The organism is Sphingomonas gilva (genome assembly GCF_003515075.1).
GTDB classification, from domain to species: Bacteria; Pseudomonadota; Alphaproteobacteria; order Sphingomonadales; family Sphingomonadaceae; genus Sphingomonas; species Sphingomonas gilva.
Genome location: NZ_QWLV01000001.1, coordinates 557,182 through 672,524, shown reverse-complemented (window position 1 = coordinate 672,524; position 115,343 = coordinate 557,182). Strand labels below are relative to the sequence as shown.

Sequence of the window (115,343 nt, the reverse complement as noted above, 5' to 3'; positions counted from 1 at the left end):
TGGCGAGATCGAACGCGACCGACAGCCCCTTCTGCCCGGCGGCGAGATTGCGGCGGTAGAAGGCGTTCGATTCCTCGGCGGTGGAGAAGCCGGCATATTGCCGGATTGTCCAGGGCCGGCCGGCATACATCGATGCGCGCACGCCGCGGGTGAAGGGCGCGAAGCCGGGCAGGCCGGGGTCGATGTCGGCCACATCCTCGGCGGTGTAGAGAGGCTTCACGGTGATCCCCTCGGGCGTCTCCCAGGCGAGATCGCGCCCCTTCACCTCCTTCGCCGCGAGCGCGGCCCAGTCGTCGAGCGTGGGTTTGTCCGTCATGCCCGGCCCCTACACCCTTCGGGCTGGAGACCGCAAAGCTTGAAAGCTCATCGCCCTTTGAACGCCGGCTTGCGCTTCTGAAGAAAGGCCATGCCGCCCTCCATCGAATCCGCCGTGCCGCGCACCTTGCGCTGGTTCTCCGCCTCGCGGTTCATCGCCTCGGCATAGGAGCAGTCGAGCGCCTGCCCCAGGCCGCGCCGCATCAGCCCCAGCGCGACCGTCGGCCCCGCCGCCAGCCGCTCGGCCAGCGCAAACGCCTCTGCGTCGAGCGCGTCGTCCGCCACCAGCTTGTGGATCATGCCCCATTCGAGCGCCCTTGCCGCCGGCACGCGCTCGCCCAGCATCATCATCTCGGCGGCGCGCGCGCGGCCGATCAGCCGCGGCAGCATCCAGCTCGCCCCGCCATCGGGGACGAGGCCGATATTGACGAAGGCCTGCAGGAAATAGGCGGTGTCGCTCGCCACACAGAAATCGGCTGCGAGCGCAAGCGAACAGCCTATCCCCGCCGCCGGGCCGCGAACGGCGGTGACGACCGGCACGGCGAGATCGGCGATGGCCAGCATCGTCGGGTTGTAGTGCGCGGTCAGCGCGGTGAAGGTCGTATTGCCGGGATCATCGCTGCCGAGCGCGCCGCCGCCGACATCGGCGCCCGAACAGAAAGCCCGCCCCGCGCCGGTGACTAGAACCGCCCGCGCGCCGTTGAGATCGGCCAGCGCCTCGCGAAGCTCGTCGAACATCCGCGGGGGCGCCGCGTTCAACCGGTCGGGCCGGTTGAGCGTGACGACCAGCACATCGCCGCGGCGCTCGGCCAGGATCATCTCGTAATCGGCCATTCGTTTCCTTTCCTGACCCGCTTCACGCGCTTGCCCTTTTCCGGATTCATCCGTCTGAAGCCGTCCGTCACCCCGGACTTGTTCCGGGGTCCATGTCTCCGCAAACGCCGCAGGCATTGGTCATGCGGCACGATGGACCCCGGAACAAGTCCGGGGTGACGAGTATGAAGCTAGGCGTTCTGATGGTTTCCACCCTTGGGCGTTTCCATCAGCTCCACCAGCACGCCGCCCATGTCCTTCGGATGCACGAAGATCACCAGCGTGCCGTGCGCCCCGATGCGCGGCTCGCCGAGCACCTTGGCGCCCTTCGCCTCCAGCTCGGCCTTGGCGGCGTGGATGTCAGGCACCTCGAAACAGACATGATGCTGTCCGCCCGCCGGATTCCTGGCGAGGAAGCCATGGAGCGGCGATGCCTCCCCCAGCGGCTCGATCAGCTCGATCTGGCTGTTGGGCGTATCGATAAAACACACCCGCACGCCCTGCGCCGGCAGATCGAACGCCTCGCGGATAACGGTCGCGCCGAGCAGATCTCGGTACATCGCGACCGATCTCTCGATCGACGGCGTCGCGACGCCGACATGGTTGAGGGGGCCGAGGATCATAGTCGAATCAGCCTTCGATCCTTGGCGGCGACATGCCCCCAGAACGCGACATCTCGATCATCGTTTCGATCCTGATCACGCGATCGTTGATGTTGATCACCTTGGCCTCAACCTTCGCGACATTTGTTGAGAGGTCGGTCATCTCACGACGTAAGACGTCTAATCGCTCCTGCATAAGAACCACGTTCTTAAGCGCGGTCAGCGCGTCGTTGAGACCGCTCATTCAGCATTCCCAAGTTGACGCAACGTTGATTCAATGCCCTCCCGCGTCGATCGAACGGTCTTGATCATTTGATCGAGTGACTCCGCCATCTTGGGTATCGCGGCGTTCACTTCGCGGACAAGCAAGGCGAGTTCCGCTTCTTGATCCGGTGTGAGATCGTCGTCATCATCGACCTTTCGCCGAATATATTGGCCGATTGACATGTGCTGTGCGGCGGCGCGCGCGGCGAGCTCCGCCTTCTTGGCCGGGGTCATCAAAATGGTCACACGTTCGGTTTGCATCTTCGCACTCCTTCACATGTCATTATAATGTGCAGGAAGGATGCTCACAACGGAATATTGTCATGCTTCTTCCACGGATTCTCCAGCGCCTTGTTGCGCAGTTTCCGTAGCCCCAGCGCCACCCGCCGCCGCGTCGAGTGCGGCATGATCACCTCGTCGATGAAGCCCTTCGACGCCGCGACGAAGGGGTTGGCGAAGCGCGCCTCGTACTCCGCGGTCTTTTCCGCGATCTCCTCGGGCGTCTTGCCCCGGAAGATGATCTCCACCGCGCCCTTCGCGCCCATCACCGCGATCTCGGCGGTGGGCCAGGCATAGTTCAAATCGCCGCGCAGGTGCTTCGAGGCCATCACGTCATATGCGCCGCCATAGGCCTTGCGGGTGATGACGGTGATCTTGGGCACGGTCGCCTCGGCATAGGCGAACAGCAGCTTGGCGCCGTGCTTGATGATCCCCGAATGCTCCTGGCCGACGCCGGGCAGGAAGCCGGGGACATCGACGAAGGTGATGATCGGGATGTCGAACGCGTCGCAGAAGCGCACGAAGCGCGCGCCCTTCTTGGACGAATTGATGTCCAGGCATCCCGCCAGCACCATCGGCTGGTTGGCGACCACGCCGACGGTGCGCCCCTCGATCCGGCCGAATCCGACGATGATGTTGCCCGCATGCGCCGGCTGCAGCTCGAAGAACTCGCCTTCGTCCACGGTCTTACGGATCAGCTCGTGCATGTCGTAGGGCTGGTTGGCGCTCGCCGGGATCAACGTGTCGAGGCTCGGCTCCTCGCGGTCCCATTCGTCGGCGGTCGGCCGTTCGGGCACGCCCTCGCGGTTGGACGCGGGCAGGAAATCGATGAAGTCGCGCGCCGCCAGCAGCGCCTCGATATCGTTTTCGAACGCGACGTCGGCCACGCCGGACCTGGTTGTGTGGGTGGAGGCCCCGCCCAGCTCCTCCTGCGTGACCACTTCGTTGGTCACGGTCTTCACCACGTCCGGACCGGTGACGAACATGTAGCTCGAATCCTTCACCATGAAGATGAAGTCGGTCATCGCCGGCGAATAGACCGCGCCGCCCGCGCACGGCCCCATGATCAGCGACAGCTGCGGCACCACGCCTGAGGCCAGCACGTTCCTCTGGAACACCTCGGCATAGCCGCCCAGCGACGCCACGCCCTCCTGAATGCGCGCGCCGCCCGAATCGTTGAGGCCGATGACGGGCGCGCCGACCTTCATCGCCATGTCCATCACCTTGCAGATCTTCTGCGCATGGCGTTCGCTGAGCGACCCGCCGAACACGGTGAAATCCTGGCTGAACACGAACACCAGCCGCCCGTTGATCGTGCCGCTGCCGGTGACCACCCCGTCCCCGGGGATAACGGTATCCGGCATGCCGAAATCGACGCAATTATGCTCGACATACATATCGAGTTCTTCGAACGATTCCTCGTCGAGCAGCACCTCAAGGCGCTCGCGCGCGGTCAGCTTGCCCTTGGCGTGCTGCGCGGCGATGCGCTTCTCGCCCCCGCCCATCCGCGCGGCGGCGCGCTTCCTCTCAAGCTCTTCGATGGTTGACGACACCGGCGATCCCCATTCCTTGGCGTTGAGGGTTCTCTGCATCCGGCGGGCGACTTTGGCAAATCCGCCCTTGCCCCGCTAAGGGCTCAGCCGCCATCATGGCCGAAATGCTTGTGAGGGAAGCGCGATGAGCGAAGTCGAAGTCTATCCGGTGCCGGGCGAATGGGCGAAGCGGGCGCGGGTGGACGCCGCCGGCTATGAGAAGATGTACGGCCTCAGCCTCGCCGATCCGGGCAGCTTCTGGCTGGAGCAGGCAAAGCGGCTGGATTGGATCAAGCGCCCAGAGATCGCCGGCGACTGGTCGTTTCAGGAAGACGACTTCCACATCCAGTGGTTCGCCGACGGCAAGTTGAACGTCGCCGCCAACTGCATCGACCGGCATCTGAAAACGCGCGGCGATCAGACCGCGATCATCTGGGAGCCGGACGATCCCGCCGAGGATCCGCGCCGCTTCACCTACAAGCAATTGCATGCGGAGGTCTGCCGTTTCGCCAATGTGCTGAAGGCGAACGGCGCGAGGAAGGGCGACCGCGTCACCATCTATATGCCGATGATCCCGGAGGCCGCGTTCGCCGTGCTGGCCTGCGCGCGGATCGGCGCGATCCACTCGGTGGTGTTCGGCGGCTTCTCGCCCGATGCGCTCGCCGGGCGGATCGAGGATTGCGATTCGACCATGGTGGTCACAGCGGACGAGGGCCGCCGCGGCGGCAAGCCGGTGGCGCTCAAGGCCAATGTCGATGAAGCGGCGAAGCGCGCGCCCAGCCTCAGGACGGTGATCGTCGTCAAGGCCACCGGCGCCGACGTGGCGATGACCGAGGGTCGCGACATCTGGTATCACGAGGCCGCGAAGTCGGTCCCTGCCGATTGCCCGCCCGAGCCGATGGGGGCGGAGGACCCGCTGTTCATCCTTTACACCTCGGGCTCCACGGGCAAGCCCAAGGGCGTGCTCCACACCTCCGGCGGCTATCTGCTATGGGCCGGCCTGACGCACGAGCTGTGCTTCGATTACCGGCCCGGCGACATCTGGTGGTGCGCCGCCGATATCGGCTGGGTCACCGGACACAGCTATATCCTCTACGGCCCGCTGGCGAACGGCGCGACGACGCTGATGTTCGAAGGCGTTCCCACTTGGCCGACCCCTTCGCGCATCTGGGAGGTGGTCGACCGCCACCAGGTCCACACCGTCTTCACCGCGCCGACCGCCTTGCGCGCGCTGATGAAGGAGGGCGACGAATGGGTGGCGAAGACCAGCCGCGGGTCGCTGAAGCTGCTCGGCACCGTCGGCGAGCCGATCAACCCGGAGGCGTGGCGCTGGTATCATGAGGTCGTCGGCGAGGGCCGCTGCCCGATCATCGACACCTGGTGGCAGACCGAGACCGGCGGCGCGATGATCGCGCCGATGCCGGGCGCGACCGCGCTCAAGCCCGGTTCGGCGACCAGGCCGATGCCCGGCGTGGAGCCGCAGCTGGTCGATCCCGGAGGCCGCGTGCTCGACGGCGCGACCGAGGGCAACCTCGTCATCGCGCGCAGCTGGCCCGGCCAGATGCGCACCGTCTGGGGCGATCACGCCCGCTTCTTCCAGACCTATTTCAGCGCCTATCCGGGGAAATATTTCACCGGCGACGGCTGCCGGCGCGACGAGGACGGCTATTACTGGATCACCGGCCGGGTGGACGATGTGATCAACGTCAGCGGCCATCGCATGGGCACCGCCGAGGTGGAATCGGCGCTGGTGCTCCACCCCCAGGTCGCCGAGGCGGCGGTGGTCGGCATGCCGCACGACGTGAAGGGCCAGGGCATCTACGCCTATGTCACGCTGAATGCGGGCGAGGAGTCCTCCGACGATCTCCGCACCGAGCTGCGCAACTGGGTGCGGAAGGAGATCGGCCCGATCGCCACCCCCGACGCGCTGCAATTCGCCCCCGGCCTGCCCAAGACGCGCAGCGGCAAGATCATGCGCCGCATCCTCCGCAAGATCGCCGAGGGCGACGTGTCGAGCCTGGGCGACACCAGCACGCTCGCCGATCCCACCGTGGTCGACGATCTGGTGGCGAACAGGGTTAGCTGAGCAGAGTGCGCGAATCGCGGGCGGTATGCAGCACCCGAATGATCATCAAAGCATCGCCTTCCCGGCGGTAGTACATTCGATGACGGCCAACCAGAAGACTGCGCATGCCGTCGATCCTGCCGGGCACTTCCTGACCAGCCTCGGGAAAGCTCGATAACAATTCTAGGGCATCGTGAAAGCCGGCCATGTAGGCGTCACTCACGGCAGATCCGAACCGCCCGACGCCGAACATATCGATCTCGTCTAGATCAGCATGCGCTTCCGCAGTGAGCTCGACGGCTATCACGCAGCGCGGCGGTTCTTGCGCATGATTTCACGCAAATGATCCCGCGCGTCGCCTTCGAGCCTCGGCGAAGCGAGCCCCTTATCGATCTCCGCTTGCAGCCAGGCGAGGTCCTTCGCCTCTTCCTCATCGCGGCGTATGAGGTCGCGAATATAATCGCTGGTGCTGGCGTAACGGCCTTCGGACACCCGATATTCGGCCCACGTCTTGAGCCCGTCGGGAAGCGAGATGTTCATCTGTGCCATAAAGGCAGCCTACCAAATCCTACAATCTTTGACAATCACTCCGCCCCCGCCATCCCGCGCAGCCGCTCCACGTCCAGCAGCAGCACCTTGCCATAGGCGCGCTTCACCAGACCCTGTTCCTCCAGCAATGCGAGGTGCGCATTGGCGGCCTTGCGGGTCATGCCGGTCAGCTCGCCAAGCTCGCTCTGGCTGACGGCGACGAAGGGCGGCTGGCCCTCCGCCAGCGTCAGCAGGCGCAGCGCGATCAGCTCGGCGGGGCTGGCGGTCAGCAGGCGGGCGACCATCCGCACCGCGTTCTGCAGCTGGCCGTAGACCAGGTTGCTCACCGCCTGCCACACATCGGGGCGGTTGTGGCCCGCGCGCTTCAGCATCGCGTCGGGTATGAGGAACAATGTCGCCGCGCTGCGCGCCCGCACCGTCACCAGCCGCGGCCCCCCGGTCTCAGCCGATTGCCCCAGCCATGCGCCCTTGTGGAGGATGTCGATCAGCACCGTCCGCTCCGGGCCCGCCGCCGCTTCGACCGACAGCCGGCCGGAGATCACCGCGAACAGCCCGGCATCGGGATCGCCCTCGCCGTAAACCCATTGCCCCGCCTCGAGCCGCTGCACGCGCCCGGCGTCGAGCAGCGCCTCGGCCACCGACGCGGGCTGGCGCGACAGCCAGGGCGAGCGGACCAGATCATAATGCGACCATGCCATGCCCGAATGTAACCTGAGGGACTCTCCGCCGCCAAGCGACTCGCCTACGCTTCGTCGCGCAGAGGAGACGGATCATGGCCACACCGCTTGCCCCACCCCTGGAGATCGCACCGCTCGGCCCGGCCGGCGGATCGGAGATCACCGGCATCGACATCGCCCGGCTCGACGAGGATGGGTTCAGGGCCATCCGGAACGCGCTCTCCAATACCGGCGTGGTCGTGGTGCGCGATCAGGACATCAGCCCCGAGCAGCACATCGTCTTCGCCCGGCGCTTCGGGGGCATCGATCTCAACAACTATTTCCCGATCGACAGCGCCTATCCCGAGATCGCGCTGGTGCGGAAGGAGAAGGACCAGACCACCAATATCGGCGGCGGCTGGCATACCGATCACAGTTACGACGCCGTCCCCGCGATGGGATCGGTGCTGGTCGCACGCGAGCTGCCGCCCTCGGGCGGCGACACATTGTTTATCGACATGGCGGCGGTTTTCGCCTCGTTGCCGGGCCAATTGAAGGATGAACTGCGCGCGCTCGGCGCGGTCCATTCGGCCGATCACATCTATGGCGAGAGCGGCTATTACGCGAGCACCGATCAGGGCGGCAGCCTGCGCGGCCAGGCGATCTCGGCCGGCGCCGTGCATCCCGCGGTGATCCGCCATCCCGACAGCGGCCGCGAGGTCCTCTACGTCAACCCCGCCTTCACGCTGCGCTTCGAGGGAATGACGCGCGAGGAGAGCCTGCCGCTGCTCGGCCGGCTCTACGCCGCCGCCACCCGGCCGGAGAACGTCATCCGCGTGCGGTGGCGCCCCGGCACGGTGATCATCTGGGACAACCGCTCCACCTGGCACACCGCCGAGAACGACTATCAGGGCCACGCCCGCACGATGCACCGCATCACGCTGACGGGGGTGGCGCTGAGCTGAAATCCTCCCTCGGAGCGCAGCTCCGGGGGAGGGGGACCGCTCGAAGAGCGGTGGAGGGGGCGCCACAAGCGCTTCGTCTGCGGCCGGCCCCCTCCACCGGCCTTCGGCCGGTCCCCCTCCCCCGCTTACGCGAGGGAGGATTTCTGGTTTACCGCACCCCGCCCAGGTCCAGCGCCAGGTCGTGGATATGCTCCAGCCCGTCATAGAAGCTCTCGACCGGCAGCCGCTCGTTCAGCCCGTGCGCGAACATCTCGTTCTCGCGGATGAACAGGCCGGAGGTGGCGAAGGTCGGGATGCCGGCGGTGCGATAGACCTTGCCGTCGGTCCCGCCCGATTCGAGATAGGGGCTGATCGGCACGCCCGGCTGGCGCTTGTGGATCGACCGCGTGATCGCCGCCATCACGTCGGGCCGCATCTCGCTGACCGGGCTCGCCTGCGGATCGTCGATCGCCTCGATCTCGATCTTGGGATCGGCGACGACCTCGACCAGCTTGGCCTTCACGTCCGCCACCGGCACGCCGGGGAAGATGCGGCAGTTGACCGTCGCCTTGGCCTTTTGCGGCAGCGCGTTCTCGGCATGGCCCGCCTCCAGCATCGTCGCGACGCAGGTGGTGCGGATGGTGCCGTTGAAGCTCGGATCGGTCGAGATCGCGGCGATCGCCTGGGCATTGGTCGGATCGGCGGCGAAGGCCTTCATCGCCTGCCCCGCGGCCCCCGGCAGCGCCCCGCCCACCGCGCCGATATAGGCGCGGGTCAGCGCGTTCGACATCACGGGGAAGGCATAGCCCTCCACCCTGGTGATCGCGCGCGCCAGGTCGTAGATCGCATTGTCCTTGCGCGGGCGGCTGGAATGCCCGCCGGGGTTGGTCGCGGTCAGCTCGAAGGTGGCGTAGGTCTTCTCCGCCCCCTGGACGAGATAGATGAGAGGCTTGCCCTCGGGCGAAAGCCCGCCGCCGCCGGCATCGGTGTTGATCGCGAATTCGGACGTCTTCACCCAATCGTGCCCGGCGACCAGGCCGGTCGTCACCATCCCCGTCTCCTCGTCGCCGACGAAGGCGAACACCAAAGTCCGCTTCGGCCGCGCCTTGTCGGCCTTGAGGCGGAGGATGGTGGAGACCATCGCCGTCACCCCAGCCTTGTTGTCATGGGTGCCGCGCCCCCAGAAGCGGCCGTCCTCCTCGACCAGGGTGAAGGGATCGCGGCTCCAGTCCTCGGGCCGGGCATCGACGATGTCCATATGCGCGCTGAACAGGATCGGCCGGGCGTTCGCATCGCTGCCCGGCACGCGCACCAGCATCGCGGTGGTCTCGCCACTGGGCAGCATCGCGATATCGGCCTCGGCGACGCCGCCGGCCTTCAGCACGTCCGCCAGATAGCGGGCCATCTCGGGCACCTTGCCCTGCCCCTCGGCGGTGCGGAAGCCGATCACCTTGGCGTAGATCTCGCGCGCCTGCTTCTGATGCGGCGCGTCCTGCGCGAACGAAGGCGCGGCGAGCGCAAGCGCGGCGGCGGCGGCGAGCAAGTGGCGGATGTGCATCTATGGTCCTCCCGATTTCGGGCGGTGATGGCATGCAAGTTCCTCCCCGGCAACGGGAGGGGGACCGCCGAATGGCGGTGGAGGGGGTCCTCCTCCAGCGAAGCTCGTGCGGCAAGCCCCCTCCACCATTCGCCTGCGGCGAACGGTTCCCCTCCCCGTTTTGGGGAGGATCTACCTGAGCAGCACCAGCTCCTCGGCCATGGTCGGATGCAGGGCGATGGTGTCGTCGAACGCCTGCTTGGTCAGCCCCGCCTTCACCGCCACCGCCGCCGCCTGCAATATCTCCGGCGCATCGGGGCCGATCATGTGCAGGCCGACGATCCGGTCGGTCTCCGCATCGCAGATCATCTTGTAGAGCGCGCGCTCGTTCCGGCCCGCCAGCACGTTCTTCATCGGGCGGAAATCGGACTGGTAGATGCGCACGCCGCCCAGCTTGTTGCGCGCCTCGCCCTCGGTCATGCCGACGCCGGCGATCGGCGGGTGGCTGAACACCGCGCTCGGGATGCAGTCGTAATCGACCCGCGTCGGCTTGTTGCCGAACATCGTGTCGGCGAAAGCCTGGCCTTCCCGAATGGCGACCGGCGTCAGCTGCACCCGGTTGGTCACGTCGCCCACCGCATAGATGCTGTCGCAGCTCGACCTGTTGTCTGCGTCGACCATGATCGCGCCCTTCTCGTCCCATTCGACGCCGGCATTCTCCAGCCCCAGGCCGCCGGTGTTGGGCACACGCCCGGTGGCGAACATCACCATGTCGACCACCGCCGGCTCGTGGCCGGACATGTGCACCTCCAGGCAGCCGTCCTCCTGCTTGACGATCTTCTCGAACTCGGCGTGGAAGCGGAACTCGATGCCCTTCATCATGCTGATCTGGAGCAGCCGGTCGCGGATCTGCGCGTCATAGTGGCGCAGGATCACGTCGGTGCGGTTGATCAGCGTGACATGCGCGCCGAGCTGGTGGAACACACCGGCGAACTCGTTGGCGATATAGCCCGCGCCGGCGATCAGGATGCGCTTGGGGATCGCCTCCAGGTGGAACGCCTCGTTGGAGGTGATGCCATGCTCGTGCCCCGGGCATTCGGGCACCTGCGGCGTGGCGCCCGTCGCGACCAGGATGGTCTTGGCGGAGACCGTCCTGCCGCTCGCCAGCCTGACCTCGTTGGGCCCCGCGATCGTCGCGCGCTCGTGGATGATCTCGACCTTCTGGTTCTCGAGCGTATCGGTATAGGCCCGGCTGATCCGGTCGACATCGGCCAGCACATTGTCGCGCAGCGTCGGCCAGTCGAAGGTGCAATCGGGCACGTCCCAGCCGAAGCGGCGCGCATCCTTCAGATCCTCGGCGAAATGCGCGCCATAGACCAACAGCTTCTTGGGTACGCAGCCGCGGATCACGCAGGTGCCGCCCACGCGGTGCTCCTCGGCGATCGCCACCTTCGCGCCGTGCGCCGCCGACACCCGCGCGGCACGCACCCCGCCCGATCCCGCGCCGATGACGAAAAGGTCGTAGTCGTACTTGGCCATCGGAAGGCTCCCGTTGAAAGCGTTCAATAGCCCCTCCCCTTCAGGGGAGGGGTAGGGGGTGGGGAAGGTCTCACCGAGATCAGCGCCTGCGGACAAGCCCCGCCCCAACCCCTCCCCTGAAGGGGAGAGGCTTGATTACAGCCCGGCCCGCCGGATCAAATCCTCAGTCGACGCATCGAAATCGCCGCCGCCAGCGCCCGCGGCCTTGGCCATCTCCTTGCCCAACTCGACGCCGAACTGGTCGAACGGGCTGATCCCCAGCAGCACCGCATTGGCGAACACGCGGTGCTCGTAGAAGGCGATCAGTGCCCCCAGCGTGCGCGGATCGAGCGTCTCCATCAGGATCGTCGCCGAGGGCCGGTCGCCGGGATAGTTGCGCGCGCCGTCGTCGCTCCTGCGCCCGGCCATCAGCGCCGCGCCCTGGGCGAAGGCGTTGGTCAGCAATTGCCGGTGATGCTCCTCGTCCAGCGCGTCGCCCGGCTCGATCGCCGCGACGAATTCGACCGGCACCAGATGCGTGCCCTGGTGGAGCAGCTGGAACACCGCGTGCTGCGCGTCGGTGCCGACGCCGCCCCAGGTGATCGGGGCGGAAACGCGGCCGAGCGGCTTGCCGTCCGCCGTCACCCGCTTGCCGTTCGATTCCATCTCTAGCTGCTGGAGATAGGCGGGCAGCAGCCGCAGCCGCTCGTCATAGGCGAACACCGCGCGCGTCTCGCAGCCGCGCGCCTGCGTGTAATAGAGATCGGCGAAGGCCGCGCGCAGCGGCATGTTCTCCGCCCAGTCGGCCAGGCGGAAATGGCGGTCCATCTCCGCCGCGCCCTCCAGCATCGCCTCGAACGCGTCCCAGCCGAGGCCGATCGCGGCGGGAAAGCCGATCGACGACCACAGCGAATACCGCCCGCCGACGCTTTCCGCGAAGGGCAGCACGCGCGTCTCGTCCACGCCCCACTCGATCGCCTTGTCGGGCGCGGCGGTCAGCGCGATCACCTGGCCGTAGGGATCCTCGACCCCGCCCTCGCGCAGCCATTCGAGCGCGCTTCCGGCATTGAGCAAGGTCTCGGTGGTGGTGAAGGTCTTGCTCGCGATGGCGATCAGCGTCTCCTTCGGGTGGAATCCCTTGACCGCCTCCTCCAGCGCGCAGCCGTCGACGTTGGAGACGATCGCCACGTCGTAGCGGCGGTCGTCGCGCCCCAGCGCGTCGATCAGCAGGTCCGGCCCCAGCGCCGATCCGCCGATGCCGATGTGGAGGATGTGGCGCACCGGCCCCAGCGCCTCGCCCTCGATCGCGTCGATCAGCGCGCGCATCCGGGCGTGGAGCGCCTTGGCCTGGCGGACATCGTCGACGCCGCCCTCGCCGCGCTCCGCCACATGCGTCGCCGCGCGGCCCTCGGTCGGATTGACCACGCTCCCTGCGAACAGCGCGTCGCGGTGCGCGTCGAAATCCTGGGCCTCAGCCAGCCGGGTGAACACATCCACCACCTGCGCGTCGAGATGCGTCTTCGACCAGTCGAAGTGCAGCCCGGCGATATCGGCCGACCAGGCCGCCACGCGGTCGGCATCGGCATCGAACAGATCGGTCAGGCTGGGACGCGGCAATGCGTCCAGATCGGCCCAGATATCGGTCATGGCATTATCTCCCAGGGGCTGGAGACAGCCCGGCTCGAAAGTCGCGCTTTCCCTAGGCGAAGCATTTCGGCAGTGGAAGCCTTGCCGGCCGTTCCTATCTCGGGCGTCCGGCCTTTTCGGATTGGACGGACCGATGGCGACACTTGCCCGCTCGACGATGCGCTCGCCCTGGACGGTGATCCTGACCGGCGCGGTGATCGTCACGCTGGCGATGGGCGTGCGCCAGTCCTTCGGGCTGTTCCTGCCGCAGATGGGCGCGGCGCTCGATATCAGCCGGTCGAGCTTCGGCCTCGCCATCGCCATCCAGAACCTCGTCTTCGGCCTCGCGCAGCCCTTCGTCGGCGCGCTTGCCGACAAGCACGGCGCGGGTCGCATCGCGGTGGGCGGGGCGCTGCTCTACGCCGCCGGGCTGGTGCTCGCCTCGCTCGCCACCAGCGCCATCGGCATCCACCTGTCGCTCGGCCTGATGGTCGGGCTCGCCATGACCGGCATCACCTTCACCGTCATATTGGGCGTCGTCGGCCGGGTCGTGCCGCCCGAAAGCCGCAGCATGGCGTTCGGCATCGTCACCGCGGGCGGCTCGCTCGGCCAGTTCCTGGTGGTGCCGGGCGCGCAGGCGCTACTGACCGAGTTCGGCTATCGCCAGGCATTGATCGTCATGGCCGCGGCGATCGCGGCGATCGTGGCGCTCGCGGCCGGCATCGCCGGAAAGCCGTCCGCATCCGTGGATGGCGGACCGGCGCAATCGGCCGGGCAGGCACTGCGCGAGGCCGGCGGCGACCGCAATTTCCTGCTGCTCAATCTCGGCTTCTTCGTCTGCGGCTTCCATGTCGTGTTCATCGCGACGCACTTTCCCGCCTATCTCACCGACAAGGGGATCGATCCGGCGATCGGCGCGTCCAGCCTCGCGCTGATCGGGCTGTTCAACATCTTCGGCTCCTATCTGTTCGGCCTCGCCGGCGATCGTTTGCGCAAGCAATATGTCCTCGCCGGGCTCTACGCCGCGCGGGGGATCGCCATCGTCCTCTTCCTGCTGCTGCCGCTGACGCCGGTGAGCGCGCTCGTCTTCGCCGGGGTGATGGGCTTCTTGTGGCTCGGCACCGTGCCGCTCACCAACGGGCTGGTCAGCCAGATCTACGGCGTTCGGCATCTCTCCATGCTCGGCGGCGTGGTGTTCCTGTCGCATCAGGTCGGCAGCTTCCTCGGCGCCTGGGCGGCGGGCTATATGTTCGATCTGAGCGGCAACTATGATGCGGCATGGACCGCCTCGATCGTCCTCGCCGCGCTCGCCGCGCTGATCCACCTGCCGATCCGCGACGCGCCGATCGTGCGGGCTGAGCCGGCATGAGGCGCGTCTCGCCGTTGATCGTGCTCGGCGTCTTCGCGCTGCTCGCCGCCGGCGGACTGCTGCTGTGGCGAAGCGAGGGCGCGATGATCTGGCTGCAGGGCATCGTCGCCTATTGCCTTTGACGGGAGCGTGGGCGAAGCGGGGCCGATGACCGAGGACGCCGCCCCCGCGCCCCCCGCCAGCGAAGCGGCCGCGCCCAAGAAGCGCTCCGAAGCCGCCGACACCGGCCTCTTTCTCCTGAAGCTGCTGGTCGCCGTCCTGCTGCTCAGGAGCCTCGTCGTCGCGCCCTTCACCATCCCCAGCGAATCGATGCTGCCGCGGCTGTGGGTGGGCGATTACCTGCTCGTCGCCAAATGGCCCTATGGCTGGTCGCGCTTCAGCTTCCCCGGCTCGCCCGATCTGTTCGAAGGCCGCATCCTCGAACGCCTGCCGGAGCGCGGCGACGTCGTCGTCTTCCGCGCCCCGCCGGCGAACGAGGTCGATTACATCAAGCGCGTGATCGGCCTGCCCGGCGACACCGTGCAGATGGTCGCCGGCCAGGTGATCCTGAACGGCGTCCCCGTCCCCAAGCAGCGCGTCGCCGATTTCGTCCATCCGCTGACCCCCAACAGCCCCTGCCTCACCAGCCGCTACGACCCGACCGACTATTCGGACACGCTGGAGGACGGCACCCGCGTCTGCCGCTATCCGCGCTACCGCGAGACGCTGCCCTCGGGCCGCTATTACGAGGTGCTCGACCTCAACCGCGTCACCATCGACGACACCCCGGTCTACACCGTGCCGGCCGGGCATCTCTTCCTGATGGGCGACAATCGCGACCGCTCCGCCGACAGCCGCGTCGATCCGGCGGACAAGGGCGTCGGCTTCGTGCCGATCGAGAATCTCCACGGCCGCGCGCTCGTCACCTTCTTCTCGACCGACGGCTCGGCCGAATGGCTCAAGCCCTGGACCTGGGCCCCCGCCGCGCGCTGGGACCGCGTCGGGGACGGCTATTGAGCGACGATCTCGCCCCCTGGATCGAGCAGGCGCTCGGCCGCGCGCCCGCCGACCTTTCGCCCTATGAGCGCGCGCTGACGCACGGCAGCCGCTCGGCCGAAAGCTATGAGCGCCTCGAATTCCTCGGCGACCGCGTGCTTGGCCTGGTCATGGCCGAATGGCTCTACGAGCTGTTCCCCAACGAGCCCGAAGGCAATCTCTCGCGCCGCCTCAACGCCCTCGTCACCGGCCCGGTCTGCGCCGACGTCGCCCGCGCGATCGGCGTCGTCCCGCACCTGAGGCTCGGCAAGCAGGCGCGCGACGACGGCGCGTCGGACAGCGACAATGTGCTGGGCGACGTCGCCGAGGCGCTGATCGGCGCGCTCTACCGCGAGCATGGGCTGGACGCCGCGCGCGCCTTCGTCCGCCGCGCCTGGGCGGACCGCGTCACCGGCGCGACGCCCGCTCCGCGCCACCCCAAGTCGGCGCTGCAGGAATGGGCGGCGGCCAACAACCGCCGCCCGCCGGCCTATGAGATCACCGACCGCTCCGGCCCCCACCACGCCCCGCGCTTCACGGTGAAGGTGACGATCGGCAAGCTCGCCGAGGCGGAGGCGACCGGCCGCTCGCGCCAGGAGGCGGAGACCGAGGCGGCAAGGGCGCTGCTGGGGCGATTGGAAAGCTGATCCCCGTCGCCCCTGCGCAGGCAGGGGCCTCGGCCGGCCGGCGCGAAGCTCGGATGTGCCACAAGCCCGGTGGCCCCTGCCTTCGCAGGGGCGATGACTTGTCGAAGCCCCGTCCTTCCGCCATGCCCCACCCGATGGATTCGGAACAGAACACCCGCTGCGGCCTGGTCGCCGTCGTCGGCGCGCCCAATGCGGGCAAGTCCACCCTGGTCAACGCGCTGGTCGGCCAGAAGGTCGCGATCGTCAGCCCCAAGGCGCAGACCACGCGCGCGCGCCTGCTCGGCATCGCCATCGAGGGGGACGCGCAGATCATGCTGGTCGACACCCCCGGCATCTTCGAGCCGCGCCGCCGGCTCGACCGCGCGATGGTCCAGGCCGCCTGGGGCGGGGCGGAGAGCGCCGACATCGTCGCGCTGGTGGTCGACGCCAAGGCCGGGCTCGGCCCCAGGGTCGCCGACATCGCCGAGGCGCTGAAGGATCGGCCCGAAAGGAAGCTGCTGATCCTCAACAAGGTCGATCTCGCCGACAAGGGCCGGCTCCTCGTCCATGCCGAGCGGCTGAACGCGGCCGTCCCCTTCGCCGAGACCTTCTTCGTCTCCGCCGCCACCGGGGATGGCGTGGAGCAATTGAAGGCCGCGCTCGCCGCGGCGATGCCCGCCGGCCCGTGGCACTTCCCCGAGGACCAGGTCTCGGACGCGACCGACCGGATGGCGGCGGCCGAGATCACCCGCGAGCAGCTCTACCTCCAGCTCCACGCCGAGCTGCCCTATGCCAGCGCGGTCGAGACCGAGCAGTATAAGGAACGCGACGACGGATCGGTCGAGATCCACCAGCAGATCCTGGTCGAACGCCCCAGCCAGCGCGCGATCATCCTGGGCAAGGGCGGGCAGCGCCTCAAGGAGATCGGCAGCCGCGCCCGCCAGGAAATCGCCAACATGCTCGGCCACCGCGTCCACCTCTATCTCCACGTCAAGGTCAAGGCCGACTGGGACGAGGACCGCGGCCTCTACCGCGAGATCGGCCTGGATTGGGTGGAGTGACGCCCGTCCCCGGCCCGTCGCCCCTGCGAAGGCAGGGGCCTATGGCGGCATGGGCGACGCCGGACGTGCCACAAACCTGTAGGCCCCTGCCTTCGCAGGGGCGACGCATGACCAACATCCGATCATCCTGAGTAGGGGCTGAGCATGGCGAAGACCCGTATCGAAGCGCCGATCATCCTGAGTAGGGGCTGAGCATGGCGAAGACCCGTATCGAAGGGCGCCTCCGCTCGATCATCGGCGGCTCCGCCGGCAACCTCGTCGAATGGTATGACTGGTACGCCTATGCCGCCTTCACCCTCTATTTCGCGCCGCATTTCTTCCCCGAAGGATCGCGCACCGCGCAGCTGATGAACGCCGCCGCGATCTTCGCGGTCGGCTTTCTCATGCGTCCGATCGGCGCCTGGGTGATGGGCGTCTATGCCGACCGGCGCGGGCGCAAGGCGGGGCTGGTGGTGTCGGTCAGCCTGATGTGCGCCGGGTCGCTGCTGATCGCGGTCACCCCCGGTTACGAGACGATCGGCGCCGCCGCGCCCGCCCTCCTCGTCCTCGCCCGCATGATGCAGGGCTTGTCGGTCGGCGGCGAATATGGCGCCAGCGCGACCTATCTCTCGGAGATGGCGGGCAAGCGCCATCGCGGCTTCTATTCGAGCTTCCAGTACGTCACCCTCATCGCCGGCCAGTTGACCGCGCTCACCGTCCTCCTCATCCTCCAGGCGGCGATGAGCGAGACGGCGCTCGAGGCATGGGGCTGGCGCATCCCCTTCGCCATCGGCGGGGTGCTGGCGGTGGCGGTGTTCTGGCTCCGCCGCGGCCTCGCCGAGACCGAGAGCTACGCCAATGCGCGAAGCCAGGGCGCGCCGCGCTCCGGCTTCGGCGAGCTGTTCCTCCGCCACCCGCGCGAGGCGCTGACGGTGATGATGCTGACCGCCGGCGGCACGCTCGCCTTCTACGCCTACTCGATCTACATGCAGAAATTCCTGGTCAACACCTCGGGCTTCAGCCGCGAGGTGGCGAGCCAGATCAACGCCGCGACGCTGTTCGTCTTCATGTGCCTCCAGCCGCTCGCCGGCAGCGTGAGCGACCGCATCGGCCGCAAGCCGCTGATGGTCGGCTTCGGCGTCGCCGGCGTGCTGTTCACCTGGCCGATCTTCACGACGCTGGAGAGCACCCGCGATCCCTTCGCCGCCGGCCTGCTCGCGATGGCGGCGCTGATCATCATCACCGGCTACACCTCGATCAACGCGGTGGTGAAGGCGGAGCTGTTCCCCGCGCATGTTCGCGCATTGGGCGTCGCGCTTCCCTATGCGCTGGCCAACACGATCTTCGGCGGCACCGCCGAATATGTCGCCCTGTGGTTCAAGAACGAGGGGATGGAGCGCGGTTTCTACATCTACGTCACCGGCATGATCGCGATCAGCCTGGTGGTGTATCTCAAGATGCGCGACACCCGCACCCATAGCCGCATCCTGGAGGATTGACGTGGATCCCTTGCCCCAGCCCCGCCGCATCGTCACTGCGATCGACGACGAGGGCCGCTCCTACATCGCCGGGGACGGCCCCAGCCCCGCCGAGTTCACCTTTCCCGGCACGCCCTTCCGCCAGGCCGACATGTGGCGCACCGGCCCCACGCCCAGCCCGGTCGAGGCGGCGGACGACATCGTCAACCACAGCGGCGTCCTGCCGCCGCCGCACGGCAGCGTCCTGCGCGTCATCGACATCCCGCCGCAGCAGGGCGGCGCGGAGGAGCGCGCCGAAGCCACCCGCGCGATCTTCGCCGCGCTCTATCCCGATGCCGATCACCATGCCGGATCGGACCGCAGCCCCGGCATGCACACCACCAACACGATCGACTACGCCATCCTCCTGTCGGGCGAGCTATGGGCCGTGATGGACAAGGACGAAACGCTGATGAAAGCGGGCGACATCCTCATCCAGCGCGGCACCGCCCATGCCTGGGAAAACCGGTCGGGCGCGATGGCGCGCATCGCCTTCGTCCTGATCGACGGAACCCGCAACGGCGTCGCACGGCGGGCCTAACCGTTATGCAAACCGGTAAGGCGCCGTCACCCCGGACTTGTTCCGGGGTCCATGTCTCCACAAGCGCAGCAGAGGTTGCTCTCGCGGCGAACACGGAACAAGCCTGTCCTGAGCCTGTCCAAGGGTCCGGGTGACGAGAAGAGCAGATCGGCGGGAGCCACCTTTCCGTCCTCTACATCAAACTATTCCCCAGCACCTCGTCCACCCAGGCCGGCGCCAGTTCGCCCGCCGGCCCCAGCCGCGTCTCATCGAACAGATAGCTACCCAGCGACGGCTCCAGGTTGAGCTCCAGCGTCGCAGCCCCATGCCATCGCGCGGTCTGGACGAAACCCGCCGCCGGATAGACCGCGCCGGAGGTGCCGATCGAAACGAACAGGTCGCACCGCGCGATCGCCTGTTCGATCCGCTCCATCTGATAGGGCATCTCGCCGAAGAACACGATGTCGGGGCGGATGGCGGGGACACCGCATCGATCGCACGAGCGGGCCACAAACCCCTCCCCGTTCGGGCTGGGCCTGTCGAAGCCCCGTCCTTCTCCGGCGGGCGTGGAAGGAAAGGCCGGTCCCTCCACAGGCTCGCGGCGAACGGGACTGGTGGAGAGCATATCCCCCTCCCACGCCGTCCGCGCGCCGCATGCCGCGCACAAGGCAGACCGCAACTCGCCGTGCATGTGCAGCACCCGCTTCGCGCCAGCCCGCTCGTGCAGGTCGTCGACATTCTGCGTGACGATCAGCAGCTCGCCCGGCCACGCCTCGTCCAGCCGCGCCAGCGCGAGATGCGCCGCATTGGGCGCGACCGATCGTAACGCCGCCCGCCGCGCGTCATAAAAGCGGTGCACCAGCACCGGATCGCGCGCCAGCGCCTCGGGCGTGCAGACATCCTCCACCCGGTGCCCCTCCCACAGCCCGCCCGGCCCGCGAAAGGTGGCGACCCCACTCTCGGCCGAGATACCGGCCCCGGTGAGGATGACGATGTTGGCGGGGTTCGGCATGGCCGCGTCCATAGCCGAGCCGGCGATCGACCGCCATGCGCGACGCATGACGGCCCTTCATCGCGCCTGGCTCAGAGCGGCCGTCCCGCGACGCAGCGCTCGAATTCCACCACGTCATGCGCGCAGATCACGGTGACCTCCTGCCGCCGGGCGATCGACAGCTCGCGCAACCGCCGCTGATTGTCCAGGCGGCTGCGGCGGTTGACCTCCATCATCGTCTGATAGGCGCGCAGGCCCGGCGTGCAGCGGCGTCTCGCCCGGCGCATCTCGCCGCGGTAGAAATAGGCGTCGCCGGCATGGAGCAGCCAGCGGCCGCCGGTGTTGATCGCGATCCCGGCATGGCCCCAGCTGTGGCCCGGCAGCGGCACCATCAGGATTTCGGGCGGCAGCCCCTCCAGATCGCGCACCGCTTCGAAGCCGAACCAGCCCTCGCCCTGCACGCCGTAGCGCCGCCAGTCGATCACCTCGTTCCATTGCGCCGGGCGATAGCGGTTGCGCGGCACGAAGCCGCGCCGCGGCCCGGAAGCGGCGGAAAACTCGGCGTCCAGCACATGCACCGTGGCGTGCGGGAAATCCTCCAGCCCGCCGGCGTGATCGAAATCGAGATGGGTGAGCACGATGTGCCGCACGTCGCGCGGATCGAGACCGAGCGCCGCGATCTGGCGGATCGCGGTCTCCTCTTCGCAGAGCTTGATGTTGAGCATCGACCGCATCGTCCGCGTGATCCGCGGATGCGGCCGGCGATGGGGATGGTCGACGTCGCGCAGGCCATAGCCGGTGTCGATCAGCACCAGCCCGTGGGCATCGGTTTCGATCAGCAGGCAATGGCAGACCAGATGCCCGGTCAGCCCCTTGCTCCGGCCGTCGAACAGCGCGCCGCCCAGGGGGCAATCGGTTCCACAATTGAGATGGTGGAGGCGCATGGCGCGATGCTCCGAACAGGCCGTTGGCCGACAGCCCTCAAACTCTCCCGATCCCCGGTTGTTGCGCCTTCGATGAAAATTCCGGGGCTTGGATAACATGGATCAGGGCGCGGCCGCTTGCGATGGAAAGGTCTGTCCTAGATCCCGGCAAATATGCCACATCGGCGATATGCCGATCCGTTCGCCTCTCATCGCCCTCGCCCGCGCTGATGTTCAGCCTCGCGGGAATGCGCGCCAGACCCTGAAGACGCTGAGCTTCGCCGGCGCGAACGACGCGTTTCCGGGCGATTTCGTTCAACCGGCCGGTTGCGGATCGGACGCGGCATGACGCGAATCGGCATCCTCGGCAGCCAGGGGCGGATGGGCCTCGCCATCGCGCAGGCGATCCCCGCATCGGGCGCGACGCTTGCCGGCGGCGCGGATCGCGGCGGCGACGCGCATGCGCTCGCCGCGCGATCGGACGTGCTGGTCGATTTCTCGCATCCCAGCGCGCTTGCCGATCATCTCGCCGCGGCGACGGCGGCGGGCGTCCCGATCCTGATCGGCACCACCGGCCTCAGGCCCGATCATCACGCCGCGATCGACGATGCGGCGAAGGGCATCGCCGTGCTCCAGACGGGCAACACCTCGCTCGGCGTCACGCTGCTCGCCGCGCTGGTGCGCGAGGCCGCCGCCCGGCTCGGCTCGGACTGGGATATCGAGATCGTCGAGATGCACCACCGCCACAAGCTCGATGCGCCGTCGGGCACCGCGCTGCTGCTCGGCGAGGCCGCCGCCGCCGGGCGCGGGGTCGCGCCGGCGGACAGCTTCGTCGAAGGCCGCGCCGGCCTGTCGGGCGCGCGCGCGGAGGACACGATCGGCTTCGCCTCCTTGCGCGGCGGATCGGTCGTCGGCGATCATGCGGTGATCCTCGCCGGCGAGGGCGAGCGCATCGAGCTCGCCCACCGCGCGGAGGATCGCGCGATCTTCGCCCGCGGCGCGGTCAGGGCCGCGGCGTGGCTCGCCGGGCGCGCCCCCGGCCGCTACGCCATGCGCGAGGTGCTGGGGCTTTGACCAGGGCCGAGATCGTCGAGTTCTTCTCGCGCCTCGCCGCCGACAATCCACATCCCCAAACCGAACTCGCCCACACCAACCCCTACACCCTCCTCGTGGCCGTCGCGCTTTCCGCGCAGGCGACCGATGTCGGCGTCAACAGGGCCACCCGCCGCCTGTTCGCCGAGGTCGACACGCCGGAGAAGATGGTCGCCCTCGGCGAGGAAGGGCTGAAGGCGCACATCCGGACGATCGGCCTGTTCAACACCAAGGCGAAGAACGTCATCGCGCTCTCCGAAGCACTCATCCGCGATCATATGGGAGAAGTTCCCGAAGATCGCGCCGCGCTCGAGGCGCTGCCAGGCGTCGGCCGCAAGACCGCGAACGTCGTCCTCAACACCGCCTTCGGCCATGAGACCTTCGCGGTCGACACCCACATCTTCCGCGTCGGCAACCGCACCGGCCTCGCCCGCGGCAAGACCCCGCTCGCCGTCGAGCTGAAGCTCGACAAGGTCGTGCCCCGCCCTTTCCGTCTTCATGCGCATCACTGGCTGATCCTGCACGGCCGCTATGTCTGCAAGGCGCGCACGCCTGAATGCTGGCGGTGCATCGTATCGGACCTGTGTGCGTTCAAACCCAAGACGCCGCCGCCCATGGCAAAGCGCGCGACGGCGTGAGAGGAGCCGACCATGCGCACCGCCCTGATCCTTGCCCCCGCCCTCGCGCTGCTCGCCGCAGCCTGCACCACATCGCCCGAACGCCAGGCCGAATACGCCGCTTCCCAGGCCGCGAAGGTCCCCGCCGCGACGCCCGCCGGAGAACCGGTCGATTGTCTCCAGACCAATCGCATCCGCAACAGCAACGTCCACAACGATTCGGTGATCGACTTCGAAACCACCGACGGCCACATCTATCGCAATACGCTTCCCCAATCCTGTCCGGGGCTGGGGTTCGAAAGGCGCTTCGCCTATAAGACCACGATCGGTCAGCTCTGCTCCGTCGATACGATCACCGTGCTCCAGTCGGGCGTGCGCGGCCCGACCTGCGGCCTCGGCACGTTCCAGCCGGTCGAGTTGGCCGAATAACTAGGCACTGGCGCAGGCCCGGGCGCTTTGCTAACGCGCCTGCCCAGGCACCCGTAGCTCAGCTGGATAGAGCGCTGCCCTCCGAAGGCAGAGGCCACAGGTTCGAATCCTGTCGGGTGCGCCATCTGGCGAGCGTCGATAGCCATTCCATTTCTCGGAGTAATTGGCTAGGCCAACCATCATTCCGGCGGTGTCGCCGGTCGGCGACGGACTGGCAGCAGGGCGATGGAATTTCCGCGGCACAAACTCTATCAGCGGATCGCCGCGACGATCGCCGATGCGATCGAGGCCGGACGCTATCAGCCCGGCGCGCGGCTGCCCGGCGAGCGCGACCTGGCGGAGGAGTACAAGGTCAGCCGTCCGACGATCCGGGAGGCGATGATCGCGCTTGAGATGCGCGGCCTGATCGAGGTGCGCCACGGCTCCGGCCTCTATGTCACGCGCAGGAATGCGCCGCTGCGCGACGTACGCGAGCTCGACACCGATGTCGGCGCGTTCGAACTGACCGAGGCGCGGATCATCGTCGAGGGCGAGGCGGTGGCGCTCGCCGCGATGTCAATGGACGACGCCAAGCTCGCCGAGCTCGAATCGATCCTGCGCGACATGGCCGCCGAGGAGCCGAGCGAACCGGGCGTGATGGACGCCGATCGCCGCTTCCACCTCGCCATCGCGTCCGCTACCGAGAACGAAGCGCTGCGCATGCTGGTCGAGCTGCTCTGGGACCTCAGGACCAGGTCCCCATTATGCGTCACCATGTTCGAACGCGCCAAACGCAGCGGCGTCACCCCCCGCATCGACGAGCATCGCCCGATCCTCGAAGCGCTGCGCAACCGCGATCCAGCGGGCGCCCGCGCGGCGATGCGCAGCCATCTGCGCGGTGTGATCGACGATCTGCTCGCCGCCACCGAGCATGAGGTGATGGCGCGCGCGCGCAGCGAGATCGACGAGCGCCGCAGCACCGTTGCCCGCCGCATCGAGATCTGACGCGCTTGACAGTTGGCCCGACCAGCTGACAATTGGCCAAACCAATCAGGAGAGGCCAATGACGAATTTCATGCGCGCCAGCGCATCTGCAACCCTGTGCGCGGTGCTTCTCTCCTCATGCGCATCTCTGCCTAAGCCGGCCTCGGCGCCGCCGGCCGCGAGGATCTACACCGACGTCGCACCGATGAACGCGACGGTGGAACGGCGGCTGATGCCGCAGATGGAGCGGCTGCTGCAGCAATTGCTGCGCGAAAAGCGGGCGATGCGGCTGGACGGCGTGGCCGTGTTCGGCAGCGGCGACAAGTTCCTGCCCGGCAAGATCGCCTCCGGCCTTGCCATGCTGCTGCTGGAGACGCCACGCGACGATCCGCGCTTCGCCGGCTATCTCGCCGGATTCCGCGATATCGCCGATCTGACGCTTGCGGACACCAACGAAAGCTGGGGCATCTATTATTATGTGTCCGCGCTGCACGATCTGAAGCAGGCCGGGCTGCTCGACCAGGCGGTGCGGCCTGAGACGCTGGCCGCGCTCCGCAGGAAACTGGACTGGCGCAGCTTCGTCGATTCCCGGACGCTCGAACTCAAGAATCTGCCGAACAACTATTATGGCGTCGCCTTCAGCATCGCGCGGTTGCGCATGCTGATGGGCTGGGAAGACGCCTCGGCGAGCGAGGCGCTGTTCGAGCGCATGCTCGACCACTACCGCGAATATTCGGGCGAATACGGGTTCGCCGATGAAACCCCCGGCGATGGCCGCTTCGATCGCTACAGCGTGCTGCTGATCGGCGAGATCGCGCACCGCCTGATCGAAACAGGGCTGGAGCCGACCGCTGAGGTGAAGGGCTGGCTGCGCAAATCGGCCGAGCTGATGCTGCTTCGCTTCAACCTCACCGGCGAGGGCTGGGAATATGGCCGCAGCATCGGCGCCTATGGCGAATCTGCATTCCTCGAGGTGCTGACCGCGGCGGCCAAGCTTGACGTGCTGACGCCCGAGGAACGCGACATGGCCTATGCCTTTTCGTCGCGGATCGCCGCGCGCTACATGGATTTCTGGGTCGATCCACGGACCGGATCGGTCAATCTGTGGGACGATGGCCGGCGGACTGACGCCTATCGCGGCAAGCACCGCATATTGGGTGAAAATCTCAGCCTGGCGCGCCAGCATCATTATACCAACGCGATCTGGAACGAGCTCGGCTATCGCGGCCGCGCGCCGTCGCCGCACTATGCCCGCTGGTTGGACACACTGCCGAAATCCTCGTTCCTCTATTTCGCGCGGGGCGAACATGACCGCGCGCTACTGACGATCCGCGACGGCGGTCATGTCATCGGTCTGCCGCTGATCAACGGTGCGGCGGGGCAGCATATGAACAGCCCCTATTTCCCCATCCCCTACGGCACGGATCTTGTGGCGGGAGCGGCCGATGCGAGCTTCCCGCTGCTGGTCCCGCGCTTCACGCTCAAGGACGGCAGCGTGTTGATGCCGCTCGCCTGGTTCCGCGATGTCGCGATGCGGCGGGAGGGCGGGACCACGATCGTCACCTATCGCATGGATGCGATGGACCGGATGGGCGGCAACGACGCGGTCGCCGATCCGCGCCTGACGGTGACGACACGGTATGTTTTTTCGGCGGGGAGGATCGAACGGAGCGACGAATACCGGGCATCCCGGCCGCTGGATATCGTGGCCGTCGATATGGAGTTCGCCGGATTTGCGCGCGAACCGGCGCGAACCGGGCCGACGGGCTTCACCTTTGCGCAGGGTTCGGCGGCGAGCTTCACCGCGCGCGGCTTCAAGGGCTGCGACGCGCAGGAGAATCCGGGCCCGCCCTATGCCGCGCCGGACGGCCCTATGATGATCCGAGTCGCCTGCCGCACCGGCGCGATGACGCTCGACCAGCCGCTGAAACTGGGCTGGACGCTCGTTTATCGTTGATTTCGCCTCGTTCTCCGCTGTTGCTTCCCGCCTATTGACACCGGTGGCATTGCCATCATACCAATAATGGCCAGACCAATGAGAGCGGCCCGCAAACGGGTCCGGACCGGGGAGAGACGAGATGGGGAAGTCGTGTCCGATCGACGCGAGGATGCGCGCCGCGCGCGCGCTTCTGTTGGCTTCGGCCTGCACCGCCATGCCGGCGGTTGCGCAGGAGTCTCCCGCGCAAGACGCGTCCAGCCAGCCCGAACAAGGCGAGATCATCGTCACCGGCATTCGCGGTTCGCTCGAACGCGCGGCGGAGGTGAAGCGCGAAGCGCCGCAGGTGATGGACGTGATCACCGCCGAGGACGTCGGCAAGCTGCCCGACGCCAATGTCGCCGAGGCGCTGCAGCGCGTCACCGGCGTCCAGATCACCCGCGTGTTCGGCGAAGGCCAGGCGGTGTCCGTGCGCGGACTCCAGCAGGTGCGCGTCGAGGTCGACGGCCGCACGCTGCTCGGCTGGTCGGCGCGCCTGTCGCCGCCGGAGAATGATCAGCTCGGCCGCTCGTCGGGTCTCGATTCGGTCCCTTCCAGCCTGTTCGGCCGGCTGGAGGTGCGCAAGTCGCCGCTCGCCAGCCAAGCCGAGGGCGGCCTCGGCGGAACGGTCAATCTCGTGACCCCCAAGCCGCTGGACTTCAAGGAAACGACGGTCTCCCTGCGGGCCCAGGGGGTGTACTCCGAAAATTCCGAAGAGTTCGAGCCCGCCATCACCGGCTTCGCCACGACCAAATTCCTCGACGGGCGCGTCGGGATCATGCTGGCGGGCGAATATCAGAAGCGCACCTCCACCACCCAGGCGTTCGAGCGCAACAACTTCCTCAACCGCAACTACACCGCGGGCGGCGTCACCACCGTCCAGCAAACGCCCGTCCTGCTGCAATATGAGAATTTCGTCGTCGACCGGTCCCGGCTCGGCCTGAACGGCGCGGTGCAGTTCGAGGTCACGCCCGAATTCGTCGTCACCGCCGACGCGCTCTATTCCGAGCTCACCACCGGGCGCCATCAGGATTTCTTCGCGTTTCGCCTGCCCACCGGCGCCAATCCGGTCACCAATGCGGTGGTCGAAAACGGCGCGGTCGTCGCGGGTGACACCAACGGCACGGTCACCACCGCGGGGCAGATCCGCAACGAGCCGACCAAGAGCTATCTCTACGGCCTCAACGGCAGATATGAGAGTGGCGGGCTGACGATCGAGGCGGACGGCTATTACAGCAAGGGAACGATCGACCAGACGATCCAGATCATCACCCTTCAGGCCAATGCCGCGGTCCCCGGCGCCTTCGATTTTCGCGACGTCACCATTCCCTCGCTGACGCTGGGCGGCGCGTTCGACCCCACCGACTACGATTCCTACCGGCCCGCCACCAACGGCGTGCGCAGCAACCGCTTGCTCGGCCTGCTCGAAGAATGGACCGGCAAGCTCGACCTCAGTTGGGAATCCGATGGCGGAGTGACCTTGGCGGCGGGCGTCCGCTACACCGATCTGCACGCCCGCTCCAACGCGTACCGCAGCCAGGTGACCCCGACCCGCGAGGAGATCGAGCCCTTTCTCAGGCCGGTCGACATGGGCGCGTTCCTGCCCGACATTCCGGGCGATTTCCCGCGCAGCTTCCTCAGCACCGCGCCGACGTACGATTACGTCTTCACGCGCGCCCAGGCGGCGGAGCCCAATCCCGACCCCAACGATCGCTCGACCCTGCTGCCCAATTCGCAGCGCGACTATGATTTCACCGAAAAGACGCTCGCCGGTTATCTCATGGTGTCGGGAGAGGGCGAAGCCGCCGGCATTCCGTTTCGCGCGAATGCAGGCGTGCGCATCGCCAACACCCGGCTTTCCGTCGACACCTTCCTCAACGTCGGCTCGACCAGCACGCTCGTCACCGACGAGAATCGCTACACCAATGTCCTGCCGAGCGCGAACATCGTCTTCAACGTCACCGACGATTTCCTGATCCGCGTTTCCGGCTCCCAGACCCTGCAACGGGCGTCGATCGCCGACCTCGCGCCGTCGACCTTCTTCAACGCGACCAACCTGTCGGTAACCGGCGGCAATGCCGAGCTGGACCCGCCGATCTCCACCCAGGCGGACATCAGCTTCGAATATTATACCGGCCGGAGCTCGCTTATCTCGGGCGCGCTGTTCTACAAGGATGTGAAGGACTTCATCGCGAACTTCGTCACCACCGGCATCGATCTCGACCTCGATCCGCAGGGGCGCGAGCTGGTCTTCTCGCGGCCCGAGAATCTCGGAAGCGCGAAGATCAAGGGCTTCGAGATCGGCATCCAGCAGTTCTTCGATTTCCTGCCTTCGCCGCTCGACGGCTTCGGCATCATCGCCAACTACACCTATTCGGATTCGGAGGACAACAACGGTTTCCCGTTGGTGGCGGTTTCCAAGAACAGCTACAATCTGGTCGGCCTCTATGAAAAAGGCCCCTTCTCGGCGCGCGTCGCCTATAATTATCGCGACGAGGCGGTGTTCGAATTTTCCGAAGGGCGGCCGAGCTTCATCGGCCCGCGTTCGCAACTCGACGCGCAGATGGGCTTCGACATCAACGAGAATTTCGCGCTTCAGCTCCAGGCGCAGAACCTGATCCCCGAGGATTCGGCGACGTTCGAATACAGCGCGGCGGGCCCGATCGCGCTCAACAGCTACGCGCTGTCGGAACGGCGCTATTCGATCGGCCTGCGCGCCAAGTTCTGAGGTGCGCCGCGCCTGACCGGTATCCCGCCGCGCACGGAATGCGCGGCGCGATCCCTCTTGCCGCGAATAGTAAGCATCGGACAAGATTGTCTGTTTTTCGCGAATCTGGCTATTGACACCGGTGGCATTACCTCCTTACCAATAATGGCCTGACCAGAAGAGCTCGCGAGGACGAGCCGCATTCAGGGGAGGAAGATCAGACATGGCCCAGCGGCCCTTCAATCGTCATTCCATCGCTTTGCGTGCCGCGCTGCTGGCTTCGGCCTGCATCGCCGCCCCGCTTTTCGCGCAGGATCAGGCCGATCCGGCAGCCGCGCAGCCGTCGGCCGCCGAGCAGCAGGCCGAGGCGCAGGAGGATGAGATCGTCGTCACCGGCGCCCGCGCGACGCAGCGCAGCTCGATCGACGTCAAGCGCCAGGCAAGCGTCATTCTCGACGGCATCGTCAACGAGGAGATCGGCGCGCTGCCGGACAATTCGGTGGCCGACACGCTGGAGCGCATCACCGGCGTCTCCGCCGACCGGTTCAAGGGCAACGCCAACGAGCTGTCGGTGCGCGGCCTCGGCCCCACGCTCAGCTTCTCGACCTTCAACGGGCGCGAGGTATCCTCTGCCGGACCGGACCGGTCGGTCGCCTTCCAGCAATTCCCGTCCGAGCTGATGAGCGGCGTGGTCGTCTACAAGTCGCAGCAGGCGGACTTCGCCGAAGGCGGCGTCGCCGGCGTGATCGAGCTGCGCTCGCTGCGCCCGCTCGATTACGGCAAGCAGCGCATCCAGGGCGAGTTCCGCGGCGCCTATTCGCCCAAGGATGACGACGTCATCGGCAAGGACGGGCTCGGCTACCGCGCCAACCTGTCTTTCGTCGATCAATTTGACACCGGTATCGGCCGCATCGGCGTCAGCCTGGGCGTGCAGCGCCAGGACCAGCCCGCGGCGGAGGATTATTACAACACCAATTCGGCATTCACGCCATGCAACACGTCGAATGGCGCCGGGCAGAATTGCGCCCTGGTCGCCGGCTCGCCTGATCCGATCTATTTCGCCACCTCCTCGCGCGTGTTCCGCCAGAACACCACGCGCGAGCTGCGCAATGCCGCGCTGGGCGCGCTGCAATGGCAGCCGACGCCCGAGATCGACATCGCCATCGACGGTCAATATTCGAAGCGCGAGAGCACCGAGGACAGGAACATCCTGTCGATCGCCGAAGGGCTGCGCGCGCTGCAGCCGATCATCATCGGCGACGGCACCGACTATTCGGAAAACGCGCTGGTCAAGTTCCGCGGTAATTCCAACATCGAGAACCAGCTGGAGCTGCGCCAGCGCGACGAGACCTATGTGGGCGGCGGCATCGCCGCCTCCTATACGGGCGACCGGCTGACGGTGAGCGCCGACGCCTCCTATTCGGATTCGCATCGCACAGAAACGCAGAAGGCGACGCGGATGCGCTCCAGCCGCCGCGTCGGCTATGAGGTTGATTACACCACCGGCGTCGTCCCGACCGTCACCTTCGACGGCTTCGACATCACCGACCACGACCTGTTCCTGGCTTCGGCGGCCAATTCGGTCTATGCGCGCAACCGCTTCGCGACCGACCGCAAGGACACGATCTGGGCGGGGCGGCTGGACTTCACCTACGAGTTCGACGGGTTCATCGAATCGATCAAATTTGGCGGCCGTTATTCGGATCACAACCGGACCAACGACAATGCCCGCAACAATGACCGGAATACGCTGATTCCGATCGACGGGCAGTCGCCGGCCCAGTTGATCGCCGCCGCGAACGCCAATTGCCGCGCGCCTTTCCCGTCAAAAGGCTATTTCAGCGCGAGCGAGACCAACGTCACGCGCTGGGCGACCTTCGACAACGACTGTCTGTTCCGCACCTTCACCGGCAGCGACGATGCGCTGCCCTATCCGACCGACGGCCGCGATCCGAGCGACATCGACGTCACCGAGCAGATCGCCGCCGGCTATGTAATGGCCAATTTCCGGTCGGACGCGGGATCGGTGCCGATCTTCGGCAATGTCGGCGTCCGCTACGTGACGACCGACATCACGTCGACCGGCTTTCGGCAGGAATATCGGATCACCATCGACACTGCGGGCGACAGCTATGTCGTAGAGCCCGATCCCGCCGGGACGCTGGTGACCAATATCGCGACCGGCCAGTATGATTACTGGCTGCCCAGCGCCAACATCGCGTTCGACCTGTCAGAGCAGCTGCGCCTGCGCCTGGCCGGCTACCGCGCCATCGCGCGCTCAGGCATCGAAAGCTTCGGCGCGGGCATCGATCTGAACCCGACCGAGGGGACGGATATCACCAACATCGTGTTCAACGCGACCACCGGCAACCCGAACCTGAAGCCGCTGCGGGCGTGGAATCTCGACGCCTCGCTCGAATTCTACGCATCCGAGGACACGCTGATCTCGGCCGCCTTCTACTATAAATGGCTGAAGGGGACGGTGATCCGCGCCGAGGAGCCGATCCCGACCGAGATCACCGCGACGACCATCGTCGATGGCGGTGCGCCGGTGACCGAGACCTACACCATTTTCCCCGTCGCGCCCGCAAACGACACCGAGACGCGGCACCTCTACGGCTTCGAGATCACCGGCAGCCATGCCTTCGATTATCTGCCCGGCCTCCTCGGCGGCTTCGGCGTCAGCGGATCCTATGCCCGCGCCTTCGCCAACTTCGAATATCCCGACACGTCGGCGATCGGCCCCTATGTCGATCCGGCCAACCTGATCGGACTTTCCAAGCACGTCGCCAACGCCTCGGTCTACTGGGAGGGATCGGGCCTGTCGCTGCGCGCCTTCTATCGCTACCGCTCGGGCTACTTCAAGCCGAACAGCGGCACCAACCGCGAGGTGCGCGACACGCATTTCGTCAACCTCTCGGCCAATTACGACATCACGAAGAACATCCAGCTGAAGGCGCAGGCGCTCAACATCACCGGCGAACGCGACATCTTCTACAAAGGCGGGTTCGACAGCATCACCGAGGTGAGCGAGAGCGGCCCGGTCTATTATTTCGGCGTGCGCTTCCGGTACTGATCCGGTGGGCCCGCGCGCCATCTTCACGGTTGCCACTGTCCTGGCGGCGGCGTTCGCGCCGTCGTCCGGGTCGGCGCTATATGCGGAGCATCCCCGCCCCTATGCCGCCGGCCAGACGTGTCGCGGAGCCGACGGCCACGCCGCCGCCTTCGACGGCCGGAGGACTTTTTTATTCGAGCCGTCGGTGCTGCGCGCGCTCGCCGCGCGCACCGACGGCGCGGCGCTGAAGGCGAAGGCGGCGCTCGTCGCCAGGGCCGACGCCGCGCTGATGCGCGGGCCCTATACCGTCGCCGACAAGCGCACCGTGCCGCCATCGGGCAATCGGCGGGATTATCTGAGCGTCGGCCCCTATTGGTGGCCCGATCCGGCGAAGAAGGACGGCCTGCCCTATATCCGGCGGGACGGCGAGGTGAATCCCGATCGGGCGAGCGACAAGTATGACCGCGCCGATCTCGGCGCGCTCAGCGCCGATGTCGAGATGCTCGGCCTCGCTTACTACTTCACCGGCGACGCCGCCTATGCCCGGCATGCTGCGGATCTGCTCGACATCTGGTTCCTCCACCCCAGGCTCGGGATGCGTCCCAACATGAATTTCGCGCAGGCGGTGCCGGGGCGCGAGAATGGCCGGGCCGAAGGGATCATCGACACCGCCGGTCTCCAGGGCGTGGTCGAGGCGATCGGGCTGATCGCGCCGTCGGGCGCGCTGACCGCCGAGCGGCAGGCCGGGCTCGAACGCTGGTTCTCCGCCTATGTCGACTGGCTGATGACCAGCAGGAACGGCCGCGCGGAGGATGCGGCGAAGAACAACCACGGGCTATGGTACGACAGCCAGCTCGTCCATTTCGCGCTGTTCGCCCGCCGGCCCGAGGTCGCGCGCAAGGTCGCCGAAGCCTTCCCCCGCCGCCGCGTCGCGCCGCAGATCGCATCCGACGGGCGAATGCCGCACGAGCTCGCCCGCACGCGCAGCCTGCACTATTCGGTCTATGCGCTGACCGCCGCCTACAATGTCGCCGATCTGGGCCGGTGCGTCGGCGTCGATCTGTGGAACGGCGCCGAGGGCCTGAGGCGCGCGACCGATTTCATCGTCTCCTATCGCGGCCGGATCGATCGCTGGCCCGACAAGGAGATCGATCCCGAGCCTGATGTCATCGAAGACCTGGTGATCCGGGCGAACAGAGGCTGGCCCGGAGCCGGCTACGAACCGGACGACGCCGCGCTGCTCCGGGCCTATTTCAAATCCGACGCCCGCTAGCGCCGCGCCTTTACCCAGGCGGCGGCGCCGCGGCGAGCGACCGGATCATCGCACCATGTCGGCGACCTCGCTGCCGGCGAGGATCAGCGCGCCGACGCCGTAGAATTGGGCGTCCTCGCGCTTGACGTCGTCGGGCCGGTCGCTGACCTGCTGCACCCAGCCGAGCCGCCCGTCGGGCTCGACCGCGCGTTCCAGCGCGTTCCACCCGCGCACGATCGCCGACTCATAGGCCGCGCGATCGAGCAGCCCGCGATTGACCCCCCAGGCTAGCGAATAGACGTAGAAGCCCGTTCCGCTGGTCTCGATCGGCGCGCTCTCGCGGTCGCCCAGCAGCGACGGCGCCCAATAGCCGTCGGTCCGCTGCAGCGTGACGATGCGCCCCGCCATGTCGCGGAACAGATCGACGTAGCGCGCCCGGCGCGGGTCGCTCGCGTCGAGATTGTCGATGATCCGCGCGATCCCCGCCATCACCCAGCCATTGCCCCGGCTCCAGAACAGCTTGGCGCCGCCCGGATCGCGCCGGGTGATGAAGCGGCTGTCGCGGTAATAGAGCTTCTCCTGGCGGTCGTAGAGATAGTCGGTCACCGCATCGAACTCGCGATGGGCGAAGTCGGCATAGCGCTTGTCACCGGTTTCCTCGGTGAGCGCGGTCAGCGTCGTCGGCGCCATGAAGATCGCGTCGCACCAGCACCAGCGCGTGGTGCACGCCGGATCGCCGCCCTCAGCCGGCGCGATGAACTCCAGGCTGCCCGTCTGCGGGTCGGCGAGCATGCGGTCGAAGGTCGCGCGCATCGGCGCGATCGCTTGCGCGCCCGCGCCATGCTCGGCGGCCCACAGCCAGGCCTGACCAATCAGATGATCGTCGGCATGGTGGAGCCGGTCGCCGAGCTTCCAGCCGACGCGCCGCCCGGTCGCCAGAATGGCGTCGCGATAGCGCGGATCGGCGCTGCGGTCGGCGAGCTCGGTCAGCGCCACCCAGAAGGTAGCCTGCTGCCAGTCGCGCGGATTGGCGGTGCTGCGCCGAGCGCTCGGCATGTAGCTGAGATCGTCGAGATTGGCGAGCTGCCAGTCGGCCGCCCGCGCCGCCGTGGCCAAGACCCGCGCGCGGTCGGGCAGCTCCGTCGCGGCGGTGCGCGCCGGCGCCACCGCCTGCGTCGGCGCGCAGCCGCCGATCGTTCCCAGACCGCCCGCGAAGGCGAAAAGCAGCAACCATTTTCGACCCATATGTCCTCTCCCTTTGCTGGTCATGCTAGCAAAGGCCCGACATTTGGCCAGACCAATTCTGCGTCAGCGCGGCGCAGCCGCCGATTCACGGATCAGCAGCTCGTGCGGATGCACCTGCGCCGGTCCGGCGCTTCCGCCCTCGAGCTGGTCGAGCAGCATGCTGGTGGCGGTGGCCGCCATCTCGAACACGGGCTGGCGGATCGTGGTGAGCCGCGGCCAGACGAGGCGCGCCACCTCCGAATCGTCGAACCCGACGATCGAGACGTCTTCGGGCACGCCCAGCCCCAGCTCGCGCGCGGCCATCAGCGCGCCCACCGCCATATCGTCATTCTGCGCCAGGATCGCGCTCGGCCGGTCGGGCCGGTCGAGCAGCCGCCGCCCTGCCTCCAGGCCGGATTCGAAGGTGTAATGTCCCTGCTCTATCCAATCGAGCCGTGGCGAGACATCCGCGTCGGCGAACGCCTGCGAATAGCCCAGCAGCCGCGCCTCGCTCGAACAATGGGTCGGTTCGCCCTTGATGATCGCGATATCGCGGTGGCCCAGCGACAGCAGGTAGCGCGCGATCTCGCGCGCCGCGGCCACGTCGTCCATCGACGTGCTCGGGCCCTTCTCCGGCATGCGCGTGGGCGCGATGCGGGCATAGGGAAGCTGCGCGGCCTCGAGCTCGCGCAGCACCACAGGATGGTCGGACGCGGGCGGCGCCAGCACGACGCCGTCGACCGCGGCCGCGCGCAGCAGGCTGACGATCTCGGTCGCGCGCTCGTGCACCGACCCCACCGGCAGCACCACTAGGCGGTAGCGTTCGTCCTTCAGCCGATCGAGCGCGCCCATCTGCAGCTCGACGACATAGCTCGGGCTCGGATTTTCGTAGATCAGGCCGATCAGATGCGAGCGGCGACGCACCAGGCCCTGGGCCAGCACATTGGGCTGATAGTTCAGCTCGACGATCGCGGCGCGGATGCGGTCCTGCAGCTCGCGCTTCACATGGGGCTCGCGGTTGAGCACGCGCGAGACGGTCTTGGTCGAAACGCCGGCCGCCCGTGCGACATCGATGATCGTCGAGCGTTTCGATCCCCCTGCCATGACGGCGCTTTTCAACGGCTTTCCGCGGCGTCGTCAAGCGGATTGCCCCGTCGGCGAAGCGCCGGCAGGAATATGCCCGACATCGTTGTCATATTAATCCTTCCGTTTTCGGTGGGGAATCGCCTCATTAGGGACATTCACTCGGCGCTCAACTGGAACAAACTTGTCTGCTATAATATAATTGCCATTTCATGTAGCATTATATCCAACAAGGCCCATTCTAAGGGTCATTTGCGTGTTGACAACGTATGACAATATGATAGCGATATCATCGACGGCGACAGACCGTTGTTCGACATGGCTGCCGAAGTTTCGCTGAAGAAGCCGGCAAGGAGGGGAGAGAATTATGGGGAGCTTTGGACGTTCTTCCGCGCTTGTGCGGTCGGTTTCGGCAATTGCGGTCGCGACATGCCTGGCGGCGCCGGGCGTCGCGCTGGCGCAGGTTCAAACGGTATCCGCGCCTGCCGATTCGGTCAGCACGCAGGACCCGCAGTCGCAGGATGACAGCGGCGCGGCCGAGATCATCGTCACCGGCGTCCGTGCCAGCCTCGATCGCGCGATGGAGATCAAGCGCGATGCATCGGGCGTGGTCGACGCGATCTCCGCCGAGGATATCGGCAAGTTCCCCGACACCAACCTCGCCGAATCGCTGCAGCGCATTCCCGGCGTCACCATCGATCGTCGCAACGGCGAAGGGTCGCGCGTCACCGTGCGCGGCTTCGGCCCCACCTTCAACCTGGTGACGCTCAACGGGCGCCAGATCGCCACCTCCGATGTGAACGCGGTCGGCGGCGACCAGGATGTCGACTTCTCCCGCGCGACCAGCCGCTCGTTCGATTTCTCCAACCTGTCGTCGGAGGGCGTGCGCCGGCTGGAGGTATACAAGACCGGGCGCGCGGCGATCCCGTCGGGCGGCATCGGCGCGGCGATCAACATCGTCACGCTGCGCCCGCTCGATGGCGCCGAGGAAGGCTTGCGCGGCAGCATCGGCGCGAAGGCGGTGTACGACACCGCGCGCGATTTCGAGGATTTGACGCCGGAGCTTTCCGGCGTGGTCAGCTGGTCCGATCCGAACGACACCATCGGCATCTCGCTGTTCGGCGCCTATCAGAAGCGCAACAGCGCCGCCGCCAGCTCGACGTCGAACGCGTGGAACGTGCAGCCCTTCTCCGCGATGCCGGGCCGGGGACCGGACACGGTCATCACCAATGCGCCCGAGGATCCGAACCAGCTCGTCGCGATCCCCAACGACAGCCGCTATCACTATTCCGAATCCTCGCGTGAGCGCATCAACGGCGTCGCGACGCTGCAGTTCCGTCCGGTCGAATCGCTGACGATCACCGCCGATGCGGTCTATGCGCGCAATGAGGTCGAGGAAGAGCGCATGGACCAGGGCAACTGGTTCAACCGCCCGTTCGACAATGTCACCTTCGACGATAATCCGATCGTCGCCACGGCGATCTACCTCGATGAAGGCGACGGCTACGGCGTCAAGGACATCGGCTTCGAACAGCAGTTCCGCGCGACCAAGACCGAGCTCCAGTCATACGGTCTCAACGCCGAATGGGAGATCGCCGACGGCTTCACGCTGAAGCTCGACGGCAATCATTCGACCTCCGCGAGCACGCCCAACGCCCGCAACGGCGCCAGCTCGACCCTGGTCGGCTTCGGCGCGCCGGTGGTCGACGGGCATTCGGTCGATTACAGCGGCGACATTCCGCAGCAGGACTGGATCTTCAACGACGGCACCTTCACCGACGGTCCGGACGAGATTCCGGGTACGGCCGACGATGTCGCGCGTGGCAACGGCAACGGCGTGCTCGACATCGGCGATCTCGGCACGCAGGTGCAGCGCACCAACGCATCGACGCAGAAGCACCGCGTCAATCAGCTGCGCGCCGATCTCGGCTGGGAATTCGACGGTGGCGGCCGTTTCGATATCGGCACCACCTATATCGATTCGAAGATGACCAGTCAGCGCGTCCAGACGCAGCAGACGCTCGGCGATTGGGGCATCACCCAGGTCGGCGACGTCGAGGAGTTCGCCGGCGGCATGATCGAGCAGTTCTGCCTCGAATGCCAGTTCGACCACTACAACCCGACCGACGCGCAGATCGCCTTCCGCGGCAACGCGGTCGATCTCTACGAGGCGTTCGCCGCTGCCTATTCGGCGAACCCGATCAACGTCACCGGCAGCGACTTCGATCAGGTCGAGGAGAAAATCTGGTCGGTCTACGCGCAGTTCACCTGGAATGGCGAGATCATGGGCCGCGAGGCCGGGCTGGTCGCCGGCGCCCGCTTCGAGAACACCAAGGTGAGATCATACGCGCAGTTCAATCAGCCCGACTGGATCGAATGGGATTCGGACAATGACTTCAGCCGGATCCTGCGCCTGGTTCCGGAAACCTTGGTCGAACGCAGCGGCGAGGCCGAATACAGCAACCTCCTACCCGCGATCGACTTCCGCATCTCGCCGATGGACGACGTCGTGGCGCGCGTCTCGTACAGCAAGACGATGGCGCGGCCCGACTACAGCAACCTGTTCGCCTCCGAAGCCGCCAACGGCCCCAACCGGCCGATCGCGCTGGACGGCGTCGCCACCGGATCGACCGGCAATCCCGGTTTGAGGCCGCTGGTCTCGGACAATTTCGACGTCTCGCTCGAATGGTATTACGGCCGATCCAGCTACGTCTCCGCCGGCTTCTTCTACAAGCAGGTGAAGAACTTCATCGGCGCAGCGCAGATCGATCGGAACCTGTTCGGCCTGCGCGACCCGAGCTCGGGCGCGCCCGGGTCGCGCTCCGGCACCGCGCTGGAGGAACTCAACAGGATCGGCGCGGTGCTGAGCGACGTCAGCCTGTTCACCATGACCGCGCTGCTGGTGGAGAATGATGGCGATCTGGCCGCCGCTTCCGCCGAATATCGGGCCAATATCGATCCGGCGACAGGCCAGATCGATCAGGATTTCGTCGACGAGGTCCTCGCCCGGACCGACATCATCGCCGACGCGGACGATCCGCTGTTCAACTTCTCGGTGACGACGCCGATCAACAACCGCGAAGGCAATATCCACGGCTTCGAGCTTCAGGCGCAGCACTTCTTCGGCGATACGGGCTTCGGCGTCTCCGGCTCGTTCACCAAGGTGTACGGCGATGTCGGGGTCGATGTCGGCGCCGATCCCAACGAGAATGTGTTCGCGCTGGTCGGCTTGAGCGACAGCTTCAACATCACCGGCATCTACGAGAATTACGGGCTGTCGGCGCGCGTCGCGTACAACTGGCGCGACAAGTTCCTCGCCGCGACCAATCGCGGCGGCAGCCGGAACCCGGTGTTCTACGCGCCCTTCGGCACGCTCGACGTGAACATCAGCTACGACGTCACCGAAAACATCGCGCTGTCGCTCGAAGCGATCAACGTGCTGAGCGAACCGATCCGCACCTATGGCCGCGACGAAAGCAACCTGTTCTTCGCGCAGGAGCTGAAACCGCTGTTCCTGTTCGGCGCGCGCTATCGTTTCTAAACCGGGCGTGTGGGGACGGCTCGGTCAAAAGGGGGAAGGCCGCTGCTTGCAGCGGCCTTTCTCTGTCGGGTTGCATCGCATGATGCCCCGCCTCATCATTGCCGGCCCGCCGAAGGACGACGATGACCAGCACGGTGCTCCTCAATAATGTCGATCACCACGATCTTCGGGTCATCCCGGGGCACGGCGCGGCGTTCGGCGACAATATCAACCAGGTGCGCGTCTTCCCGACCGAGTTCGAGGAGCTTCAGCGCGAATATCCGATCTTCTTCCGCCGGGACGGCGAAGGCGCCCTCGCCGCGGTCGCGCTGCTCGGCCTCGACCGCGACGAGAATCTCTTCCTCGATGAAGCGGGCTGGCAGGCGCGCTACGTCCCGGCGACCCAGCGGCGCGGCCCTTTTCGGATCGGCAGGCCGGCGGACGGCGAGCCGGTGATCCATGTCGATCTCGACCACCCCCGCCTCAGCCGCGAAGAGGGGCTGCCGCTGTTCCTGCCGCACGGGGGCAACGCACCCTCTTTGGAGCAGGCCGCGGGCGTGCTGCGCATCATCCATGACGGGCTGGCCGTCCTGCCGGCCATGTTCGCGGCCTTCGAGCAGGCGGGCCTGATCGAGCCGGTCGCGGTGGAGATCCAGCTGAGCGACGCCCGGCGCTACACGCTGCCCGGCCTCCACGCGGTGAGCGAGGAGCGGCTTGCCGCGCTCGACGGCCAAGCGCTCGCGCGGTTGCACCGCGACGGCTTCCTCCGCCTCGCCTTCCTCGCGGCGGCCTCGCTCGCCAATGTCCACCGGCTGATCGACCTCAAGAACCGCAGGGCGACGGCATGAGCTTCGCTGCGCCGGCGGTGAAGCGCCTGTCCGGCGTCGCGCCGGATGCGGTGCCGTACGATAGGTTGATGGAGGCGCAGGAGCCGGTGGTGCTCGAAGGCCTGGCGCGAGGCTGGCCGCTGGTCGCGCGCGGGCGGCAGGGGCCGGCGGCGGCCGCCGGCTACCTCAAGGGGTTCGCGAGCGGCCGCCCGGTCACCGGCTTCACCGGCCCGCCCGAGATCGGCGGACGCTTCCACTACAATGCGGGCCTGACCGGCCTGAACTTCGCTGCGGAGCGCGTGCCCCTGGGCGCCTTCCTCGATGCCATCCTCGCGCATCTGGAAGATGAGCGGGCGCCGTCGCTCTATATCGGCTCGACCGATCTCGGCCTCTATCTGCCCGGCTTGCGCGAGGCGAACGACCTCGCCCTCGATCATCCGATGTTCGCCGCCGGCCCGCCGGTCGTCAGCATCTGGATCGGCAACCGCACCGTCACGGCGGCGCATTACGACATGTCGAACAATCTCGCCTGCTGCATGGTCGGCCGGCGGCGCTTCACCCTGTTCCCGCCCGAGCAGGTGGCGAACCTCTATCCCGGCCCGCTGGAGCCGACGCCCGCCGGGCAGGTCGTCACCATGGTTGATTTCCGCGACCCCGATCTCGATCGTTTCCCCCGCTTCCGCGAGGCGATGGCGGCCGCGCGGGTGGCCGCACTCGAACCGGGCGACGTGCTGTTCTACCCCGCGCTCTGGTGGCATCAGGTCGAGGCGCTCGACGCCTTCAACGTGATGATCAACTATTGGTGGAACCCCGTGCCGGCCTTCATGGATACGCCGCAGACCACGCTGCTCCATGCGCTCGTCAGCCTGCGCGACCGGCCCGAAGCGGAGAAACGCGCCTGGCGGGCGCTGTTCGACTATTACGTCTTCGGTCCCGCCGGCCGCGCGGGCGCGCACCTGCCCGAACACGCGCGCGGGCCGCTCGCGCCGATGGACGAGCCGAAGGCGCGGCGCCTGCGCGCGCAGCTGCTCAACCGGCTCAACCGATGAAGGCGGATAGCTGGACGAAGCTACTATCGGCCCCTCCCCCGAAGGGGAGGGGCTTGATGAAGGAAGCATAGTGGAAGACCAGATCGTGAGGCGAGTGGTGATCGCGGGCGGGGGCACCGCCGGCTGGACGGTCGCCGCCGCGCTCGCCAGCCAATTGGGCCCGCTCATCGACATCGCCCTGGTCGAATCCGACGAGATCGGCACCGTCGGCGTCGGCGAATCGACCATCCCCACCGTGCGCGGCTTTCACGCCCTGCTCGGCCTCGACGAGCGCGAATTCATGCGCGCGACCCAGGCCAGCTTCAAGCTCGGCATCGAGTTTCGCGACTGGGCGCGGGTCGGCGACCGCTATTTCCACTCCTTCGGCCAGATCGGCCGATCGACCTGGATGGGCGATTTCCAGCATATGTGGCTGCAGGCGCGCGCCCAGGGCTTCGGCGGCGATCTCGGCGACTATTGCTTCGAGCTGCAGGCGGCCGAGGCGGGCAAGTTCCTCACCGGCGAAAACGGCCGGCTCAACTATGCCTACCATCTCGATGCCACCGCCTATGGCCGATTCCTGCGCGGCTTCAGCGAACCGCTCGGCGTGCGGCGGATCGAAGGCAGGATCGCCGAGGTCCGCCAGGCGCCGGAGACCGGCTTCATCGAGGCGCTGGCGCTGCAATCGGGGCAGGTGGTGGAAGGCGACCTGTTCATCGACTGCACCGGCTTTCGCGGGCTGCTGATCGAGCAGACGCTCAAGACCGGCTATGAGGACTGGACGCACTGGCTGTCGACGAACAGCGCGATCGCGGTGCAGACCCAGGCGACCGGCCCCGCCCGCCCCTATACCCGCGCCGCCGCGCACGACGCGGGATGGCAGTGGCGGATCCCGCTCCAGCACCGCGTCGGCAACGGCCTCGTTTTCGCCAGCGAGTTCCTTTCCGATGATGAGGCGCACGCGATGCTGACGGAGCGCGTCGAGGGCGAAATGCTCACCGATCCGCGCCTGATCCGCTTCCGCACCGGGCGCCGGCGCAAGGCGTGGAACAAGAACTGCATCGCCTTCGGCCTGGCGAGCGGCTTCGTCGAGCCGCTCGAATCGACCAGCATCCACCTCATCATGATCGGCGTGACGCGGCTGATGCAGCTCTTCCCCTTCGGCGGCGTCACCGATGCGCTCGCCGACCGCTTCAACCTGATGTCGCAGCGCGAGCTCGAAGGCATTCGCGACTTCATCATCCTCCACTATCATCTGAACGAGCGTGACGATTCGCCCTTCTGGAAGCGGTGCCGCGAGATGGAGATTCCGGATTCGCTCGCCGCGCGAATCGCGCTGTTTCGAGAGGGCGCCCATGCCTATCAGGACGCGCACGATCTGTTCCGGGTGGACAGCTGGGTGCAGGTGATGCTCGGGCAGCGGCTGGCGCCCAGGGCCCATCACCAGATGGGCCGGCTGATGCCGCCCGAGCAGCTTCTGAAGGCGCTCACCGATCTCAAGGCCAATATCGCCGGCGCGGTCGCGAAGCTGCCGGACCACCAGCGGTTTCTCGATTCCTATTGCGCATCCACCGGCAGGGAGAATGGATGATGGACAGCGGCCACAATCGACGCGAGATCCTCGCCGGCATCGGCGCGGCGGCGCTTGTCGCGCCCGCCGGCGCGGCGTGCGCGCAGCAGCGGCCTGCGCGCAAGCTCGGCTATGCCGTCGTCGGGCTGGGCAATTACGCGACCAACCAGATCATGCCGCGTCTCAAAGAGTGCGAGCATGCCCGGCTGGTCGCGCTGGTCAGCGGCACCCCCGCCAAGCTCGAACGCTACGGCGCCGAATACGGCATCCCCACGACGCACCGGTACAGCTACCGGGATTACGACCGCATCCGCGACAATCCGGACATCGACATCGTCTATGTCGTGCTGCCCAACAGCATGCACGCCGAATATTCGATCCGGGCGGCCCAGGCAGGCAAGCATGTGATGTGCGAAAAGCCGATGGCGATCAGCGTTGTCGAGTGCGAGGCGATGATCGCCGCCTGCCGCAAGGCCGGCAAGAAGCTGATGATCGGCTACCGCTCGCGCTTCGAGCCGTACAACCGCCTCGCGATCGAGCTGGCGCGCGGCGGCCATGTCGGGCCGACGCGGCTGATCACCACCGCGCACGGCTTCAACATCCGGCCCGATCAATGGCGGCTGGACCGGCCGCTGTCGGGCGGCGGATCGCTGATGGACATTGGCATCTACAGCCTCAACGCCGCGCGCTACCTGACCGGCGAGGAGCCGGTGGAGGTCAGCGCGATCGAATCGACCGACCGCGCCGATCCGCGCTTCCGCACGGTCGAGGACCGGATCGATTTCCTGCTGCGCTTCCCCTCGGGCGTCATCGCCAACTGCGTCTCCAGCTACAGCTCCGGCCACAACGACTACCGCGTGATCGGCGGCGAGGGCTTCATCCATATGGAGCCGGCCACCGCCTATTCGGGGCACCGCATGTGGATTCGCAAGGGCGGCGAGCCCCGGCAGCGCGAGCTGCCCACGCCGGCCAAGAACCAGTTCGTCGCCCAGCTCGATCATCTGCCCGAATGCATTCGCTCGGGCGCCGAGCCGATCGCCTCGGGCGATGAGGGGCTGAAGGACCTGCGCGTGATCGAGGCGATCTACCGATCCGCGCGCGAGGGCCGGACGGTGAAGCTCGGCGGGTGAGCAGGAAAGGATTTCGCATGGACGTGCCATCTCGATCCCGCCGCGCATTGCTTGGCGGCCTTGCGCTGCTGCCGCTGGCGGGATGCGCCCGCACGCTGGCAGCCGCGGAGCCGGTGGGCGGCATCCGCCGCTTCGACGCGGAGCTGGACGCGATCGTCGATCCATCGACGCCGGTCGAGGTCCTCGCGACCGGCTATCGCTGGGCCGAGGGCCCGGTCTGGGTGGAGCGCGGCGGCTATCTGCTGTTCTCGGACGTGCCGGGGAACATCGTCCACCGCTGGGCGTCCGGCGAGGGAGCGACTCCGTTCCTCGATCCATCGGGCCTTGCCGGCCCCGTTCCGCCGACCATTCGCGAAGCGGGGGCGAACGGGCTCGCCATCGACGCCGCCGGGCGTCTGATCATGGCCGACAGCGGCACCCGCGTCATCGCCGCGGTGGACCTCGCCACCCGCGCCAAGACCGTCCTCGCCGACCGGTTCGAGGGCAAGCGCTTCAACAGCCCCAACGATGTCGCCATTGCCCGCTCGGGCGCGATCTACTTCACCGATCCGCCTTACGGGCTGAAGGACGGCGACGCCTCGCCGCTGCGCGAGCTCGATTTCAGCGGCGTCTACCGGCTCGATCCGGACGGCCGCGTGACCGTGCTCGACCGCAGCCATCACCGCCCCAACGGCATCGCCCTCTCGCCCGACGAGCGCACGCTCTATATTGCGCTCTCCGATCCTGAGCGGCCCGAGGTGCTGGCCTATGCGCTCGACGATCGCGGAATGCCCGCCGGCGTGCGCCGCTTCCGCGACATGCGCGCCGAACATGCCGCCGGAGAGCCCGGCCTGCCCGACGGCATGAAGACCGATCGCGCCGGCCGCGTCTTCGCCACCGGCCCGGGCGGCGTCCATGTCTGCTCGGCCGACGGCAGGCTGCTCGGCATCATCGGCACCGGCAAGGCGGTGGCCAATTGCGCGTTCGGAGAAGGCGGCCGATCGCTGTTCCTCGCCTCCAGCGACATGCTCGCGCGGGTGCGACTAAGACGATAGGCGGCACGGCCGGGCCGATTGTTCGGTTGGCGCGGAACAGGCGCGCGGATCGCGTGTTGCCCTCTTATCCAGCACAGGAGGATGACATGGCGACCGTGGAACGTGACAGCAAGGGGCGTTTTACCGACAGCGACGACAAGCCCCGGGGCCTCAAGAATTTCGGCGTGATCGCCGGCGCGGCGGGCGCGGGCATGGCGCTGGGCGCCTTGGCCATGATCGGCCGCAAGTTCGCCGTCCAGGCGCCAACCTATCTCGCCGGCGATTGGGACGAGGCGCTCGCCGCCGAGCACAAGGAGGTCTTGAAGCTGTTCGACGCACTCGAAGCCACCGCCGGCACCGACAAGGCCAAGCGCAGCATGCTCCTGATGCAGATGAAGCACGCGCTCGCCAAGCATTCGCTGCAGGAGGAGAACGTCGTCTATCCGGCGCTGCGCGAAGCGGGCGAGAAGGACGCCGCCGACGAGCTCAACAAGGAGCACGGCTATGTGAAGCAGTATCTCTACGAGCTGGAGAACATGCCGAACGGCTCGGCCGAGTTCCTGCCCACGGTCAGGCGCTTCCGCGCCGATATCGAGCACCATATGCGCGAGGAGGAGGACGATCTCTTCCCCAGGCTCAAGGCGAAGCTGAGCGAGGCCAAGAACAAGCACCTGACGACGGCGATGAACAAGGAAGGGCTGAAGCTCGCCTGATAGCTTTGGCTGGCGGGGAGAAAATCGATCCGTTCCCGTCGCCCCTGCGCAGGCAGGGGCCTCAGTCGGCATACGCCATGTCGGATGTGCCACCAACCCAGAGGCCCCTGCCTGCGCAGGGGCGACGGGTGTCGGTTCAGCCAGAGCAGAACAGCCCTGGTCCCGGATCAGTCGAACATCGTCTTGGGGATATGGGTGATCCGGCAGGCGAGGTCCGCCTCGCCCGACGCGACGATATAATGATCGCCATGATCGGCGATACCGGTCGTGAACACCACGTCATGGACGTACATCTGCTGCTCGATCGGCCGCGTGAGCTCGGGATTGGCCTCCAGCAGCGGCGCGTCCTGTGTGCGGATGACGCGCGCCGGATCGTCGCGGTCGAGCAGCGACCAGTAGGTCCGGTAGATGCCGACGATCTCCTTGGGCTCGACCCCGTGCCACAGGGTGAGCCAGCCCTTATCGGTCAGGATCGGCGGGCTGCCGCCGCCCATCCGCGCGGTGGCGACCGTCGCTGAGTGCGGGCGGATGCCGGGCTCGCGATGCGGCTTCCAGTGCCTTGCATCGGGCGAGGTCGCCAGGTTGATCGAAGGGCCCGGCCGCCATTCGCTGCCCGGCGGATAGGCGAAATAGAGATCGCCCAGCGGCCGCGTCTGCGCCCAATATTGGCCGCCCACCAGCCCTTCGAAGATCAGCATGTCCTTGTTCTGGTGGTCGAGCACGATGTCCTCGAACCGCCAGTCGAGCCCGTCCTCGGAGCTGTACAGCGTCGTCGAATGGCGTTCGGGGCTGACCGAGCAGGTCGTCATCAGATAGCGCCCCTCGACCCGGCTGATCCGCGCATCCTCGACGCCGTAGCACTGGAAGCTCGCGGCGGGCGCGATGGCGCGGTCGTAATGCACCGCGACCACCTCCAGCCCGTCGGGCGACAGCTCGACCGGCAGCAGCCAGGAGAGCGAGGTCAGCGCCATGATCTTCCACCCGCCGCCGCGCAACAGGAACTTGCGCGGGTCGGCGGTGTCGGCGAACTCGAGTGGCCACGCGTCGAGCACGAAATTGCCGTCATCCCAGCGGATCGCATGAACATGCCCGTCGCGCACCGGCTCGCGCAACGCCTCGGCAATGCGCACGACCATCAGCAGATTGCCTGACGGCAGCCGCGTCAGCCCGGGATTGAACGCCCCCAGCACATAGGTTTCGACATCGAGATGCCCGGCGAGCGGCGAGCGCGACAGATCGACGTCGTCGGGGACGAACACCAGCCGATCGACGGCGAAGCGCGTCATGGATGTTCGAGCCGCGTCTCGACTCGCATCAGCGACACCGCGGTGCGGCGCGGCTGAGTGAGCATGAAATGCGTCGCCGCCGCGATGTCCTCGGCCCGGAGCATCCTGTGCTGGTTGATCAGCTCCACCTGCTTTTCGGGCGGATAGTCGGGATACTGGAAGTCCGCGCCGGTGAAGCCCGGCTCGATCAGCCCCACCTTGATGTCGCGCTCGGCGAGTTCCTTGCGCAGCGACTGGGCGAAGCCCTGCACACCCGACTTGGCCGCGACATAGATCGACGATCCCGCGCTGCGCGACACCGCGGACATCGATCCGATCAGCACGATGTCGCTTCCCGCCTTCATCCGTTCGGTCGCGGCGTGCGCGCTTGCCAGATAGGCGGTGAAGTCGGTGGCGATCTGCTCGCGCATGTCCGCCTCACCGGTATCGGCCAGCGCCTCGGCGGGGATCGCCGCGTTGATCACCGCGATGTCGGGCGTGCCGAGATAGTCGTTCGCCGCATCGAAGAAGCGATCGAGATCGGCCTTCCTGCTCAGGTCGACATTGATCCCGTCGCCCTCCCCTAGCTCGCGGATGCGCTCAAGCGCGTCGTCGAGATGCTCGGGCGTGCGCCCGCAGACGAACACGCGCGCGCCCTCGCTCGCCAGCAGCACCGCGATCGCGCGACCGATTCCAGTGGTTCCGCCGGTGATGATCGCCTTGCGTCCGGCAAGGCCGGGCTGCTCGGTATGGGCGTCGGAGATTGAGTGTTCCATGATGCCCATGCTCCCGGCTCAGTTGATGAGGTCATGCGTGACGCGACCGGTTCCCGGCTCGCCCGCCGGCTCACGCCCCGCCTTGGGCGGAGCGGTCGCCTAGCGCCGTCAGGATCATCTTTTCCCAGACCGCCGGATCGCCGGCCCGCGCCATCGCCTGGTCGGGCTCGCGCATCGTCTTCAGGACGGCGACGGCATCGTCGACATGGTCGGGCCACAGCGCATCGACGGTATTCGCCGCCGACGGATCTTCGCCATCCGCGTTGATGCTGACGCGCTGCCCGGCAAGGACGCGGGCGATGCGCTCGACGATGTTCCGCTGTGAGATATCCATGCGGCTTAAACACGCCGGATGCGATTGGTTTCCGCAATCGTCCGCGAATTTCCGGCTGATTGAGATCAGGCCCGACCGGGACGCAGAATGTGGAAGATCCCCGGCGAAGGGTTGGCCCAGCCGCGCGAAGCCGCGGCGTCGAGCGAGCGTGCATCGACCGCCGCCGCATCTGCCACCTCGATGCGCCAGCGCCCGGCCGCCACGCCGCACGCGGCGATGTTCGCCTGCCCCCCCAGCGCGGCGATCATGCTCGCATCGGGACCGGGCGCGGGCGCCGCCCGCACCGCATCGCGCATCTCGCCTGCCAGCGTGTCGGCGAGCGGACCGATCACCACCTGCAGGGCGTTTCCACCCGGCCTCACCACCCCGCGCGCGCCAAGCCGCTTGAGCAGCGGCTCGTCGATCAGGCCGACATCCTCGAGCGTCAGGCGCAGCCGCGTGGTGCAGGCGTCGATCGTGCGCAGGTTGGCCGCGCCCCCCAGCGCCTCGACATAGCCGGCGGCTCCCGACGTGACTGGTCCCGCCCGCTCGGGAGCTGCCTCCGCATCGCGACCGGGCGTCTTCAGGTCGAAACGCACGATGAAGAAGCGGAAGGTCGCATAATAGATCGCGAAATAGGCAGCCCCGATCGGAAGCAGCATCAACGGCCGCGTCGACAGCCCGAAGTTCAGCCCGTAGTCGAGCAGTCCGGCCGAGAAGCCGAAGCCCAGCTTCACCCCCAGCGCGTCCATCACCACCATCGAAACGCCGGTCAGCACCGCGTGCAGCAGGTAGAGCACCGGCGCGAGAAACATGAAGGTATATTCGATCGGCTCGGTCACGCCGGTCAGGAAGGACGTCAGCGCCAGGCTCAGGAACATGCCGCCCACGCCCTTGCGCCGCTCGGGCGCGGCCGATCGGTACATGGCGAGACAGGCGGCGGGCAGGCCGAACATCATCACCGGGAAGAAGCCGGCCATGAACGCGCCCGCCGACGGGTCGCCCGCGAAGAAGCGGTTGAGGTCGCCCGTCGCCGCGCCGTAATCGCCCAGGATGAACCAGGCGATGTTGTTGAGGATGTGGTGCAGCCCGGTGACGATCAGCAGCCGGTTGAGCAGGCCATAGAGGAACAGCCCGAACCCGCCCGCGCTCACCACCCAGCGGCTCAATGTGTCGATCGCCGCCTCGAGCGCGGGAAAGCCCAGCCCGAACAGCACCGCGCCGACCAGCCCGGCGCAGCCCGCGACGATCGGCACGAAGCGCCGTCCTCCGAAAAAGGCGAGGTATTCCGGTGGCTTGACCATGTGGTAGCGATTGTAGAGCCACCCCGCCACCAGGCCTGACAGGATGCCGGCGGGCACGCTCAGCTTGGCCAGCTCCTTGGTCTTCCATGCGGCGGCGAGCGTATCGGCAATCGGCTGCGCCACGCCCGCCGTCACCTCGGGCGGCACGACCAGCAGCGACTTCGCGCCCTCTACCGTCACGACGAAGGCGACCGCGCCGGCCAGTCCCGCGGCGCCGTGATTCTCGCGCGCCAGCCCCACCGCGACGCCGATGGCGAACAACAGCCCCAGGCTGGCGAAGATCGCGCCGCCTGCGTCTGCGACGAACGGGATACCGAAGATGTCGGGCTGGCCCAGCCGCAGCAGCAGCGCCGCGACCGGCAGCACCGCGATCGGCAGCATCAGGGCGCGGCCAAGCGGCTGCAGGCGATCGAGCGACAGTCGCATCCCTATTCCTCCAGCATCGCGCGGACGGCTTCGGCTGTGCCCAGCGCCAGCGCGCGGCGGGCGAGCGCACGGCAGTCCTCGGTCCGGAGTGCTCGGACCGCCGCCTTCAGCGCCGGAACCGCCGCCGGGCTCGCCGAAAGCTCGGTGACGCCCAGTCCGATCAGGATCGCCGCCGCCCTGGGGTCGGACGCCAGCGCCCCGCACACGCCCAGCCAGCGCCCATGCGCCGCGGCGCCCTCACCCGCCAGCGTGATCAGCCGCAGCACGGCCGGGTGCAGCGCGTCGATCCGCCCGGCCAGCGCCGGATTGCCGCGATCGGCGGCGAGCGCATATTGGGTCAGGTCGTTGGTGCCGACCGACAGGAAATCGGCCTCGGCGGCGATGTCGTGCGCCAGCAGCGCCGCCGCCGGGGTCTCGATCATCACCCCCAGCGGCGGACGATCGCATCTGACTGCGGCCGCGGCCTCGTCCAGCATCGCCCGCGCTTGGGCGAATTCGCCCCGGTCGACGATCATCGGCAGCATGATGCGGCATTGCTCCTCGGGCACGCCCGCCAGGATCGCGCGGAACTGCGCTCTCAGCAGGTCGGGCCGCGCCAGACTCAGCCGGATGCCCCGCGCGCCCAGCGCCGGATTGTCCTCGGGCGGGAAGGGCAGATAGGGCACCGGTTTGTCGCCGCCGATATCGAGCGTGCGGACGATCAGCGGGCGTCCGCCCAGCGCCGCCGCGATCGCCGCATAGGCCTCACGCTGCTCCTCTTCGGACGGCGCTTCGGCGCGGTCGAGGAACAGGAACTCGGTGCGCAGCAGCCCGCACCCCTCGGCCCCGGCGGCGACCGCGCGCGTCGCGTCATCTAGCGAGCCGAGATTGGCGAAGATCTCGATCCGCGCGCCGTCGGCGGTCACGCAATCGGCGTGCGCTGCCTCCACTTCGGCCGCGCGGCGCTCCCGATGGGCCGAGAGCCGCGAATCCATGGCGGCCCTTACCGCCGCATCCGGCGCGGCGTCGAGCGTGGCGGCGTCGGCGTCGAGGATCACCTCCGCCCCCTCGTCGATCGCGAGCACGCCTGCGCCGGCCGCGACCAGCATCGGCACCCCCGCCGCGGCGGCGAGGATCGCGACATGCGATGTCGGCCCGCCGCCCGCGGTGCAGATGCCCCCAATCGCCGCCGGGTCGAGCGAAAGGAACTGCGACGGCAGCAGCTCTTCGGCGATGACGATCGCGCCGGCCGGCGCGGCGGGCGTCGCGGGAGTCTCACCTCCCAGCAGCGCGGACACCACCCGGCGTTCGACGTCGATCAGGTCGGCGATTCGTTCGATCAGCAGCGGATCGCCGGTCGCGCGGATCGTCTCGGCGTAGCGCCGCGTCGCGGCCCGCCAGGCCCAGCCGGCGCTATGGCCGGCGGCGATGTCCGCCCGCACGGCTGCGATCAGGTCGGGATCGTCGAGCAGCGCGCGATGCGCCGCGACGATCGCCCCGCCCTCGCCCTCGGCGGTGCGGGCGAGCGCGGCATCGACCTCGGCCAGCGCGCGGTCCAGCGCGGTCAGCTCGGCCGCGGCCCCTGCCCCTCGCTCGGGCACCGCGATATCGGGAATGACGAGATGAAAGGCCGGCCCCACGGCAAGCCCCGGCGCCGCCGTCACCCCGCGAAACACCGGCCCGCTCGACGGCGCCGCCACGGCCGTCCGCCGCTCTTCCCCGGCCGGTTCGCCGGCCTCGCCCATCCCGCCTTCAATCAGCGTGGCGATCGCCGTCACCGCCGCGCGCGAATCCGCGCCGCGGCCGACGATCGCCACGCTGTCGCCGTGCCTGAGCCCGAGCGAGAGCAGCCCCACCGTGCTCCGCGCATTGCCGGCGCGGCCATGCGCCTCCAGGCTCACCTCGGCGGAAAAACCCTTGAGCGCCGCGGCGATCCGCGCCGCCGGCCGCGCGTGGATGCCGTGGGCGAGGGGGATCACAAGCTCGCACCGCGCCGTATCGGGGCCGGTGTCGGCCTGCGCCGCCGCGCCGCCCACCGCACGCACCGTGAAGATCGCGTCGCCTTGCGCGACCTTGCGGTTCGTCGCCAGCCCGTCGATCGCGAACCCCTCGTTCGCCACCGTGATCGGCGTCAGCAGGCTCCTGGCGCCGCGCGCGACCGCATCCAGATCGATCTCGATCAGCGGCGTCCCCGCCTCCACCTCGTCACCCGCCGCAACCAGCGCGGTGAACCCCGCGCCCTTCAGCGCGACCGTCTCCAGCCCGATATGGATCAGGATCTCCGCGCCGTTCTCGAGCCTCAGCGTCACCGAATGGCGCGACGGCGCGACCGCGCTGACCACCGCGTCGCACGGCGCGCGCACGATCGGATCGAGCGGATCGATCGCGATCCCGTCGCCCATCATGCGTTCGGCGAAGACCGGATCGGGCACCGCGTCCAGCGCCACCGCCCAGCCGGCGAAGGGCGCGCCGAGGCGGATTTCGGTCATCGGGTCATCGGCCGCACTGGATTGATTGTCCGAAGCGCCGCCTCCTTCATATCCCCCCGTCCAATCCTCTGTCTCCAAATCGCTGGTTCGCATCATCACGGGCTTTGACGAAAAGGAAAGTGCGGTGCTGCGGATCCGGGGCCGGCGACGCGCGCCGGCCCCGGATCGGTTCAGAAGCGGAACCGGGCGCCCAGATAGAATTGGCGGCCATTGTCGTAGATGGCGCGCGGCCGGTTGGGCGTGCCCGAATATTGCACGATCTTCGCGTTGGTCAGGTTGATCGCCTCCGCCGTCAGCGCGACATTCTCGGTGACGTTGACGCTCAGCGAACCGTCGAGCGATTCGGTCGATTCCTGGTTCAGCGGCGCGGCGCGGTCGATGTTGATGAAGAAGCTCGACCGGTAGTTATACGAAAGCCGCGCGCTCAGCAGGTCGTTCTCGAAATAGCCGGTCAGGTTGACGGCGTGCTTCGAATTGCCGGGGATCGGATCGCCATTGTCCGCTTCCGCGTCCGAATAGGTGTAGTTGGCCTGCACGCCGAACCCGGCCCATAGCGGGCGCGACAGCTGCAGCTCGAAGCCCTTGTTGACCCCGCCGGGGCCGTTGACCGGCCGGTTGACGATATAAGGGCAGTCGTAAAGGCCCGGCGTCGTGGTCGGCGTGCAGCTCGCAGGCTGCGTCCCCGGCAGGAACTGCCCCGGAAACACCTCGGTGGTGCTCCCGTTGACCACATAGGACAATATGTCCTTGTAGTAGATCGCCGCCGCGATGATCGTCTCGCGATCGGGATACCATTCCAGCGACAGGTCGTACTGGTTGGCCCGGAACGGCTGCAGATCGGGATTGCCGCCGGTCGCGGTCAGGGTCGTGCCGTTCAGGTTGATGCCCGGCGCGATCTGGGCGAAGTTCGGCCGCGCCACGGTCCGTCCGGCCGCCATGCGCAGCACCACCTCGTCGGACAGCTCGAAGCGCAGGTTCGCGCTCGGCAGGACGTCAGTATACGATGTTTCCACCGTCTGCGGGGTGAAGTCGCCGAACGGGCTCTCGTCGGTCGGGTTTGGGCCGCCCAGTATATTGCCCGATGCGGTCTGGTCGGTGCGGATCACGCGAACGCCGATATTGCCGTCCCAATTGTCGCCGCCGAACATCGCCATGCCGTAGCCGCCATAGGATTTCTCGTTGACCTGGAAGGTCGATCCGGGAACGATGAAGCGCGTCCGGTTCGCCGCCGGCTGCGCGCGGAAGATGCGCTCCAGCGCATCGCGGTCGACCATCCAGTAATCGGTCAGCGTCCCCGCTTCCCTCACATTCTCCAAAAAATCGTCCGGCGTCGGCCCGCCCGCGAAATCGGCCGCCGTGCAGGCCACGCTGCCGCACTGGAGCGGCAGGAACGCGCCGCCGTTGGTGCTCATCCACAGCGATCCGCGATCGTGATCGGTGTATTTCAGCCCGAATTTGAGGGCGGTCAGCGGACCCCAATCGAGGCCGTGCTGATAATCCAGATAGGCGTATTTCTCCTCGTCGTCGCTCTGCACCGTCGGCAGCCGCGCGAAATCGATCAGCATGCCCGCGGGCGATGTCGGGTCGGGACTGGTGAACGACACCGAAGGCGCGCGTCCGCGCAGATCATAGCTGAACGAGCCCGGCGCCGCGGTCTCGAAGAAGAATTCGTCGACCGTATCGCCGTTCGCCCTGGTCCATCCTCCTTTGAGGTGCACGAAGGAGTTGTCGCCGAACCGGTAGGTGAGATCGATATCGGCGGCCATCGTCTCGGCGAACGCCTCGCGCGCGATGGCGTCATAGACCACCGCCCGGCTGCCCGGCAGCGACGTGACCGTACCGGCGACGACCGTGCCGTCGACGATCGTGGTGTCGGTCAGCGTCCCCCCGTCGGCGATCGCGCGGTCGGGCCAGGCAAGGTAGTTCTGGTTGTAATTGTCCGCGCCGAAGCGCGAATAGAGGCCGGTGATATTGATCTCCAGCGCGTCGGACGGGCGGAGCTGGATGCCGATATTGCCGCCGTACCGTTCACGCTCCTGCGTGAACAGCGCCGATCCGATCAGCAGCGGCACCGAATTGGTCCCCGCGGCCCCGCCCGGATTCGAATAGCCGAGCACCTCCACGCCGTCGCGGCGGATCTCGCGCTTCTGATAGATGCCGCCCAGCAGGATGCCGAAGGTCTCCGCCTCGTTCTTCCAGCTTACCAGGCCCGAGACCTGGGGATCGATCTTGTCGGCCAACTCGGAATAGACCATCTGCGCCGAGGCGGAGACGGTGAACGCGTCGAGATCGAGCGGATTGCGCGTGTGGACGTTGATCGTGCCGCCGACGCCGCCTTCCTCCACATCGGCCTGCGGGCTCTTGTAGACCTCGATCCGGCCGACGATCTCCGAAGGCAGGGTCAGGTAGTTGAAGCTCCGCGTCGAATCGAGCTGGTCGAGGATGAACCAGTCGGCGGTCGCGATCGAATGACCGTTGACCAGCGTCTTGGTCAGGTTCGGCGCCGTCCCGCGCAGCGATACGCGCTCGCCCTCGCCGAACTCGCGGTTGACGACGATGCCCGGCACGCGCTGAAGCGCCTCGGCGACGTTCTTGTCGGGGAACTTGCCGATATCCTCGGCGGTAATGACATCGGCGATGACGTCCGAATTCCGTTTGGCGTCGATCGACTCGCGGATCGACCCGCGGATGCCGGTCACGATGATCTCGTCGCCTTCCGCCTGGTCGGCGGGCGCATCTTGTCCGAGCGCGGGACTGGCCAAAGCGGCCAGGATCGCGACGCTGGCGGACCTCAACAGGACCTTGCGAATGCTCATCTCTCTCTCCCTAGGCATCGCGGCGCAGATGCTTCCAATCTGCTACCAATTGAGTACCAATCACGCTACACTCTTCCAGCTTGGTCGTGTCGTCAAGAGGGTGAGATGAGTTTTCGGTTTAAGACGGTCCAAATTTAACTGGCAAAAGGTATTTTATTGGTCATATATGGATATGCAGGGTGAGGGGCTTTGGGGATTTCATGGGTTTTGCCGGAATGAAGGCGGCCGGATGACCGACACGTCGACACGAATGTTCGCGGAGGCGGCCGAGGCGGCTGAGGCCGTGAGGACTCAGCATCGTGCGAACGCAGCTCTGGTCGCCGGGATCGCGGCGCGGCTGCGGGCCGATCTGCCGGCGGCGATCCTCACCTGCGCGCGGGGCAGCTCGGATCATGCCGCGACCTACGCCAAATATCTGATCGAGACGCGGCTCGGCACGCTCGTCGCCTCCGCCTCGCCCTCGGTCAGCTCGCTCTACCGCGCGGCGCCGGCCGACGCGCGCACATGCTGCCTGGCCATCTCGCAATCGGGCCGCAGCCCGGACCTCATTGCGACGGTGGAGGCGGCGCGATCGGCGGGGGCCGCCACGCTGGCGCTGGTCAACGCGCCCGATTCGCCGCTCGGCGCCGCCGCCGACATGCTGCTGCCGCTCCACGCCGGTCCGGAGACCAGCGTGGCGGCGACCAAGAGCTACATCGCCGCGCTCGCCGCCATCGCCGATCTCGTCGCGGCATGGGCGCAGGACGATGCGCTCGGCGCCGCGCTCGACGGGCTGCCCGATCGCCTGGCCGAAGCCTGGCAGGCCGACTGGTCGCCACTGGTCGAGCAGCTGGCCGGCGCCCGGGGACTGTACGTCATCGGCCGTGGGCTCGGGCTGGGCATCGCCCAGGAGGCTGCGCTCAAGTTCAAGGAGACCTGCGGCCTTCACGCCGAGGCGTTCAGCGCGGCCGAGGTGCGGCACGGGCCGATGGCGCTGGTCGGTCCCGATTTCCCGCTGCTCGTCTTCCGCCAGTCGGACGAGACCGGCGCGGGGATCGACGCGCTGGTCGCCGAGACGCTCGCCCGCGGCGCGCCGGTGCTGGTCGCGGGCGACGGACCGGCGGGGGCGATCCGCCTGCCGTCCGCCGTGGCGCATCCGGCGATCGAGCCGATCCTGCAGATCCAGTCCTTCTATCGCGCGGTCAATGCGCTGTCGCTCAGGCGCGGGTTCGATCCCGATCGCCCGCCGCACCTGCGCAAGGTAACGGAGACGGTATGACGATCGCGCTCACCGGCGGACCCATCCTGCTCGATGGCGGCTTCGTCGAAGGCCGGGCCGTGCTCGTCGAGGGCGAACGCATCGCCGCGATCGTCGCGGATGGGGACATTCCCGCCGATGCCCTGCGCCACCGCCTCGAAGGGCGGATGCTGCTGCCGGGCTTCATCGACGCGCAGGTCAATGGCGGCGGCGGCGTGCTGTTCAACGATTCGCCGACGGTGGAGGCGATCGCCGCGATCGGCGCGGCGCATCGCCGCTTCGGCACCACCGGCTTCCTGCCGACGCTGATCAGCGACGATCTCGCCGTCGTGCGGCGCGGCATCGCCGCGGTCGAGGAGGCGATCGCGCGCGGTGTGCCGGGCGTGCTCGGCATCCATATCGAGGGGCCGTTCCTCAACGTCGATCGCAAGGGCATCCACGATCCGGCGAAGATCAGGTCGCTCGACGCGGAAGGCATCTCCACCGTCACCAGCCTGAAGGCGGGCCGCACCCTCGTCACGCTGGCGCCCGAGCAGACCACGCCCGCGATGGTCCGCAAGCTGGTCGACGCCGGCATCGTCGTCGCCGCGGGCCACACGGACGGCAGCTATGCCGATATCCGCGCCGCGCTGGACAGCGGCATGACCGGCTTCACCCACCTGTTCAACGCGATGTCGCCGCTCCGGGCCCGCGAGCCCGGCGCGGTCGGCGCGGCGCTCGACAATCTGGACAGCTGGTGCGGCATGATCGTCGACGGCCGGCATATCGATCCGGTGACGATGCGCATCGCGCTTCGCTGCAAGCCGCTCGATCGCTTCATGCTCGTCACCGATGCGATGCCGAGCGTCGGCATGGCCGACAAGAGCTTCATGCTGCAGGGACATGAGGTGCGCGTGGTCGACGGCGTGTGCGTCAATGCAGACGGCACGCTCGCCGGCTCCGATCTCGACATGGCCGGTGCGGTGCGCAACGCCGTCGCGATGCTCGGCGTACCCCTCGCCGCCGCGGCGCATATGGCTAGCCGCCATCCCGCGGCGTTCCTCAGGGTGGACGACAGGATCGGCCGCATTGCTCCCGGCTGCCGCGCCGATCTGGTGATCGCGAACGACGGGATGACGGTCAGCGAAGCGTGGATCGGCGGCGCGGCGGAACGCTATTCAGCGGACGAACGCCGCCTCACGGCATGATGATCCGCATCACGGCGCCCTCGGTTCCGTCGACCACTTCGATGGTCCCCGAATGCGCCACCACGACCTGTCGGGCGAGATTGAGCCCGACGCCGTTGCCCTTCGCCCGGGTCGTGAAGAAGGGCAGGAAGATTTCCTGGCGCAATCGCGGCGGAATGCCGGGGCCGTTGTCGATCACGTCGATCCAGCTCTCCCCGTCGGGTCCCCGGATGATATTCAATGCGATGCGGGGATCGGGCGTGAAGCTGGTCGCGGCGTCGACGGCGTTGCGCAGCAGGTTGATCAGCACCTGCGTCATCAGGTCGAGATCGGCGTCGAGCGATAGATCGGCCGGCTCGACCCGCACCTCCAGCGACAGGTCGGGCCATTCGGCCTTGAAGAGCTGCGCCAGCTCGTCTGCCCAGGCGGCCGCGGAGAAGCGCTGGCGCTTGATCTCGGGGACGCGCGAGATCGCCCGATAGCCTTCGATGAAGTGCGACAGGCCCTCGGCCCGGCGCGCCAATGTGCCGATCGCCAGCCGCGCATCGTCGAGCCGCGGATCGGACCCGAGCTCGGGATCGGCGAGCAACCCCGCGGCGGTCGCGGCGAGCGATGTGACCGGGGTCAGCGAATTGAGGATCTCGTGCGTCAGCACGCGCACCAGATCGGTCTGCGCCGCCATCTCGACGGTGTCGAACGCGCCCTGCGCCGGCTGGACCGTGACCGCGCGGACGCTGGCGCCCAGCCGTGAGACCTGCGCGGTGCGGACGATCGCGCGCTGCGCCCGGCCGCCGATGTTGAGCAACAGCGTTTCCTCGGCCGCGCCCTGGCGTTCGAGCCGGGCGGCGAAACTTGCGCCATAGGCGGCGTAATCCTCCGGGCGGGCGCCGGTCGCCTCGCCGAACAGGCGCCGCGCCGCCTTGTTATGGGGTTCGACCGCGCCGGTCTGGTCGATCACCAGCAGCGCCACGGGCGCGTCGTCGAGCAGCGCCTGGACGAAGCGAAGCTCCTCGGTGCCGGCATGGCGTTCGGCGCGCAGCCGGGCAAGCGCGGTGTCGAACGCCTCGGCGACCTCGGCGAAGCCCGAACCGCCGCCGATGTCGAACCGTGCGCTGGCGTCGCCGACGCGCAGCGTCTCGACGAAGCGCGCCAGGACGCGGTTGGTCCTGAGAACATAGACCCACAGCGCCAGGGTCGCCCCGACGACGGCAAGCGCGGCGACGATACGCGTCGCGGCCAGCCCGCTGACCCGCCACGAGAGGGTGAGCGCGACGATGGCGGTGATGAGCGCCGCCACCCGCCAGGCGAGCCCGCGCGCGAAAGCCGCGTCAAAGCCCATGCTTCTCCATTCGGCGGTAGAGCGCGGCGCGCGACAGCCCCAGATCGGCGGCGGCGAGCGAGATGTTGTAGCCGTGGCGCTGCAGGGCCGCCTCCACCAGCCGGCGCTCGACCCGATCGAGATTGAGGTCGGCCGGCGCATCGAGCCGCGGCACCGCCGACGGCGCCGGCCCCGCGGACCCCGTGCGCAACGGGAAGTCGTCGGGCTGGAGCGGCGCGTCCCCCGCCAGGATGACCGCGCGCTCGATCGCGTGGCGCAGCGCGCGCACATTGCCCGGCCAGCCGTGCGCCGCCACCGCGTCGCGCGCCGCGTCGCTCACCATCGGCACCGGTCGCCCATATCGCCGGGCGTAGATTTCGAGGAAATGGTCGAGCAACTCGGGAATGTCCTCGCGCCGCTCGCGCAGCGGCGGCAGCTCGATCTCCACCGTGTTCAGGCGGAACAGCAGATCCTGCCTGAAGTGCCGTTCGTCGTGCAGCCGGTCGGTGGCGAGGTTGGTCGCGGCGATCACGCGGATATCGACCGGCACCGGCTGGTTGGCGCCGACCGGCGTCACCTTGCGCTGCTCGAGCACGGTCAGCAGCTTGGGCTGCAGCCTCAGCGGCAGGTTGCCGATCTCGTCGAGGAACAGCGTCCCGCCGTCCGCCGCCTGGATGCGGCCCATCCGGTCGCCGCGCGCGTCGGTGAAGGCGCCCTTCACATGGCCGAACAGCTCCGAATCGATCAGCTCCTCGGAGATCGCGCCGAGATCGACGGTCAGCATCACCCGGTCGGCGCGGCGCGACTGGCGGTGCAGCGCGCGGGCGACCAGTTCCTTGCCCGTGCCGTTCTCGCCCAGGATCAAGACATTGGCCTCGGTCGGCGCGGCGCGGGCGATCAGCGCCTGGACATGGCGCATCGCCGCGGATCGGCCGAACAGCATGGCGTCGGGCGCGGCCGCGCTGGCGATGGTCGCCACCTTGCCGCGCTCGGTCGCGACCGCGCGCCGCGACCGGCGCAGCGCCGCGGCGGTGCGCGCGGTCGCCAGCAGGCGCTCGTTGGACCACGGCTTGGACACGAAGTCCGTCGCGCCGTGCTTGATCGCGGAGACCGCGACCTGCACCCCGGCATGGGCGGTGATCATCACGATCACCATGTCGGGGTCCTCGGCCAGCAGCCGGCTCAGCCAGGCCAGCCCCTCGCTCGCGTCGGTCGCGCCGCGCGCGAAATTCGCGTCAAGCAGGACGAGATCGGGCGAGCGCCCGGCGAGCGCGGGCAGCGCGTCCTCGGGCGTGCGCGCGGTCAGCACCTCGGCGAACAGCTGCCGCAGCAGCAGCCGCGCCGCCACCAATATGTCCTCGTCATCGTCGACGACGATGCAAAGATCGAACTCCGGCCCCGTCCCCATCCTGTCCGCTCTCGTACAGCCTGTGTGCGGAATCGGACAATCAATTTGCGTGCCAACCTGCCGCCGCGCGACGCCCGCCGCCGATTTGCGCCTCTTTTCGAACTTGGCACGCGGAGTGCTTGGCGCCCGGCACAACGGCTTTGTCCAGGGAGGACATGATGATCACCGCCGGCTTTCGCATCCTGAGCGCCATCGCCGCGCTCGCCGCAACCACCTGCCTCGCGCTTGCATCCGCGCCGCCGGTGGTGACCGCGGCCACCACCGCAACCGTCTCCCGATCGGCTTGAGCGCTCATGCTGCGCGAACGCCACGAGCTGACCTGGCAGGAATATCTGTCCGCTTTCGAACGCCCGTGTCCGAAACCGGACAGTGTCGGCCGGGTCGGCGCGCGGCGTGCGGGGGAGACGCCCGCTCCGCGGTCTGGCACGATCGTTGCTGATCAGGACGGCATGGGCGTGGTACGCATGAAGCAGCAGGGAAGCGGGGGCGATCGCCCCCAAAGCGGCAGCACGATGGATCGCGTGGTGGAAAGCCGCGCGCTTTCGATGCGAACCAAGATAGCCATCGGCGGCGCCGTGTTGCTCGCCCTCGCGCTGCTGTTCTATTTCTTCGCGCCGAGCGCGGGGTCGCAGACCATCGGCGCCGATCGGGTCAAGATCTCGCAGGTGACGCGCGGCGCCTTCGAGGATTTCATCCCGCTCCGCGCGCGTGTCACGCCGCTCGTCACCGTCTATCTCGACGCGATCGAGGGCGGCCGGGTGGAGCAGGTGCTGGTCGAGGACGGCGCCAGCGTCGTCAAGGGCCAGCCGCTCGCCATCCTCTCCAATGCGGAGCTTCAGCTCTCGGTGCTCGCCCGCCAGACCGAAGTAACGCAGCAATTGAACTCGATGCGCAGCCAGGAGCTCGCGCTCGCCCAGACGCGGGTCGCCAACGAGCGCGCGGTGCTCGAGGCGGAGACCGCAGCGCGCAAGGCGCAGCGGCAATACAGCCGGGAGGCCGCGCTCGCCGAACGCGGCTTCGTCGCCGCCAAGACCTTCGCGGACACGCGCGACGAATATGACTATCAGCGCCGGCGCGTCGCGGTGCTGCGCCAGGGCCAGGCGACCGACGAGCGGTTGCAGGCGAGCCAGCTCGCCCAGCTGCGCGCCTCGGCCGATTCGCTCGAATCGAGCCTCGCGCTCGCGCGCGCCAATCTCGACGCGCTCAACCTGCGCGCGCCGGTCACCGGCCAGCTGTCGGGCTTCTCGATCGAGCTCGGCCAGTCGCTCTCGCCCGGCGAGCGCATCGGCCAGATCGACAGCCCCGGCCGCAACAAGCTGGTCGCGGGCGTCGACGAATTCTATCTCGGCCGCGTCGAACCCGGCCAGCGCGCGGTGATCGATTGGGGCGGCAAGCGCTATCAGGCCAAGGTCGCCAAAATCTATCCGCAGGTGCAGAACGGCCAGTTCCAGGTGGACCTGCAGTTCATCGGCGCCGAGCCCGCCGACATCCAGCGCGGCCAGACGCTGCAGGCGCGGCTGACGCTGGGCGATCCGGCGCCCGCGACGCTGATCCCCAACGGCGCCTTCTATAACGAGACCGGCGGCAACTGGGTGTTCGTCGTGACCCCCGACGGGTCGTCGGCGGTCAAGCGCCAAGTGCGGCTCGGCCGGCGCAATGCCGAGATGATCGAGGTGCTCGAAGGGCTCGATCCCGGCGAGCGCGTGATCACCTCCCCCTATACCGGCTTCGCCGACAAGGACCGGCTCGACCTCACCGAATGAAAGGGACTGCAATGCTCAGGATGCGCGAACTCACCCGGGTCTACCGGACCGACACGGTCGAAACGGTGGCGCTCGACGCCATCGATCTCGATATCGCCGAGGGCGAGTTCGTCGCGATCATGGGGCCGTCGGGCTGCGGCAAGTCGACCCTGCTCAACCTGATCGGCATGCTCGATTCGCCGACAAACGGCAGCTATGTGTTCGACGGGACCGAGGTCGCCGGGCTCGATGAAAGCGCGCTCGCGCAGATCCGCAAGGCGGGCATCGGCTTCATCTTCCAGAGCTTCAACCTGATCGACGAGCTGACCGTGCGCGAGAATGTCGAGCTCGCCCTGCTCTACCACGACGTGTCGGCGGCCGAGCGCAAGCGGCGCACCGACGAGGTGATGGACCGCGTCGGCATCGCCCACCGCGCGCGCCACCGGCCGACCCAGCTTTCGGGCGGCCAGCAGCAGCGCGTCGCCGTCGCCCGCGCACTGGTCGCCAATCCGCGGCTGATCCTGGCGGACGAGCCCACCGGCAACCTCGACACCAGCCATGGCGACGAGGTGATGCGGATGCTCCAGCAGCTGAACGCCGACGGCTCGACCATCGTCATGGTCACCCACTCGCCCGCCCATGCCGATTACGCCACGCGCGTGGTCAACATGCTCGACGGCCGCATCCTCCAGGAACGCCGCCGCGCGGCCTGAGGCGCATTGGGGGGAACGATCGATGTGGCGGAACACTCTGGTGATGGCGGTGCGGCTGATGGCGCGCAACCGCCTCTACACCGCCGTCACGATCGGCGGGCTGGCGCTCGGGCTCGCCGGGTGCCTGCTGATCCTCACCTATATCCGCTACGAGGCGAACTACGACGCATGGCTGCCCGATAGCGACCGTATCCACCAGGTGCAGACGACGATCCACCCGCCCGGCCAGGCGGATGTCCATACGCAGGCGAGCCCGTTTCCGCTGGACGATCTGTTGCCCGGCGGCTTTTCGCAGATCGAAGCGGTGACGTCCGTCGCGTCTGGAAAGACCGTCACCGAGCATGACGGTCAACCCATGTTCCTCGACGCGACGACCGTCGACGGGGATTTCTTCAGGGTCTTCGCCCTGCCGTTCGTCGAAGGCTCGGCGGCGACCGCGCTCCCCGACACGAATTCGGTCGTGCTGACCGAGAGCGAGGCGATCCGGCAGTTCGGAACCGCCGACGTGCTGGGCAAGTTGCTGAGCCTCGGCGCGGGTCCGGGCAAGCGGGACTATCGCGTCAGCGGAGTGCTGCGGGACCTGCCGGGCAACACCAGCCTGCGTCTGGGGATCATGTATCGCCGCGATGTCGACGGGATCCCGGCGGAGATGCGGGGTTGGGGCAATTACGACCAGCAGCATTATGTCAGGCTGCGCGACGGCGCGGCTGCCGCCGCGGTGAACGCCGGGCTTCCCGCCTGGAAGAAGCGGATGTGGCCGCCCGAGATGCTGGACGGCAAGCTGGTTTCGATCGCCGACGCGTTCGAATTCCGGCTGGTGCCGCTTCGCGACGTCCACCTGGGCCAGGCGCAGGAGGCGGCGCTCACGCCGGCGGGCGATCGCCGAGCGCTCGCCACTTTCGCCGTCGTCGCGCTGCTGACGCTCGGCATGGCGCTGATGAACTTCGTCAATCTCTCCACCGCCCGCTCGACCCAGCGGGCGCGCGAGATCGCCTTGCGCAAGGTGCTGGGCGCGACGCGCGGACAGCTGATCGTCCAGCTGCTTGGCGAATCGTTGTTGATGACGGCGATCGCGATGCTGCTGGCGCTCGCCATGGCCGAGCTCGCGATGCCCTGGATCGGCGCATGGGTCGGCGCCGATCTGGCCATGGCCTATATCGGCGAAGGTGGCATGCTGCTTCCCGCCGCCATCCTGTTCGCGCTGGCCGCGCTGCTGGGCGGCCTCTATCCGGCCTTCCACGTCAGCCGGTTCCGGCCGGCGACGGTGCTGCGCGCCAACATGTCGGCCGCCGAGACGCCCGGCAGCGGCCGGCTGCGCGCGGGTCTGGTGGTGCTCCAGTTCGCCATCGCGATCGGCCTCATCGTCTGCACCTGGGTGATCTATTCGCAGACGCGCTACGTCCAGACGATCGATCCCGGCTATCGGCGCGACGGGCTGGTCCAGATCGACAACGCCTGGCGCTTCACGCAGGGCTCCGAATATCAGGCCGCTCACGCCGCGATGCTCGCCATCCCGGGCGTCACCGGGGTCGGCCGCACCGGTCTCGGGCTCGCCGCGCCCGAAACCTCGACCCGCCTGATGCGCGCCGCCGGCGCACCTCGGCACGTCACGATGGAATTCTACAGCACGGACGCGGAATTCCTGCCGACGATGGACATAGAGCTGCTCGCCGGGCGCATGCTCGGCGACCGGCACGCCGCCGACCGGATCGCCGGCGAGTCCGAAGCCGAGCTCGTCGCGCGCGGCATCAACGTGGTGATCAATCGCGCCGCCGCGGCCAAGCTCGGCCATCGCACCCCCCGGGCTGCGGTCGGACAGGTTGTCGAGATCGCATTCGGCGGGTGGGCGATGGTCCCCTCGCGGATCGTCGGGGTGGTCGAGGATACTCGCTTTGGCACCGCGCGCGACGCGATCGAGCCGATCGTCTATGCCTATGATCCGGAGCATACCAGCCAGGTGCTCGTTCGCTACGCCGCGGCCCGTCCCAGCGAGATCATGGAAGCGCTCGACGGGGTTTGGCGCAGGTTCGAACCCGAAATTCCGTTCGAGGCGCGCTTCGCCGACGACATCGTCGCCGAGCTCTACGCCGCCGACCGCGCGCGCGGCGCGCTGTTCGCGACATTCTCCGGCCTCGCCGTGCTGATCGCCTGTCTCGGCCTCTACAGCCTCGCCTCCTTCACCACCCAGCGGCGCACCAAGGAGATCGGTATCCGCAAGGTGCTCGGCGCGCGCGTGCGCGACATCGTCCGCCTGCTCGTCTGGCACTTCTCGAAGCCAGTGGTGATCGCCAACCTTGTCGCATGGCCGGTCGCCTGGTGGGCGATGCGCGATTGGCTGAACGGCTTCGATCTGCGCATCGGGCTCGGCCCCGGACCGTTCGTGCTCGCGGGCGGACTGGCGCTCGCCATCGCGATCGCGACGGTCGCCGTGCACGCGCTCCGCGTCGCCCGGACCAACCCCATCCACGCGCTCCGTTACGAGTAGGACCAGGCCATGTGGCGCAACTATCTGACGGTGGGATTGAGGGCGCTGGCGAAGAATCGGACTTACGCCTTCATCAACATCGTCGGGCTGGCGATCGGGTTGGCCGCCTGCCTGCTCATCCTCCTCTATGTCCGCTACGAGCACAGCTATGACGGATGGATGAAGGACGCCGACCAGGCGTTCCAGCTGCAGAGCTATCATTCGGCCGACGATCTGGGCGGGGAGGAGCAGAATCTCCAGCTCAGCGCGATCGTCGCCGCGCGGGCGCTGGCGAAGGATTTTCCCCAGGTCGAAAACGTCGTCTTCGTGCGCTCCTTCTCGCCGGTCATCATCCAGGACGGGCAGGCGTCGCAGATCGATGATCTGCGGATGGTCGTCGGCAATCTGTTCGATATTCTCCAGGTGCCGTTCGTCCGCGGCGATCCGCGCACCGCGCTTGGCGATTCGCATTCGCTGGTGCTGAGCGAGAGCGAGGCGAAGCGCCGGTTCGGCGATGCCGATCCGATCGGCAAGACGCTGACCATCGTCGATAATGCCGGCGACGTCGATTACCGGGTGACCGGCGTGTTCCGCGACATCCCCAAGAACAGCAGCTTTTCGGCCAGCATGGTCGCGCGCTTCGATCCGGAGGTGCAGTTCGCCGACCGGGTGCAGGTGATGACCCGTTGGGATTCGCAACAGGGCTGGAACTACGTCAAGCTGCGCAAGGGGGCCGACGCCGATGCGATCAACGCCCAACTCGCCGCCTGGGAAAAGCGCAACATCCCCGATCAGGTGGTGAACGGCGAAGTCACCAACTCCGGCGACACGCAGGATTTCGGCCTGGTCAACATCCGCGACGTGCATCTCGGCAAGGCGCAGCAATATGGCATGACGCCGGGCAACGACCGCACCACGGTCGTCACCTTCGCGGTGATCGCGCTGCTGGTGCTCGGCATGGCGTGCGTCAACTTCACCAACCTCGCCACCGCGCGGGCCTCGCAGCGCGCGCGCGAGGTGGCGCTGCGCAAGGTGCTCGGCGCGACGCGGCGGCAGCTGATCGCGCAGTTCATGGGCGAATCGATCCTGCTCGCGGCGATCGCCATGGTCGCCGCGCTGACCCTTGTCGAGCTGACGCTGCCCGCCTTCAACGCCTTCCTCGATGCCGACATCGCGCTCGGCTATTTCGGCGCGGACGGCATATGGCTGCCGGCGGTCGTGCTGGTGCTGCTCGTCGGCGTCGCGGGCGGGCTCTATCCGGCCTTCTACCTGTCGCGCTTCCAGCCGGGCGCGATCCTCAAGGCCAATCGCTCCGCCGCCGACACGCAAGGGTCCGGACGGCTGCGCAACGCGCTCGTCGTCCTCCAATTCTCGATCTCGATCGGGCTGATCGTGTGCACCTCGGTGATCTACGCGCAGACGCTCCATGCCCGCACGCTCGACGCCGGCTACCGGCGCGACGGGCTGCTCCAGGTCAAGAACCTGACCTTCAAGGGCGTGTCGCCCGCCCAATCGCAGGCGCTGGTCGAGCGGATCCGCCGCCTGCCGGGGGTCGAGGCGGCGGCGCGCACCCAGATCGCGATCTCGCCCGACGGCAATTCGACGGCGGACTATTTCCTGCCCGGCAGCGCGAGCTCGATCGCGCTCGGCACCTACGGCGTCGAGACCGGTTTCTTCAAGGCGATGGGCATGAAGCTGCTCGCCGGGCGCGTCTTCTCCGACGCGCAGGGCAAGGACGACGCGACCACGCCCTATCCCGTCGATCTCGCCGCGGAACGCGCGCTCGCCGTGCGCGGCATCAACGTCGTGATCACCGAGACGGCCGCCGCGCGGCTGGGCTTCGATTCCCCGCAAGAGGCGATCGGCAAGCAGATGCGCGGCACACTGACCGTGCCGGAGGTCGGCCTCATCCCCTGCACGATCGTCGGCGTCGTGTCGGACGCGCGCTTCCGTTCTCTGCGCGAGCCGATCCAGCCGATCGTCTACGTCATGCAGAAGGTCGGCTTCGCGCAGATCGCGGTGCGCTATGCCGGCGCCGCCCCGTCCGAGGTCCGCGAGCGGATCAGGCGGGTGTGGGACGAGGTGGTGCCGCTGGTCCCCTTCGAAGCCGATTTCGCCGACGATCTCGTCCGCGGCCAGTACGAACGGGAGATCGCGCGCGGCCAGCTGTTCGCCGCCTTCGCCGTGCTCACGGTCGTCATCGGCTGCCTCGGCCTGTTCGGCCTCGCCGCCTTCACCGCAGAGCGGCGCACCAAGGAGATCGGCATCAGGAAGGTGCTCGGCGCCCGCACGCGCGACATCGTCCGGCTGCTCGTCTGGCAGTTCAGCCGCCCCGTGCTGATCGCCAACCTGATCGCCTGGCCGGTCGCCTGGTGGGTGATGCGCGACTGGCTCAACGGCTTCGACACGCGCATCGCGCTGACGCCGACGCCGTTCGTCGCAGCGGGGCTGCTCGCCCTGATCGTCGCGCTCGCGACGATCGCATCGCACGCGCTCCGCGTCGCCCGCACCAATCCCGTCCACGCCCTCCGCTACGAGTAGGACCAAGCCATGTGGCGCAACTATCTGACCGTCGGCCTTCGCGCTCTGGCGAAGAACAAGACCTACGCGTTCATCAACATCTTCGGGCTGTCGCTCGGCATCGCCGCGTGCCTCCTGATCCTCACCTTCGTGCGCTACGAATTCAGCTATGACGCCTGGCTGCCCGGCGCCGACCGCGCCTATCAGGTGCAGGATTTCTACCAGCCGACCGAGCGCGGCGGCGAGGAATACAAGCTGCAGCTGACCAGCTTCGTCTCGGGCACCGCGCTCAGGAAGGATTTTCCGCAGATCGAGCGGCTGGTCTATGTCACCCGCCAGCCGATCGTCGTCATGCAGAATGGCGAGGCGACCGCGCCCGAGGACTCGATGTATGTCGATGGGCCGCTGTTCGAGATATTGCAGGTGCCGTTCGTGCGCGGCGACCCGCGCACCGCGCTCAACGACCCCAATTCGCTGGTGCTCAGCGAAACCGAGGCGAAGAAGCGGTTCGGCGACGCCAACCCGATCGGCAGGACGCTGACCTTGGTGTCGGGCGATTACACCGCGGACTACCGCGTCACCGGCGTGTTTCAGGATCTGCCCAAGAACACGCATCTGGCGATGAACCTGGTCGCGCGCTTCGATCCGCAGACCTATTTCGCCGAAAACCCCAATTTCCTGACATCGTGGAACACGCAGGGCGGCGCGGTCTACGTCAAGCTCAGGCCCGGCGTCGACGCCGCCGATCTGATGCGCCAGTTCCCCGCCTGGGAGAAGCGCAACATCCCCAACGAGACCGTCGACGGCAAGGTCGAAAACGCCGGCGACGTGCAGGATTGGCGGCTGACCAACATCCGCGACATCCACCTGGGCGAGGCGCAGATGGCGGCCACCACCCCCGGCAACGACAAGCGGACGGTGCTGACCTTCGCCGTGATCGCGCTGCTGATCCTCGGCATGGCCTGCGTCAACTTCACCAACCTGGCGACGGCGCGCGCATCGCAGCGCGCGCGCGAGGTGGCGCTGCGCAAGGTGCTGGGGGCAACGCGGCGACAGCTGATCGTCCAGTTCGTCGGCGAATCGATGCTGGTCGCGGCGCTCGCGACCCTGGTCGGGCTCGCGCTCGTGGAGCTGGCGCTGCCCGGGCTCAATGCCTTCCTCGACGCCGATATGCAGATCGCCTATCTGGGGACGGAGGGCCTGCTGCTGCCGGTGATCGTCCTGGCGCTGCTCGTCGGCCTCGCCGGCGGGCTCTATCCCGCCTTCTACCTGTCGCGGTTCCAGCCGGCGCATGTGCTCAAGGCGAACAAGTCGGCGGCCGACGCGCAAGGGTCGGGCCGGCTGCGCAACCTGCTCGTCGTCGCGCAGTTCGCCATCTCGATCGGGCTGATCATCTGCACCGCGATCGTCTATGCCCAGACCATCCACGCGCGCACCGCCGATGCCGGCTACAAGCGCGAAGGGCTGCTGCAGGTGGCGGGCATCGCCACGCCGCAGGCGGAGGCGGTGTCCTCCACCCTGCTCCAGGAGATCCGCAAGATTCCCGGCGTCACCGCCGTCGGCCGGTCGACCATCGCGGTCGCCAGCGGCAACAATTCGATGACCGGCGTGAAGCGGCCGGGCGCCGTCGATCGCGTCGATCTCGGCGTCTACGGCATGGACCCCGGACTTACCGAGGCGCTCGGCACCAGGCTCATCGCCGGGCGGCTGTTCTCCGAAAGCCAGCCGATGGACGATGCGACCACGCCCAGCCCGCTCGACATGGACGCCGAACGCGCCCTCGCCGCGCGCGGGATCAACGTGATCCTGTCCGAATCCGCGGCAAAGCGGCTCGGCTTCGCCGATGCGCAGGCAGCGATCGGCCAGCCGATCCAGGCCGGGCTGCTCCCCGACGAGCTCGGCCTGCTCAACGCGACCGTGGTCGGCGTGGTCGGCGACGTGCGCTATCGCACCGTGCGCGATCCGCTGCAGCCGATCCTCTATTATTACCAGACCGATCGCTACACCCAGATGCTGGTCCGCTTCGCCGGGGTTTCGCCGTCCGCGGTGCGCGACCGGGTCGAAGGGGTGTGGCAGCGGCTGGTGCCGGACATTCCCTTCAACGGGCGCTTCGTCGACGATATCGTCCGCAACCTCTACAATGCGGACGAACGCCGCGCCCAGCTGTTCGGCATGTTCGCGATCCTCGCCGTGGTGATCGGCTGCCTCGGCCTGTTCGGCCTCGCCGCCTTCACCGCCGAACGCCGCACCAAGGAGATCGGCATCAGGAAGGTGCTCGGCGCCCGCACGCGCGACATCGTCCGGCTGCTCGTCTGGCAGTTCAGCCGCCCCGTGCTGATCGCCAACCTGATCGCCTGGCCGGTCGCCTGGTGGCTGATGCGCGACTGGCTCAACGGCTTCGACGTGCGGATCGCGTTGGGACCGACGCCGTTCGTCGCCGCCGGCCTGCTCGCGCTCGCCATCGCCATCGCGACGATCGCCGCGCACGCCTGGCGCGTCGCCCGCACCAACCCGGTCCACGCGCTGCGGTACGAGTGAGGGGGCGGAGCTTGTCCGTGGGAGCCCCTCTCAATTCCGGCTAGGCCGCTGCGCGCCCAAGCCTCCCTCTCTCCCCTGAAGGGGAGAGAGGGAGGGACACCTGGTTCCTCTCTCCCCTTCAGGGGAGAGATACGCAGGCTGGGAGCGTAGCGACCTAGCCGAAGTTGAGAGGGGCAGACCACCCCTCCGCCCCCTAACCCTGCCACCCCCCACCCAGCGCGCGGAACAGGTCGACCTGCGCGGTCGCGATCCGCGCGTCGGCGGCGGCGAGATCGGCCTCGGCGTCGGCGAAGGTGCGCTCGGCGTCGAGCAGCTCCAGCGAGGCGATCTGGCCTTCGCGCTGGCGGGCGCGGGTGATGCGCGCGGCCACCTCGGCCTCGTCGCGCGCCGCCTGCAGCGCGGTGCGGCGGTCGAGCGCGCGGGCATAGTTGGAAAGCGCCGTCTCGGTCTCCTCCAGCGCGCGCAGCACCGTCCCGTCGAACCGCGCGAGCGCCGCCTGGCTGTCCGCCTCGGCCGCATCGATCCGCGCCCGCGCCGGCTCGCGGTTGATCGCCCATTCGATCAGCCCGCCCAACAGCCAGCGCAACGGGTTGGCGCCGAAGACGTCGCCGATGTCCGATCCGGTCGAGCCGACCGAGCCGCCCAGCGTGATGCGCGGGTAGAGATCCGCGGTGGCGACGCCGATCCGCGCGGTGGCGGCGGCAAGCCGGCGCTCGGCGGCGCGCACGTCGGGTCGCCTCGCGAGCAGCGCCGCGCCGTCGCCGACGGGGATCGGCTGCTCCAGCCTGAGCGTCGTCTTGCGCGCGGCGGTCGCGGGCGGCAGGTCGAGCGGCGGACGCCCGGTCAGCGTCGCCAGGCGGAACAGCGCGGATTGCCGCTCGGCCTGGAGCAGCGGCACCTCGGCCTGGCGCTGGTTGCGCAGCGCGGCGATGCGCGCGGTGTCGAGCCGGGTGGCGAGGCCGACCTCCTGCCGCCTGCGGGTCAGCTCGATCGATCGGTCGAGCAGTGCGACGATGCGCTCGGCGACCGCCAGCCGCTCGGCCGCCGACACCGCGTCGGCATAGGCGCGCGCGGTCTCCGCCGCCACCGCGACGCGCACCGCGTCGGCATCGGCCCGGGCGGCGGCGACGTCGCCCCGCGCCGCCTCGATCCCGCGGCTGACCCGCCCGAACAGATCGACCTCGTAAGCGACGTCCAGCCCGGCATCGAAGGTCCAGTCCTCGCGCGGCGCGCCCGGCGCGCGCTGCCCGGCGGGCGCCCGGCCGTAATCGGCGCCCGCGCTCAGCCCGACATCGGGCAGCCGGTCGCCGCGCACCTCGCGCAGGGCGGCGCGGGCGCGGGCGAGGCGCGCCACCGCCTCGCGGATGTCGGTGTTGGCGGCCAGCGCATCGGTGACGAGCTGGTCGAGCACCGGATCATCGTACAGCCGCCACCATTCGCCCTCGACGGGCGCGGCGGTGGCGATCGCCGGATCGTCGGCGGAGATGAAGGGGCCGGATGCGGTCGCGAGAGGGACGGGCGCGACATGATCCGGCCCCACCGCGCACGCGGCGAGCGCGAGCGCGGAAGCGGCGGTCAGGAGATTGCGGGCGAACATGGTTTGGCCCTCCTTATTCGGCGGGTTGCAGCTGGGCGTCGGACGCGTCCGGGCGACGCCGCCGGAGGCGGTCGCCCAGCGCGCGGGACGCGACGTAGAACATCGGCGTGAACACCAGGCCGAACGCGGTCACCCCGATCATCCCGAAGAACACCGCGGTGCCCAGCGCCTGGCGCAGCTCGAAGCCCGGCCCCGATGCGGTCACCAGCGGCAGCACGCCCAGGATGAAGGCGAAGCTGGTCATCAGGATCGGCCGCAGCCGGGTGCGCGCCGCCTCGGTCGCCGCCTGCAGCGCGGTCGCCCCGCGCTCCTCGGCCTGCTTGGCGAACTCGACGATCAGGATGGCGTTCTTGGCGGCGAGCGCGATGAGCACGATCAGGCCGATCTGGGTCAGGATATTGTTGTCCATCCCCCGGATGTTCACGCCGAACATCGCGGCGAGCAGCGTCATCGGCACGATCAGGATGATCGCGAGCGGCAGCATCAGGCTTTCGAACTGCGCCGCCAGCACCAGGAAGACGAACACCACCGACAGCGCGAAGATCAGCGCCGCGACGTTGCCCGCCGCCTTCTGCTGGAAGGCGATGTCGGTCCACTCGCCGGAGAAGCCGGCGGGAAGGTCCTCGGCGAGCTTCTCCATCGTCGCGATCGACTGGCCGGTCGAATAGCCCGGCGCGGTCTCGCCATCGATCTCGACCGCGGGGAACAGGTTGTAGCGCGTCACGCGGTACGGTCCGGTCCTGTCCTCGAAAGTCGCGACCGCGCCGATCGGCACCATGCCGCCGCCGTTGGATCGCGTCTTCAGCTGCGCGATGTCGGCAGCGTCGTCGCGGAAATCGGCGTCCGCCTGCGCTGTCACGCGGAAGGTGCGGCCCAGCAGGTTGAAGTCGTTGACGTAAGCCGATCCCAGATAGACCTGCAGCGCCTCGAACACGCGCGCCGCGGGCACGCCGAGCATGTCTGCCTTGGCGCGGTCGATGTCGGCATAGATGCGCGGGGTCGCGGTGTTGAACAGGGTGAAGACGTTGGCCAGGCCGGGCTGCTTGTGCGCCTCCCCGATCAGGCCCTGCGCCGCCTGTTCCAGCGCCTGATAGCCCGCGGCGTTCCTGTCCTGCACGATCATGCGATAGCCGCCGCCATTGCCGATGCCCTGGATCACGGGCGGCGGGATGACGAACACGAACGCCTCGTCCATGTCGGCCAGCGCGGCGCGCATGTCGTTCTCGATGTTCGCCTCGGTCCGGTCGGTGCCGGCGCGCTCCTCGAACGGCTTGAAGGTGACATAGGCCGCGCCCGCGTTGGACGCCTGCGTGCCCGATGCGCCGTCGAAGCCGGCGAACATCACCGCCGCCTCGGTGCCGGGCACCTCCAGCAGCTTCTTGACCGCCTTCTTGAGCACCGCGTCGGTCCGCTCGATCGAGCTGCCCGGCGGCAGCTGGATCGCGGCGAGGGCGTAGCCCTGGTCCTGCGCCGGCACGAAGCCTGCGGGCGTCGCCCAGAACAGCGCGCCGGTCGCGACGACGAGCGCGGCATAGCTGGCGAACGCCTTCTTCGGCGCGGCGGCGACGCGGTGCGCCACCCGGGCATACCAGTCGCCCAGCCGGTCGAAGCCGCGGTTGAACTTCTCGCCGCCGATATAGGCCCAGCGCCGCCAGCCCCTGGCCGGCGCTTCGCTCGCGCGCGGGCGGAGCAGCATCGCGGCGAGCGCCGGGGAAAGGGTGAGCGACAGCACCAGCGAGATCACCGTGGCGGTGGCGATCGTCACCGCGAACTGGCGGTAGAACTCGCCGGTGATGCCGGTGAGGAAGGTGGTCGGCACGAACACCGCGCACAGCACCAGCACGATCGCGACCAGCGCGGCGGACACCTCGTCCATCGACTTGTGCGCGGCCTCGCGCGGGGAAAGGCCGTGCTCCAGGTTGCGCTCGACATTCTCGACCACGACGATCGCGTCGTCGACGACGATGCCGATCGCCAGCACCAGCCCGAACATGGAGAGCGTGTTGAGCGAATAGCCCAGCGCCGCCAGCATCGCGAAGGTGCCGATCAGCGAGACGGGGATGGCGACGATCGGGATGATCGCCGCGCGCCAGCTCTGCAGGAACACCAGGATCACGACGACCACCAGGATCATCGCCTCCAGCAGGGTCGTCTGCACCGCGCTCATCGATTCGCTGATGAACTCGGTCGGGTTCCAGATGATCTTGTATTCAAGGCCGGCGGGGAAGGTTTTCGCCGCCTCGGCGAGCTGCGCCTTGACCCCCTCGGCCGCCGCCAGCGCGTTGCTGCCCGGCCGCTGGGTGATGCCCATGATGATCGAATCGGTGCCGGAGAGGTACGCGTTGACGCCGTAATCCTCGGCGCCCAGCTCGACGCGGGCGACGTCGCGCAGCCGCGTGATCGCGCCCGACGGGTCGGTGCGGACGATGATATTGGCGAACTCGTCCGCCGTCTTGAAGCGGCCCTGCGTCTCGACGCTCAGCTGCTGCGCCGCGCCGGTGTCGAACGGCGGCTGGCCGACCGAGCCCGCCGCGACCTGCACATTCTGCTGCCGCAAGGCCTCGACGATCTCCCCCGCCGTCAGCCCCAGCATCGCCGCGCGCCCGGGGTCTATCCACACGCGCATCGCGAAATCGCGCGCGCCGAACACCTGCACGTCGCCGATGCCGTCGACGCGGGTCAGCCGGTCCTTCAGCTGTGTCAGCGCATAGTTGGAGACATAGCCGCGATCGAGCGAGCCGTCGGGCGACAGCACGTTGACCGCCATCAGCCATGATGGAGACGTCTTGCGCACCACCACCCCCTGCCGCCGGACTTCCTCGGGCAGGCTGGGCTCGGCGAGCGCGACGCGGTTCTGCACGAGCACCTGCGCGGTATCGAGATCGGTGCCGAGCTTGAAGGTGACGGTGATCGTCACCCGCCCGTCGCCGGTCGATTGCGACGACTGGTAGAGCATGTTGTCGACGCCGTTGATCTGCTGCTCGATCGGCGCCGCCACCGTGTCCGCGACGGTCTCGGCCGATGCGCCCGGATAATTGGCGCTGACCGTCACCGTCGGCGGCACGACATTGGGGAATTGCGACACCGGCAGCCCGGCATAGGCGAACGCGCCGATGATCGTGATGATGATCGCGACGACGCCGGCGAAGATCGGGCGGCGGATGAAAAAGTGCGACAGGCGCATGTCGAGTCTCCTCGCCCCGCGGGGCGATCAGGAAGTCAGAGCGAAAGGCGGTCCGGGCTAGTTGGCGAGCGTCGCCTGCGCGGCGGCCGGCACGTCCACCGGGGTCATTGGCGGGCCATTCGGCTCGACCGGCGCGACCTTGCCCGGCCGCGCATTCACCTTGGCGCCGGGCATCGCGAACTGGATGCCCTGGATCACCACGCGATCGTTCGGCGCCAGGCCCGATCGGATGCTGCGCAGCCCGGCGACCAGCGGTCCCGGATCGACCGGCCTGGCGGCGACGGTGCCGTCCTGACCGACGACGAACACCACCTTGCGCGCCTGGTCGGTGCGCACCGCGGCATCGGGGACGAGCAGCGCCCGCGTCTCCTCGCCCGCGCTCAGCCGCATGCTGCCGAACATGCCCGGGGTCAGGAAATAATCGGGGTTGGAGACGACCGCACGGCCGCGGATCGTGCCCGATTGCGCGCTCAGCGTGTTGTCGGTGAAATCGACCCTGCCCTGGCGGCTGTAATCGGCCTCGTCCTGCAGCCTGATCTCGACCTGCTGCCCGGCGGCGTCGCCGTCGGCACGATCGCGCTGCGCCTTCAGGTACAAGGCTTCCGAACTGTCGAAGGTGAAGTAGATCGGATCGAGCGCGTTGATCGTCGTCAGCAGCGTGCCCGCGCCGCCCTCACCCGCCGAGACGAGATTGCCCGCGTCGATGCGACGGTCCGAGATGCGGCCGCCGATCGGCGCGCGAACGCGCGTGAACTCCATGTCGAGCGCACGGGCGCGGACCCGCGCCTGGGCGCCCGCCAGCGCCGCCTTGGTGGCGCGGACGCGGGCGCGGAGCTGGTCGACATCGCTCTCGGATACGCCCTCGATATCGAGCAGCCGCTCGGCACGGCCGAGATCGGCCTCGGCCAGCGTCACCGCGCTCTCGGCGCTGGCCAGCCCGGCGCGCGCCTCGGCTAACGCCGCGGCGAACGGTCGCGGATCGATGGTGAACAGCAGCTGCCCCTTCCTCACCACCGCGCCGTCGGCGAAGTGGATCGCGGTGACCGCGCCCGAGACGCGAGGGCGCACCTCGACCGAACGGCTCGCCTCGAACCGGCCGACATAATTGTCCCATTCGTTGATATCGCGGACCAGCGGCATGGCGACGGTCACGGTGGGCGGCGGCGGTGCCGCGACCGCCGGCGTCTCGCCGCTGAACTGGGTGACGCCCGCGGCGACGAGGGCGACCGGCAGCAGCACGGCGGCGCCTTGCTGCCAGCGCGGCAGTCGGCGGAACCGGTCGAGCGCGCCCGGCCTGGCGAAGCCCGTCTCGGGCTCGATCTTAGTCAGCATGTTCATGGGGTCAGTTCTTCCGGCTGCGCGCGGCGCGGCCGCGGCTGATGCTGGCGAGCAGCGTTTCATAGTGATGCGCGGTGAAACCGGCGGCGTGGAAGGCGGCGATCTCGGGTGCGGGCACGCTGTAGCCATGATGCCAGGACAGCACCGCCATGCGCCGGAGCGCCTCCAGCCGCGCATCGGCGAGCCGGGGGTTCTGCCGCTCGCCGAACAGCGCGCCGAGCGCGACCGACACCCGGCCGGGCGCGTTCAGGCTCGACAGGCTGTCAGCTCGCGCAATCGCGACCACCGACCATTCGAGCGCGGAGAAGCGCGACGCGTCGTCATGCGCGGCGCGCTGGGCGACCGGGTGAACGGCGTCGGCATGCCCGCCCGCGACTTCGGTGAAATTCATATAGGCCATGTTTCGTCTCCCTGGTCATGGCCGGCAGCGGGCAAACTCCACCCTTTTCCGGAAGCGACGAATTCGCCGCCGGACTGCCGATGTGGTTCGAATGTCTGACGGACGCAGGTCACCCATCACGAAGGCGCTGCCGCCTTCGCGAATCCGTCTCGCATTGTTTGAAGAACTGCGACGCTTGCGCGCCTCGCAGCCGGACTAGGGTCCGGCTCTCGCTTGGTTCAGAAGCTTACGCATTCGCCTGTCCCTGTCGGCTTCCGATCGCGGCGTCGGCCGTCGATCATTCCATACCGAACGATATAGAAATCGTGCTGCGTTGCGTCAAGGCGTTTTCTATACCGCCCGGTATTTTTTGTCGATGAAAATCGTTTCGCGAGCGAAAAAAGACCTATTTGCTCGGCCACACCATCAGGCTGGTGTCGATCAGCCGCTCCAGCTCCGCCCGGCTCGCGCCCGCTCCCGCCTGCACCGCCATGCCCTGCAGGATCGCCAGCAGATAGGCGGTCAGTCCGTTGACGTCGACGTCCGCAGGCAGATCGCCTTCGGCTCTGGCGCGTTCCATCCGGTCCACCAACGCCTTCTTGGCGAAGGAACCGCGCGCAAGCACCTCCTGTCGGATCGATTCGGCCTCGGCGCCGCACGCGACCGAGCTGATCACGCCCAGGCAGCCGCGCGGGCCGCAGGGGTTGGTCTGGTTCTCCAGCCCACCGCGCAGCAGCCGCTCGGCGACCTCGCGCGCGGTCGGCGCGTCCATCGCCTCGCCGATATAATCGAGCTTCTCGCGCTCGTAGAGGTCCAGCGCCTTGCGGAACAGCGCCTCCTTGTTGCCGAACGCGGCGTAGAGGCTGGGGCGGGTGATGCCCATCGCCTCGGTCAGGTCGGTCAGCGAAGCGCCTTCATAGCCCTTGCTCCAGAACACGCCGAGCGCGGACGCGAGCGCCTCGTCGACGCAGAATTCGCGCGGCCGGCCGCGGTGGGCGATGCATTCGTCGTTTTTCATATCGAGCGGTATATAAGACGCGCGCGCAGAGAAATCTACTCCGCGCGCCAGCCCGCCTCACGCGCCGCCCTTTCCCCTGCGGCGTCGAGCGGTTCGCCCGCCATCATCGCCTGCGCCGCCGCAGCGATTCCGTTCGCGCCTGCCTGGCGATATTGCGTGTCTTGGCGCGGCACGGCGATCCAGTGGCGCTGCGTCCAGCCGTCGTCTTCGCGGCAGGCGATGCCCGCCGCCTCGGCCTGCTCGTAGCTGCGGCAATAGCGCCCGTCGCGGGCGCGGAAGCTGAGGCCGACGCGCGCCGCGGCGCCGGCCGGCTGGACGGAGGCGAGCTGCGTGTCGAGCGCCTGGGCAAGCTCGCCCGAAATGCGTGGGTCGAACCCGCTATCGGACGCGGGCAGCAATCCCCGCCCGACCACAAGCCCGATCGCCAGCGAAGCCGCCATAGCCAGCCCGGTCGCCCAGTGCCGGCGGCGCTCGCGTGTCGGCAACGGAACGACATTGCTGCGCAACATATCCGCCAGATGCCCAGGCACCGGCGCCGCCGCGACACGCGCATAGCTCGCCGCCACGCGCGCGGTCAGCAGGCGGTGCTGGCGGACCTGCTCGGCGAGCGCCGGATCGGCCTCGATCGCGCGCTCGACGCGCTTCGCCGCGAGATCGTCCAGCTCGCCGTCGGCATAGGCCATCAGCATCTCGGGATCGATCGTCATGCCGCTTCTCCCAGCTCGCGCATCAGCGCCTGACGCCCGCGCACCAGCCGCGAGGTGAGCGTGCCCATCGGCACGTCGAGCACCTCGGCGGCTTCCTTGTAGGCCAGCCCCTCGACCAGCACGAGCGCCACCGCCTCGCGCTGCTCGTCGGGCAAGCTCGCCATCGCGCGCGCGACGTCGCCCATCGCGACCTGCGCCTCGATCGCCGCGTCGCCGGCGTAGCCCGCCTGCTCGCCCGCCTCCTCCGGCGCCAGCACCTTCGCGCGGCGCGTGCGCGCCCTGCCCTCGTCGATCCAGATGTTGCGCATGATCCTGTACATCCAGCTATCCAGTCGCGTGCCGGGCCGCCACTGCGCGCGCGCTTTGAGGGCGCGCTCGAGCGAGGCCTGGCACAGATCGTCCGCATCCGCCGCATCTCTCGACAGCGACAGGGCGAACCGGCGCAGCCGGGGCAGCAGCGCCAGAAGGTCGGTTTCGAATCCGCGCATTCTCAGGCCATTCTCCCGGCTCTATGGATGAAACGACGGCATCCGAGCGTTTCATCCATAGAAATGAAGATTGTGTCACATGGGTAACGAATGCGCCTGCTGATCGCCTTGATCCTCGCAATTACCGCTGCGCCGCTGATCGCGCAGGTGGCGCTGCCCGGTGCGCGGCTGCCGCAGATCGGCGTTCCGCCGCTCGGCGAAATCCGGCAGCGGCTGGACGATACGGTGCGCGATGCCCGCAGGCTCGTCGCCGATCGCACCGATCGCCTCCGCGATTTCGTGCGACAGAACCGCGAAGCGGTCGAGATCGACGATCGCGGCGCGCCGGCGGTGCGCGGCGAGATCGTCGCGATGGGGATCGACGGCGCGGCCGAGGCGGCGCTGCTGCGCGCCGGCTTCGGCCTGATCGCGCGCGAGCGGATCGACGGGCTCGGGCTTGCCTTCGTCCGCTTCCGTACGCCGGACGGCGACAGCCTCGCCCGCGCACTGCGCGAGGCGCGGCGGATCGCGCCGGGCGCGGAGATCGGCGCCGACACGCTCCACTTCCAGTCGGGCGCATCGCCCGAGATCCCGGCCGCGCCGTTGGCGCAGGGGCGCGGCGCCCGGGCGGCGCTCGGGCTGATCGACGGCGGCGTCGCCCGCCATCCCTCGCTGACCGCGCCGGTCGAGCAGCGCGGTTTCGCCAGGGGCGGGCCGGCGCCGAGCGCGCACGGCACCGCCGTCGCCTCGCTGATCGCGGGCAATGGCAAGGTGAAGGGCGGCGCCCCCGGCGCGGCGCTTCGCGTCGCCGATGTCTATGGCCGCGATCCCGCGGGCGGCGGCGCGGTGGCGATCGCCCGTGCGCTCGGCTGGCTTTCGGCCAGCGGCACGCGAATCACGACGATCAGCCTGGTCGGCCCGTCGAATCCTTTGCTCGCCGCAGCCGTCGCCGCCGCGCAACGCCGCGGCATGACCATCGTCGCGGCGGTCGGCAATGACGGACCCGCGGCCCCGCCCGGCTATCCGGCGGGCTATCCGGGCGTCATAGCGGTCACCGCCGTCGACCGGCGGATGCGCGTGCTGCCCGAAGCGCAGGCCGCGGTGCATGTCGATTTCGCCGCGCCTGGCGCGGGCATCCGCGCCGCCGATGCCGATGGGGGCACGGTGCGCGTGCGCGGCACCTCCTATGCGGCGCCCCTGGTCGCGGGCGCGCTCTTCCGCGCGGGATCGCGCGCGGTGCTCGCGCGGATCGCCGAGCGCCCCTCGAAGGCCACCGGCGCCGGGATCGTCTGCGCGGATTGTCCCGCGCGATAAAATCCGCCCGCCGCCGGATGAAATCTCTCCGGGCGTCGTTCTCCAGATGCAGGGCGCCGCGATGCGCCCCCGGAATGAGGAGAATTTCAATGACCCGGCTTCTGATGAGCGGCGCGGCGATCGCGCTGGCGATGGTGGCGGCCCCCGCCTCCGCCCAGATTCTCGGCGGTGGTGGCGGACTGGGCGGCAGCCTCGGCGGCTCCTTGGGCGGCACGCTCGGCGGGCGGATGGATTCGACCATCGGCCGCACCACCTCGACGCTCGACGGCGCCGCCTCGACCCGCACCCGCGCGCGCGCCAGGCCCAAGGTCGATCGCCGCTCGGGCCGCGTCTCCGGAGACGCCGGCGGATCGGGCGGGCTGACCGGCACGGTCGACGGCGCCACACGCGGGATCGCCGGTGGCGCCAGCGGATCGGCCTCCGGATCGGCATCGGGCGGGGCGGCGGCGCAAGCGGTCGGCACGGACGACCTGCGCAACGCGACCCGCGGCGTGCGTCGCCAGGTGAACGGCGTCGGGCGCGATGCGCGCGGCATCGTCGACACCACCCGCAACGCCACCGACGCGTCGGGCAATATCGCCGGTGCGGGCGAACTCGGCGCTTCGGGCGGCATCGGCCGGCTCGCCGCCGAAGGCTCGGCCGCCGCGTCGGGTGAGGGCGCCTTCGCGGTCCGCCCGGGCATGATCGTGCGCGACGCGCGCGGCCGCACCATCGGCCGCGTCCGGTCGCTCAACAACATGGCCAACGGCACGGTGCGCGAGGTGCTGGTGCGCGTGCGCGGCGCCGACGTCGCCCTGCCCGCCGCCAGCCTCAGCGGATCGGCGAACGGCCTGGTCTCGGCGATGGACCGCGCGACCGTGCGCGGCATGGCCGAAGGCGCCGCGCGCGCCGACGATTGACCTCACGACATCGGGGTGACCCGAACTTCACCCCGCACTCGGCGCCGGCTCGCTCCTCCTGCATGCCGGCGCCACTTTTTTTCCTACGCCTCCAGCGCCGCCGCCTGCAGCGCATCGGTGAAGCGCCGGCGCCACCAGATCACGTCCTGCGTCCGGACATTGTCGAACATCGCCTGCCAGCGCTCGCGGCGTTCGGCGCGCGGCATGCGCAGCGCGCGGTCGATCGCGTCGGCGATGTCGTCGGCGCTGTAGGGGTTTATCAGCAACGCCTCGGGCAGCTGCGCCGCGGCCCCTGCGAAGCGCGACAGGATCAGCACGCCAGGATCATAGGGATCCTGCGCCGCGACATATTCCTTCGCGACCAGGTTCATCCCGTCCCGAAGCGGCGTCACCAGCCCGATCCGCGCGGCGCGGTACACGCCCGCCAGCACGTCGCGGCCATAGCCCTGGTTGACGTAGCGGATCGGCACCCAGTCGATATTGGCGTATTCGCCGTTGATCCGCCCCGACATCGCGTCGAGATGCTCGCGGATGTCGCGATAGCTCTTGACCGCGCTTCTCGAAGGCGGCGCGATCTGCAGCATATAGACCAAGGCGCGCCGGTCGGGATTCTTCTGCAGGAAGCGCTCATAGCCGGCGAAGCGCTCCTCCAGCCCCTTGGAATAATCGAGCCGGTCGACGCCGACGATCAGGCTGCGCCCCACCCCGCTTTCGAGCATCCGCATCTGCGCCGATTTCGCCGCCTTGCCGTTCGCCGCGGCGATGAACTCCTTGGCGTCGACGCCGATCGGGCAGGCGATCGCGCGGATGGTGCGCGCGCCCAGGGTGATCTCGTCATCGGGGCCAAGCGTCCCGTCCATCTCGTGGGTGACGTAGTGGCGAAAGGATTCGAGCCATTCCTCGGTCTGGAAGCCCACCACGTCATAGGCGAACAGCGATTCGACCAGCCGCCGGTGGTCGGGCAGCGCCACCAGCAGCCGCGTCGGCGGCCAGGGGATGTGGAGGAAGAACCCCATCCGGTTGGCGTGCCCGTGCTGGCGCAGCAGCCAGCCCAATGGGATCAGGTGATAGTCGTGCACCCAGACGAGGTCGTCCCCTTCCAGATGCGGGCTGACGATATCGGCGAAGGCGCGGTTGACGCGCTCGTACCCGCCCTGGAACTCGCGCTCGAACTCGGTCAGGTCCAGCCGGTAGTGGAACAGCGGCCACAGCGTCCGGTTGGCGTAGCCGTCATAATATTCCTCGATATCCTGCGCCGAAAGATCGGTGGTGGCGGAGGTGACGCCGTCATAGGTGGCGAAGCGCAGTTCGTGGTTGGGGCCGGTCTCCCCCGACCAGCCGAACCAGATGCCCGCATTCTCCTTGAGCGCCGCGGTCAGCGCGACCGCCAGCCCCCCTTGCGCGCCGCCGCTGTTGGCGGTGGGCGCCGAAACGCGGTTGGATATGACGATAAGGCGGCTCAGCGGATCGAACTCCAGGGTTTGCTCAGCATCGCTGCGCAGTTGATGATGCCGACAAGCGAATAGGTCTGCGGATAGTTGCCCCACAGCTCGCCGGTGACCGGGTCGATATCCTCGGACAGCAGCCCGGCCGCGGTACGCCTGCTCAGCATCTCCTCGAACAGCTGGCGCCCGTCCTCGGTCCGCCCGGTTGCGTGCAGCGCCTCGATCAGCCAGAAGGTGCAGACGTTGAACGCCGTCTCGGGCAGGCCGAAATCGTCCTCGGTCGCGTAGCGCAGCATGTGCGATCCGCGCCGCAGCCCCTCCTCCACCGCCGCCAGCGTGCCGCGGAACTTGGGATCGTCAGGCGACTGGAACCTCAGGTCCAGCAGCTGGATCAGGCTGGCGTCGAGATCGTCGCCGGAAAAGGTGGCGGACATGCGGTTGCTGTCCGCCCGCCAGGCCCGCTCGATGATCGCGTCGCGGATGCGGTCCGCGCGGTCCTGCCAGAAATCGCGCCGGCCGGGCAGGCCCAGGACGTGCGCCGCATTGGCCAGCCGGTCGCACGCCGCCCAGCACATCGCGCTCGAATAGGTGTGGACGCTCTGCCGCGTGCGCAGCTCCCACAGCCCGGCATCGGGCTGGTCGTGATTCGCCCAGGCGCGCTCGCCGACGCGCTCCAGCGCCTCGAAATCCTCCATGCCGGCGATGCGGAACAGCCGCTGGTCGAAGAACGCATGGACGCTGCACAGCACGATCTGGCCGTAGGCGTCGTGCTGCACCTGCTCATAGGCCTGGTTGCCGACGCGCACCGGCCCCATGCCGCGATAGCCCGCCAGGTCGGCCGCGACGCGTTCCTCCAGCACCGCCTCGCCCAGCACGCCGTAAAGCGGCTGGATATGCCCGCCCTTCGCCTCGTCGACGATGTTGCGAAGATAGCCGAGATAGCCCTCCAGCACGTCGAGCGCGCCCAGCCGATTGAGCGCCTGCACCGTGTAATAGGCGTCGCGGATCCAGCAGTAGCGATAGTCCCAGTTGCGCTGCGAACCGGCATGTTCTGGGATCGAGGTGGTCAGCGCGGCGACGATCGCGCCGGTCTCCTCATGCTGGCACAGCTTCAGGGTGATCGCCGATCGGATCACCGGCTCCTGCCATTCGAGCGGGATGGCGAGCCCGCGCACCCATTCCTGCCATTCGAGCGCGGTCTCGCCGAGCATGTGGTCGAGCGTCGCGGCGATGTCGCCGGAAAAGCTCTCGTCCGGCCCGAGGAAGAAGTGGAGCGGGCGTTCGAGGCGGAACGCGCGCTCCTCCGCCACCATACCGATCGGCGCGGTGGTCGACAGCCGCATCGACATGTCGTCGAGCAGGAAGCGGACATGGTTCGATCCGCCCGACCGGCTCTTGCATCCGCCGCCCCAGCCGCAGGTCGGCCGCAGCCGCACGCGTATGCGCGGGGATCCGGCGATCGGGCGGACGATCCGCGCGAAGGCGACCGGCCGATAGCTCCGCCCCGAACGCTGGAAGCGCGGGCAGAAGTCGATCACCTCGATCGCGTTCCCGGCCGCATCGGTGTGGCGGCTGACCAGGATCGGCGTGTTGCGGCGATAGGTCTGCTCCACGCTCACGCCGTCCTCCAGGTCGATCGCCCAATAGCCCGCATCAGGCGCATCGCCGCCCAGCAGCGCGGAGAACAAGGGATCGCCGTCGACGCGCGGCACGCAGCCCCAGACGAAGCGGCCGGCGCGGTCGACCAGCGCGCTGACCTGGCAATTGCCGATCGGCCAGAGATCGAGGTCGGTCATGCCGGGCACGCCGCGTCGAGCCAGGCGAGCGCCGCGGCGACATCGGGCAGGCGGTAGATCGCCGCGGTATCGCGCGCATCGCCGACCAGGACGCCCGCCCCGCCCAGCGCCGCGGCCGCGGCCATCGCCGGCTCGTCGGTCACGTCGTCACCGATGAAGACCGGGCGGGCGCCCGCCATCTCGGGCGCCTCCATCAGCGTCTTCAGCGCCGATCCCTTGTCCGCGCCGCCCAGCCGCACCTCGACCATCATCTTGCCGTGCTGCAGATAATGGCCGTCTCCCTCGGCGATCGCCGCCGCCAGCGCATGGCTCTCGGCCATCGCCTCGGGACGGTTGCGGTAGTGGAGCGCCGCGCCGAAGGGTTTTTCCTCGACTATCACGCCGGGGCGGCTGTTGGCGAAATGCTGCATCTGCGTCACAATACGCGAAAACCCCTCGGGTCGTTCCGGCACGTCGATCCGCCCGTCGGGCCAGCGTATCTCCAGCCCATGGCTGCCGGCGACCGCGAGCGAGGCGTCCCCGATCAGCGCATGGACGCCGTCGACCGGCCGGCCGGAGATGATCGCGATCCTTCCGTCCAGCAGGCGGGAAAGCCGGTGGAGCAAGGCGCGCAGGCGCGCGTCCACCGCCACCGCGTCGGGGCTCTCGGCCAGCTCGACCAGCGTCCCGTCGAAATCGAGGAAGAGCGCTGCGCCGGTCAGCAGGTCGGCGGGCGGGCGGGGTCGATCGGCGGCCATGGCCCCGGCACATGGCAAGCTAAGCCGCCTGGCGCAACCGCCGGCCATTTTGCGTCGGCGGCCGATCTTGGTATCGCCGCGGACATCTCGCGGGGGAGTCTGCCATGCGTTATTTGTTGCCCGTCCTTGGCCTCGCCGCCTGCGCGCCGGTTGAACGGTCGCCACCGCCGCCCGCGGGCGTCGCCACCGCCTGGGCGGCCTTCGACGCCCAGACGGTGCGGGAGAGCGGCGCGACTGGGCAGGCCGATCGCGCCGCCGCCCGCGCGCTGACCATCGACGATCCGGTGCGCGTCGCCTCGATCTCAAAGCTCGTCGTGGCGCTCGGCGTGATGCGCCTGGTCGAAGCGGGACGGCTCGATCTCGACGAGGACGTTTCCGAAAAGCTCGGCTGGTCCCTGCGCAACCCCGCCTTCCCCGACAAGCCGATCACGCTCCGGCTGCTGCTCTCCCACCGGTCCAGCCTGAAGGACGACGGCGAGGCCTATATCATTCCCATCGGCCAGACGGTGCGCGACCGGATGCGCGATCCCGCCAGCTTCGACGCACAGCACCCGCCCGGCAGCTATTTCCGCTACGCCAACATCAACTTCCCGGTGATCGCGACGGTGATGGAGAAGGCGACCGGCGAGCGTTTCGACCGGCTGATCCACGCCCAGGCGATCGCGCCGCTTGGGCTGGACGCCTGCTTCAACTGGACGATGTGCAGCGACGCGGCGGTCGCGCGCGCGGTGGTGCTCTACGATACCGACGGCAGCGTCCGGCTCGACGACCTCGGCGGGCGTCGGCCGCCCTGCCCGGTCTATTCGACTCCGGCCGGCGGCTGCGATCTGGCCGGCTACGTCCCCGGAACCAATGGCGGGCTATTCTCGCCGCAGGGCGGCCTGCGCATCTCGGCGCGCGGGCTCGCGACGATCGGCCGGCTGCTCGTCAACCGCGGCGTGCACGACGGCGAGCGCTTCCTGAGCGAAGCGAGCATCGACGCGATCCTCTCCCCCGCCTGGCGTTTCGACGGCGGCAATGGCGAGACCGATCAGGGCTTCTACTGCGCCTATGGCCTCGCCTCCCAGAGCCTGCCGGTGCCGGTGAAGGGCTGCAACGACGACCTGTTCGCCGGCCGCGCGATGGCCGGCCACGCCGGCAGCGCCTACGGCCTCCGCTCCGGTCTGTGGATCGATCCGAAGACACGCACCGGCATCGCCTTCTTCGCCACAAGCAACGGGGCCGACCCGCCCAGGGGCAGGTCGGCCTATACGCTGATCGAGGAACGCCTCGCGGCGAACCTCGGTCGCTGAGCGAATACTAGAACTTCACGTCCGCCAGGAAGGTGAACGCCCGCCCGCGCGGATCGGCGACGCGCGGCTCCCAGCTGCCGCCCGCGCCCGACAGGCCGTCATAGGTGATGGCGAAGGGCGGATCGGTGTCGAAGATATTCTTCACGCCGAAGGTCAGGCGCAGATGGTCGAGCGCGTTGAAGCCGACCGAGAGGTTGTAGGTGACATAATCGTCAACCCGCTCGTTATAGTCCGGCCGCTCCCTTCCGACGTCCGATATCGCGTAGTTCTCGTAACCGTTGCGGAACAGCTGCGAGAGCGAAATGCTCCAATCGTCGTTCGAATAGCTGACGAACGCATTGTGCTTCCACCTGAGGCCTAGATCGCCGGTGAAGGTGAACACGCCGATCAGGCTGTCGCTGAACGGCGCGTCCTGCGTCAGCTTCTCTCTCTTTTTGAGGAGATACGTACCGTCGAGACCGCCGGAGAAACGCCCACCGAGCGCATCGATCCCGCCGCGAACGGACACTTCGAGGCCTTGGGTGCGCCGCGCGCCGGCATTGGCCCATGTCGCATCTATCTCGACCAGCTCGCCCGCCGAGTTACGAATGAAACGCTCCGGGAACAGATTGTAGTTTTCCAGGAGTTGCCGGAAAGTCAGCTCCTGGATGGTGTTGTCGACATTGATAGACCACCAATCGACCGACGCGGTGAAATTGTTCGATGGCTGGAACACGACGCCCAGGCTGAATTGTTCGGCCGTCTCCGGCCCGAGCTCCGGGTTGCCGCCCGTAACGGTGTCCGGCGTGATCAGTTCGCAGCCGGCTTCAGCGGGATTGGGATTGGTCGGCTCGCTGCAGGTTTCCGGATCGGCGATTCGCGCACCCGTGTTGGTGATCGATATGGTGCGGCCATTGAATATCTGGTTGAACGTCGGAACGCGGAAACCGGTATTATAGGAGCCGCGGAACATGACCGCATCGATTGGCCGGAACTTGAACGACACCTTGGGATTGGTGGTCGTCCCGAAGCCGGTATAATCATCCACGCGTACCGCCCCGGTGATCTCCAGCTCCGGCAGGAGGGGGATCAGCACCTCCGCGTAGGCGGCCTTCACGGTGCGCTCCTTGGGGGTCAACGCGTTGATGTTGTCGAATGCCGCATTGAAGATGTCCGGCATACCCTCGGCCGCGGCGTCGGAGCCATTGAACTCATAGGTTTCCTCGCGGTAGTCGACACCCGCGGCAAGTTGGACGTCGCCGCCCCAGATCCCGAACAGCGGGCCCGAGACCGACGCGTCGAACTGCCTGACCTCATAGCGACCGCCGTACAAAGTCACGCCCTCGGCGGAGACCGAATCGAGCGCGGCCATCGCCTCGGGCGTCTGTGTGACGCTGAACGGATTGAGGATGCCGGCGTTGAACAGGCCGACGATGCCGGGGATGGTCGCGCCGGGGGCGGTTGGCGCCCGCGGATCGGGCCTCCCGCGCTCGGCGGTCGGCGCGGTCAGCACGCCGCGATAATGATAGCCCGTACCGAGCACCGAAGAGGATTCGCTGCGCGCATAGGAGGCGCCGGCGCGATAGTCCCAGCCGGACCAGAGCGGACCCTCGATGCCGAGCGCGCCGCGCAGCGTCTTGGTGTTGGTCACATATTCGCGCGGACCGCAGGCGATGCAGCGGAACCGGAACGCGATAGGCAAGCCATAGCGGGCGTCCAGCGCCGCCTGCTCCGTCGGATCGGGAAAGGCCGCCCGGATCGTGTTGAAGACCTGGTTGTAGGTCTCCCGGGTAAGGTCGTTGAGCGGATAGGCGATCGGCAGGTTGGTCGCGTTCGCCGAATATTGGTTATGGGAGAAGCTCTTCGCCGAGGTCGCGTCAGAGCCGGTGATCTCGGCGGAAATCTCATGTCCGCCGCCCAGGCGGACGACTCCGCGGCCGTAATAGGTCAGCGTCTCGATAGGCTGCTGGATCACCGCCGCGCGCCCCGTATCCCAGGCGCACGCATAGACGGCGGAGGGATTCTGCCAGAGCAGTTCGTCATAGGCCATGCCGCCGTCCATCGACTCGCAGCCCGCCCCGCCCGGAAGATCGAGGATGTTGATGCCGCCCCCGGTGGCGTCGGCGCCATTGGGAGCGGTGAGCGTCAGGCCGCCCAGCAGCGTGCCTTGAGGTGTCAGGAAGGTGTTGGGGCCGATGTCGAAGGCGGTTGCGATCGGCGGGCCGCGCGTGTCGATCGAAAGCCCGCGCTCGGGCTGGTTGCCGTTGACGAAATCGCGGTCGCTGCCGCGCAGGATCTGGTTCCAGCTCTTGCTGACGGCGCCCATGATATTGAAGCCGTCTTCGTCCAGATCGCCATAGCCGGCGATGCCCGACAGGCGGTAGATGTTGCCATCGCCCTGCTCGGTGATATCGGTGAAGCCGGTTGCGCCGATACCCTGGAAATCGGTGCGCGTGATGAAGTTGATCACGCCGCCCACCGCGTCGGTGCCGTAGATCGCCGACGCGCCGTCCTTCAGCACCTCGACACGCTCGACGGCGGAGAAGGGAATCTGGTTGACGTCGACCGCCGAGCCGCTGAGGCCGTGCGCCGCGACACGGCGGCCATTGAGCAGCACTAGGGTCGCCGCGGATCCTTGCCCGCGCAAGTTGGCCGTCGAAAGCCCATTCGTGCCGCGCTGCGCCCCCGTCACCACGTCCGAATTGGACGCGAGGTTGTCGGGACCCGTGCCATTGGTGCTAAGGAACATCAGCAGCTGCTCAGGATTGCTGATCGCGTTGCGCTGCAGTTCCTCCTGCGTGACGATCTGCAGCGGCAGCGAGCTGTCATTGGGATCGCGCCTGATCCGCGATCCCGTCACGATGATCCCGCCCTCGGCGTCGGCGTCCTGCGCGGTCGCCTCCTCGATCTCCTCGGGGGTCGATTGCGCGAAGGCGGCCGATCCGCCGCACAGGGCGGCGAGCGCGCTTCCCGTTGCCAGAATTCGCCGAAACGACAGTGATGTGCGCATGATCGTGCCCCCCGTTAGGCCTCGTCCGCCGGTTCGGCGGTCCGAAGAATGCGCAATAAGCAACAAATCTGTCGCACAAGGCTAGAGGCTATCGGCGGCTGTCTATAATTTTCTTTGGACAACCCATAGCTTTTGGGAAAGTCGCCGGCGCGCGGCGGTTGACTGTTGCCGCGCCGGGCCTGACCCTGTGCGCCGGCCAACGCGTCAGGAGCATGCATGAACCCACCCCTTGGCGACGCGGCGGCGATGCCGGCGGACGGCCATGCCCCCGCCCCGCCGGTCGGCGGCAACACGCGCAGGATGCTGCTGTTCGGGCTGCTCGGCTTTTCCGCCGGGCTGCCCTTCTACATGTTCTCGACCGTGCTCGCGCTGCGGCTGCAGGCGCACGGCGTGGCGCTCGCGATCATCGGCTTTTTCGCCTGGGTGCAGCTCCTGCCGACGCTCAAGTTCCTGTGGGCGCCGCTGCTCGACCGGTTCGACGTGCCGGGCTTCGGCCGCTTCTGGGGCAAGCGGCCCGGCTGGATCATGCTGGCGCAGCTCGGCATCTTCACCGCGATGGTGGCGATGGCGTTCACCGCGTCGGACGCCAGCCTCGCCGTCACCGCGCTGTTCGCGGTGCTGCTCGCCTTCTGGACGACGACGCTGGAGGTCGCCGCCGACGCCTGGCGCATCGAGCTCGCCCCCACCGCCGAACAGCAGGGGCCGGTCGCCGCGGCGACCCTGTGGGGCTATCGCACCGCGATGGTCGCGGCGGGCAGCGGCGCGCTGGTCATCGCCGACATGCCCGCCTGGGGCTGGACCGGCGCCTATCTCGCCATCGCTATCGCCGCCTTCCTGCCCTTCCCCATCCTCGCCGCGATGCGCCCGGGCGAGGGGGCGGGCGGAGGTCGCGCGGTGGCGCTCGCCACCGGCCTCGCCGCCACGCTCGCGATCCTGCTGGCGGTGCTCGCCGCCACCGCGGCGCTCGGCTGGGCGCTGCTCGCGCTGGCAAGCGGCGTCGGGCTCGACGGATCGGCCAACGTCACGCCCTATGTGCTCGCCGTCGCGATGCTGCCCTTCGTCGCCATGGCGGCGGCGCTGCCGCGCATCCGCCGCGCCCGCGCGGACAATCCGTTGCGCACCTCGACCGCGATCGGCCCCTATGTCGATTTCTTCTGGCGCTACGGCTACGCGGCGATCACCGTGATGGCGTTCGTCGCCATCTACCGCATGGGCGACGTGCTGGCGCTCTATTTGTCGAAGCCGATGATCAAGGGGCTCGGCTATTCGCTGACCGATATCGGCATCGCCGACAGCTATGTCGCGCTCATCGCCAGCATGGTCGGGGTCGGGATCGGCGGCTGGATGGCGGCGCGCTGGCCGCGCGGGCGCACGCTGCTCATCGGCGCGCTCGCCGCCGCGCTGGGCAACTTCGCCTTCGTCTGGCTGGCGCACCAGCCGGTCGGCACGCTGCCGCTGTTCGTCGCCACCGCCGCCGATCAGTTCGGCAACGGCCTCGCCGGCGCGGTGTTCGTCGTCTATCTCTCGCTCCTGGTGAACCCGCGCTTCGCCGGGGCGCAATACGCCTTTCTGTCGGGCTGGGCCTTCCTCCTTCCGCGCCTGCTGGCGGGCGCCGGCGGGCAGGTGGTCGAACGGATCGGCTGGGACGCCTTCTTCCTCGCCTCGGGCGTGGTCAGCCTCGCCGCGATCCTGTTCCTGCCCGCGATCGTCCGCGCCTGGCCGCGCGAGGACGATCGGTGATCGAAGCCGCCTTCGCCCCCGACGCGGCCGCCGTCGCGGACGGCCGCGTCCCCGGCGCGACGCTCGGCGTGGTCACCGCCGACGGGGCGCGCCATGTCCGCCATGCCGGCATGGCCGCGCTCGTGCCCGAACCAGAGCCGCTCACGCTAGACCACTGGTTCGATCTCGCCTCGGTCAGCAAGGTCGTCGCGACGACGATGACGGTCCTGCGCCTCGCCGATGAAGGCCGGATCGATCTCGACGCGCCGCTCACCACCGCGATCCCCGACCTGCGCCAATATGACGTGGCGAACGCGCTGGAGCGAAAGCTCACCTTCCGCGATTGCCTGGCGCATCGCACGCACCTGCCCGCGGTGGAGCCGATCTACACCTATGGCGACGATCCCGCGCGCCTGCGCGCCTTCGTCCTCCAGCGCGAATGGAAGGCGGGGCCGGCGGTCTATTCGGACATCAACTTCATCCTCCTCGGCATCGCGATCGAGCGGATCACCGGCGCCGGGCTCGATGCGCAGCCGCTCGGCCCCGGCCTCGCCTGGGGCCCGCCCCCCGGACCCGCGGTCGCCACCGAACGCTGCCAATGGCGCGGGCGCGTGCTGAAGGGTGAGGTGCATGACGAGAACTGCTTCGCGATGGGCGGGCGGATCGGCCATGCCGGGCTGTTCGGCACGGTGGACGGCGTGCTGGGCTTCGCCGCCGGGCTGCTCGACGGCAGCGGCGCCTCGCGGGCCGCGCTCGCGGCGATCCGCACGCCGGTCGAGGGCCACCGCACCTGCGGCTGGGAGATCCGCTTCCCCGGCTGGTCGGGCGGCCAGGCCTGCTCGGCGGGCACGATCGGCCATACCGGCTTCACCGGCACCGGCCTGTGGATCGATTTCGACCGCGGCCTCGCCTGGACCCTCCTCACCAATCGCGTCCACCCGACGCGGCACCGGGAGAGCGGCATCTTCGAATTGCGGCCGGCGACGGGGGACGCGGTGATCGCCGCGTTTCCGCGTCAGAGATAGTGGACGCACCCCCTGATCCGTTCGGGCTGAGCGCGTCGAAGCCCCGCTCTTCTTCCGCAAGTGCAGGAAAGAAGGACGGTCCTTCGACACGCTCAGGACGAACGGAGACAGCCATTGATCGCGCCCGGGGAGCGCGGTCGCCGCTCTCAGTTCTCGGCGGCGATCAGGTTGAGCGCGGCGTCGACCGCGCGCGTCGCGGCGGCGCCGCGGGGCATGTCGTTGGCGAAGCTGGAGAAGATCAGCGTCTGCCCGCTCGCCGCGGTCATGAAGCCGGAAAGCGCGGAGGCGACGGTGAGGGTGCCGGTCTTGGCGAAAACCCTCCCCTCCAGCGGCGTGCCGGCGAAGCGCCGCTTGAGCGTGCCGTCGACCCCGCCGATCGGCAGCGTCTCGCGATACGCCGCGCCCCAGGGCTGGTCGACGGTCCAGCGCAGGAACCGCGCCAGCCCGCGCGGGCTGATGCGGTTATAGGTGGACATGCCCGATCCGTCGGCGAAGTGGTAGCGCCACCGCTCGACCCCGGCGCGGTCGAGCATCGCCTGCGCCGCCGCGACGCCGTCGGCGATCGATCCGCTGCCGGCGACATGGCCCGCGCGGCGCAGCAGCAGCTCGGCGTGGAGGTTCTGGCTGACCTTGTTGGTCAGCGCCAGATCCTCCTTGAGCGGGGGCGGGGTGAGCTTCGCGAGCGCTTCGGGCTGGGGCGGCCGCGGGACCGGCGTGCCCTTGCGCGCCGCCGGATCGTCCGACGCCGACAGCGGCCGGTGGCGCGCCGCCACGCCGCCGACGACGCGCACGCCGCGCGCCTCGAGCAGCGCCTTCAGCCGCCACGCCGCGAAATGCGCCGGATCGTCGATGCCCAACCGCAGCAGCGCCGGCTCGGCCCCCGCCGCGATCGTGCCGGTGATCCGCAGGTCCCGGCTGTTCGGCAGCCGGTCGAAGGCCAGATCGGTCCCGCCGCTCGCGACCGTCGTCACGCGGTTGTCGATCGTGAAATAGGGATAGCCGGCAATCTCCGGCCGCTCCCCGACGGCGCCCGGCGACACGCGCAGGTGCAGCTCGTTGTCGTCCAGGTTGAGCGCGGATGCGGCGGTGCCCGATCGCGTCGGGATGTCCTCCCAGCTCATGCCGGGGCCCCAGCGCTCGTCGGGGAACAGGCTGTCGTCGCCGATCACGTCGTCGACCGTCCGCACGCGCGCGGCGACCGCGTCGGCCAGCATGGCGAGGCAATTGGCCACGCACTCCGCCGCGCTCGACAGCCGCGTATCGCCATGCCCGATCAGCACCACGTCGGGCGGACCGCCGCCCTCCTCGTCCAGCCGCACCGCCGCGCCGCCGGTCCGATCGGGCTGGTCGTAAGGCAGCATGTCGAACGCCACCGCCGTGCTGATCAGCTTGGTGTTGGAAGCCGGCGCGAAGCGGTCGTCGGGCGCGATCGAGACGATCTCGCGCCCGTCCATCGTCATCACCACCAGTCCGAAGCGCGTGCCCGGCCCGGCCTCGCGCAGCACCTGCTCGACACGCTCCCGCAGCGGCGCGTCCTGCGCCGGAGCGGGCACCGCAAGGACGAACAGGAGAGCCGCCAGCGCGGCGCGAATGTGGATTGCCCCCATGCGCGCGAGCCTAAGGCGTGTCCGTCGTTGATGAAAACCCCAAATTCCGTCACCCCGCGAAGGCTCCTGAACGGGATTGGGATCATATGGTCGCAACCCCCTCTGAACCGTCACCCCGGACTTGTTCCGGGGTCCATCTCTCCACCTGCGAGCCACCCGCTTGGGGCACGATGGATGCCGGAACAAGTCCGGCATGACGAATTGGGGTGGTGACTTCGCCGTGGCGACGGGAACTGGCTCACTTCAATCGAAGTCCCGCCAGAGGGAAATTCTGCGGGTTCAGCTCGCCACCAAACTCTCACCAGCACATGCGCGCAGCAAGGAAATGACAGAATGATCCGCACCGCCCTGGCGCTTCTCGCCGCGTTTCTCGTCGCCGCGCCCGCTCCCGAAGCTTCGACGCTGATCCGCGGCGCGCATGTGTTCGACGGCGCCGGCTCGCCTGCGCAAGTGCGCGACGTGCTGATCCGCGACGGCAGGATCGCGGCGGTTGAGCGCGATATCAACCCGCCGCTCGGCGCGCGCGTGATCGACGCGGCGGGCATGACCCTGCTCCCGGGGCTGCACGATCTCCACATCCACACCCGCAGCCAGGTGTTCGAGAATGCCGACACGCTCGCGCGCGGATTCGCGCCTTACGTCGCGAGCGGGGTGACCTCGATCAACGAATATTCGGTCAACCGGGAGATGCTGCCGCGCATCCGCGCCATCGTCGCGGGCGGGCGTGTCGACGCGCCACACCTGCAGCTCGCGCTCAGGATGGGCGTGCCGCACGGCCACGGCACCGAATCGGACTTCACCAACAGCATCACCGCGCAGGTGACGACGCCCGACGAGGCGCGCGCGGCGATGGCGGCGCTGCTCCCGCACCGGCCAGACGTCATCAAGGTCTTCACCGACGGCTGGCGCTATGGCCGCGACGAGGATCGGCCCAACATGGACCTGCCGACGCTCTCCGCCATCGTCGAGGCGGCGAAGCGCGCGCATGTGCCGGTCGTGACGCACACGGTGACGGCGGACGGCGCGCGAATCGCCGCGCAGGCGGGCGTCGACGCGATGGTCCACGGCATCGGCGACACCCTGGTCGATCACGCGCTGGTCCAGCTGATGAAGCGCCGCGGCCTCGCCTATGTGCCGACGCTGGTGGTCTATGAACCCCAGCAGGACCGCGAGTTCCTGCCGCAGGAATGGAAGCTGGTGCGCCCGCGCGGCAAGGCGCGCGAGGCAGAGCGCGACGCGAAGCCGGTCGCCCCGATCCCCACCTATGAATCGCGCCGCTGGCGGATCATGCAGGAGAATGTCCGGCGGCTGAAGGCGGCCGGCGTGCGCATCGGCGTCGGCACCGACGCCGGGATCGGCGGCGTCTATCACGGCTGGGCGACGATCCGGGAGATCCGCTGGCTGGTGAAGCTGGGCTTCACTCCCGCGGAGGCGCTGAAGGCGGCGACCAGCGAGAGCGCGCTGATCATCGGCAAGGGCGATATCCAGGGCCGCATCGCCCCCGGCCTCAACGCCGATCTGCTGCTCGTCGGCGGGCGGCCCGATCAGCGGATCGAAGACCTCTACGACGTCCGCCACGTCTTCGTCGGCGGCCGCGAACTGTCGCTCCCCGCCGCAAGAGCCGCGCTGGCGGCTGACGCGCCCTGAGGGGGGGAACGCCATGCGGCCCATAAGCTCCCCTCCCTGAAAGGGAGGGGTCGGGGGTGGGTGCGCGCGTCTGCGCGCCCAAAAGACTCGGGGAACCGTCGGCCGAACGGCGTCAAGCGAGGCATTGAGCCTCACTCGACGCCAACCCGCCCTCCACCTCTTCCTTTCAGTGAGGGAAGAAGTTGAATGTCGATCCGACCTAGGGTCCAAACTCAATTAGAACAGGGTCGTGACGGAGCGGATTTTGGCGCCAGGCTAGGAGCAAGGAGGGAGCGATGCCATAGCATCGTGACCGACGCGCGGCCGGGCCCCCGCAAAGTAATACTTTGCGGGGAGCCCCGACGCCGCATGGCGCCAAAAGCCGCCCGCCGCCGGAGGCGGTCGCCCGGAGAAGCCCGCTGGATGTGCAGGTGGAACGATGCCCCGCATCGTTCCAGCCGTGTCCGGGGGACACGGCGGCCTGCACATCCGTCGCTTGCTTGCGCGTAGCTTCGGCTACGCGACTGCGCTGTGCTCCTTGCCAGCGGGCTTCTCCGGGCGATCACGATCCCTGTTCTAATTGAGTTTGGACCCTAAGCCTCGGCTGCGCCCGATAGACTTTCTCGTTCAGTCCCCCCAGGCGCGCCTCTGCCCGACCACCATTCATTCGCGACCGCCCAAAAAATCGCTGTCCTACATGCGCATGATCTGCGATTCTGCGGCTTGGCTCTTTGACATGACGACCGCGCAACTCGGCATTCGAGTCTGCCGGATGTTTTCACGTTCGAGCTTGGCCTGATGGGACCAAGCAACGATGTTACAAGTCAGCGCAACGAAACTGCAAGACTCCTGCGACTTATGCGACGCACGCATCGGGCGTTTACCGGATTGGCGGGCGGGCCGACATTCACAAGCCCAATTCCAACCAACCTTGAAGGGTGCGGTATGTCGGCGACTCGGTCCCGCCGCGCCTTGTGCCGAACGGCTACGCCTCGGGCCGCGCGCGATAAACCTCTTCGTCCAGCTCGCCCTCCCAACGCGCGACCGTCGTCGCGACGGTCAGGTTGGCGCTGGCGCTCGGCACCGTCCGGGTCATGTCCAGCAGCCGGTCGAACGGCAGCACGAAGCCCACCACCAGCGCGGTCTGCTCGGGCGCGACGCCCACCGCCGAGAGCACCGCGGCGAGCATGAACAGCGATGCGGAGGGCACCGGCGCGGTTCCGAATGCCGCGAGCGCGCCGGTCAGCAGCACCGTCGCGTACACCAGCGGCGTCATCGCGACGCCGAACGCCTGCAGCGCGAACAGGCTGAGCAGGCCGACATACATCGCCGTCCCGTCCTTGCCGATGCTCGCGCCCAGCGGCAGCACAGTCGAATAGATCGATCGGCCCACGCCCAGATTGTCGCCCGCGACCCGCATCGCCACGGGCAGCGTCGCGCCGCTCGACGCGGTCGAGAAGGCGACCGCCAGCGCGTCGACGATGCCGCGGAAGAAGGGCGGCGCCGGCAACCGCGCCAGCAGCCGCAGGATCAGCGAGTGCACCACCACCATCTGGATCAGCGATCCCGTCACCACCGCCAGCGCCAGCCAGCCGACATTGACGAACACCGCCGCGCCATTGGCCGCGACCGCGTTGGCGATCAGCGCGAAGACGCCGAACGGCGTCGCCTCCATGACGATGCCGACGACGCGCAGCAGCACCGCCGACAGCGATTGCAGCCCGCGCGCGAAGGGCTTGCCGGCGTCGCCCGAGAGCACGGTGCCGACCCCCATCAGGATCGCGACGAAGATCAGCGCGAGCATGTCGCCTTCGGCCAGCGCCTCGACGATGTTCAGCGGGATGATGCCGACCAGCTGCTCATAGGGCGTCACCGGCTCGCCGAAGGTGTAGGCGGCCGCGGTGCCCAGCGGCGCGCCTGCGCCCGGCCGGATCACCGTCGCCACCGCCATGCCGACCGACACCGCGATGAAGGTGGTGAAGGCGAACAGCCCGATCGTCCGCCCACCCAGGCTCCCCAGCCGCTTGGGATCGGCGAGCGAGGTGATGCCCGCGGCGATCGTCACCAGCACGATCGGCGCGACCAGCATGCGGATCGCGCGGACGAACAGATCGCCGATGAACGCGACCGACGGCGTCGCCTCCGGCCAGACCAGCGCGAAGAGCAGGCCCAGGAACAGGCCCGCCAGCACCCGCTTCCACAGGGCGATGGCGAACCAGGCGCGGACAAGCCTCACGGACAGCTGCCGGCGGGCGGCTCATGAGCAAGCGCACGTCCCGCCGCGGCGCCGGTGGGCTTGCCCCCATCGACCGCGATCACGCCGTTGACCACCACCGTCCGCACGCCCGTCGCGAGCAGCTCGGGCTGCTCATAGGTCGCGCGCGCGGCGAACGTCTGCGGATCGAACACCACCACATCGGCGAACGCGCCCGGCCGCAGATGCCCCCGGCCCTTGAGCTCGAAGCTATCGGCGGTCAGCGCCGAGCTGCGCTCGATGAACTGCCTGAGCGTCAGCACGCCGTCGGCCTTGACATACTTCGCATATTTGCGCGCGAAGCTGCCATAGACGCGCGGGTGGCCGGTCGACGCGTCCGATCCGGTCATCACCCAGGGCTGGCGCATGAAGGCGGCGATGTCCGCCTCGGTCTGGTTGAACGACGCGACCGACGGATCGTGGATGCGGATCATCGCGATCGCGGCGGTGACGGCGTCCTCGCCGCGCCGTGCGGCGATCTCGGCGAGCGTCCGCCCCTTCTCCGCGCCTTCCGTGATCAGCAGCGCCTTCGCCCCGCCGCGCTTGCGCAGATTCTCGGTGATGTCGCGGCGCAGCCGCTCGGCGAGCGCCGGATCGTCGAACCGCTTGAGCAGCGCGGCCCGCCCGCCGTCCTGCGCCCAGAGCGGCACCAGCGCGGCGGCGAGGCTCGTCCCAGAGGCGGACCAGGGATATTGATCGGCGGTCACCTCCTGCCCCGCGCGGCGCGCGGCCTCCACCTTGGCGATGATCGCGCCCGCCTGGCCGTGCACGTCGACGCCCAGCGCCTTGATGTGGCTGATATGCACCGGCAGCCCGGCTGCGCTGCCGATGCCGATCGCCTCGTCGATCGCTGCGCCAAGCCCGATATTATAGCTCGATTCGTCGCGGATATGGCTGTCATAGGTGCCGCCCCGCGCGCCGGCCTCGCCCGCCAGCGCCACGACCTCGGCCGTCTTGGCGAAGCTTTGCGGCGCATAGAACAGCCCGGTCGAAAGCCCCAGCGCGCCCTCGCACATCGCCTTGGCGACAAGCCCGCGCATTTCCTTCAGCTCGGCGTCGGTCGGGTCGCGCCGCTCGGCCCCGATCACCTGCCTGCGCACCGCCCCGAAGCCGATATAGCTGGCGTAGTTGACCCCGACCGGCTTGTCCTTCGCGCGCGCCAGCGTGGCCGCGACATCGGGATCGCCGCCGCCGTCATTGCCGATGAACGCGGTCGTCACGCCCTGCATCAGGAAGGGCAGCACCAATCGTTCGCGCGCCTCGTCGGATGCGAGCATGTCGCCCGCATGGGTGTGCGGATCGATGAAGCCCGGGGCGACGATCATGCCCTTGGCGTCGATGACGCGCCTGGCCTGGATGTCCGAGTTCGGCCCGACATGGCGGATGCGATCGCCCATGATGACGACGTCGCCGACGAACGGCGCCGCCGAACCGGTATAGATCGTGCCGCCGCGTATCACGAGATCGGCGGGTTCGGGCGCGGCGCCGATCGTCGCCAGAGCCGCGCATGCCAACAAGAACCTGAAGATCGCATTCCTCCCCGAAAGGCCGGCGGCGAGGAGCGATGGATCGCCGCCGCCCTGACACGTTGCCAGGCCGATCCTCCCGAAGCCGGCACTGCCCGTCAAGCGCGAAGGAAAATCAATGCCTGCCGGACCTTGACGCCGGGCAGACGGCGCATAGCCGCACACGCAACAGCGCCGGCCGCCGCTTCGTCCGGGGAGGGCCGAAGCGCGCGCCGGCGCTGAGCTTACGCCGATCAGGCGTCAGGGGATGGTGAACGAGATCGCAGGCGAGGTGCTCACCGTACCATTCACCACGCATGGCGCGCCGCCCGCCGGATCGGACGGAATGGTCGCATTGTTGAAGGTAATCTGCCCGGTCGACTGATTGAACGAGCCGGTCAGGTTTCCGCGGCAATTGCCGGTGACCCCAACAGCGCGCACATCGACGATGGTGATCGAGCTGGTGCTCGCCGACGTGACTGCATAGGGAAGGCCGCTGAACGTGATCGAGCCGCACAGACCGAGCATTCCGCCGGACAGGGAGAGGCCGGTGATCGTCGCGGTGCCGCCGGAAACGGTTCCGGTTCCCGACATCGTGCAGGTCAGCGTGATGCCCTTCGACACGGTGACGGTGCCGTTCAGCGTATGCGGTCCCTCAGGCGAGAATGTCTGCGCCGATGCGCCGCCCGCCAGGGCGATGCTTGCCACGGCCCCGATGCAGAATGTCTTGAAGCTTTTCATGACAGTTCCTCTCTCTGTTTCGCGCGAACGCTTGGTTGCGTCGCGTCGTCGGGAATGGTCGTTCCCGTAACGATTGACGCGAGGCGATCCGCCGCGGGGGGATAGGTCATGAAGAATATTGGATATGGAAATGGAGCTATTCGGCAGCCATTTCGATCCGATCTGGACTGATCTCGACGATGCGGGCGAAGCCGTTCAGCTCCATCGCCTGGGCGAAGCTGTCGACATCGCCTGCGCGGAATACGCCGACGATCCGCTCGTCGGGCACGCGCCCGGCCTGGAAGACCAGCTTCCGTTCCGAATAACGGTTCATCTCCTCGACCGCCTCGGCCAGCGGATCGCGCATGAAGGTCAGCCGTCCGTCGAGCCAGCTGGTCTCCCGTACCGCATCGACCCGGTTGACCGTCCAATTGTCGTCGGTGCTGGCGATCAGTTCGGCGCCGGCGGTCATCTCGGCGCTGTGGCCGGGCTTGAAGAAGGCGCGCGGCTCTTCGACCCGCACCCGGCCCTCGACCAACGTGACGGTCACCTGCTCGCCATCCAGCCTGACCCCGAACGCCGTGCCGAGCGCGCGCACCGTCTTGTCGCCCGCCTTCACCTCAAAGGGTCGCGACGGGTCCTTCGCGACCTTGAAGAAGGCGCGCCCGCGCTCGAGCGAGAGACTCCGCGTCGACCCCATGGCGAGCACGCGGACCTCGGAATCGGTGTCGAGCGTGACGACCGAACCATCATCGAGCGTCAGCGTCGTGCGCTGGCCCAGCCCGGTCCGGAATATCTGCGCATCGGCTACGCGCACGTCGCCGAGATCGCCCACCATCCCCGAATCGCGCACCGCCCAGGTGCTGGCGAGCGCCAGCAGCATCGCCGCGGCGATGCCGGTGATCCGCCACCAGCCCCGTCCGCCGGAATAGTCCTTCGCGTCTTCGGCGCGCACGGCGACGATCTGCGGGTCCTCGGCCACCGCGCCGGTCAACGCCCAGATGCGTTCGAGCCGCAGCCAGGCCTCCTGATGCGCCGGGCTCTCGTCCAGCCAGGCGCGGAAGCCGCGCTCCTCGGTCGGGGTCATCTCGCCCGAACGGCGCAGCGCGAACCATTGCGCGGCGGTGGAGCGGATCGCTTCGCGCTCGGGCGCCGGCGCGCTCATGCCTCCGCCTCCATCTGCTCGGCGATCCGGACGAGCGCGCGGTGGATGAGCTCCTTCACCGATTCCTTGGAAATGCCCATGCGCTGGGCGATCGATTGATAGGTCATGTTCTCGAATCTGTGAAACTGGAAGGCGGCGCGCGCGCGCGGCGGAAGCGCCACGATCGCCCGCACTGCGCGGGCATATTCCTCGCTGCCGATGGCGATGCGTTCCGGCGAGAGATGGTCGACCGGCTCGTTCATCCCCTCGAGCGTCTGATGGAACGGCCCACCCCTGGCGCGGTCGCTGCGGTGGCGGCTGACCAGGACGTTGCGGGCGACGGTGAACATGTAGCGGTCGACATTGTCGATCGGCGTGTCGCGCCGCGCGGCGTGCAGGCGAAGGAACACCTCCTGCACCAGATCGTCGACTTCGATGTCGCCCACCCGGCGTCCGAAATAGCGGCGCAGCGCGGGACCATAATGCGCCAGCCACACGGCCAGATCGGGTTCCCCAACCTGCCGGCGATCGGTCACTGGATGGTCCAGCTGTTCGAGCATGCCCCACGAAACTCCATCGCGCGGTCACGCTTGTAGCATCTACCCCACGCATTCCGTAGGGTCACTTGGCGTGAACCGGTCACCCCCTTGACGCAGCGCGGCGTAAAGAGGGGGGATGGAGCGCCGTTTATTTTCATGCAGGCGGCGCCGCCGCGGGGGCCGGCGGCGTCCATATCACCTCGTCTCCCGGCTTGAGGCCGGCGACGATCTCCACGCCCTCGGGCGTCACCCGGCCGATCCGCACGGGAACGGCGCGCGGCTCCCCGCCGCCGGGCGGCCGCACGAGAACGGTCGCCGCGGGCGCTGCGCCCTGCACCGCGAGCGGCGGGACAACGATGGCGTCGGGATTATTGTAGGTGGTGACGATCACCGCGGCGCTCATGCCGATGCGCACCAGCGCGGCCTGTTCGGGCTTCAGCGGATCGAGCAGCGCGGTCGCGGTGAAGCTCGCCTTGCCGCTATTGCCGGCCGCCGCCACGGCTTCGCCCGCGATCGAGACGATCTTGCCGGTCAGCGCGGTTCCCTGGAAGCCCGGCCCTGTGACGACGACCGGCTGGTCGACCTCGAGCTGGTTGACGTCGCCCTCGTCGAGCTTGAACGCCACTGCGAGCCCGCCATCGCGCGCGATGGAGCCGATCATCTGTCCGCGGCTGACCCGCGCGCCGACATGCACGCCGCTCGTGATGCCATCGGCCTGAATCGCAGGCGGACGCACGATCACGCCCGCCTCCGGCGCACGCACGACGGCGCGGCGGAGCTGGCCGTCGAGCCGGGCGAGCTGCGCGCGCGCGCTGTCCAGCGTCAACGCCGCCACACGCCGGTTCGCGCCCTGGCCGCGTCGCAGCGTCGATTGCAGCTCCTCATTGGCGGAAGCCACGGCCATACGCTGGGTCTTCAGCCGTTGCGCCGCACCGTCATATTCGTTGCGCGGCACCAGCCCGCGGTCGAGCAGCCGCTTGGTCTCGCGGAAATCGCGCTCGGCGGCGTTCAGCTCCAGCGCCGCGCTCGTCGCCGCGCGGCGCGCGCGCGACACCTCCGGCCCGTCGGTCCAGTTGGCCATCTCCTGGGCGGATTGCGCTGCTTTCAGATAGGCGCTCTCCGCATCGTTGCGGGTCTGCATCAGCTCGCCTGGATCAAGCTCGACGATCATCTGACCCGCCTCCACCCGGTCGCCATAGGTGAACCCGATCGCGGTGACGCTGCCGTCGAAGGGCGCGGTCACGCCGATCGCGTCGCCCGGCACGATGCTGCCGGCAAAGGCCAGATTGGCGGTGAACGGGCGCCGGGCGATCGTCAGGCTCTGTTCGCCGCCGGCGGCCGGAGCGCCCTCGGAAGGCTCTCCCGCCAACAGCAGCCAGGCGAGCATGGCGGCCAGGACGGCGATCAGCGCCGCCGCCAGTTGCGCATCGCTCGGCCGCCGGGCTGCGCGGGTCAGTCGTTCAACGATATCTGCCATGTGTCCAATGTGCTTCCGATCTGCTGATCGAACTGGGTCAGCGCGTTGAGATAGGCGATGGAGGCGGTCAGTTCCTGCGTGTCCGCGGCGCGCAAATCCGCCTGGAAGGACAGCACCTCGAAATTCGACGCGCGTCCCGCCTCGAACTTCTCGCGCTGCAGGTCGAGTGCGCGCGCGGCGAGCTCCCGGGCGCGCCGCGCCGCCTCCAGCTGCAGCCACGACGCTTCGACGCTCTGCACGGCGTCGCGTATCTGGGTCTCGACCGACTGGCTGAGATCCTCGTAGCGCAGCTCCGCCGTCCGCAGATCGGTCGTGGCGCGAACCTCGCCCTGCTCGGCCGAAGGATCGCCGATCGGGATGGCCAGCTGCAGCCCGATCGTATGGTCGGTCCGCGGCTCGATCCGGCCCAGGATCGGGTCGGACCCGCGCTGGCGCGTCACCGTGCCGACCACCGATACGTCCCACAGGCGGTTGTTCTTGGCGACCAGCAATGCCTGGCGCGCCTGTTCGAGCGCCTTGCGCTGGGCGAGGACATCCATCCGCCCGGCCATGCCGAAGGCGATCGCGCGCTCGACGTCGATCGGCACATGCTCGGCCGCGATCGCATCGCCCGCGACGATGTTCGTGCGCGGTTCGACCGCGAGCAGCTGAAGCAGCGCAAGCTGCGCGCTGGCGCGGGACTGCTGCGCCTGGAGCAGCGCGACCTGCTGCGTCGCCAGCCCGGATTCGGTCTGGACGATGTCCGCCGCCGCCATCCGCCCGGCGTCGATCAGCGCACGGTTGGTTTCCAGCAGGTTGCGCGTGCGTTCGAGCGAGAGTTCGGCGAGGCGCACCTGTTCCTGCGCCTGGAGCAGGTTGCGATAGGCGAAGACGATCGTCGCCACCGTGTCGGCGACGGTCGCCTTCAATCCCAGCCGGTTGATCTCCTCCTGCAGCCGCGCGACGCGGACCGGCGCCATGTTGACCGCGAACCCTCCGCCCCGCAGCAGCGGCTGCGTGACGAACAGGCTGGCGATCTCCGAACTGCTGGTCGGTTGATCGAGCCGGTCGCGCCGGTCCCAGACGAAGCCGATCTGCGCGCCGGTGGGGGCGAGCCAGCTGACGGCGGGGGTGATGGTCGAACGGATCGCCGTCCGGCCGAGCGCGCGCTCGTGAAAGACGTCCGCGACGATGTCCAGGCGCGGTTGAAAGCGGCGCTCCGCGACCGCGAGGTCGAATTTCTGCACCACGCGCTGCAGATAGGCCGACTGGATCGTGCGGTTGTCGCGCAGACCGATCGCCACCGCGTCCTCCAGGCTGATCGCGACCGGCGGGCCGCTGATCGCCGGTCGCGGCGCGGCGGGCGACGATACCGGGGCAACGGGTGAAAACTCCTGTGCGCTTGCGCCCGACGCCATGATCGCGCCAAACAGGGCGCCGATCGAGGAGATGAGAAACCGATGAAGATTGCGGCACTTGGCCTCTTCACCCTGTGCGCCGCCTGCGCCGCTCCGGAAGAGCTGCGCCGGCCGGTCGGCGCGCCGAGCCTCGCCGATCCGCCTTCGCCCCCGGCGCTCCAACCCTATGTCACCCCTAGTCCGCACGCAGAGCCTCGATCGGATCCAGCCGGGAGGCGGTGATCGCCGGATAGAGTCCGAACACCAGCCCGATCAGCCCGGCGACCCCCGGCCCCAGCGGCAATGTCCACACGGCCAAGCCGAAGTCCCACCCCGAACTCACCGCGATGGCATACCCCGCCAGCAGGCCGAACAGCGTGCCCACCACGCCGCCCACCAAGGTCAGCACCGCGGCCTCGATCACGAACAACGCCTGCACGTCTCGCGGGGTCGCGCCGATCGCCGCGCGCAGGCCGATTTCCCGCCGCCGTTCCATCACGCTCATCAGCATCACGTTCATCACGCCGATGCCGCCGACCAGGAGCGAGATCGCCCCGATCGCCGCAAGCATCCGCGAATGCACCGCCTTTTGCGCGTTCATCGTCTGAAGGATCCGCTGCGCGTTCATCGCCTGCAGGCTCGATCCGGGCCGGGCGAGCGCGGCGATGATGCGCTGGCCGGCGGGTTCCCCATCGACACCCGGCTTCAGCCGGATCATCGCGACGTTCGGATCCGCTCCCGGCAGCACCCTGCGCGCGCACGATAGCGGCACGAACACCGCGTTGTTGTAATCGGTCGGATCAAGCGTCTCGGCGACGACCGGCGCGAAGACGCCGATCACCGTGAAGCCGTAATCGCCGACCAGCACGCGGCTGCCGACGCCCGCCGCCGCGCCGGGCGCCGAAAGCTGCTCGGCCGCCTTGTGCCCCAGCACCGCGCCGAAGCCGCAATCGTCGATCGCGGCGATCGACCGACCCTCGGCGACCGGCAGCCGCGCAAGCCGGACCAGGCCGGGCGGCATCGCAACGATCGACAGGTCGGTCTGCTTGCGGCTCGACCTGACCGGCCCGCGCCCGGTCGCGAGCGGCAAGGCTGCGGCGACCGCCGGATCGCTCTGCGGCAGGCGCTCCACCGCCTCGCGCGGGAAACCGGCCGCCGCTTCGCCGGTCGGCACCGCGAGGATCTGCAGCATGTCGACGCCCATGTCGCTGAACAGCTTGAGCGATTCCCGCTGCGCCATATGGCCGACATTGAGCATGGCGATGATCGACGCGGTGCCGATCAGGATGCCGAGCAGCGCCAGCGCCGATCGCCTGCCCTGCGCGCGCAGGTTGGCGAAAGCCTCGGCGAAGGTCTCGCCCAGCGGCGCGTCGGGCAGGAGCGTGCGGCGCGCGCTCATGCCGCGGCGCTGTCCGCGACGACGCGGCCGTCGAGCAGTTCGATGCGCCGCCCGCACGCCTGCGCCAGGTCGCGATCATGCGTGACCATGACGATGGTCATCCCGAGCTCGCGGTTGAGCGCGCCGAGCAGATCGATCATCTCGCCGGCGGTGGCGCTGTCCAGGCTGCCGGTCGGCTCGTCCGCCAGGATCAGCCGGGGCTCGCCCACCAGCGCGCGGGCGATCGCGACGCGCTGGCACTGCCCGCCGGACAGTTGCGAGGGCAGATGGTCGGCGCGCTCGGACAGGCCGACGCGCTCGAGCATTTCAAGCGCCCGCCCCTTCCGCTCGCCGCGCGGCACGCCGCGATACATCAGCGGCATGGCGATGTTCTGCCAGGCATTGAGCCGTGGCAGCAGCTGAAACGATTGGAACACGAAACCGAGCAGCCGGTTGCGCAGCCGCGCGGTGGTCTGCGCCGAGTCATGGCTGATCGTCGTGCCGCCCAGCACCATCTCCCCGGCGCACGGCCGATCGAGCAGCCCGACGATGTTGAGCAAGGTGCTCTTGCCCGATCCCGACGGCCCGAGCACCGCGCAGAACTCGCCGTCGTCGACCGTGAGCGAGACATCCGCGAGCACCGATACCGGCCGCTCGCGCGACCCATAGGCCTTGTGGATATTGCTCAGACGCAGCACGCTGTTCCTCTCCGCGCGGGAGAAAGCCTGACGAGGAACGGAAACGTCAAGTGGCGGCCGGATCAGCCCGATATCGGGAACCATGCCGCCATGCTGCGCAGCAATGCGCGGAAATCCGCCACGCATTGCCATCCGGCGCAGGGTCGTGCGAGGCTTGGCGCGAGAATATTTTTTGCACGATCCCCCCGAAGGGAACCGCCATGCGTCCTAGTCTGGAAGCGGCGTCATGGGAGCGCCGCGGAACAAGGGCAAAGCCCTGTATCCGGAGGGGGAATCCATGCGCCGACGCGCGTCTCAATATCATCGTCACCTCATGATCGGCGTCGCCGGCGCTTGCCTGATTGCTGTTGCCGCGCCGGCCCAGTCCCGGCCGGCCGAACCCCGTTTCCAGATCGCCGCCCAGGCGCTCGACAGCGCGCTGCGCGATTTCGGCGTGCAGAGCGGCTTCACCATCATGGCCGACGCATCCTTGACCACCGGCAAGCGGACGCGCGGCTATTCCGACGTCGGCGATCCGGAGACGGCGCTGCGCGCGCTGCTGCGCGGAACCGGCCTCAGCTATCGCCGCCAGGGCAATGTCTTCATCGTCACCCAGGCGGTGAGCTCGGCGCAGGCGAGCCCGCCCGTCGGAACGCAGACGCCGCCGCCTGCCGAGCCGGAACAGTATGACACCAGCCAGAACATCATCGTCACCGCGCAGAAGCGCGAGGAGTCGATCCAAGACGTGCCGATCGCTGTGTCGGCCTTTTCGGGCGAATCGCTTGACGATCTGAAGATCGAGGGCGGGTCGGAGCTGCTCCGCGCGGTGCCCAACGTCACCTTCTCGAAGGCCAACTTCTCGGGCTACAACTTCTCGATCCGCGGCATCGGCACCAAGGCGGTGTCGGCGAGCACCGATCCGGCGGTGGCGGTCAGCTTCAACAACACGCCGCTCATCCGCAACCGGCTGTTCGAGCAGGAATTCTTCGATATCGAGCGGGTCGAGGTGCTGCGCGGGCCGCAGGGCACGCTCTATGGCCGCAACGCGACCGGCGGCGTGGTCAACGTGCTGCCGGAGCTGCCCGTCTACAGCTTCGAGGGCATGGGCAAGATCGAGGTCGGCAACTACAACACGCGCCGCGCGAGCGGAATGATCAACGTGCCGATCACCGACACCTTCGCGGTGCGCGCGGCGGGCGCCTACACCAAGCGCGACGGGTTCGACTACAACAGCTTCAACGACACCAAGGTCAATGGCCGAGACCTGTGGTCGACCCGACTGTCGGCGCAATGGGAACCGTTCGACGGTTTCCGCGCCAACTTCATCTGGCAGCATTTCGAGGAAGACGACAACCGCTCACGCACCGGCAAGCAACTGTGCACGCGTGACGACGGGCCTACGATGATCGGCGATACGGCGGTGCCGGACCTGCTTCGCTTGCGGATGAGTCAGGGATGTAAACCGGGGTCGTTGTTCGACGATGCCGCCTATGGCACGCCAAACGCCGGCAGCTTTCCGCACGTGGCGGTGTCGGCAATTGGCTATGGCGTGATCGTCAACCCGGATGGAACGACCACGGACGTGGAGGCGGTGCCGAGGGGAACGGACCCCTATGCCGGCCTTGTTCAATCACGCAATCTGCGCGAGATCGCGACCAGTTATGATCCCGTCTTTCGCGCCAAGAACGATCTCTTTCAATTCAATCTGGAGCTTGGCCTGACCGACGGCCTACAGCTGATCACGCAAACGGCGTACGCGAAGGATCGCTATTACTCCTCTCAGGATTACAATCGCTTCGTCTCGAACCCCATTTTCAGCGATTCGAGCGATCCCGATCTGCACCCTGCGGCGTTTCCCTCTTATACAGTCATCGGGCCAACCCCCGGCGGCATCTATGTTGACCCGCAACTGGGGCCGTCGGACCGGATGCTGTCGGTCGATATTAGCCAGTCGGATAACGAGCAATGGACGCAGGAAATTCGCCTGCAATCCTCTTGGGATGGACCGTTCAACTTTAATCTTGGAGCCAACTATTTGGATTTCAGCTCACAAGATGACTACTACGTCTTCAATAATCTATTTACCTTTGTCGCTCAGTACTTTTATAATGGAGATCCGCTCAGTCAGTTTAATCACGAGGATGGAATCTTCAATCTCGTGACTCGTCCTTGTCAGCCTGCAGGGCCTGACGATGCATCGGGGGATTGCATTTATGTGGACCCAAATCCTCTTGGCAGCATAAACGGACTTGGTCATAACTACTTTCGAAGCAAGAACGTCGTTCGCACGGAATCTTTCGCTATCTTTGGTGAGAGCTATCTGAATATCGCCGATAATTTCAAGCTGACCGCGGGCCTGCGCTACACCGATGACACCAAGACGGCCACGCCCTATCCAAGCCAACTATTGCTGGGAATTGGGTCCGCCATGTCGGCATCGACGGGCGGCAGGGCGGCGATCGGTTACCCGGCCTCACCCAATATCAATCAGAGCTGGAAACGCTTCTCGGGCCGTTTGGTCGCGGACTGGAAACCGCAGCTCTCTTTCACCGATGATACGCTGATTTATGCATCCTTCGCCCACGGCTACAAGGGCGGCGGCTCTAACCCGCCGCGGGTGGATCTGGATCCGAGCATCGTCCGGCTCCAGCCGCTCGCCGAGACGTTTGCGCCAGAATATGTCAACGCTTTCGAGATCGGCACCAAAAACAGTCTGATGGATGGGCGTATGACGTTCAACGCCACCGCCTTCTATTATGATTACACTAACTATCAGGTGTCGCAGATCGTCGATCGAATCTCCTTGAACGAGAACTTTGACGCGACGAGCATGGGGATCGAGTTTGAGGCCGCCTGGCGACCTTCACGCAATTTCCGCATCGACGCAAATCTCGGCTATCTCGACACCCGCATCAAGGACGGCGCGCAGTCGATCGATGTGATGAACCGCACCCAGAGTAACGAGGATTGGGTGCTCGTCAGACCCTGGTTGCAGGCGCCATCGAACTGCATCGCGCCCAAGGCCGCCGTCGAGAAGATACTCAACCATCCCTTTTCAGCGTTTCTTGGCGAGCTCGGCCTTGCGGCGCTCTGCGCATCCTCAAACCGGATAGGCGATTATGATCCGGCCGCGCCGAACGGGCAGACCGCCTATTATGCGCTGTTCGGCTTCACCTACGATCCATTGCTTCCCTATGATCCCGACCTCAGCCCGCTTGGCGTCCTCGGCAGCGCAGCACCGCGCAGCGGCGCACCCAATGGCGGCCGCGGTTTCTATGCCGATCTAGGCAGCAACGAGCTGCCCAATTCGCCGCACCTGACCTTCAACATCGGGGCGCAGTACACCTTCTTCCTCGACGCGTTCGAACTCACCTTCCGCGGCGACTATTACCGCCAATCGGAAAGCTTCGCCCGCGTCTACAATACCGAATATGATCGGCTGCGCGGGTGGGACAACGCCAACCTCGCGGTGACGCTGGAGAACCGCGACTGGGATCTGGTGCTCCAGGCTTATGTCAAGAACGTGTTCGACAACACGCCGATCACCGACACCTTCACCAATTCGGATGACACCGGCCTCACCGCCAACGTCTTCACGCTCGATCCGCGCATCATCGGCTTCAGCGTCATGAAGCGGTTCTGACCCGCCCTCCCAGCGGTCCAGACCTCCGGCGCGCCGCCCCACGGCGCGCCGGCTTTTTTGTGTGTCATGATCAGCGGCAATCCCCCCGTCGTGCATCAGAGGCGTCTTAAATCATGGTGGATAATCAAGGAGAGCCTTATGAAAACGATCGCCACGTACGGATTGGCCATATCACTAATGTCAGTTTCGGCCAGTACGGCGCATGCTCAAACTTGGTCGCCCAGTGACACGGTTAACGTCAACGGCGCAATGACAATATATAGCGGCTTTACCATCAACTGTACGTTGAGCGCTTCGCTATTATTAAACGGATCATCTGCGTCAATCTCAGACATTCTATGTACTGGTGGCATTTCCGGCAGCTAGTTTGCTAATCAACCCTATTCGGTAACGGTAAATTCATCAACGTCCATAAGCATAAACGATGTGTATTACACCAACGCTTTTTTCGGCCCGTGCCCAGGCGATTTGACCGGAACCTTTGATCAATCGACGGGTAGAATCATCTTTATCGATGCGCAATTACCCCCTGTCGATGGATGGTCTTTACCGTGTCATTTCTATGGCACCCTCAGCACCAGCCCCGCCGCGTCCTATACGCTTCCCTGAAGGCGAGTCGCACTCGGCCCAGCTCCATATTGACATCGATGTTCACTCTATCGTATGAACATCGTTGTCAATATGGAGCTGGTCGATGAATATGCATAGGGCGCTGACCCCCGCGGACAACACCATCACCGTGCGCGATCTGCGCTTCAACCGTGAGCCGGCGAAGCATCCGCGCTGGTGGCATGGCGGCGATCCGGTGCCGACGGCGTTCTTCAACGCGCTGTCCTGCACCTTCCCGGCGGGGGAGAAGTTCTTCATGGACAGCGTGCGCGCCTATCGCCGCGAGGTCGGGCCCGCGCTGCAGGCGCAGATCAAGGGCTTCCTCGCGCAGGAGGCGGTGCACAGCCGCGAGCATGCCGCGTTCAACCAGCTCGCCGCCGACAGCGGCTATGATGTCGAGCGGCTGGAGCGGCGGACCAAAGGCGTGCTCGATTTCGCCCGCAAGCGCAGCAAGGCGCGTCAGCTCGCCGCCACCTGCGCGCTCGAGCATTTCACCGCGATCCTGGCGCACGAGCTGCTCGCCGGCGACAGCGCCGACATGGCCGCCGCGCCCGCCGACACCGAACGGTTGTGGAGCTGGCACGCGATCGAGGAGATCGAGCACAAGGCGGTCGCCTACGACACCTTCCTCGCCGTGACCGCGGACATGACGCGCCTGCGCCGCTATGTCATGCGGTGCTTCGCCATGATCCTCGCCACCGTCATCCTGTTCACCACGATCCGTGCCAGCATGGCCGACCTCTACCGCGCCGACGGCCTCAAGGGCCCGCGCATCTGGGGGCGGACGATCGCCTATCTGTTCGGCCGGGGCGGCATCCTCCGCCGCATCCTCCCGGCATGGCTGACTTATTTCAGGCCGGGCTTCCACCCCTGGCAGCACGACGACCGCGACGTGCTGGCGCGCGCGCAGGCGCGGCTCGGCCTGGAGGCGGCGGCATGAAGCGCGCGCTGCTGGCGCTTGCCCTCCTGTCAGTCCCCAGCGCGCTTCCGGCAGCGGGCGAGGAGGCGCTGATCGGCCGCTGGAACACCCAGAAACAGGGCGGCGTGGTCGAGATTCATCGTTGCGGCCAGGCGCTGTGCGGGCGCGTCGTCGACGGCGCGCCGCTGCGCGCCAATCCCGACCAGCGCGACACCCGCAATCCGGACAAGGCGCTGCGCGGCCGTCGCGTCATGGGGCTGCGCGTGCTCCACGGCTTCACCGGCGGTCCGCGCGAATGGAAGGGCGGCCCGCTCTACGATCCGGAGACCGGCGACGGCGCCAAAAGCGGCACGCTCACGCTCGTGGATGCGAGCACCTTGAAGGTGAAGGGCTGCCTGATGGCGTTCCTCTGCCGCACCCAGACCTGGACGCGCGTCCGCTAGCTCGCCGGCGGCACGATCAGCAGCGGCAGGATCTGCGCGACCAGCCGCCGCGCCGCCTCCTCGTCCTGTCCCAGCATGTCGCGCAGATGCGGGCCGATCACCGCGTCGCCGAACGCGCAGATCGCGATCAGCAGCACGATCGCGCGGATGCGGCTGTCCTGGTCGGGAAGTTCGGGCGCGCGCGCCTTCACCGCCGCCACCAGATCGAGCACCGCCTGCCGCACCGCCTCGAGATGGTCGAACTCGCGCGCCAGCACCAGCCAGGCGGCGAGCTGCCCCGCTCCGCCCTCGCCGAACGCGTCGAACACCCGGTCGACCAAAGCCGCCGGCGCCGCCGCGTCGGTGTGGAGCTGGCTCACCGCATCGCCCAGCGCGTCGGCAAGGTCGCGGATCATCGATTCCATCAGCGCGGTCTGCAGCCCCGCGGCGGAGCCGAAATGATGGATGACGTTGGTGTGCGACATGCCGATCGCCTTGCCGACATTGGCGAGCGTCACCGCCGCCGGCCCGCCCGCCAGCAGCAGGTCGCGCGCCGCGGCGAGTCCTTCGTCGCGGGCTTCATGCGCGCTGCGCTTGCGGCGCTTTGGGCGGACGGGCGAATGTGTCGGCACGCGAACGGCTTAGCCGGGGCGGCGCGACTCCTCAATCGATAGCGTGGCGGGCTTCGCGCGCGCCGGCGCGACCGCCTCGCCGACAAGGATGAGCGTCGCACGCCCGTCGGCAACCGCATCGGCCGCCACCGGCAGCAGGTCGAGCCGGGTGTGGAGCAGCTGTTCGTCGGGCAGGCTGACATTCGCCGCGATCAGCACCGGCGTCGCGGGCGGCAGGCCGTGCGCTATCAGGCGGCGGCTGATCTCCCCGGCCGCGGCCCGGCCCATATAGAAGGCGATCGTGCTCTGCGGATCGGCAAGCGCGGCCCAGTCGATGTCGAGCGCCTCCCCGGCCCTGGCGTGCGCCGTGACCAATCGCACCTGCCGGGCGAGCCCGCGCAGCGACAGCGACACGCCCGCGCTCGCCGCCGCTGCGCTGGCGGTGGTCACGCCCGGGCAGATCGAGCAGCGGATGCCGTGACGGGCGAGGGCGGCGCACTCCTCGGCGGAGCGACCGAAGACCGAGGGATCGCCGCCCTTCAGCCGCACCACCCGCTCGCCCGCCTGCGCCGCCTCGGCCAGCAGCCGGTCGATCTCGGCCTGATCCTTCGAATGCCGTCCCGATCGCTTGCCGACAGGCACCCGCCGGACATGCGGCGGGATCAGATCGAGCACGCCGGGGCCGACCAGGGCATCGTAGAAGACGATGCTCGCCGCGCGGATGAGACGTTCGGCCTTGCGCGTAAGGAGGTCGGGATCGCCCGGCCCGGCGCCGACCAGCCAGACCTCGCCCGGTGCGATCAGCGGGGCGTCAGCCATGCGCCGCCTGCTGCGCGCCTGCGATCAGCCGCTGGATCGCCGGCCGGCATGATCCGCAATTGGTGCCCGCCGACAGCGCCGCGCCGACCTGCTCGACCGAGACCAGCCCGTCATCGGCGATCGCCGCGGCGATGGTCTTCATGCCCACATCGAAGCAAGCGCAGACTATCGGTCCCCGATCCGCACGCGGCGTCGCCGGACGGCCGGCGAGCAGCGCCATCGCGCTCGCGGGCTCGGGCGCGCACAGCTGCTCGATCAGCCATTCGCGCGCGGGCAGCGTTCCCGAGCGCGCGATATAGATCGCCGCGCGCAAACGTCCCTCGGCGAGCACCGCGACCCGGCGCTGTCCGCGCGCCGGATCGCTCGTTTCGACCCTGGAACCGGCGGGCAACAGGCGGGCGATGAGCTTCGCCGGATCGCCCCCGCCCGCAAGCTCCACCAGCCAGCCCTGCGGTACGCGTATGCGCGTCGCGTAGAGCGAGGGGATCGTATCGGGCAGCGTATCGGTGATCAGAAATCCGCGCCATTCCGCCGCGACGCGCTCGACCCGCGCGGGCGTCGCCTTGAAACCCGGCTGGCCCGAATGCGGATCGACCAGGTCGCGCGGCAGCAACCCGGCGCGGCCGCCGGTCGATTGGCGATCGGTCCAGTGGATCGGCACGAACGCCTCGCCGCGCCGCTGACCCTCATCGAGATGCGCGCGGAACACGCTTTCGCCCTGCGGCGTGGCGACGCGCGCCAGATCGCCCTGCGCGATCCCCAGCGCGGCGGCGTCCGCCGGATGCAGCTCGACCAGTGGCTCCTGCCGATGACGGGCGAGGCGCGGGCTGAGGCCGGTGCGCGTCATCGTATGCCACTGGTCGCGGTAGCGGCCGGTATTGAGCGTGAAGGGCCAGTCCTTGAGCGGCGGCGCGAGCGGGCGCTGCACCACGGGCACCAGCCGCGCCTTGCCGTCGGGCGTCGGGAAGCGGCCCTCGGCGAACGGCGTGCCGCCCCAGCGATATGGCTCCATTGCCTCATAATCGGCATTGGCGATGGCCGCGTGGTGACCGATGTCGAACAGCCGCGCGCCGCCGTTCTGATAGGTCGAAAGGCGGGCATGCTCGCGGTAGATGTCCGCCGGCCGGTCATAGGAAAAGGCGCTGCGCCAGCCCATCCGCCGCGCGACAGAGGCGACGATCCACCAATCGGGCCTGGCCTCTCCGGGGGCCGCGAACAGCGCTCGCTGGCGGCTGACCCGCCGTTCCGAATTGGTGACGGTGCCGTCCTTCTCCCCCCAGCCGAGCGCCGGCAGGCGGACATGGGCGAAGCGGCCGGTGTCCGTGTCGGCGATGCAATCGGACACCGCGACGAACGGGCATGCGGCCAGCGCCGCGCGCACCGCGCCCGCATCGGGCATGCTGACCGCGGGGTTGGTCGCCATGATCCACAGCGCCTTGATCTTGCCGTTGCCGACCTGCCGGAACAGGTCGACCGCCTTCAATCCCGGTTTCGCCGCCATCCGCTCCGCCGCCCAGAAGCGGCCCACGCGCGCCACATTCTCCGGCGCGAAATCCATATGCGCGGCGAGCGTCGTGGCGAGCCCGCCGACCTCGCGCCCGCCCATCGCGTTGGGCTGGCCGGTGATCGAAAAGGGCGCCGCCCCCGGCTTGCCGATCCGCCCTGTGGCGAGGTGCAGGTTGGTGATCGCGTTGACCTGATCGGTGCCGGTGAGCGACTGGTTGATCCCTTGGCTGAACAAGGTGATCGTGCGCGGATTGGCGACGAACAGATCGTAGAAGCGCTTGAGATCGGCGGGCGGCACGTCGCAGGTCCGCGCGACCGACCAGAGATCGCCGCCATCCTCCAGCGCCTCCCAGAAGCCATCCGGAACCGATACGCTGGCGTCGATGAAGTCCGGGTCGATCGCGCCTTCACGCCGGCAATGCGCCAGCAGCCCATTCATCAGCGCGACGTCGCTGCCCGGACGGATCGCAAGATGCACGTCAGCGCCCTCGCAGGTCTCGGTCCGGCGCGGATCGATCACCACCAGCTTCGCCCCGCGCGCCTCCCGCGCCGCCATCATCCGCTGATAGACGATCGGATGGCACCAGGCGGTGTTCGATCCGACCAGCACGAACAGATCGGCCTGGTCGATATCGCCGTAGCTCGCCGGCACGACATCCTCGCCGAAGGCGCGGACATGCCCGGCGACCGCGCTCGACATGCACAGCCGCGAATTGGTGTCGATATTGGCCGATCCGATGAAGCCCTTCATCAGCTTGTTGGCGACGTAATAATCCTCGGTCAGCAACTGGCCCGAGACGTAGAAGGCGACGCTGTCCGGCCCATGCTCGGCGATGGTGCGCGCGAAGCGCCTGGCGACATGATCGATCGCCTTGTCCCACGATACCCGCGCCTCGCCGATCATCGGATGGAGCAGCCGTCCCTCCAGCCCGACCGTCTCCCCAAGCTGCGTGCCCTTGGAACAGAGCCGGCCCCGATTGGCGGGATGATCGGGGTCGCCCTTGATCTCGACCGATCGCTCGCCGGTGACGGTAGCGGCAATGCCGCACCCGACCCCGCAATAGGCGCAGGTGGTGCGGACAAAAGCCCTCTCCCCTTCAGGGGAGAGGGTTGGGAGAGGGGCAGTCACCACAGAGCACCGCGTCCGCGGAGAGGGGGGGGGGCGGCCCCCCCCCCCCCCCCCCCCCCCCCGGCGCGCCCCCGCCCACCCAAACAACCCCCCCCCCCCCCCCC

General features: G+C 68.1%; 90 protein-coding genes and 1 tRNA gene (1 of these 91 running past the window's edge). 43 read left to right on the top strand and 48 right to left on the bottom strand.

Annotation, left to right across the window (positions count from 1 at the left end):
• From scpA to D1610_RS03135, 6 genes are all read right to left on the bottom strand, one after another.
• A protein-coding gene (gene scpA / locus D1610_RS03160; protein WP_118862637.1) for a methylmalonyl-CoA mutase crosses the window boundary here: on the bottom strand, nt 1-316 show its 5' portion. 1,826 nt of this gene lie to the left of the window's left edge; only the first 316 of its 2,142 coding nucleotides appear in the window; its start codon is at nt 314-316; the stop codon falls past the left edge of the window.
• A gap of 47 nt (nt 317-363) precedes the next feature.
• Nucleotides 364-1,149 (bottom strand): enoyl-CoA hydratase-related protein, encoded by a 786-nt coding sequence (locus tag D1610_RS03155; protein ID WP_118862636.1) that lies wholly within the window; start codon nt 1,147-1,149, stop codon nt 364-366.
• A gap of 170 nt (nt 1,150-1,319) precedes the next feature.
• On the bottom strand, nt 1,320-1,751 hold the full coding sequence (gene mce / locus D1610_RS03150; protein ID WP_118862635.1) for a methylmalonyl-CoA epimerase: 432 nt from the start codon (nt 1,749-1,751) through the stop codon (nt 1,320-1,322).
• Nucleotides 1,752-1,758: 7 nt separating this feature from the next.
• The gene (locus tag D1610_RS03145; RefSeq protein ID WP_118862634.1) at nt 1,759-1,974 is read right to left on the bottom strand and encodes a hypothetical protein; all 216 of its coding nucleotides are present in this window, start codon (nt 1,972-1,974) and stop codon (nt 1,759-1,761) included.
• Nucleotides 1,971-2,255 (bottom strand): hypothetical protein, encoded by a 285-nt coding sequence (locus tag D1610_RS03140; RefSeq protein WP_118862633.1) that lies wholly within the window; start codon nt 2,253-2,255, stop codon nt 1,971-1,973. The genes D1610_RS03145 and D1610_RS03140 overlap by 4 nt, the downstream gene beginning before the upstream one ends.
• Nucleotides 2,256-2,299: 44 nt before the next feature.
• Nucleotides 2,300-3,865: an acyl-CoA carboxylase subunit beta gene (locus D1610_RS03135; protein ID WP_425453196.1), complete on the bottom strand. Its 1,566-nt coding sequence runs from the start codon at nt 3,863-3,865 to the stop codon at nt 2,300-2,302.
• A gap of 85 nt (nt 3,866-3,950) precedes the next feature.
• Here D1610_RS03135 and acs point away from each other — a divergent pair, with 85 nt between their 5' ends.
• A complete protein-coding gene (gene acs, locus D1610_RS03130) occupies nt 3,951-5,891 on the top strand; it encodes an acetate--CoA ligase (protein ID WP_118862632.1) in 1,941 nt (646 codons plus the stop codon).
• Here the strand turns inward: acs and D1610_RS03125 are convergent.
• The 3 genes from D1610_RS03125 to D1610_RS03115 are packed head-to-tail and all read right to left on the bottom strand — an operon-like array spanning nt 5,884 to nt 7,117.
• Nucleotides 5,884-6,177 (bottom strand): type II toxin-antitoxin system RelE/ParE family toxin, encoded by a 294-nt coding sequence (locus D1610_RS03125; protein ID WP_118862631.1) that lies wholly within the window; start codon nt 6,175-6,177, stop codon nt 5,884-5,886. The two genes, acs and D1610_RS03125, sit on opposite strands and share 8 nt — an antisense overlap.
• Nucleotides 6,174-6,419, bottom strand: coding sequence for a type II toxin-antitoxin system ParD family antitoxin (locus tag D1610_RS03120; protein WP_118862630.1), 246 nt, complete (start codon nt 6,417-6,419; stop codon nt 6,174-6,176). The genes D1610_RS03125 and D1610_RS03120 overlap by 4 nt, the downstream gene beginning before the upstream one ends.
• A 35-nt stretch (nt 6,420-6,454) precedes the next feature.
• Nucleotides 6,455-7,117, bottom strand: coding sequence for a Crp/Fnr family transcriptional regulator (locus D1610_RS03115; protein WP_118862629.1), 663 nt, complete (start codon nt 7,115-7,117; stop codon nt 6,455-6,457).
• A gap of 74 nt (nt 7,118-7,191) precedes the next feature.
• Between D1610_RS03115 and D1610_RS03110 the strand changes: the two genes are divergently transcribed.
• Nucleotides 7,192-8,040: a TauD/TfdA dioxygenase family protein gene (locus D1610_RS03110; RefSeq protein WP_118862628.1), complete on the top strand. Its 849-nt coding sequence runs from the start codon at nt 7,192-7,194 to the stop codon at nt 8,038-8,040.
• 148 nt (nt 8,041-8,188) lie between these two features.
• Here D1610_RS03110 and D1610_RS03105 read toward each other — a convergent pair whose 3' ends face one another.
• From D1610_RS03105 to pgi, 3 genes are all read right to left on the bottom strand, one after another.
• Entirely contained in the window at nt 8,189-9,577 is a 1,389-nt protein-coding gene (locus D1610_RS03105) for a M20/M25/M40 family metallo-hydrolase (protein WP_118862627.1), read from the bottom strand.
• A gap of 171 nt (nt 9,578-9,748) precedes the next feature.
• Nucleotides 9,749-11,095: a glutathione-disulfide reductase gene (gene gor, locus D1610_RS03100; protein WP_118862626.1), complete on the bottom strand. Its 1,347-nt coding sequence runs from the start codon at nt 11,093-11,095 to the stop codon at nt 9,749-9,751.
• A 135-nt stretch (nt 11,096-11,230) separates the two neighbouring features.
• Nucleotides 11,231-12,721: a glucose-6-phosphate isomerase gene (gene pgi / locus D1610_RS03095; RefSeq protein ID WP_118862625.1), complete on the bottom strand. Its 1,491-nt coding sequence runs from the start codon at nt 12,719-12,721 to the stop codon at nt 11,231-11,233.
• 133 nt (nt 12,722-12,854) lie between these two features.
• Between pgi and D1610_RS03090 the strand changes: the two genes are divergently transcribed.
• The 7 genes from D1610_RS03090 to D1610_RS03065 all read left to right on the top strand — a co-directional run bounded on the left by D1610_RS03090 (nt 12,855) and on the right by D1610_RS03065 (nt 18,807).
• Nucleotides 12,855-14,069: an MFS transporter gene (locus D1610_RS03090; RefSeq protein WP_118862624.1), complete on the top strand. Its 1,215-nt coding sequence runs from the start codon at nt 12,855-12,857 to the stop codon at nt 14,067-14,069.
• A complete protein-coding gene (locus D1610_RS17505) occupies nt 14,066-14,191 on the top strand; it encodes a hypothetical protein (RefSeq protein ID WP_281268942.1) in 126 nt (41 codons plus the stop codon). The genes D1610_RS03090 and D1610_RS17505 overlap by 4 nt, the downstream gene beginning before the upstream one ends.
• Nucleotides 14,192-14,216: 25 nt before the next feature.
• Nucleotides 14,217-15,065, top strand: coding sequence for a signal peptidase I (gene lepB / locus D1610_RS03085; RefSeq protein WP_118862623.1), 849 nt, complete (start codon nt 14,217-14,219; stop codon nt 15,063-15,065).
• Entirely contained in the window at nt 15,002-15,730 is a 729-nt protein-coding gene (gene rnc, locus D1610_RS03080) for a ribonuclease III (protein WP_118862622.1), read from the top strand. The genes lepB and rnc overlap by 64 nt, the downstream gene beginning before the upstream one ends.
• 134 nt (nt 15,731-15,864) lie before the next feature.
• On the top strand, nt 15,865-16,770 hold the full coding sequence (gene era, locus D1610_RS03075) for a GTPase Era (RefSeq protein WP_118862621.1): 906 nt from the start codon (nt 15,865-15,867) through the stop codon (nt 16,768-16,770).
• Nucleotides 16,771-16,964: 194 nt separating this feature from the next.
• Complete coding sequence (locus tag D1610_RS03070) at nt 16,965-18,248, top strand: MFS transporter (protein WP_118862620.1); 1,284 nt, start codon at nt 16,965-16,967, stop codon at nt 18,246-18,248.
• Nucleotide 18,249: 1 nt separating this feature from the next.
• Nucleotides 18,250-18,807 (top strand): cupin domain-containing protein, encoded by a 558-nt coding sequence (locus tag D1610_RS03065; protein ID WP_245941956.1) that lies wholly within the window; start codon nt 18,250-18,252, stop codon nt 18,805-18,807.
• Nucleotides 18,808-18,979: 172 nt separating this feature from the next.
• Here the strand turns inward: D1610_RS03065 and D1610_RS03060 are convergent, their stop codons facing one another.
• On the bottom strand, nt 18,980-19,798 hold the full coding sequence (locus tag D1610_RS03060) for an NAD-dependent deacylase (RefSeq protein ID WP_118862971.1): 819 nt from the start codon (nt 19,796-19,798) through the stop codon (nt 18,980-18,982).
• 71 nt (nt 19,799-19,869) lie between these two features.
• On the bottom strand, nt 19,870-20,721 hold the full coding sequence (locus D1610_RS03055; protein ID WP_118862618.1) for an MBL fold metallo-hydrolase: 852 nt from the start codon (nt 20,719-20,721) through the stop codon (nt 19,870-19,872).
• Between the two features lie 97 nt (nt 20,722-20,818).
• On the opposite strand from D1610_RS03055, the gene D1610_RS17225 reads away from it, so the two are divergent.
• The 10 genes from D1610_RS17225 (at nt 20,819) to D1610_RS03010 (ending at nt 32,811) form a co-directional block, all read left to right on the top strand.
• On the top strand, nt 20,819-21,049 hold the full coding sequence (locus D1610_RS17225; RefSeq protein WP_222926917.1) for a hypothetical protein: 231 nt from the start codon (nt 20,819-20,821) through the stop codon (nt 21,047-21,049).
• A complete protein-coding gene (gene dapB, locus D1610_RS03050; RefSeq protein WP_118862617.1) occupies nt 21,046-21,774 on the top strand; it encodes a 4-hydroxy-tetrahydrodipicolinate reductase in 729 nt (242 codons plus the stop codon). The genes D1610_RS17225 and dapB overlap by 4 nt, the downstream gene beginning before the upstream one ends.
• A complete protein-coding gene (nth, locus tag D1610_RS03045) occupies nt 21,771-22,430 on the top strand; it encodes an endonuclease III (protein ID WP_118862616.1) in 660 nt (219 codons plus the stop codon). Before dapB ends, nth begins: the two co-directional genes overlap by 4 nt.
• Before the next feature lie 12 nt (nt 22,431-22,442).
• Nucleotides 22,443-22,838, top strand: coding sequence for a DUF6491 family protein (locus tag D1610_RS03040; RefSeq protein ID WP_118862615.1), 396 nt, complete (start codon nt 22,443-22,445; stop codon nt 22,836-22,838).
• A 47-nt stretch (nt 22,839-22,885) separates the two neighbouring features.
• Nucleotides 22,886-22,962: transfer RNA gene (locus tag D1610_RS03035), tRNA-Arg, on the top strand.
• Nucleotides 22,963-23,063: 101 nt separating this feature from the next.
• On the top strand, nt 23,064-23,822 hold the full coding sequence (locus D1610_RS03030) for a FadR/GntR family transcriptional regulator (protein ID WP_118862614.1): 759 nt from the start codon (nt 23,064-23,066) through the stop codon (nt 23,820-23,822).
• A gap of 184 nt (nt 23,823-24,006) precedes the next feature.
• Nucleotides 24,007-25,758 (top strand): hypothetical protein, encoded by a 1,752-nt coding sequence (locus D1610_RS03025; protein WP_118862613.1) that lies wholly within the window; start codon nt 24,007-24,009, stop codon nt 25,756-25,758.
• Between the two features lie 175 nt (nt 25,759-25,933).
• Nucleotides 25,934-28,504: a TonB-dependent receptor gene (locus tag D1610_RS03020; RefSeq protein ID WP_222926916.1), complete on the top strand. Its 2,571-nt coding sequence runs from the start codon at nt 25,934-25,936 to the stop codon at nt 28,502-28,504.
• A 202-nt stretch (nt 28,505-28,706) separates the two neighbouring features.
• Entirely contained in the window at nt 28,707-31,559 is a 2,853-nt protein-coding gene (locus D1610_RS03015; RefSeq protein WP_118862611.1) for a TonB-dependent receptor, read from the top strand.
• A gap of 184 nt (nt 31,560-31,743) precedes the next feature.
• On the top strand, nt 31,744-32,811 hold the full coding sequence (locus D1610_RS03010; RefSeq protein ID WP_245941954.1) for an alginate lyase family protein: 1,068 nt from the start codon (nt 31,744-31,746) through the stop codon (nt 32,809-32,811).
• Between the two features lie 45 nt (nt 32,812-32,856).
• Here the strand turns inward: D1610_RS03010 and D1610_RS03005 are convergent, their stop codons facing one another.
• Both D1610_RS03005 and D1610_RS03000 read right to left on the bottom strand, forming a co-directional pair.
• Nucleotides 32,857-34,035 (bottom strand): glycoside hydrolase family 88/105 protein, encoded by a 1,179-nt coding sequence (locus D1610_RS03005; RefSeq protein ID WP_118862610.1) that lies wholly within the window; start codon nt 34,033-34,035, stop codon nt 32,857-32,859.
• 63 nt (nt 34,036-34,098) lie between these two features.
• Nucleotides 34,099-35,118, bottom strand: a complete 1,020-nt coding sequence (locus D1610_RS03000) for a LacI family DNA-binding transcriptional regulator (protein WP_118862609.1) — start codon at nt 35,116-35,118, stop codon at nt 34,099-34,101.
• Between the two features lie 376 nt (nt 35,119-35,494).
• Here D1610_RS03000 and D1610_RS02995 point away from each other — a divergent pair, with 376 nt between their 5' ends.
• From D1610_RS02995 to D1610_RS02965, 7 genes are all read left to right on the top strand, one after another.
• On the top strand, nt 35,495-38,638 hold the full coding sequence (locus D1610_RS02995) for a TonB-dependent receptor (protein WP_342768296.1): 3,144 nt from the start codon (nt 35,495-35,497) through the stop codon (nt 38,636-38,638).
• 122 nt (nt 38,639-38,760) lie between these two features.
• Nucleotides 38,761-39,465: a SapC family protein gene (locus D1610_RS02990; protein WP_118862607.1), complete on the top strand. Its 705-nt coding sequence runs from the start codon at nt 38,761-38,763 to the stop codon at nt 39,463-39,465.
• Nucleotides 39,462-40,493, top strand: a complete 1,032-nt coding sequence (locus D1610_RS02985) for a cupin-like domain-containing protein (protein WP_118862606.1) — start codon at nt 39,462-39,464, stop codon at nt 40,491-40,493. Before D1610_RS02990 ends, D1610_RS02985 begins: the two co-directional genes overlap by 4 nt.
• A gap of 70 nt (nt 40,494-40,563) precedes the next feature.
• Nucleotides 40,564-42,063, top strand: a complete 1,500-nt coding sequence (locus D1610_RS02980; RefSeq protein WP_118862605.1) for a tryptophan halogenase family protein — start codon at nt 40,564-40,566, stop codon at nt 42,061-42,063.
• On the top strand, nt 42,063-43,172 hold the full coding sequence (locus D1610_RS02975) for a Gfo/Idh/MocA family protein (RefSeq protein WP_118862604.1): 1,110 nt from the start codon (nt 42,063-42,065) through the stop codon (nt 43,170-43,172). The genes D1610_RS02980 and D1610_RS02975 overlap by 1 nt, the downstream gene beginning before the upstream one ends.
• A 17-nt stretch (nt 43,173-43,189) precedes the next feature.
• On the top strand, nt 43,190-44,206 hold the full coding sequence (locus D1610_RS02970) for an SMP-30/gluconolactonase/LRE family protein (RefSeq protein WP_118862603.1): 1,017 nt from the start codon (nt 43,190-43,192) through the stop codon (nt 44,204-44,206).
• An 86-nt stretch (nt 44,207-44,292) separates the two neighbouring features.
• The gene (locus D1610_RS02965) at nt 44,293-44,898 is read left to right on the top strand and encodes a hemerythrin domain-containing protein (protein WP_118862602.1); all 606 of its coding nucleotides are present in this window, start codon (nt 44,293-44,295) and stop codon (nt 44,896-44,898) included.
• A 167-nt stretch (nt 44,899-45,065) separates the two neighbouring features.
• Here the strand turns inward: D1610_RS02965 and D1610_RS02960 are convergent, their stop codons facing one another.
• The 6 genes from D1610_RS02960 to D1610_RS02935 all read right to left on the bottom strand — a co-directional run bounded on the left by D1610_RS02960 (nt 45,066) and on the right by D1610_RS02935 (nt 54,266).
• Nucleotides 45,066-46,184: a glycoside hydrolase family 130 protein gene (locus D1610_RS02960; RefSeq protein WP_118862601.1), complete on the bottom strand. Its 1,119-nt coding sequence runs from the start codon at nt 46,182-46,184 to the stop codon at nt 45,066-45,068.
• Nucleotides 46,181-46,939: an SDR family oxidoreductase gene (locus tag D1610_RS02955; RefSeq protein WP_118862969.1), complete on the bottom strand. Its 759-nt coding sequence runs from the start codon at nt 46,937-46,939 to the stop codon at nt 46,181-46,183. Before D1610_RS02955 ends, D1610_RS02960 begins: the two co-directional genes overlap by 4 nt.
• A gap of 70 nt (nt 46,940-47,009) precedes the next feature.
• Nucleotides 47,010-47,273, bottom strand: a complete 264-nt coding sequence (locus D1610_RS02950; RefSeq protein ID WP_118862600.1) for a hypothetical protein — start codon at nt 47,271-47,273, stop codon at nt 47,010-47,012.
• A gap of 65 nt (nt 47,274-47,338) precedes the next feature.
• A complete protein-coding gene (nagE, locus tag D1610_RS02945) occupies nt 47,339-48,982 on the bottom strand; it encodes an N-acetylglucosamine-specific PTS transporter subunit IIBC (RefSeq protein WP_118862599.1) in 1,644 nt (547 codons plus the stop codon).
• Between the two features lie 2 nt (nt 48,983-48,984).
• Entirely contained in the window at nt 48,985-51,450 is a 2,466-nt protein-coding gene (ptsP, locus tag D1610_RS02940; protein WP_118862968.1) for a phosphoenolpyruvate--protein phosphotransferase, read from the bottom strand.
• Between the two features lie 170 nt (nt 51,451-51,620).
• Complete coding sequence (locus tag D1610_RS02935) at nt 51,621-54,266, bottom strand: TonB-dependent receptor (RefSeq protein WP_118862598.1); 2,646 nt, start codon at nt 54,264-54,266, stop codon at nt 51,621-51,623.
• Between the two features lie 229 nt (nt 54,267-54,495).
• Here D1610_RS02935 and D1610_RS02930 point away from each other — a divergent pair, with 229 nt between their 5' ends.
• Together D1610_RS02930 and nagA are read left to right on the top strand one after the other, a co-directional pair.
• Nucleotides 54,496-55,524, top strand: a complete 1,029-nt coding sequence (locus tag D1610_RS02930; protein WP_222926915.1) for an SIS domain-containing protein — start codon at nt 54,496-54,498, stop codon at nt 55,522-55,524.
• A complete protein-coding gene (gene nagA, locus D1610_RS02925; protein WP_118862597.1) occupies nt 55,521-56,690 on the top strand; it encodes an N-acetylglucosamine-6-phosphate deacetylase in 1,170 nt (389 codons plus the stop codon). Before D1610_RS02930 ends, nagA begins: the two co-directional genes overlap by 4 nt.
• On the opposite strand, the gene D1610_RS02920 is transcribed toward nagA, so the two are convergent.
• Both D1610_RS02920 and D1610_RS02915 read right to left on the bottom strand, forming a co-directional pair.
• Nucleotides 56,680-58,008, bottom strand: coding sequence for a sensor histidine kinase (locus D1610_RS02920; protein ID WP_118862596.1), 1,329 nt, complete (start codon nt 58,006-58,008; stop codon nt 56,680-56,682). The genes nagA and D1610_RS02920 overlap by 11 nt on opposite strands.
• Nucleotides 57,998-59,395, bottom strand: a complete 1,398-nt coding sequence (locus D1610_RS02915; RefSeq protein WP_118862595.1) for a sigma-54-dependent transcriptional regulator — start codon at nt 59,393-59,395, stop codon at nt 57,998-58,000. Before D1610_RS02915 ends, D1610_RS02920 begins: the two co-directional genes overlap by 11 nt.
• A gap of 155 nt (nt 59,396-59,550) precedes the next feature.
• On the opposite strand from D1610_RS02915, the gene D1610_RS17500 reads away from it, so the two are divergent.
• From D1610_RS17500 to D1610_RS02890, 6 genes are read left to right on the top strand one after another with little or no spacing between them, the layout of a single operon-like run.
• Nucleotides 59,551-59,682: a hypothetical protein gene (locus D1610_RS17500; RefSeq protein ID WP_281268941.1), complete on the top strand. Its 132-nt coding sequence runs from the start codon at nt 59,551-59,553 to the stop codon at nt 59,680-59,682.
• Between the two features lie 6 nt (nt 59,683-59,688).
• Nucleotides 59,689-61,158, top strand: coding sequence for an efflux RND transporter periplasmic adaptor subunit (locus D1610_RS02910; protein ID WP_245941952.1), 1,470 nt, complete (start codon nt 59,689-59,691; stop codon nt 61,156-61,158).
• 11 nt (nt 61,159-61,169) lie between these two features.
• On the top strand, nt 61,170-61,850 hold the full coding sequence (locus tag D1610_RS02905; RefSeq protein WP_118862594.1) for an ABC transporter ATP-binding protein: 681 nt from the start codon (nt 61,170-61,172) through the stop codon (nt 61,848-61,850).
• A gap of 22 nt (nt 61,851-61,872) precedes the next feature.
• Entirely contained in the window at nt 61,873-64,335 is a 2,463-nt protein-coding gene (locus D1610_RS02900; protein WP_118862593.1) for an ABC transporter permease, read from the top strand.
• Nucleotides 64,336-64,344: 9 nt separating this feature from the next.
• Entirely contained in the window at nt 64,345-66,855 is a 2,511-nt protein-coding gene (locus D1610_RS02895) for an ABC transporter permease (protein WP_118862592.1), read from the top strand.
• A gap of 9 nt (nt 66,856-66,864) precedes the next feature.
• Nucleotides 66,865-69,372, top strand: coding sequence for an ABC transporter permease (locus D1610_RS02890; RefSeq protein WP_118862591.1), 2,508 nt, complete (start codon nt 66,865-66,867; stop codon nt 69,370-69,372).
• Between the two features lie 193 nt (nt 69,373-69,565).
• Here D1610_RS02890 and D1610_RS02885 read toward each other — a convergent pair whose 3' ends face one another.
• The 7 genes from D1610_RS02885 to D1610_RS02855 all read right to left on the bottom strand — a co-directional run bounded on the left by D1610_RS02885 (nt 69,566) and on the right by D1610_RS02855 (nt 78,083).
• Complete coding sequence (locus tag D1610_RS02885) at nt 69,566-70,969, bottom strand: efflux transporter outer membrane subunit (RefSeq protein ID WP_118862590.1); 1,404 nt, start codon at nt 70,967-70,969, stop codon at nt 69,566-69,568.
• 13 nt (nt 70,970-70,982) lie between these two features.
• A complete protein-coding gene (locus D1610_RS02880; RefSeq protein WP_118862589.1) occupies nt 70,983-74,153 on the bottom strand; it encodes an efflux RND transporter permease subunit in 3,171 nt (1,056 codons plus the stop codon).
• Nucleotides 74,154-74,210: 57 nt separating this feature from the next.
• A complete protein-coding gene (locus tag D1610_RS02875; protein WP_118862588.1) occupies nt 74,211-75,491 on the bottom strand; it encodes an efflux RND transporter periplasmic adaptor subunit in 1,281 nt (426 codons plus the stop codon).
• A 4-nt stretch (nt 75,492-75,495) separates the two neighbouring features.
• Nucleotides 75,496-75,891: a hypothetical protein gene (locus D1610_RS02870; protein ID WP_118862587.1), complete on the bottom strand. Its 396-nt coding sequence runs from the start codon at nt 75,889-75,891 to the stop codon at nt 75,496-75,498.
• A gap of 385 nt (nt 75,892-76,276) precedes the next feature.
• On the bottom strand, nt 76,277-76,888 hold the full coding sequence (locus tag D1610_RS02865; RefSeq protein WP_118862586.1) for a TetR/AcrR family transcriptional regulator: 612 nt from the start codon (nt 76,886-76,888) through the stop codon (nt 76,277-76,279).
• A 35-nt stretch (nt 76,889-76,923) separates the two neighbouring features.
• The gene (locus D1610_RS02860) at nt 76,924-77,595 is read right to left on the bottom strand and encodes an anti-sigma factor family protein (protein WP_118862585.1); all 672 of its coding nucleotides are present in this window, start codon (nt 77,593-77,595) and stop codon (nt 76,924-76,926) included.
• Nucleotides 77,592-78,083: an RNA polymerase sigma factor gene (locus D1610_RS02855; RefSeq protein WP_118862584.1), complete on the bottom strand. Its 492-nt coding sequence runs from the start codon at nt 78,081-78,083 to the stop codon at nt 77,592-77,594. The genes D1610_RS02860 and D1610_RS02855 overlap by 4 nt, the downstream gene beginning before the upstream one ends.
• Before the next feature lie 90 nt (nt 78,084-78,173).
• Here D1610_RS02855 and D1610_RS02850 point away from each other — a divergent pair, with 90 nt between their 5' ends.
• Both D1610_RS02850 and D1610_RS02845 read left to right on the top strand, forming a co-directional pair.
• Nucleotides 78,174-79,376: a S8 family serine peptidase gene (locus tag D1610_RS02850; RefSeq protein WP_118862583.1), complete on the top strand. Its 1,203-nt coding sequence runs from the start codon at nt 78,174-78,176 to the stop codon at nt 79,374-79,376.
• A gap of 89 nt (nt 79,377-79,465) precedes the next feature.
• Nucleotides 79,466-80,275 carry a hypothetical protein gene (locus D1610_RS02845; RefSeq protein ID WP_118862582.1) on the top strand — a complete coding sequence of 270 codons (810 nt, stop codon included), beginning with the start codon at nt 79,466-79,468 and terminating at the stop codon, nt 80,273-80,275.
• Nucleotides 80,276-80,358: 83 nt separating this feature from the next.
• Here the strand turns inward: D1610_RS02845 and D1610_RS02840 are convergent, their stop codons facing one another.
• Genes D1610_RS02840 through otsB form a run of 3 tightly spaced genes read right to left on the bottom strand, consistent with a single transcriptional unit; the run spans nt 80,359 to nt 84,253 of the window.
• Nucleotides 80,359-81,738 carry an alpha,alpha-trehalose-phosphate synthase (UDP-forming) gene (locus D1610_RS02840; protein WP_118862965.1) on the bottom strand — a complete coding sequence of 460 codons (1,380 nt, stop codon included), beginning with the start codon at nt 81,736-81,738 and terminating at the stop codon, nt 80,359-80,361.
• Nucleotides 81,735-83,516 (bottom strand): glycoside hydrolase family 15 protein, encoded by a 1,782-nt coding sequence (locus D1610_RS02835; protein WP_118862964.1) that lies wholly within the window; start codon nt 83,514-83,516, stop codon nt 81,735-81,737. The genes D1610_RS02840 and D1610_RS02835 overlap by 4 nt, the downstream gene beginning before the upstream one ends.
• Complete coding sequence (gene otsB, locus D1610_RS02830) at nt 83,513-84,253, bottom strand: trehalose-phosphatase (RefSeq protein ID WP_118862581.1); 741 nt, start codon at nt 84,251-84,253, stop codon at nt 83,513-83,515. Before otsB ends, D1610_RS02835 begins: the two co-directional genes overlap by 4 nt.
• Before the next feature lie 104 nt (nt 84,254-84,357).
• Between otsB and D1610_RS02825 the strand changes: the two genes are divergently transcribed.
• The gene (locus D1610_RS02825; RefSeq protein WP_118862580.1) at nt 84,358-85,545 is read left to right on the top strand and encodes a serine hydrolase domain-containing protein; all 1,188 of its coding nucleotides are present in this window, start codon (nt 84,358-84,360) and stop codon (nt 85,543-85,545) included.
• Nucleotides 85,546-85,552: 7 nt separating this feature from the next.
• Here D1610_RS02825 and D1610_RS02820 read toward each other — a convergent pair whose 3' ends face one another.
• Nucleotides 85,553-88,534: a TonB-dependent receptor domain-containing protein gene (locus D1610_RS02820; protein WP_118862579.1), complete on the bottom strand. Its 2,982-nt coding sequence runs from the start codon at nt 88,532-88,534 to the stop codon at nt 85,553-85,555.
• A 216-nt stretch (nt 88,535-88,750) separates the two neighbouring features.
• Between D1610_RS02820 and D1610_RS02815 the strand changes: the two genes are divergently transcribed.
• Together D1610_RS02815 and D1610_RS02810 are read left to right on the top strand one after the other, a co-directional pair.
• Nucleotides 88,751-90,274, top strand: coding sequence for an MFS transporter (locus D1610_RS02815; RefSeq protein ID WP_245941950.1), 1,524 nt, complete (start codon nt 88,751-88,753; stop codon nt 90,272-90,274).
• Nucleotides 90,271-91,278: a serine hydrolase domain-containing protein gene (locus D1610_RS02810; protein WP_245941948.1), complete on the top strand. Its 1,008-nt coding sequence runs from the start codon at nt 90,271-90,273 to the stop codon at nt 91,276-91,278. Before D1610_RS02815 ends, D1610_RS02810 begins: the two co-directional genes overlap by 4 nt.
• Before the next feature lie 146 nt (nt 91,279-91,424).
• Here the strand turns inward: D1610_RS02810 and dacB are convergent, their stop codons facing one another.
• On the bottom strand, nt 91,425-92,885 hold the full coding sequence (gene dacB, locus D1610_RS02805; RefSeq protein WP_118862578.1) for a D-alanyl-D-alanine carboxypeptidase/D-alanyl-D-alanine endopeptidase: 1,461 nt from the start codon (nt 92,883-92,885) through the stop codon (nt 91,425-91,427).
• A 333-nt stretch (nt 92,886-93,218) separates the two neighbouring features.
• On the opposite strand from dacB, the gene D1610_RS02800 reads away from it, so the two are divergent.
• Nucleotides 93,219-94,532 carry an amidohydrolase family protein gene (locus D1610_RS02800; RefSeq protein ID WP_118862577.1) on the top strand — a complete coding sequence of 438 codons (1,314 nt, stop codon included), beginning with the start codon at nt 93,219-93,221 and terminating at the stop codon, nt 94,530-94,532.
• 964 nt (nt 94,533-95,496) lie between these two features.
• Here the strand turns inward: D1610_RS02800 and D1610_RS02795 are convergent.
• The 9 genes from D1610_RS02795 to D1610_RS02755 form a co-directional block, all read right to left on the bottom strand.
• Complete coding sequence (locus D1610_RS02795; protein ID WP_118862576.1) at nt 95,497-96,747, bottom strand: dicarboxylate/amino acid:cation symporter; 1,251 nt, start codon at nt 96,745-96,747, stop codon at nt 95,497-95,499.
• A complete protein-coding gene (locus D1610_RS02790) occupies nt 96,744-98,279 on the bottom strand; it encodes an N-acyl-D-amino-acid deacylase family protein (protein WP_245941946.1) in 1,536 nt (511 codons plus the stop codon). The genes D1610_RS02795 and D1610_RS02790 overlap by 4 nt, the downstream gene beginning before the upstream one ends.
• A 252-nt stretch (nt 98,280-98,531) precedes the next feature.
• A complete protein-coding gene (locus tag D1610_RS02785; RefSeq protein ID WP_118862575.1) occupies nt 98,532-99,011 on the bottom strand; it encodes a hypothetical protein in 480 nt (159 codons plus the stop codon).
• 136 nt (nt 99,012-99,147) lie between these two features.
• Nucleotides 99,148-100,155 (bottom strand): FecR family protein, encoded by a 1,008-nt coding sequence (locus D1610_RS02780; protein WP_118862574.1) that lies wholly within the window; start codon nt 100,153-100,155, stop codon nt 99,148-99,150.
• A complete protein-coding gene (locus tag D1610_RS02775; protein ID WP_118862573.1) occupies nt 100,152-100,694 on the bottom strand; it encodes an RNA polymerase sigma factor in 543 nt (180 codons plus the stop codon). Before D1610_RS02775 ends, D1610_RS02780 begins: the two co-directional genes overlap by 4 nt.
• Nucleotides 100,695-100,827: 133 nt before the next feature.
• Nucleotides 100,828-102,150, bottom strand: coding sequence for an efflux RND transporter periplasmic adaptor subunit (locus D1610_RS02770; protein ID WP_118862572.1), 1,323 nt, complete (start codon nt 102,148-102,150; stop codon nt 100,828-100,830).
• Nucleotides 102,126-103,547 carry a TolC family protein gene (locus D1610_RS02765; protein ID WP_118862960.1) on the bottom strand — a complete coding sequence of 474 codons (1,422 nt, stop codon included), beginning with the start codon at nt 103,545-103,547 and terminating at the stop codon, nt 102,126-102,128. The genes D1610_RS02770 and D1610_RS02765 overlap by 25 nt, the downstream gene beginning before the upstream one ends.
• Before the next feature lie 175 nt (nt 103,548-103,722).
• Nucleotides 103,723-104,925 (bottom strand): ABC transporter permease, encoded by a 1,203-nt coding sequence (locus tag D1610_RS02760; protein ID WP_118862571.1) that lies wholly within the window; start codon nt 104,923-104,925, stop codon nt 103,723-103,725.
• The gene (locus tag D1610_RS02755) at nt 104,922-105,602 is read right to left on the bottom strand and encodes an ABC transporter ATP-binding protein (protein WP_182466677.1); all 681 of its coding nucleotides are present in this window, start codon (nt 105,600-105,602) and stop codon (nt 104,922-104,924) included. The genes D1610_RS02760 and D1610_RS02755 overlap by 4 nt, the downstream gene beginning before the upstream one ends.
• Nucleotides 105,603-105,915: 313 nt before the next feature.
• On the opposite strand from D1610_RS02755, the gene D1610_RS02750 reads away from it, so the two are divergent.
• From D1610_RS02750 to D1610_RS02740, 3 genes are all read left to right on the top strand, one after another.
• Nucleotides 105,916-109,224 (top strand): TonB-dependent receptor, encoded by a 3,309-nt coding sequence (locus D1610_RS02750; protein ID WP_118862569.1) that lies wholly within the window; start codon nt 105,916-105,918, stop codon nt 109,222-109,224.
• Nucleotides 109,225-109,918: 694 nt separating this feature from the next.
• Nucleotides 109,919-110,773, top strand: coding sequence for a metal-dependent hydrolase (locus D1610_RS02745; RefSeq protein ID WP_245941944.1), 855 nt, complete (start codon nt 109,919-109,921; stop codon nt 110,771-110,773).
• Complete coding sequence (locus tag D1610_RS02740; RefSeq protein ID WP_118862568.1) at nt 110,770-111,195, top strand: DUF2147 domain-containing protein; 426 nt, start codon at nt 110,770-110,772, stop codon at nt 111,193-111,195. The genes D1610_RS02745 and D1610_RS02740 overlap by 4 nt, the downstream gene beginning before the upstream one ends.
• On the opposite strand, the gene D1610_RS02735 is transcribed toward D1610_RS02740, so the two are convergent.
• Genes D1610_RS02735 through D1610_RS02725 form a run of 3 tightly spaced genes read right to left on the bottom strand, consistent with a single transcriptional unit; the run spans nt 111,192 to nt 115,239 of the window.
• Complete coding sequence (locus D1610_RS02735; RefSeq protein ID WP_118862567.1) at nt 111,192-111,806, bottom strand: TetR/AcrR family transcriptional regulator; 615 nt, start codon at nt 111,804-111,806, stop codon at nt 111,192-111,194. The genes D1610_RS02740 and D1610_RS02735 overlap by 4 nt on opposite strands.
• 9 nt (nt 111,807-111,815) lie before the next feature.
• Nucleotides 111,816-112,604 (bottom strand): uroporphyrinogen-III C-methyltransferase, encoded by a 789-nt coding sequence (gene cobA / locus D1610_RS02730; protein ID WP_118862566.1) that lies wholly within the window; start codon nt 112,602-112,604, stop codon nt 111,816-111,818.
• Nucleotides 112,597-115,239, bottom strand: coding sequence for a nitrate reductase (locus tag D1610_RS02725; RefSeq protein ID WP_118862958.1), 2,643 nt, complete (start codon nt 115,237-115,239; stop codon nt 112,597-112,599). Before D1610_RS02725 ends, cobA begins: the two co-directional genes overlap by 8 nt.
• Nucleotides 115,240-115,343 lie beyond the last annotated feature (104 nt).

What these genes read in the sequence shown, in the direction of transcription:
- D1610_RS03025 (WP_118862613.1), top strand. Translation starts at nt 24,007, where the DNA reads ATGAACGCGACGGTGGAACGGCGGCTGATGCCGCAGATGGAGCGGCTG.
- D1610_RS02855 (WP_118862584.1), bottom strand. Translation starts at nt 78,083, where the DNA reads ATGCGCGGATTCGAAACCGACCTTCTGGCGCTGCTGCCCCGGCTGCGC.
- D1610_RS02845 (WP_118862582.1), top strand. Translation starts at nt 79,466, where the DNA reads ATGACCCGGCTTCTGATGAGCGGCGCGGCGATCGCGCTGGCGATGGTG.
- rnc (WP_118862622.1), top strand. Translation starts at nt 15,002, where the DNA reads ATGGCTCAAGCCCTGGACCTGGGCCCCCGCCGCGCGCTGGGACCGCGT.
- cobA (WP_118862566.1), bottom strand. Translation starts at nt 112,604, where the DNA reads ATGGCTGACGCCCCGCTGATCGCACCGGGCGAGGTCTGGCTGGTCGGC.
- D1610_RS03070 (WP_118862620.1), top strand. Translation starts at nt 16,965, where the DNA reads ATGGCGAAGACCCGTATCGAAGGGCGCCTCCGCTCGATCATCGGCGGC.
- D1610_RS02920 (WP_118862596.1), bottom strand. Translation starts at nt 58,008, where the DNA reads ATGGGCTTTGACGCGGCTTTCGCGCGCGGGCTCGCCTGGCGGGTGGCG.
- D1610_RS02975 (WP_118862604.1), top strand. Translation starts at nt 42,063, where the DNA reads ATGGACAGCGGCCACAATCGACGCGAGATCCTCGCCGGCATCGGCGCG.
- D1610_RS03040 (WP_118862615.1), top strand. Translation starts at nt 22,443, where the DNA reads ATGCGCACCGCCCTGATCCTTGCCCCCGCCCTCGCGCTGCTCGCCGCA.
- nagE (WP_118862599.1), bottom strand. Translation starts at nt 48,982, where the DNA reads ATGCGACTGTCGCTCGATCGCCTGCAGCCGCTTGGCCGCGCCCTGATG.
- D1610_RS02955 (WP_118862969.1), bottom strand. Translation starts at nt 46,939, where the DNA reads ATGGAACACTCAATCTCCGACGCCCATACCGAGCAGCCCGGCCTTGCC.
- D1610_RS02750 (WP_118862569.1), top strand. Translation starts at nt 105,916, where the DNA reads ATGATCGGCGTCGCCGGCGCTTGCCTGATTGCTGTTGCCGCGCCGGCC.
- acs (WP_118862632.1), top strand. Translation starts at nt 3,951, where the DNA reads ATGAGCGAAGTCGAAGTCTATCCGGTGCCGGGCGAATGGGCGAAGCGG.
- era (WP_118862621.1), top strand. Translation starts at nt 15,865, where the DNA reads ATGGATTCGGAACAGAACACCCGCTGCGGCCTGGTCGCCGTCGTCGGC.
- D1610_RS02765 (WP_118862960.1), bottom strand. Translation starts at nt 103,547, where the DNA reads ATGGCGTCGGGCGCAAGCGCACAGGAGTTTTCACCCGTTGCCCCGGTA.
- D1610_RS02915 (WP_118862595.1), bottom strand. Translation starts at nt 59,395, where the DNA reads ATGGGGACGGGGCCGGAGTTCGATCTTTGCATCGTCGTCGACGATGAC.
- D1610_RS02760 (WP_118862571.1), bottom strand. Translation starts at nt 104,925, where the DNA reads ATGAGCGCGCGCCGCACGCTCCTGCCCGACGCGCCGCTGGGCGAGACC.
- D1610_RS02860 (WP_118862585.1), bottom strand. Translation starts at nt 77,595, where the DNA reads ATGACGATCGATCCCGAGATGCTGATGGCCTATGCCGACGGCGAGCTG.
- lepB (WP_118862623.1), top strand. Translation starts at nt 14,217, where the DNA reads ATGACCGAGGACGCCGCCCCCGCGCCCCCCGCCAGCGAAGCGGCCGCG.
- D1610_RS02960 (WP_118862601.1), bottom strand. Translation starts at nt 46,184, where the DNA reads ATGACGCGCTTCGCCGTCGATCGGCTGGTGTTCGTCCCCGACGACGTC.
- D1610_RS03015 (WP_118862611.1), top strand. Translation starts at nt 28,707, where the DNA reads ATGGCCCAGCGGCCCTTCAATCGTCATTCCATCGCTTTGCGTGCCGCG.
- D1610_RS02870 (WP_118862587.1), bottom strand. Translation starts at nt 75,891, where the DNA reads ATGGCCTATATGAATTTCACCGAAGTCGCGGGCGGGCATGCCGACGCC.
- D1610_RS02990 (WP_118862607.1), top strand. Translation starts at nt 38,761, where the DNA reads ATGACCAGCACGGTGCTCCTCAATAATGTCGATCACCACGATCTTCGG.
- D1610_RS02965 (WP_118862602.1), top strand. Translation starts at nt 44,293, where the DNA reads ATGGCGACCGTGGAACGTGACAGCAAGGGGCGTTTTACCGACAGCGAC.
- D1610_RS02905 (WP_118862594.1), top strand. Translation starts at nt 61,170, where the DNA reads ATGCTCAGGATGCGCGAACTCACCCGGGTCTACCGGACCGACACGGTC.
- D1610_RS03005 (WP_118862610.1), bottom strand. Translation starts at nt 34,035, where the DNA reads ATGGGTCGAAAATGGTTGCTGCTTTTCGCCTTCGCGGGCGGTCTGGGA.
- D1610_RS03055 (WP_118862618.1), bottom strand. Translation starts at nt 20,721, where the DNA reads ATGCGCCTCCACCATCTCAATTGTGGAACCGATTGCCCCCTGGGCGGC.
- D1610_RS02935 (WP_118862598.1), bottom strand. Translation starts at nt 54,266, where the DNA reads ATGAGCATTCGCAAGGTCCTGTTGAGGTCCGCCAGCGTCGCGATCCTG.
- D1610_RS02780 (WP_118862574.1), bottom strand. Translation starts at nt 100,155, where the DNA reads ATGAGCGCGCCGGCGCCCGAGCGCGAAGCGATCCGCTCCACCGCCGCG.
- gor (WP_118862626.1), bottom strand. Translation starts at nt 11,095, where the DNA reads ATGGCCAAGTACGACTACGACCTTTTCGTCATCGGCGCGGGATCGGGC.
- D1610_RS02800 (WP_118862577.1), top strand. Translation starts at nt 93,219, where the DNA reads ATGATCCGCACCGCCCTGGCGCTTCTCGCCGCGTTTCTCGTCGCCGCG.
- D1610_RS02820 (WP_118862579.1), bottom strand. Translation starts at nt 88,534, where the DNA reads ATGCGCACATCACTGTCGTTTCGGCGAATTCTGGCAACGGGAAGCGCG.
- D1610_RS02850 (WP_118862583.1), top strand. Translation starts at nt 78,174, where the DNA reads ATGCGCCTGCTGATCGCCTTGATCCTCGCAATTACCGCTGCGCCGCTG.
- D1610_RS03115 (WP_118862629.1), bottom strand. Translation starts at nt 7,117, where the DNA reads ATGGCATGGTCGCATTATGATCTGGTCCGCTCGCCCTGGCTGTCGCGC.
- D1610_RS03060 (WP_118862971.1), bottom strand. Translation starts at nt 19,798, where the DNA reads ATGCCGAACCCCGCCAACATCGTCATCCTCACCGGGGCCGGTATCTCG.
- mce (WP_118862635.1), bottom strand. Translation starts at nt 1,751, where the DNA reads ATGATCCTCGGCCCCCTCAACCATGTCGGCGTCGCGACGCCGTCGATC.
- D1610_RS02745 (WP_245941944.1), top strand. Translation starts at nt 109,919, where the DNA reads ATGAATATGCATAGGGCGCTGACCCCCGCGGACAACACCATCACCGTG.
- D1610_RS02825 (WP_118862580.1), top strand. Translation starts at nt 84,358, where the DNA reads ATGCGTTATTTGTTGCCCGTCCTTGGCCTCGCCGCCTGCGCGCCGGTT.
- D1610_RS02895 (WP_118862592.1), top strand. Translation starts at nt 64,345, where the DNA reads ATGTGGCGCAACTATCTGACGGTGGGATTGAGGGCGCTGGCGAAGAAT.
- D1610_RS02930 (WP_222926915.1), top strand. Translation starts at nt 54,496, where the DNA reads ATGACCGACACGTCGACACGAATGTTCGCGGAGGCGGCCGAGGCGGCT.
- D1610_RS17505 (WP_281268942.1), top strand. Translation starts at nt 14,066, where the DNA reads ATGAGGCGCGTCTCGCCGTTGATCGTGCTCGGCGTCTTCGCGCTGCTC.
- D1610_RS17225 (WP_222926917.1), top strand. Translation starts at nt 20,819, where the DNA reads ATGGATCAGGGCGCGGCCGCTTGCGATGGAAAGGTCTGTCCTAGATCC.
- D1610_RS02785 (WP_118862575.1), bottom strand. Translation starts at nt 99,011, where the DNA reads ATGAAAAGCTTCAAGACATTCTGCATCGGGGCCGTGGCAAGCATCGCC.
- D1610_RS03090 (WP_118862624.1), top strand. Translation starts at nt 12,855, where the DNA reads ATGGCGACACTTGCCCGCTCGACGATGCGCTCGCCCTGGACGGTGATC.
- D1610_RS02770 (WP_118862572.1), bottom strand. Translation starts at nt 102,150, where the DNA reads ATGGCAGATATCGTTGAACGACTGACCCGCGCAGCCCGGCGGCCGAGC.
- D1610_RS03105 (WP_118862627.1), bottom strand. Translation starts at nt 9,577, where the DNA reads ATGCACATCCGCCACTTGCTCGCCGCCGCCGCCGCGCTTGCGCTCGCC.
- D1610_RS02950 (WP_118862600.1), bottom strand. Translation starts at nt 47,273, where the DNA reads ATGGATATCTCACAGCGGAACATCGTCGAGCGCATCGCCCGCGTCCTT.
- D1610_RS02970 (WP_118862603.1), top strand. Translation starts at nt 43,190, where the DNA reads ATGGACGTGCCATCTCGATCCCGCCGCGCATTGCTTGGCGGCCTTGCG.
- dacB (WP_118862578.1), bottom strand. Translation starts at nt 92,885, where the DNA reads ATGGGGGCAATCCACATTCGCGCCGCGCTGGCGGCTCTCCTGTTCGTC.
- D1610_RS02875 (WP_118862588.1), bottom strand. Translation starts at nt 75,491, where the DNA reads ATGAACATGCTGACTAAGATCGAGCCCGAGACGGGCTTCGCCAGGCCG.
- D1610_RS17500 (WP_281268941.1), top strand. Translation starts at nt 59,551, where the DNA reads ATGATGATCACCGCCGGCTTTCGCATCCTGAGCGCCATCGCCGCGCTC.
- D1610_RS02985 (WP_118862606.1), top strand. Translation starts at nt 39,462, where the DNA reads ATGAGCTTCGCTGCGCCGGCGGTGAAGCGCCTGTCCGGCGTCGCGCCG.
- nagA (WP_118862597.1), top strand. Translation starts at nt 55,521, where the DNA reads ATGACGATCGCGCTCACCGGCGGACCCATCCTGCTCGATGGCGGCTTC.
- D1610_RS03120 (WP_118862630.1), bottom strand. Translation starts at nt 6,419, where the DNA reads ATGGCACAGATGAACATCTCGCTTCCCGACGGGCTCAAGACGTGGGCC.
- D1610_RS02835 (WP_118862964.1), bottom strand. Translation starts at nt 83,516, where the DNA reads ATGACCGACCTCGATCTCTGGCCGATCGGCAATTGCCAGGTCAGCGCG.
- D1610_RS02900 (WP_118862593.1), top strand. Translation starts at nt 61,873, where the DNA reads ATGTGGCGGAACACTCTGGTGATGGCGGTGCGGCTGATGGCGCGCAAC.
- D1610_RS03135 (WP_425453196.1), bottom strand. Translation starts at nt 3,865, where the DNA reads ATGCAGAGAACCCTCAACGCCAAGGAATGGGGATCGCCGGTGTCGTCA.
- D1610_RS02890 (WP_118862591.1), top strand. Translation starts at nt 66,865, where the DNA reads ATGTGGCGCAACTATCTGACCGTCGGCCTTCGCGCTCTGGCGAAGAAC.
- D1610_RS02865 (WP_118862586.1), bottom strand. Translation starts at nt 76,888, where the DNA reads ATGAAAAACGACGAATGCATCGCCCACCGCGGCCGGCCGCGCGAATTC.
- D1610_RS03110 (WP_118862628.1), top strand. Translation starts at nt 7,192, where the DNA reads ATGGCCACACCGCTTGCCCCACCCCTGGAGATCGCACCGCTCGGCCCG.
- D1610_RS02740 (WP_118862568.1), top strand. Translation starts at nt 110,770, where the DNA reads ATGAAGCGCGCGCTGCTGGCGCTTGCCCTCCTGTCAGTCCCCAGCGCG.
- otsB (WP_118862581.1), bottom strand. Translation starts at nt 84,253, where the DNA reads ATGGCCGCCGATCGACCCCGCCCGCCCGCCGACCTGCTGACCGGCGCA.
- D1610_RS03155 (WP_118862636.1), bottom strand. Translation starts at nt 1,149, where the DNA reads ATGGCCGATTACGAGATGATCCTGGCCGAGCGCCGCGGCGATGTGCTG.
- D1610_RS03030 (WP_118862614.1), top strand. Translation starts at nt 23,064, where the DNA reads ATGGAATTTCCGCGGCACAAACTCTATCAGCGGATCGCCGCGACGATC.
- D1610_RS03000 (WP_118862609.1), bottom strand. Translation starts at nt 35,118, where the DNA reads ATGGCAGGGGGATCGAAACGCTCGACGATCATCGATGTCGCACGGGCG.
- D1610_RS02775 (WP_118862573.1), bottom strand. Translation starts at nt 100,694, where the DNA reads ATGCTCGAACAGCTGGACCATCCAGTGACCGATCGCCGGCAGGTTGGG.
- D1610_RS02815 (WP_245941950.1), top strand. Translation starts at nt 88,751, where the DNA reads ATGAACCCACCCCTTGGCGACGCGGCGGCGATGCCGGCGGACGGCCAT.
- D1610_RS03145 (WP_118862634.1), bottom strand. Translation starts at nt 1,974, where the DNA reads ATGAGCGGTCTCAACGACGCGCTGACCGCGCTTAAGAACGTGGTTCTT.
- dapB (WP_118862617.1), top strand. Translation starts at nt 21,046, where the DNA reads ATGACGCGAATCGGCATCCTCGGCAGCCAGGGGCGGATGGGCCTCGCC.
- D1610_RS02885 (WP_118862590.1), bottom strand. Translation starts at nt 70,969, where the DNA reads ATGTTCGCCCGCAATCTCCTGACCGCCGCTTCCGCGCTCGCGCTCGCC.
- D1610_RS03140 (WP_118862633.1), bottom strand. Translation starts at nt 2,255, where the DNA reads ATGCAAACCGAACGTGTGACCATTTTGATGACCCCGGCCAAGAAGGCG.
- D1610_RS02880 (WP_118862589.1), bottom strand. Translation starts at nt 74,153, where the DNA reads ATGCGCCTGTCGCACTTTTTCATCCGCCGCCCGATCTTCGCCGGCGTC.
- pgi (WP_118862625.1), bottom strand. Translation starts at nt 12,721, where the DNA reads ATGACCGATATCTGGGCCGATCTGGACGCATTGCCGCGTCCCAGCCTG.
- ptsP (WP_118862968.1), bottom strand. Translation starts at nt 51,450, where the DNA reads ATGACCGAAATCCGCCTCGGCGCGCCCTTCGCCGGCTGGGCGGTGGCG.
- D1610_RS02910 (WP_245941952.1), top strand. Translation starts at nt 59,689, where the DNA reads ATGCTGCGCGAACGCCACGAGCTGACCTGGCAGGAATATCTGTCCGCT.